This is a genomic window from Kaistia sp. UC242_56, from assembly GCF_044452255.1.
GTDB lineage: Bacteria > Pseudomonadota > Alphaproteobacteria > Rhizobiales > Kaistiaceae > Kaistia > Kaistia defluvii_A.
Window position 1 is genome coordinate 336,426 of record NZ_JBIOAN010000001.1, and the last position, 112,985, is coordinate 449,410.

The window sequence follows — 112,985 nt, forward strand, 5'->3', positions numbered from 1 at the left end:
TTGTTGACCGGCACGATCTCGACTTCGACTTCGAGAGCCGCGGCGACCTGGCGGGCCAGGTCCACGATGAAGCCGTCGGTCTTGCCGCTCGCATCGATCGTGTCATAGGGCGGGATGCCGGTCAGCACGCCAATGGCGATCCGCCCCTTGGCGCTGATGTCGGCGGTGGTCTGCGCCATCGCCGTTCCGGCGAGCGCAGCGGACAGCGCCACGGCGGCCACGGCGCCGCGGATGAAATTCCCAATCATTGCATTTCCTCCCTTGAACGCGCCGGCGGATTTTCCGCTCTCGACGCCTGTCTCCGTTGCCGAACCGGCACTCCTCTACCGGCCAGGTGTGCAAAAGCGGCCCGAAAGGCCGGCGATGCATCGCCCGATGGATCCAACACTTGACATATGACTTGTGACATAAGTAGATGTCAAGCAGCGTTATGGTGGCGTATTCGAGAGGGGACAACCGATGAACAGGCCTGAAGCCGCAGCAGGAACTCGACCCGTTCGCCTGACGGTGGGCAGGAGTTCCACGCCATGAAGCCCGTCGCTCCCCGCAGCCGAGACAAGCTGCACCTCTCCGTCGCCGGCGATTTCGAAGCCAAGATCCTCTCGGGCGCGCTGGGCATTGGCGAGCCGCTTCCTTCGGAGGCCGACATCGCGCGCGACTATGCCGTCTCGACGCGATCGGTGCGCGAGGCGATGCAGATCCTGGAGACAAAGGGGCTGGTGAAGCGGCGCCATGGCGGGCGCACCACGGTGGTGCGCGATGACGTCACGCAGTTTCTCGGCACGCTGACGGTCACGGTTCGCCAGCTCTTCTCCACCGACGCCGAATATCTCGTGCAGCTGATGGCCGTGCGCCGGATGATCGAGACCGAAGTCGTGGACCTGCTGACCTCGGGCGGCGGCGCCATGAATGCCGGTGTCGGCGCAGCCCTCGAGGCGATGCGCACGGCGCGCGACACCGCCGACTTCTCCGGCTTCGTCGATGCGGACGCTGCTTTCCACCTGGCCCTGGTCCATTCGGCCGGCAACCAGATTCTGACGGTCTTCTACGACAATCTGTACGGCCTGATCACCGAGGTGATCCGGATCACCAGCCGCGTGCCGACGAAATCGCTCGAGGCCGCCTGGGCCGAGCATGCCGACATCTATGCCCGCATCGAAAGCCGCGACGGCGAAGGCGCCAAGGCGCTGATGCGCGACCAGATCGACAATAGCGCCGCCTATCTCCGCGTCGCGATCGAAAAAGCCAAAGCAGCCAAGGACAAGAGCGATGACTAAGTTCGACTATACCGACACCGACTGGACCGCCATCGAGCGCCTCAAGAAGTGGTATTCCGGCGATGTCCATGACAGCATGGAGAGCCTGGGCCTCTGGGGGCATCTCGACGGCATCTCGCTCCTGGGTGCCTTGGAGCCCGGCCAGGTCGTCTGCGGCCCGGCCGTCACGGTGCTGTTCGAGGTTTCCGACCGCAAGGGCGATCCGCAGGACGTCTATCACAACGCGATCGACAACACGCCAGAAGGCGGCATCCTGGTTTGCGACGCATCCTGCGCCCCGGGTTCCTGCTCGGGAGAATTGATGAGTTCCGGTGCCAAGACCCGCGGCGCCGCCGCCACGGTCGTTTACGGCACGGTCCGCGACCTCGCCCAGGTCCGGGCGCTCGGCTATCCGCTGTTCGGCAGCGCGCCCAGCCCCGTCGGCGTCACCGGCAAGAAGGAACCCAGGCACTCCCAGGTCCCGCTCCAGATCGGCCGTGCCACCGTGCGTCCGGGCGACGTGATCTTCGGCGACATTGACGGCGTCGTGGTCATCCCCAAGGAACGCGTGCGGGACGTCGCCGATGCAGCGGACGCGCTGGGCCGCAACGAGGCCGCTGCGCGTGACCGCATCCTGGCCGGCGAGAAGCTGCAATCCGTCTGGCCGGAATAATCGAACCCGAATTTCGGATCGGCATGGCCGTCGTCCCACCGGACGACGGCCAAGTCATTTCTAGAGCCCGCTCCGGTCACCAGCTTCCCCACCCGCCCCGTCCGGTCAGCGATTTAAGCCATCGTGAAATCTGATACATCAGAGTTTGACGTATCAGATTTTTGAATTTACAAAAGTCTCGCCGGCTTCGGGAGATGATGGAATGGATGGTCACGTCGCGGACGATAGGGAACAGCGCAGCGAGCGGGTGCTTGAACCGATCCGCATGCGCAGCCTGCGCGAGCACATCCATGACGAGCTCCGCCAGGCCATTATTTCCGGCCGCCTGAAGACCGGCGCGAAGCTGAACGAGCGCCAGCTCGCGGCAGATCTGGGAACCAGCACCAGCCCGCTGAAGGAAGCGCTGCGCCAGCTCGAGGCCGAAGGTCTGGTGCGGACCGAGCCGCGCCGCGGCAGTTACGTCACCTTCTCGCCCCGGCAGGCCGAGGAGATGACGCTCGCCCGCGCTGCGCTGGAAAGCATCATCGCGCGCCAGGCCGCCAAACATGCCCCGGACGCAGCCTTTGCCCGGTTGCGCGCGGTCGTCGACAAGATGCGCGCCGTGCTGGAAACGGGCAGCGTCGAGCAGCTTATCGCGCTGAACGAGCAGTTCCACGACACGATCCACGAGGCGTCCGGCTGCGATTACCTGCGCCGGCTTCAGAACGCGCAGCGTACCTACGACCACGCCGCCCGCATCACCGTGCTGTCGAGTGAGGATGTTCGCCGGGCATCGTTCCATGAACATGAAGCGATCATGGAGGCGATCGTCGCCCGCAACGAGGATGAGGCCGAGCGGCTGATGCGCCAGCACATCATGGACGCGGGGAAGACGCATATCGAGCTGGTCTTCTGATCGGCTGACAGGGAGGAATACAATGAAGTTCGAGGCGTACCGCCGCGTCCTGCACGGCATATCCGGCGTGCATGTCACCGCTTATGATGACCGTGGCGAGATCGAGCCGAAGCTGACGGGCCGCATCGTGTCCGACATCGCGGCGGCCGGCGTCCATAACATCGTGACGGGCGGCAACACCGGCGAGTTCTTCAGCCTGACCACGGACGAGGTCATCCGCCTGCAGGACATCGCGGTCGCAGCCGTCGACGGCCGTTCGGCGGTCACCGCCGCGGCCGGTCGCTCGGTCCGCGAGGCGATCACCGTGGCGAAGGCTGCCAAGGCTGCCGGCGCCGACGGCGTCATGATCCACCATCCGCTCGATCCCTTCGCCGCCCCGCATTCGCAGGTCGATTACTTCATCGCCATTGCCGAAGCGGTCGATCTGCCCCTCGTCGCCTATGTCCGCTCCGACCTGATCCCGCTGGACCAGATGGTGCGCCTTGGCAGCCATCCGGCCGTCGCGGGCGTCAAGTTCGCGTCGACCAACACCATGCGCTTCGCCGAATGCGTGCGCGCCACCCAGGGCTCCGATGCCACCTGGATCTGCGGTCTCGCGGAAAGCTGGGCGCTACCCTTCTACGCGTTGGGCGGCAAAGGCTTCACCTCGGGCCTCGTCAACATCGCGCCGGCGCTTTCGCTCGCCGTCTGGCGCGCGCTGGAGGCGGGCGACTACGCGGCGGCGCGCGACTATGTCGATCGCATCGCCCCGTTCGAGACCATGCGCACGAAATACAACAACGGTGCCAACGTCACCGTCGTGAAGGAGGCTCTGCGCCTTCGCGGTGCCGAGGTCGGGGCGGTGCGCCTGCCTGGCTTGCCGGAACTCGAGACAACCGATCGCCAGGCGCTCGGCCGGATTCTGGAAAGCTGGAAGGAGTCCGCGCTCGCCTGATCGCCAGCGCCGCGCGTCATCTGGGAGGAGGCGCGCGGCGTTCATGACAACCACTGGGAGGAGTACGTCATGTTCAACAAGGTTTCACGTCGCCGCTTCATGGCCGGAGCGGGCCTCGCGGCCGGCGCCGGGCTCATCATGCCTCGGGGCGCGTTTGCGCAAGGCGCGCCGGTCGCCCTCAACGTCATCGACGCTGCCGGCAATCTGGCCCTGACACAGCCGATCTTTGACAATTTCGCGTCGAAGAACAGCAATCTCGTGTCGCGCTTCACCTTCAACAAGGCGCCGTCGCCGGAACTGCCGGGCAAGATCCGCGCCCAGCAGCGCGCCAATCGCGTCGATATCGACATGGTGATCATCGGCCCGGATGCCCTGTCGGCCGGCCTTGCCGACGACATCTGGACCGACATCATCGCCCTGCCGGAGAACGGCCTGCCCAAGCTGCAGGACATCTATCTCGACCCGGCCTGGCGCATGCAGCAGCAGGGCCAAGGCAAGGGCGTCGTCGTCTCCTACTACCCCTCGGGCCCGTTGCTCGAGTACATGCCCGACCGCGTGCCGAACGTGCCGAAGACGGCGCAGGAACTGCTCGACTGGGCGCGCCAGAACCCGAACAAGTTCATCTATGCGCGCCCTGCCAATTCCGGCCCCGGCCGTACCTTCCTGATGGGCCTGCCCTACCTGCTGGGCGATTCCAATCCCAAGGACCCGGCCAAGGGCTGGGACAAGACCTGGGCCTACCTCAAGGAACTGCACAAGCAGATCGAATATTACCCGGCCGGCACCGGGGCGCTGATGAAGGAATTCGGCGAGGGCACGCGTGACATGACCGTCACAACCACCGGCTGGGACATCAACCCGCGCGCCCTCGGCGTCGTGCCGAAGGAAGCCGCCGTCGGCAAGCTGGATGGCTTCCACTGGGTATGCGACGCGCATTATTTCGCGATCCCCAAGGGCGTTCCGGCCGAGAAGGTCGCGGTCCTGCTGGAGTTCATCAAGTTCGCGCTTCAGCCGGAGCAGCAGGCCTACTCCTATGACGCCGGCTATTTCTATCCGGGTCCGGCGGTCAAGGATGTTCCGCTGAGCATGGCTCCGCAGGCCAGCCAGGACATCATCGCCGAGTTCGGCCGTCCGGAATATGCGGACTGGATCGCCAACAACCCGATCGAGCTGCCGCTCGAGCCCGATGCCCTGGTGGTGGCCTTCCGTCGCTGGGACGAGGATGTCGCCGCCGGTTGATCGGCCGCTCCGCATTGTCGCTGCCGCGCGCCCATCGGGTCCGCGGCAGTGACGCCCTGGATCCCTGTTTCGGACGGAATAACGGCATGTCGCTCGCCTCAATGTCCTTCAATGAACTGCGTCTCGACCGCGTAAGCCGGGCTTTCGGGAGCTTCCATGCGCTGAACCAGATCGAACTCGTGATCGGCAAGGGCGAGTTCGTCGCGCTGCTCGGCCCGTCCGGTTGCGGCAAGTCGACCGCGCTCAACTGCATCGCCGGCCTGCTCGGAACCACCGGCGGCGGCATCTATATCGACGACCGGCGCATCGACCAGCTCAAGCCGGAAGACCGCGGCTTCGGCATGGTGTTCCAGAACTATGCGCTGTTTCCGCACATGACCGTGCTGCAGAATGTCGGCTTCGGCCTGAAGATGCGCGGCCTGCCGCGCGCCGAAATCGAAACCCGCTCCCAGGCAGCCCTTGCGCTGGTGCGCCTTCAGGGCCAGGCCGACAAGCTTCCCGGCCAGCTCTCGGGCGGCCAGCAGCAGCGCGTGGCCATCGCCCGCGCCATCGTGATCGAGCCGCCTCTGGTGCTGATGGACGAGCCGCTGTCCAATCTCGACGCCAAGCTCCGCCTGGAAATGCGCGCCGAGATCCGCCGTATCCACAACCAGTTGGGCGCGACCACGATCTACGTCACGCACGACCAGGACGAGGCGCTGTCGCTGGCCGATCGCATCGTGGTGCTGCGCGACGGGTCAATCCGTCAGGTCGGCACGCCGCATGAACTCTACGAGAGCCCGCTCTATCTCGACGTGGCCGAGTTCATGGGCTTCCGCAACAAGGTCGTCGGCAAGGTCGTCGGCGTCGCGAATGGCGTCGCCACCATCTCGACCGAGGGACGCGAACTCACCGGCCGCGCCATGGACGCCCTGAAGCCCGGCGACGATGCCGTGCTCGCCGCCCGCGGCGACGACGTGATCGAGGGCACCTCGGGCGGAAACGCCATTCAGGCGACGGTCGAGACCATCGAATATCGCGGCCGCGAATATGTCGGCACCGCCCGCACCGCCACCGACATGGAGCTCGTCTTCCACGGGCCGCGCAAGGTCGATATCGGCAGCCGCATCAGCCTGGAGATCGACGCCCTGCGCGCCCTGGTCTTTGCGACAGCGAGGGCAGCATGAGCGTCGAAGCGATCCAGACATCGCCGCGCGTCAACGCGGAGCCGGACCGGCCGGGCCTGCGCCGTCGGCTAGCCAACCGGGGGATAGACGGCGTCACGCTGATGATCCTGCCGGCCCTTCTCTTCGTGCTCGGCATCTTCGTCTACCCGTTCCTGTACGGACTGGTGCTGTCGTTCAATCCCCTGGAAGGCGACGCCCTCGCCAATTATCGCGAGTTCTTCTCGGATCCCTATCTCTACAACACGATCGGCGCCACGCTCCGGCTCGCCGTTCCGGTGACGCTCCTCAGCGGCATCTTGGCGGTGCCGATCGCGATGCGCGTGCGCCTGCTCCAGCGCCAGCGGCTGCTCACCACCATTCTCGTGCTGCCGATCACGCTCGGCACGGTGCTCGTCGCCGAGGGCCTGCTGAACTATCTGGGCGCGCAGGGCTGGTTCAACCGCACGCTGATGACCATCGGCCTGATCGACAGCCCGCTGCGTCTGACGAACAATTACTGGGGCGTCTTCGTCTCGCTGGTGATCACGGTCTTCCCGTTCACCTTCCTGCTGACGCTCTCCTACATCTCCGGCGTCGACCCGGCGCTGGAGCGCGCCGCCGCCACCCATGGCGCCAATAGCTGGCAGCGCTTCCGCTATGTGCTGTTGCCGCTCCTGATTCCGGGCTTGGTAGTCTCGGCCTGCCTCACCTTCGTGCAGGCCTTCTCGGTCTTCCCGTCGGCCGTGCTGCTCGGCGCGCCGTCCGGGCCGACGCGGGTCATTTCCATCGCCGCCGCGCAGGCCGCGTTCGAGGAATACAACCCCTCCAAGGCTTCGGCGATCGCCATGATCATGGCCGCCGTCCAGCTCCTCGTCGTGGCCGGCCTGCTTGGCGTGCGCTCAATGTTCTACCGCGGCTCGACCGCCGGCGGGAAAGGCTGACCCATGGTTCGCGATACCTCTCTTCTTTCCAAGCTGTGGATCACGGTCGTCTGGGTCGTCACGGGTCTGTTCGTCCTCAACGTCATCGCCGTCATCGCGGCCGTGGTGGTCTCGTCCTTCGGCACGCGCTGGCTGCGCAGCTGGTTGCCGGATGCCTTCACGATCCGCTGGTATGCGGCGGCCTGGGCCGAGTTCCAGCTCGACCACGTGCTGCTGGTCACCTTCCAGATCGTCTTCACGGTCGTGATCCTGTCGGGTCTTCTCGGCGTGACGGCCGCCTACGCGATGGCGCGGCGGAATTTTCCCGGCAAGAAGCTCGTGCTGCTGATCTTTCTGCTGCCGCTGCTGGTGCCGCCGATCACCTTCGGCATTCCGCTCGCGACGGTGCTCTACATGGCCGGCGTCGGCGGCACGTTCTGGGGCGTGGTGCTGGCCAATCTCGTGCCGACCGTGCCCTTCGTCATCCTGGTCATGATCCCGTTCATCGAGCAGATCGATCCCAAGGTAGAGGCGGCGGCGCGCGTGTTCGGCGCCGGCACGTTCCAGCTTTTCCGTCACGTGCTGCTGCCCATGCTGCTTCCCGGCATGCTGGCTTCGATGCTGCTGGTGCTGGTCCGCACCGTGGCGATGTTCGAGCTGACCTTCCTAACCGCGGGGCCGACCAGCCAGACCCTCGTGGTCGCGCTCTACTACTCGGTCTTCGCCGCAGGCGTCCGCTCGGTGCAGTCGATCGACGCCATGGCGGTGATCTACATGGTCACCTCATTGGTCTGGCTGCTGATCGCGCTCCGCTTCGTGAACCCGACGCAGATCGTCGCGCGCGGCCGGTCGGAAGCCTCGACTCACTGACGTCCAGGGGGCGGCGCAGGCCGCCCCTCCCGCAATGCCCCGGAAAATTCCATGAAGATCCAAGCGATTGAAACCATCCAGCTGCCGCACCTCAACAACATCCTCTGGGTGCAGGTGCATACTGATGAAGGCATTGTCGGGCTGGGCGAGACGTTTCGCGGTGCCAATGCGGTGGCGGCCTACATCCACAGCGATATCGCGCCGCTGCTGATCGGCCAGAACCCGCTGGAGATCGACCGCATCTCCAGCCTGCTGCTGTCGCCCTATGTCGGCTTCCGTTCGTCGGGTGTCGAGATCCGCGCGGCATCGGCGATCGACGTCGCGCTGTGGGACATTTTCGGCAAGGTAGTGAACCAGCCGATCCACCAGCTACTCGGCGGCCTGTCGCGACCGGTGATCCGCACCTACAACACCTGCGCCGGCTACACCTACAACAAGAGCGGCGCGCGGCGTTACATCGGCGATGGCGACGACGCGAAGGAAGGACCCTACGAGGACCAGCTGGCCTTCCACAGGGATGCCGGCGCGCTGGCGGAGAGCCTGCTGTCCGAAGGCATCACCGCGATGAAGATCTGGCCTTTCGACCCGTTCGCGGTCGCCAATGGCGGTAATTTTATCCACGCCACCGATCTCGACAAGGCGCTCCTCCCCTTCCGCCAGATCCGCGAGGCGGTCGGCGACAAGATGGAAGTCATGGTCGAGTTGCATTCGATGTGGGACCTGACATCGGCCCTGGCGATCGCGCGAGGCTTGCGCCAGTTCAACCCGTTCTGGGCCGAAGATCCGATCAAGATGGTCAACCCGCAATCCCTGGCGATCTATGCCCGCCAGTCCGGCATTCCGGTCTGCGCCAGCGAGACGCTGGCGACGCGATCGCAGTTCCTCGACGTGCTCAAGGCTGACGCCACGGACTATGTGATGCTCGACGTGTCATGGTGCGGCGGGCTGTCGGAAGCGAAGAAGATCGGCACCATGGCCGAGACGTTCCAGCGGCCGGTCGCACCGCATGACTGCACCGGCCCCGTGGTTTTCGCCGCCTCGATCCACCTGTCGCTGAACCTGCCCAATGCGATCTACCAGGAATCCGTGCGCGCCTATTACACCTCGTGGTATCGCGATCTCGTCACGGTGATGCCGCGCATCGAGAACGGCGAAATCTATCCCTTCGAGGGCGCCGGCCTCGGGCTGGAATTGTCCGATTTCGTGCTCGATCATCCCGAGGTGATCCGCCGGACCACGAGGACATCGTGACGGGCCCGGTCGGCAATCGCGCCCGGATGAAAGGAGCCATGACATGACACGCACGATCCTGCTCACCGGCGCTTCCGGCACGCTGGGCCGCATGCTGGCCCCGCGCCTGGCGCGCAAGGGCTACGCCCTACGCCTTTCGGATATCGCGGCCTTTCCCGATCCGCTTCCCGAAGGCTCAACGTTCGTGCCGGCGGATCTGCGGGATGAAGCCGCGGTTCGGGAGCTGGTGCAGGGCACGCACCAGATTGTCCATCTGGGCGGTATCAGCGTCGAAAAGCCGTTCCGCCCCGTCCTCGACGCCAACATACTCGGCCTGATCCATCTGTTCGAAGCCGCGCGGCAGGATCGCCAGCGCATCGTCTTTGCCAGCTCCAACCACGCCATCGGCTTTTACGAGCGGGGCGAGAAGCTGTCCGTCCGCGACCCGATGCGGCCGGACGGCTATTACGGTCTCTCCAAGGCCTATGGCGAACTGCTCGCCCGCATGATGTTCGACAAGCATGGGCTGGAAAGCGTCCACATGCGCATCGGCACCTGCATTCCGCAGCCGACCGAGGCCCGTCACCTGTCGACCTGGCTGTCGCACGACGATCTGGAGCGCCTGGTGATCGCCGCGCTGGAGGCAGAGAGCCCGGGCCACGCCATCGTGTGGGGCGTCTCGGCCAACCGGCAATCGTGGTGGAGCGAGGATGACGCCGCGCGCATCGGCTATGTGCCGCAAGACGACGCCGAGCGCTTCGCGCCCCTTCCCGAGGAGGGCGATGCCGTGACGCGGCGGTTTCAGGGCGGCAGCTTCACCGCGCAGGACTACACGAAGGGCGACGCCGAGCCATGACCGTCGCGCTGGCAGCCGGCAGCTACGACATGACCGTGGATCCCGCACAGGGCGGGGCGATCCTCTCGGCCAACTGGCGCCCCCCCGACGGCCGCAAGGTCGCCGTGCTGGAGCCGGTGACGGGATCGCTGGCGCCCTTCAAGGCCGGATGTTTCGCCATGGTCCCGTTTGCCAACCGCATCGCGGATGGCCGCTTCCGCTTCGAAGGAAATGACTATGCGGTGCCGGTCAATCATCCGGCCGAGGCGATGGCGATCCACGGCTTCGGGCGTGAAAACCCCTGGCGCATCACGGCGCAGGACAGCGCCACGCTGACGCTCGAACAGGATTTCGAGCGCGCCGACAACCCGTATCGCTATCACGCGCGGCAGGAGATCGCCCTTTCCGAAGCGGGGCTTCGTCTGTCGCTCTCCGTGCGCAATGACGGCGCGCGCGCCATACCATTCGGCATCGGCTTTCACCCCTGGTTTCCGAAATCGCCGCGCACCACGCTGGCCTTTGCCTCGCGCGGTGTGCTGGGACGGGATGCACGCGGCCTGCCGATCCTGCCGCCCCGGACGGTGCCGGCTTTTGAGCCCGCCTCCCCCGCCCCCCTCGCGACGCTGCCCTGGTTCGACGGATTCTTGGACGGCTGGGAGCCCCGCCAGGTGCGGCTGGAGCGGCCCGAGGACGACCTCGCCCTGGAGCTGGAAGCCGAGGGCGCCTTCCGCCATCTCCATGTCTTCGTCCCGGATGATCGCGTGGTCCTTTGCGCGGAACCGGTGAGCCACGCCCCCGACGCGATCAACCGCCCCGAACTCGGCGCCGCCAACGCCATGCACAGGCTTGCGCCCGGCGAGGCGATGGCCGGCACGATGACGATCCAGGCGATGCCCCTCCGCACGATGCCCTTTTCCACCACGAGGCACAGACGATGACCCGCAAGACCTATGACCAGCTCCGCTCCTCGCGCTGGTTCGCGCCGGACGACCAACGGTCATCGGGGCACCGTTCGCGCACGCTGCAGATGGGCTACGACCCAGCCGACTGGGAAGGAAAGCCGGTCATCGCCATCATCAACACCTGGTCGGACGCGCAGCCCTGCCACGCCCATTTCAAAGATCGCGTGGAATGGGTGAAGCGCGGCATCCTTCAGGCGGGGGGCTTTCCGGTCGAACTGCCGGCCATGTCGCTCTCGGAGAGCTGGGTCAAGCCGACCACCATGCTCTATCGCAACATGCTGGCGATGGAGACGGAGGAGCTGCTGCGCTCGCATCCGATCGACGGCGCGGTGCTGATGGGCGGCTGCGACAAGACCACGCCGGCCCTGGTCATGGGCGCGATCTCGGTCGGCCTGCCCTTCGTCTTCCTGCCGGCCGGGCCCATGCTGCGCGGCAATTATGCCGGCAAATATCTCGGTTCCGGCACAGACATGTTCAAATATTGGGACGAGCGGCGCGCCGGCACCATCACCAAGGAAGAATGGATGGGCATGGAGGCAGGCATCGCGCGCTCCTACGGCCACTGCATGACCATGGGCACCGCCAGCACGATGACCGCGATCGCCGAGGCGATGGGGCTGTCGCTGCCGGGTTCGTCGTCGATCCCCGCCGCCGACGCCAATCACCAGCGCATGTCCACCCAATGCGGCCGGCGCGCCGTCGAGATGGTGTGGGAAGACCTGACGCCGGAAAAGATCATCACCCCCGCCGCCGTGGAAAACGCCGTCACGGTGGCCATGGCGACCGGCTGCTCGACCAACGCCATCATCCATCTGATCGCCATGGCGCGGCGGGCCGGCATTCCGCTCGAGCTGGACGACCTCGACCTGATCGGCCGCACAACGCCCGTCCTCGCCAATATCCGTCCCTCCGGCACGCAATATCTGATGGAGGATTTCTTCTATGCCGGCGGCCTGCGCGCGCTGATGAAGCAATTGGGCGACAAGCTCGATGCCTCGGCCATCACGGTGACCGGCCGTCCGCTGGTCGAGGGGCTGGAGGAAGTGAAGATCTACAATGAGGACGTGATCCGGCCGCTCTCCAACCCTGTCTATCACGAGGGCTCGCTGGCCGTGCTCAAGGGCAATCTCTGCCCGGACGGGGCCGTCATCAAGCCGGCCGCCTGCGACCCGAAATTCCACAGGCATGTCGGTCCGGCGCTGGTCGCCGACAGCTATCCGGAACTGAAGAAGATCATCGACGATCCGGATTATCCGATGACGCCCGACACCGTGCTGGTGCTGCGCAATGCGGGGCCGCAAGGTGGTCCGGGCATGCCGGAATGGGGCATGATTCCGATGCCCAAGGCGCTGCTGAAGCTGGGCCTGCGCGACATGGTCCGCCTTTCGGACGCGCGCATGTCGGGCACCTCGTTCGGCGCCTGCGTCCTGCATGTCGCGCCGGAATCCTATGTCGGCGGCCCGCTTGCGCTGTTGAAGACCGGGGATATGGTCGAGCTCGACATTCCGGCGCGCCGGCTCGACATGCTGGTCAGCGAGGAGGAGCTCGCGACGCGACGCGCGGCCTGGGTCGCGCCGCCGCCCCGCTACGGACGCGGCTATGGCCTGATGTTCTCCAAGCATATCGAGCAGGCCGACAAGGGTTGCGACTTCGACTTCCTACGCACCGAATACGGCCGCCCCGTCGAGGAGCCGGTCATCTACTAGCGCCCTGAAGAAATCGTGAGCGACATGAGCACCTACATCCTTTCCGACGAGACGCGGGCGAAGCTGTCGAAGATCTCGACCGCATCCGTCGCCAGCGCCCTGTACAAGCGCGGCCTGCGCAACCAGTTCATCCAGGGCGTCAGCCCGGTCCGCTGGAAGGGCCGCAACATGGTCGGCCAGGCCTTCACGCTGCGCTATATCCCGGCGCGCGAAGACCGCAACCCGATGGAAGTCTTCCGCAATCCAGATCACCCGCAGCGCGTGGCGATGGAAACCTGTCCGCCCGGCCACGTGCTGGTGATGGACAGCCGCAAGGATCCGCGCGCCGCCTCGGCGGGCTCGATCCTGATCACGCGGCTGGCCAAGCGCGGCTGCGCCGGCGTCGTGACCGATGGCGGATTTCGCGACGCCGAGGGCATCGCCCAGCTCGACATGCCCGCCTACCACCAGCGCCCCAGCGCGCCGACCAATCTGACGCTGCACGAGGCGCTCGACATCAACGTGCCGATCGCCTGCGGCGACGCGGCGGTCTTCCCTGGCGACGTGCTGGTCGGCGACGGCGACGGCGTCATGGTCATTCCTGCCCACCTCGCCGATGAGATCGCCGACGAATGCACCGGCATGGAGCAGTTCGAGGTGTTCGTGCTCGAACAGGTCGACGCCGGCGCGCCGATCATCGGCCTTTACCCCCCACCAGCGAAAAGGCCCAGGCCGACTACGCCCGGTGGCGCCAGGAGAAGGGCCTGTAGGGCCGCGCGGGCGGTTCGAAGAAAGGCGGCCCTGCATCAAGCGCGGGGCGACAGGCCCGAGAAGAAGTCTTCCCCCGCGAAAAGCTGGGCCATCGCCTCGTCGGACCGGTCGAGATGGCGGACCAGAAGCTGGACCGACAACTCAGGATCGCGGACAGCGAGCGCCTCGACGATCCCTTGATGCTCGTCGAGGGTCGCATCGGCTCGCCCCATCGCCGGCAGGGCCATGAAGCGCGTGCGGTCGATCTGCGCCTTGGCGCCGTCGATCATCCGCCAGAGCCGGGGAAAGCCGCTCAGATTGCAGATCGCGGCATGAAATCGGTCGTCGAGATCGATCAGTTCCGCGAAATGCTCCCCTTCGGCAGCCCGGCGCTGCTGGCGCAGCAGCAACTCGAATTCGTCCAGATTGGCCTGGGTGACATGCTGCGCGGCATGGCGGATGCCCTCGATCTCGAGCGCGCGGCGAATGAGCCGCCCCTCCTCCCAGCGCAGCCGGTCCACCGGCGAGACATAGGTGCCGGCCTGCGGGCGGATCACCACCAGCCCGTCGGAGGCAAGCTGGCGAAACGCCTCGCGCAACGGCGACCGGGAAATATCGAAGCGCCCCGTGACCAGCGCCTCGGGAATGGGGTCCCCGGGCAACAGACGCCAATGCGCGATCGCACGCCGCAATAGCCCATAGACCTGCTCGCCGATCGGGCGCGAGCGGTCGATCGCGGCGTCCGCGGGAAACGGATCGTCTCGCCGCAGCCGCTCGGCCGCTCCGGCAGTTTTTCGCTTCGACATTGCGATGGCCATTGACACCCCCAAACTAGGATCCTAGCATCTCACAATAATAACACCCGCTGAACAACAGCGATTGATCAATATGATCAAAATAATAAGAACAGACTTCCCGGTTGGAAACCAAACGCCAAGGTAACGCCACTACCAAAGCAACAAGCATAGAGTGCTGTCAGCCTCTTTGATCGCGGGACATTCATGTCCTGCGCCGGGACGGCCTTGTCAGCTAACGCCCTAAATCTGTCTAGACGTTCCATTGCTTGTCACCTCCGAAGATCTGATGGTCTCGGCGGACCGATCTCGCGCGCACTGACATGGAGGAAAAATGTCAGAGGACTTTTCCGGTCTTGGGATGAATCTCGGGAACCTTTCGCGGCTGTCCAAGGCCAAAACCCGCTCGATCAGCCCGGAGAATTTCACCGGCGAGAAGGGCAAGGGCGGCATGGCGTTGGAGGGCACGGGCGCCAGCTGCGCCCGCGGCCTCGGCAAGAATGGCGACGGACTCGGCTGGAAAGTCTCGCCTTCGGTCGAGATCCAGCCCGGCGAAACCTTTGTCATGGGCGACATTGAGGGCCCCGGCGCGATCCAGCAGATCTGGTGCGTCGTCTCGAATGTCCGCTGGCGCAACCTGATCCTGCGTATTCATTGGGACGACCAGGAGACGCCGTCGGTCGAATCCCCGCTGGGCGACTTCTTTGCCTGCGGCTGGAACCGCTTCGCGCAGGTTTCCTCCCTCGCCGTCTGCGTCAATCCGGGCCGCGCCTTCAATTGTTACTGGGAGATGCCGTTCCGCAAGCGGGCCAGGATTACGCTGGAAAACCGCGATCCCGTCGAGCCGGTGATCCTCTACTACCAGATCAACTACACGCTGACCGACGTCCCCGCGGACGCCGCCTATTTCCACGCCCAGTTCCGCCGCACCAACCCGCTGCCGTTTGGCGAGGACTACACGATCCTCGATGGCGTCAAGGGTCAGGGCCACTATGTCGGTACCTACATGGCCTGGGGCGTCAACAATGCCGGCTGGTGGGGCGAAGGCGAGATCAAGTTCTTCATGGACGGGGACCAGGAATTCCCGACCATCTGCGGCACGGGAACCGAGGATTACTTCTGCGGCGCCTATAATTTCGACGGCGGCGTCATCGACCCCAACATGACCAGTGCCTATCGCGAGTATTCGACCGCCTATGCCGGCCTGCCGCAGGTTCTTCGGCCTGATGGGACCTACCAGTCGCAGACCCGCTTCGGCATGTATCGCTGGCACATCATGGATCCGATCCGCTTCGATACGGACCTCAGGGTAACGATCCAGGCGATCGGCTGGCGCACCGAGAAGAAGAACCGGCGCTATCTGCCGCTGCAGGATGACATCGCCTCCGTCGCCTTCTGGTACCAGACGATTCCCGCGGCGCCCTTCCCGCCCCTGCCGGACGCAGACTACCTCGAAATCATCTGAGGCGCGGGCAGGTATTTCTGGATGGCGACGAAGTTCCTTTGCCGCCATCCCCGGCCCGAAACGGCCGCATCCAGCAAGTCTTTCCGGGGCGCCACACTCCGGAAAGACCAGGCCGTTCGGGCGAAGGCGCCCGAGCGACCTCCTGAGCCCGATGCAACAGGACGGGACTACCGCCCATGAGACTTCTCGGCCAGATCGCAACCCGATTGATCTCCTACATACTGGTGATCGCCTTCGGCTTGACCGTGGTCTTCTTCGTTCCCCGCTTTGCGCCCAATGATCCCGTCGAGGCGATGCTGGCCAAGGTCAGTTCGCAGGGCGCCTATATGGACGCTGCCCAGTCCGATGCGCTCCGCGCTTCGCTGACCGACGCTTTCGGGCTCCAGGGATCGCTGCTCACGCAGTACTGGAACTTCGTCAAGCGCATCGTGCTCACCGGCGATTTCGGTCCGTCGCTGGCAATGTACCCGACGCCGGTCAGCCAGTTGATAGCGCAGGCGCTGCCCTGGACCTTCGGGCTGCTGTTGACCTCGACGCTGATCGCCTGGGTGCTCGGCAATTTCGTCGGGCTCTGGGCGGGATGGCGCCCCAACCGCGCCTCGTCGCGGATCATGGAAGGGCTCGCGATCGTCGTATATCCGATCCCCTATTACATCCTGGCCCTCGTGCTCTCGATCCTGTTCTCCTATGTCTGGCCGATCTTTCCGCTGACGGCCTCGGTGCATGGCGCGCCCTGGAGCTTCGCCTTCATCAAGAGCGTGATCTGGAACTCCATCCTGCCGGCGCTGTCGATCGTGCTGGTGGTGTTCGGCTGGTGGGTGATCAGTTCCAAGGCGCAGACGACACAGCTGGCCGAGGAAGAATTCGTCCGCTACGCCCGCCTGAAGGGTCTTGGCGACGGGCGGATCCTGACGCGCTACGTCCTGCCCAACGCGATCCTGCCGCAGATCACCTTCCTCGCCCTGCAGATCGGCCTGATGTTCAACGGTTCGATCGTCACGGAAATCCTGTTCGAATATCCGGGCCTCGGCCACTTGATCTACATGGCCGTTATCCAGGGCGACTATAATCTTCTGATGGGCACGATCAGCCTGTCGATCATCGCGGTCGCGACCGCCACCATGATCATCGACCTGATCTACCCGCTCCTCGATCCGCGCATCCGGGCGAGGTGATCATGCGCTCCTTCAAGCTCCCCAAGATCGGTTCCTTTCGGCTCGGCCTCGGCCTGTCGCTGCTTCTGATCTTCGTCATCCTCGGCCTGATCCTGCCCTGGTTCGCGCCGGTCAATCCGCTCACCTGGTACAAGTCGCCCCGCAACCAGGGTCCGAGCCTGCATCATCTGCTGGGCACCACCAATCTCGGCCAGGAACATCTTCTGGCTGCTGACCTGGGCGCTGCAGAATTCGCTGATCCTCGGCCTCACGGTCGCGTTCTTCTCGACGCTGATCGGCGTTTTCGCCGGCCTCGCCGCGGGCTATTCCGGCGGCTGGCTCGACCGGGTGCTGTCCTTCTTCATGGATGCGCTGCTCTGCATCCCCAGCCTGCCGATCCTGATCCTGCTCGCCGCCCTGTTCGGCGGCCAGCTGTCGCTGCCGATCGTCGGCGTCGCCCTGGTCCTGTTCAACTGGCCCTATCCCGGCCGGCAGGTGCGCGCCGTGGCGCTGACCATGCGCGAGCGGGAGTTCATCAACGTCGCCTGGTTCTCCGGCGAGTCCCGGCTGAAGATCCTCGGCCGGCACATCTTCCCCTATATCGCCGGCTGGTCGGCGGCCAATTTCATCAACACGGTGCTGGTCGGCATCGCCACCGAGACCAGCCTCGCCGTCATCGGCCTGTCGAGCGCGCAGCAGGCGACGATCGGCACGATGATCTACTGGGCGCTCAAATATCAGGCGCTGCTGGCGCAGCGCTATCTCTGGGTCGGCGCCCCGGTGCTCGCCATCGTACTGATGTTCATCTCGCTGTTCCTGATTTCCTCGGGTCTGGCGATCCGTTCCGCGGCCCGGAGGATCGGCTGATGATCGAGCTCAAGAACGTCCGCGCCGGCTACGGCACGCCCGAGGCCTTCGTCGCCGCCGTCGATGACGTGACCCTGACGGTGCAGGACAACGAGATCCTCGGCATCGCCGGCGAATCCGGCTGCGGCAAGTCCACGCTGATGCGCACGCTCTATGGCGACTTTTCCGGTGGGCTGAAGATGGCCGGCGGCACGGTCACGGGCCGCTTCACCGATCCCGAAAGCGGCCGCACCACCACCAGCGAGGCCGCCAACTTCCAGGACCTCTGGTGGGACGTGATGTCCTACGTGCCGCAGGGCTCGATGAGCGTGCTGAACCCGATCATGAAGGTCGAGAACCAGATCGTCGACGCGCTGCCGAAACGCGAGAGACAAGGCACCAAGGCGGAACTGCGCCAGCGCATTGTCGAATTCCTCGCCGGCTTCGGCCTGCCGGAAACGGTGCTCGACAGCTATCCGCACCAGCTTTCCGGCGGCATGCGCCAGCGCGTGCTGGTAGCGATCGCCGCCTTCGTCCGGCCGCGCCTGATCCTCGCCGACGAGCCGACCACCGCGCTCGACGTCGTCGTGCAGAAGCGCATCCTGCTGATGCTGGTCGAGATCCAGCGCCGGCTGAAGAACACGCTGGTGCTCGTCTCGCACGATCTCGGCGTCCACTACCAGATCACCGACCGCATCGCGATCGCCTATGCCGGCAAGATCGTCGAGGTCGGGCCGACATCGGAGGTGTTCGAGAATCCGCGCCATCCCTATACCGAGGCCCTGATCGGCGCGCTGCCACGCGTCGGCCAGAGGGGCGAGCGCGTCGGCCTCGAAGGCCGGCCGCCCAGCCTCGCCTCGCCGCCGGATGGATGCCGCTTCGCGGCGCGCTGCCCCGAGGCGCAGGCGATCTGCCGCCAAAGCTCGCCGCCTCTGGTCGACAAGGCGCCGAACCACGCCTCCGCCTGTCATTTCCGCTAGAGGGAACGCGCATGACCCCCACGCCCGTCCCGCACGACAAGCCGGTCCTCGAAATCGACGCTTTGCGCAAGGTCTACCGCGCCGGCGGCCTGTTCCGCGGCAAGCAGATCGCCGCCGTCGACAACGTGTCGCTGAAGCTCGACCCGAAGCCGCAGGTGTTTTCCATCGTCGGCGAATCCGGTTCCGGCAAGACGACGCTGGCCCGCATGATCCTGCGTCTGGTCGAGCCGACCAGCGGCGAGATCCGCCTTGGCGGCCGGCCGCTCACCGGCAGGCACAAGGATCGGATCGACGATTTCGAGTTCCGCCGCCTGGTGCAGCCGATCTTCCAGAACCCGTTCGAAGCCTTCAGCGCCTATCTGCCGCTCGACAGCTACCTGATCAACACGGCCAGGAACCTGAAGGTGGCGGAGAAGACCACGGATGGCGCCGATGTCGTCGAGGATGCCTTGCGCTCGGTGGGGCTCTCCTTCGACCGGGTGCGCGGCAAATATATCCGCCAGTTCTCCGGCGGCGAACTGCAGCGCATCTCGATCGCGCGGGCGCTCATCCCCAACCCGCGCCTGATCGTCGCCGACGAGCCGGTTTCCATGGTCGATGCGTCGCTTCGGATGAACATCGTCAACCTGTTCAAGACGATCAAGGAGGAGAAAGGCGTCTCCTTCGTCTACATCACGCACGATCTTTCGACGGCTTATTATCTGTCGGATCACGTCGTGATCATGAACACGGGCCGGATTGTCGACGCCGGCGTGCCGCAGGACATCCTGGCCAATCCGCGCGAGGCCTATACCCGCGAGCTGATGGGCGCGATCCCGCGTCTTGGCGAGCGCTGGGCCGAGATCGAGCAGATCAAGGCCGATGCACGCGAACGCGACGCCGAACCGCGCCGCGCGCGGGCCTGAGGAGAACCAACCTACCGACGCCGGATCCGACAGCTGCCAAGGGGCCGACCGCTAAGAAACAGAGAGCCTCACTGTCGAACCCGCCGTCCGACTGCCGGACTGCACCATACCATCGAGGAGGAACGCATGACCGAGACTTCCAGGACTCCACGCCGCCGGGGCATCGCCGTCCTCGGCGCCGCCCTGTTCATGGCCAGCACCATGCTGACCGTGGCGCCCGCCTTTGCCCAGGACATGACCGACGTCGGCACGCCGCGCGACCAGACGCTGATCGTCGACATGCTGAACGCCCGCGTCGCCAACCCGGGAACGATGAACCCCTACCAGCAGGGCGTCACGATCAACCAGGGCATGCATCAGATGGCCTCGGCCCTGATGTGGGATATCGACACCGCCTCGGGCAAGCAGATCCCCGACCTCGCCGCCGCCATGCCGGAGGCGCTGAACAAGGATTACACCAAATTCCGCGTCAAGCTGCGCGAGGGCCTGACCTGGAGCGACGGCAAGCCGTTCTCGGCCGATGACGTCGTCTTCACCGCCGACATGATCGCCAAGACCCCGGCGATCGCCTACAGCGCGGCCTTCAACGCCGCGATCAAGAAGTTCACGAAGGTCGACGACAACACGATCGAGATCGAGACGACCAAGCCGACGCCTCGCCTGTCGCTGGTTCTCGGCTCGCTGATCTACGGCAACCCGTTCCACGTCGTTCCCAAGCACATCTGGGAAAAGGAAGACCCGGCCACCTTCACCAATTTCCCGCCGGTCACGATCAGCGCCTACAAGTACAAGAGCTCCGACCCGAACGGCTCGTGGTTCCTGTGGGAGAAGCGCGAGGACTGGAAGAACTCGGATGTCGGCCAGATCGTCGGCGAGCCGAAGGCGCAATATGTGCTGTTCCGCTCCTATGGCACCGAGGAAAAGCGCGTCCTCGCCATGGCGCAGAACCAGATGGACATCCTGACGGACATTTCGCCGGAAAGCCTCGATATCCTGCAGAAGCAGAATCCCAAGGTGAAGGCGTGGTTCAAGGGCTTCCCCTATGCCAACCTCGACGATCCGTGCGAGCGCGGCATCCACTTCAACACGTCGAAGCCGCCCTATGACAAGGCGGAGACCCGCTGGGCGCTGGCGCTTGCCATGAACCTGCAGCAGGCCTCGATCGCCACCTTCTCCGGCATGCTGCGCGCCTCGCCGCTGGCCCTGCCGCCGACCAAGGTGCTGATGGACACCTATCACAAGCCGATGGTGCCCTGGCTGAAGGAGTTCGCGCTGGCCGACGGATACAAGCCCTTCGACGCCGACTATGCCGTCCGGCTTGGCGAGCAGCTGCGCTCGGAAGGCGTCGAGGCCATCCCGACCGATCCCGACCAGCTCCGCGACCTGCTCGGCGTCGGCTGGTGGAAGTTCGATCCCGAACAGGCCACCAAGATGCTCGAAGCACAGGGCTTCAAGAAAGAAGGCGACAAGTGGCTGATGCCGGACGGCAAGCCGTGGACGATCAACATCCTGGCTCCGGCCGATTTCGAGGTGCAGTCACAGCGCCTGGCCTTCGCCGCCGCCAATGAGTGGGTCGCCTTCGGCATCGACGCCAAGGTGCAGCAGATGCAGGACGGCCCGTTCTTCACGGCCGAGAACACCGGCAATTATGAAGTCGGCTCCTATTGGGGCGCCTCGTGCGGCATCGTGCCGGATCCGTTCGTCCGCCTCGAAGGTTGGCACAAGGACTATGTCCGCCCGAACGGCACGGCGGCCTCCTCCAACCAGGGCCGCTATGTCGACGATGCGCTCAGCGCCAAGATCGACACGCTGCGCTCGATCCCGGCCGACGATCCGCAGATCGTGCCGCTCGGCACCGAGATGCTGAAGGATCTGGTCAAGGGCCTACCCTCGATCGAGATGTTCGGCACCTCGAAGTTCGTTCCGGTGAACGAGACCTACTGGAAGAACTACCCGAGCGCCGAGAACTACTATGAGGGTCCCTGGTGGTGGTGGTCGAACTTCAAGTTCATCGCCGCGAAGATCGAGCCGAACAAGGGCTGATCCCAGCGACTTCATCAAACCGGATCCGGGGGCGCGAGCCCCCGGATCTTTTTCAGCCTGACTGGAAATCACGCCGCCCCGATGGCGGGACGCGCTATGCCACTTCCTTCAGCCTGAAGTCCGCATTGGCCTGCATCAGTTCCCTGGCGATGCGCGTGATGTCAGCAACAATCGCCGGATCCGAGGCGGTCTCGAAGAACGGGCCGATCGGACCGGTATCGGCGATGCCCGCCAGGCGGATCGCATCATGCACGACGGGGATCGCCGAATAGGCGCCGCGCGCGGCGTCGAAATCCACGAAGACCTGGCTGAGGCTGTCGATCGCGGCGCGGTCTCCCCGTTTCACGGCTTCCAGCAAAGCCTGCGAGATGTGCGGAGCCAGCAGGCCCGTGCCGGAGGTGTAGCCCTGGATGCCGTATTTCGAGCTTTCGACGATGGTCAGTTCGCCCGCGCCGTCGATCAGGCGGTCGGCCGAGCCGACCAGGTCGAGCAGCGCGGTCAGATGCGGCGACTGGCCGGTTTCGTCCGGGACGATGCCATACTCGACCCCGCAAAGCGCACCATCCTTCAAAAGCGCCGCAACGTCCTGCGGCGTCAGATAATCGAGCGCCTTGAAGAACACCATCAGCGGCTTGCCATAGGCATCGGCCAGCTTGCGGATGCCGGTCGCCACGCCTTGGGGCTGCACCAGCCAGAACGGCAGCAGGATCGCGGTCGGGAAATCGCGTTCCCGCAGCATCGCGACCTGGTCGATCGCCTTGCCATAGTCGCCGCCGATCGCCGGCACCATCCATGCGTCCTCGGACGGCGCCACGGCCTCGATCAGGTCGAGCACCGCACCATATTCGCTGAGCCTCGCATGGAACAGGTTGGCGATGCCGCCATACATGAACGAGCGGACACCGGCGGAGGCGAGCCAATCGACGATCTTGCGGCTTTCACCGAGGTTGATGCCGCCATCCGGATTCCGGGCGATGGGCGGCAGCGCGATGGTGGAGGCAACGAGGTCTTCGGGCGTGACGGGGGTGGTCTTCATGGCAGGCTCCGGGGAACGATCGGGGGAGAAAGGTCAGGCGCTAAGGACGGCTGGCCGGGGGTGGAAGCGGGAGGGCGTCGGCCACGAGCAAGGCGAGCGCCATCGCGCCGCGATCGGCGGCGACGGTCTTTGCCGGGGGCGAAGGGGGCCGGGCTAGTTGGCGTAGGCTTTCAGGACGATGCGTTCGACCAGCCCGATCAGCGCATAGAGAAGAATGGAAAAGGCGGTCGTCAGCGCGACGCGCGCCCAGAGCCCCTCGTAATCCGAGACGGCGGCCGTGGTGACGATCGCATAGCCGAGCCCCTTGCCCGTCGCGAGCCAGGCCGCCAGCAAGGCGCCGGTGATGGCGAGCGGCGCGGCGGTGCGCAGCGAGGTGAACAGCGCCGGCAAGGCGCTCGGGATCTGAACGGTCATCAGCGTCCTGAAGCGCGAGGCGCCGAAGACCTTCATCAGGTCCCGCGAACGGGCCGGCGTCTGCGCCAGCGCCAGCGTCATGTTCACCAGAGTCGGGAAGAAGGTGACGATCGCACCGATCATCACGACGGCCAGCATGTTGCGGCCGAACACCAGGGTCACCAGCGGCGCCATGGCGACGAGCGGTATCGACCGCAGCGCAATCGCGACGCCCATGAAGGCGCGCTCGACCCCGCCCCAGAGATTGAAGGCGACAGCGACCAGGACGGCGGCCACGGTGCCGACGACAAGCCCGGCGGCGCTGTCGCGGATCGTAACGACCGCCTCGCGCATCAATTGCGCGCGGTTCTGCGCGCCCATCAGCGGGTCGACGAGATAGTTCCAGACCTCCAGCGGGCCCTTGCCGAAGAAGGGCGGCACGGAAAAGCCGCGCAATATCGCCCACCAGACGAAGAGCACGAGCCCCAGCGAACCGACCGCCGAAGCGATCGCCATCGCCCAGCCGCCCTGGCCGCCGGCCTTCGCATGCAGCCCGCCAATGTCGGTGGAGACTTCCCGCGCCCAGGGCGTCATCAGGCGGGCGACCAGGCTGGTCGCCGCATAGGCGATTGCCGCGAGCACGCTGGCGACAACCGCGATGGCCCAGGTCCGGGGAATCTCCATTGCCTGCTGCGAATTGACCAGCATCAGCCCGAGCCCGGTTTCGGTGCCGCCCATATATTCGCCGACGATCGCGCCGAGGATGGCGGCCGGGGCCGCGATGCGCAGCGCCGCGAAGAGGTGCGGCAGGGCCGAGATCAGCCGGACCTTGAACAGCTTGTGCCAGGTGCCGCCGCCAAAGCCGTGCACCAGGTCCAGCATGGTGCGGTCGACATGGCGAAGGCCCGTCACCGTGCCGATCAGCGTGGTGAAGAACACCGACAGCGCCGCCAGCACCACCTTGGGCGTATCGCCGGAAAACAGGATCATCATCAGCGGCCCGATCGCGACGATCGGCAGGCAATAGGAGACGATGCCAAGTTGCAGGATCGGCCGTTCCAGAAACGGAATGGCGACGGCGACGAGGGCCAGCAGGATCGCGAGACTGTTGCCCCACAGCCAGCCGCGAAACGCCGCCGAAACCGTGTAGGAGGCCGCATCCGCATAGAAGGCGAAGCCATCGGAATGCATCTGCCGCGCGATCTGCAGCGGAGACGGAATCGTGCCATTGCCCGACGAGATGAAGAGCACCGCCAGTTGCCAGAGCAGCACGAGTGCCGCGAGGCCTGCGGTCGCATACAGAATTCCGGACCAGTTCAGCGCGCGCAGCCGGTCGAGGGGCCGAACCAGGGTTGTCGCGGTCATAGGGCCGGTTCCAAATCGTCGGCCTTGGCACCGAACAGCAATTCGCTGAAAACGTCGCAGAGCCGGTGGAATTCCGGCGTGCGCATCATTTCCGGCGTGCGCGGGCGCGGCAGGTCGATCGCCAGCGTCTCGACGATGCGTCCGGGGCGCGCGGTCATGACCGCCACCGTATCGGACAGGAAAACGGCCTCCGAAATCGAATGCGTCACCAGCACGGTGGTCGTGCGGCGCTCCATCCAGATTCGCTGCAAGCCGAGATTGAGCCGCTGGCGCATCATGTCGTCGAGGGCGCCAAACGGCTCGTCCAGCAGCAGGGCCTTCGGCTGGTTGACGAGCGCGCGGGCGATGGCGACGCGCTGGCGCATGCCGCCGGAAAGCTGCGCCGGCCGCGCCTTCTCGAAGCCCTGGAGGCCGACCAGCGCGATCAGGTCGCGGACCGCTGCGTCCTGCCCCGTCATGCCGCTGATTTCCAGCGGCAGGCGGATATTGTCCTCGACCGAACGCCAGGCGAGCAGCGAGGCATCCTGGAACGCGATGCCGATCTCGTGATTGGCGCGCGATACGCCGGGCGACTTGCCGTGGATCAGGGCGCTGCCATTGGTGGGCACTTCGAGATCCGCCAGAATCCGCAGGATCGTCGACTTGCCGCAGCCGGACGGCCCGAGCAGCGACACGAAGGACCCGGCCGGTGTACGCAGATCCGCGTCATGCAGGGCCGTGACCAAGCGCCCCTGCAGCGAAAAGCTCTTGGAGAGCCCATAGAGCACGATGCCGCTGGCATCCCCGTTTGGACGCGTCGACGGGTTCGCCCTCGGCTTCATCTCGAACGTCACGTTGGACTGCTCCATCGGATGGATCCCGTTTCGGCCTGCGGGTGGCGCGGCGCAGGATGCAGGCCGCGCCATGCCAGAATCAGGCCGGCGTCTTGGCGCGGAGCGCGTTCAAATAGTCGAGATATTTGCTGTCGACGCCCTCGAGCATGTTTTCGAGATCGCCGCCGCCGGCGCTCGTCCAGTGCTCGGGGCCACGGCCGAGCTCGACACCGCGGCGGGTGTGATAATCGACCATGAAATCCTGGATCTCGAACTGGCGCTCGCCGCGCGACGTCACTTCGATCGCCCACTGCGCCAGTTGCGGCGCGGTGCGGTCCTTCTTGTTGGTGACGATGATCCGAACCGCCTGAACGGCATAGATCCAGCGCTCGGTGCGATCGGAATAGCGCTGCCGCTGGGCGTTGAGCGCCTCGATGATGGCCGGCGCCGTCACCAGGCCAAAGCCGACTTCTTCCGTGGCGATGATCTCGATCCGCCGCCAGAGCAGTTCTTCCGTCTCGAGGCCGCTCTGATGCAGTTCGAACGCGGCCAGGATCGCTTCCTCGAGCCAGCCGCGACGGACCGATTTCTGGAAGACGGACCGGACTTCATCGACCGGATAGCCGTTGATCGTCTTGGTGCGGGACCAGACATCCGCGCTCTGGTAGTTCTGGGTCATGCTGGATTTCCTGTCGAACGAAAGCCGTCGGTCCCGGGCACGGAAGCCTGGGACGTCGGGAATGCGGACCGCCGGTCCGCGGCTGCGATGGCCTGGGTCGCCGGGCCGCCCGGCGAAACCGTCTCAGAGCGTGGTCTTGCCCTGGAAGGCCTCTTCGAGGATCTCGTTGGTGAAGAGGTCCTTCTTGGCGACGATGCCGGCCGTTGCCAGCGTGGCGATGGTCTCGTCGACCGACTTGTCGGTCATCCAGAACAGGCCGTGCTTCTGCGTGTCGGCGGTGACCATCAGCTCGTTGGTCGCGGCGGCGGATTTCTCCTGCGCCGCCTTGTCGAGGCCGTTGCCCTTGCCATAGACATCGACGGTCAGCTGCGCCGACAGCGCCGGGTTCTTGACCGCTTCCTGCCAGCCGCCGATCGCGCCGCGCATGAAGGCCACGACCTGGGCGCGCTTCTCCTTGTCCTTCAGCGTCGCTTCGGTGACGAGGTAGTTGCAGTTGAACATCGGGTAACCGTAGTCGGCCATCAGCAGGTAGCTGACGTCCTGGCCCTTCTGGCGCAGCTGCACGACGTCGTCGTTGGAGAAGCCGAAGAAGGCATCGAGTTCCCCGGAGACCAGCGGCGTGAAATCATGCTGGGCGGGAACGGTGTTGACGCTGGCGGGATCGATGCCGTTGATCTTCAGGAAGGCGTTCCAGACGACCTGATTGTTGGCCTGGATACCGACCGTCTTGCCCACCAGATCCTTGGGCGCCTTGAGCCCGGTCTTGGTCAGCGAGATGATCGAGGACGGTGACTTCTGGTAATTGGTGCCGATGATCTTGAGCGGCGCGCCCTTGGCGACCGCATTGGCCGTGTTGTCGGTGCTGTTCTGCCCGACCAGCGCCTTGCCGGAGATGACGATCGGCTCCGCCGAGACGCTCGGACCGCCCGCCAGGAGATCGACCGCGATCCCCTCCTGCTCGAAATACTTGTTTGCGTCCGCGATGTACTCGCCGGCGAACTGGAAATTTTTCACCCAGCCAAGCTGGTAGGCCATCTTTCCAAGCTTCGGCGTGTCGGCCAGGGCGCGGGAGGTAACCAGGGCCGGAGCCGCGAGGGCGGCGGCGCTAACCTTGATGAAGGTCCGTCTATCCATATCGATGGGCTCCGAAAGATGCTTCTGGGTGTGACGAGGCTTATTCCAGGCTCGAGAGCGGGAGATCCATCGCCGGGGAACGGCGATTTCCGATCCGACCATGAACATCGCGTTACATGAAGACTGTCACGACGTTATAATTTGTACAATCAGGCCCGGTGCTGAAATGGTGGCCATGCCGCCGGTCGAAAACACCAGCGAAAACAACGCGCCCTGCTGTGTTGCCTAGCAAGATGAGGATGGACTGATCATTCCCGCGTCAGTCCGCCCGCACAGCGGCACGCGCTGACGCCACACGAAGGCGACCGGACCGTACAGCATAGGCAGCCGCGCACGCACGGCCAGAGGCCGGCCACGGCATGCGGCATTCGTTCGATGGCAGAGGAAGAGGCTTGCGGCTCGCGGGATCCGCCGGCGGACCTACGGACCGGGGCGTTCGAGCCAGGGCAGTTCGAGCGCCGTATACTGCTCGGCAAGCTCGACGGCCCGCTTGGTGCGGTGGGCAACGGCGGCGACCAGCGCCTCGATCAGCGTGATCGCGCTGGCGTTCGACATCGAGCCGAACTGGCGCTCGGCGCGGCAGAACAGGTTGATGTCGGCGAGCGGCGCCAGCGGCGAATGATGGCTGTCCGTGATGGCAAGCACCTTGGTGCCGCGGGCGCGGGCGAGGCTTGCGAGCTGGATCACGTCCTTGATGTAGTTTGGAAAGGCGATGGCGATCGCGAGATCGTTTCGGTCGAGCTCGGTGAACTGTCGCGCGACGCCGATGGCGCCGCCATAATTGGCGATCGAGGTCACGTTGCGGCGCAGGCGCTGCAGCTCGTTGCTCAGGATCGCCGCGCAGCTGGCACCATTGTCGAGGCCGAAGACGATGATGTTCCGGGCCGCCAGGACCGCATCAACCGCCTGGTTGGCGCGCTCGTCGCTGAGCGCGTCCATCGTGTTCTGCACGTTGGCGATATCCTCGTTCATCGAGGCCTTGAACACGTCGAGGCTGGTCGAGCTGCGCGATACCTGGACCTGCAGCCGCTTGACCGGGTCGAAGGCCGGTTCGAAGCTCCGGATCAGCTCGGTACGGAATTCGGCATAGCCGGAATAGCCGATCGCCCGCGCGAAGCGATTGGCCGAGGCGACGGAAACGTCGAGGTCCTTCACCGCCTCATGGATGCTGATCCGCGCGACCTTCACCGGTTCCGCGAGCACGAAATCGGCGAATTTCTGCAGGGCCCCCGTCATATGCGGGTATTTGGAATGGATCCGCTCCGCGATCGAAATCAAGTTGGCTCCATCGCCACCCCAGCGCCGTCCCCCCGGGAGGCGACCCTTGTGGATTCAGTGCGGGAGAAGAAGCGCCCCCGAACCGTTCTTCCGTAACCGCTACCCATCCAAAATCCAAGCGGCACGGCTCCAACCGGATTCGACAGGCGCTGTCGTCGTGCCTCCGGCGCAGCGAGGTCACGGCGATATCCCGGAAGCCATAGCGTCCCCGGAGCGCTGCAAAAGCGTTCCGGGGACAGGACCTAAGGTCGTGCGTCTCAGACCAGAGACTATTCCGGCCAGCGGTCGTCCGGGCGCCAGAAGCCGAGCTTCGGCGTGTTCCAGGCGTCGGTCGGCAGGAACAGAGTGTCCTCGGTGCGCAGGTTCTCGCGGATCACCTCCAGGTTGATGTCGATGCCCAGGCCCGGCTTCTCCGGCACCTTCACATAGCCGTCGGACATATAGTCGGGGTCGATGCCGGTCACGAGGCCATGCCAGAACGGCAGATCGAGACCGTGATGCTCGCAGGCGACGAAGCTCGAGATAGCCGCCGCGCAATGGATGTTGGCCATGAAGCCGATCGGCGAACCGGCGCAATGCAAGGCCGTCGGCAAGCCTTCCTGCTCGCCGTCATCGGCAATCCGCTTCGTCTCCAGCATGCCGCCCGAAGAAAGCAGGTCCGGATGCAGGATGTCATAGGCGCGGGTGCGGATCGCCTCGCGGAACCCTTCGCGCAGATAGAGGTTCTCGCCCGCCGCGATCGGCGTCAGCAGCGCGTCGGCAACCTTCTTGTGGCCCGGCGTGTCGAAGAACGGGACCGGATCTTCCATCCAGGCGAGATCGAACGGCTCGAGCGCGCGACCGAGCCGGATCACCTCGTCGGCGGTCAGGTAGCCCTCGCCAAAGTGGTCGACGCAGAGTTGCGTGTCCGAGCCGACCGCTGCCCGAACAGCGGACACGACCTCGACGGCCGCGTCGATGCTGCGCTGGGTCAGCTTGGCGCCGCGATTGCCACCCGGCGCCTTGAACCACTGTCCCGGCTCATAGGCATAGTCGTATTTCGCATCGTGCCCGATCAATACGCCGCCCGCCCCCTCGAACAGGCTTGGCCGCAGGTCGAACTTGATGAAGTTGAGGCCCTTGGCACGACGGCCCAGCACGGCGTTGACGAAATCCTCCGGCGTCGGATTGTCGGGCGTCGGCGTATCGCCATAGAGGCGGACGCGATCGCGATACTTGCCACCGAGGAGCTGGTAGCACGGCACGCCATAGACCTTGCCGACGAGATCCAGCAGCGCGATCTCGATACCGGAGACACCACCGCCCTCGCGACCCCAATTGCCGTAGCGCTTCATGGCATTGAAGATCATGTCGACATTGCAGGGATTCTGCCCGATCAGCATGCTCTTGAACTGCAGGGCGTTCTCGGCATGGCCTGCGTCACGCACCTCGCCAAGGCCATAGACGCCCTGGTTGGTATCGATCTTCAGGATCGGGTAATCGTAGTTGGAAGCGACGACAGCGAGCCGCATATCGGTGATGCGCAGCTCGGACGGGCTCGAGAAGCGGTTCACCGCGTCCTCGACTCGGCCGATTTCCTTGGCGGTCTGTTGCAGGGACATGTCCTTACCTTTGCTTCGTGAACGGATTGGAGAGATCAGGCGGAACGACGGTCGGCCGCGTCGTGGCGATAGGCGGGCAGCAGGAACTCGCTGAGCCCGTCCAGGATGAGGCTGGCCTCGTTGAGCGCATGACGGTCGAGCGCGCGGTAACCGGTTTGCCGCCATGCTGAACTCGGAATGACGCCCCGCATGCGCAGCACTTCCTTGCAAAGCGGGATGCCGTAGGACGCCTCAAAGTCGAGCAGCGGCAGGAGGTGGCGGAAGATATGGCGCGACAGCGCCTCGTCCTTGGCCTCGATCGCGTTCCAGAGCGCGACATGGACGTCGGCGATCTCGCAGGCCGGCATGGTGCCGCACATGCCGTGCGGGATCTCTTCCATCAGCGTCTTGCCGGCGCGGCCGCCCATGACGCCGAGCAGCTTGTCGCCGGCCAGGGCGATGACGTCGCCGGTCATCTGCGCCGGATAGGCGGTCTCTTCCTTGATGAAACGGACCGTCGGCAGTTCGTCGATGATGTCGGCCATCAGGCGCGGCGACATCACCGTGGCCCCGGGACCGATGGCATTCTGAAGGATGAAAGGTAGATCCGTGGCGCCCGCCACCTGGCGATAGAATTCGCGGATCTCGTCCAGCGTGGGGGCATGGAACGTCGGCGGCATCGCCATCACGCCGCCCGCGCCGATGTCGCGGGCATGCCGCGCCAGATCGGCGGAAATCCGGTAGTGCGCGGACGAAACGCCGACCACCGAGACCGTTTTGCCGGCCGCCTCGTCCACGACGATCTCGGCCACGCGCCGGCGCTCGGTCTCGGAGAGATAGCCGACTTCGCTGGCGTTCGCGGTGGTGACGACCCCGTGCACACCCGCGTCGATGCAGAACCTTACGGTCGAGCGCAGCGCATCCTCGTCGATGTCCAGCGCCGGGGTGAAGGGCGTGACGACGATGACATAGATGCCGCGAAAGGATTCACGATCCAGTTTCAAGATATTCACTCCAGAGCGAAGGTTCAGGTGCCGGCCAGGGCGCCCTTGGTCATGCCGTTGACCAGGAAGGGCTCAAGAAAGGCGAAGAGGATGATGGCGGGCAGGATGGACACGGTGCCGGCGGCCATCAGCAACTGCCAGTCGACCATCTGTTCGCCGACGAAGGACTGCATACCAACGGTCAGAACCTGGCGCTCCGGCGAGGAGATCAGGGTTCGGGCGAAGATGAACTCCGACCAGCTGTTCAGCATGACATAGACGGTGGCCGCCGCGATGCCCGGCTTCGCCAGCGGCAGCACGATCAGTCGGAGCGCCTGCATCTGGCTGGCGCCGTCGATCATCGCCGCCTGCTCCAATTCGCGCGGGATCCGGTCGAAGAAGCCCTTCATCAGCCAGCTGGCGAGCGGCACGCTGATCGTCATGTTGGCGAGGACCAGACCGAGATAGGTGTCGAAGATCCCCATCAGATTGTAGATGATGAATAGCGGGATCAGGATCAGGCTGGCCGGGATCAGCTTGCTGATCAGCAGCATGGCGCCGAGCGATTGCTGCACGACGCCGGAATAGCGCGACAGCGAATAGCCGGCCAGCGTGGAGACCACGACACTGAAGAGCGTCGTCAGCACGCCGACGATCAGGCTGTTCATCATCCAGGTCGGAAACGCGCTGCGCGCGAAAATCCCGACAAAGGCGTCAAAGCGAATGCGGGAGAAGTCCGGCAGCAGCGACGGCGAGCGCGACAGGATCGCATCCGTCGGCATGATGGCGGTCATCACCATCCAGTAGAACGGGAACAGCGTGACGAGCGCAAAGCCCAGCAGCGCGATCCAGGAGAGCACGGTTCCGATCTTCATCGCGGGCCTCAATATTTCGACCGGCGCGCCACGGCGCCGAGCAGGATCGAGATGAGAAGGGCGAAGGCGATCATCATCGTGCCGACGGCGGTCGCGGCCCCCATGCGGAAATACTGGAAAGCTTCCTTGTAGACGTAGAGCGCCAGCGTCTCGGTCGCGTGAGCCGGCCCGCCGCCCGTCGTCGCGAAGATGATGTCGACATCGCGAAACACACCGAGGCAACTGACCATCACCACCAGCGCCGTGGCGCCCTGAATGCCCGGCCAGGTGACATGGACGAATTTCTGCACCGCCTTGGCGCCATCCACCTCGGCCGCGTCATAGATCTCCGTCGGGATCGACTGCAGCGCCGCCAGAATCGTCAGCGTGATGAGCGGATAGGTCTTCCAGATCGTCGGCACGATGACCGCGAGAAGCGCCGTGCGGGAATCGACGAACCAGGCATGGTCGCCGGATAGCAGGCCAATGTCGCGAAGCATGGCGTTGAAGACGCCGAACGAGCCATCCATGATCCAGAGGAACATGATCGACACGACGACACCGGGCACCGCCCACGGGATCAGGATCAGGGTCCGGAAGATGCGCGTGCCGGGCAGGCGTCGATTGAGAAGCAACGCGGTCGCCAAGCCGATCAGCAGGGCGGCGCCAACACTTCCCGCCACATAGATCGCCGAAGTCGTCGTGCTGCGCCAGAACTGCGGATCGGACAGCACGCGGCTGTAATTGCCGAAGCCGAGCGGCAAGGCGCTGATCCGGGCAAAGTTCATCACCTTGCCCTCGCGCAGCGAGATCTCGAAGACCTGGTAGAGCGGATAGACGATCAGCACCAGGACTGTCACGACGGCCGGCATCAGCAACGCCAGCGACAGCAAGGTCTGTCGCCGCTCGAAGCTCAGATCCAGCCAGCCGGCGCGCCGCGTTCTGGCTGCCGATATGCTCGTCATTGCCATTGTATCGACCCTGTCGGTGGAAGGAGGCGGACGGAATGCCGTCCGCCATCGGGCTCGTTAGTCGAGCGGGATCGCCGCCTCGAGCTGATCCTGTGCGGCCTTCAGGACCGCGTCCGTCGGTTCCTGGGTCGAAAGCAGCTTCAGGGCCGCCGTCATCAGAATGGCCGAGTATTCCGCGAAATTGCCGCGGATCCGCTGGTCCGTGGGGAACAGGGGCTTGCTGGCCATGGCCGCGGCGCTGATGATCTCAAGTTGCGGGGCGGCTGCGATGTCATCGCTGGTGAGCACGGGCGACTTGCGGCCGGCCGGCTGTCCGGTCTGCTTCAGATAGGCGCGCTGCCATTCCGGCTGGGTGACGAACTGAACGAACTTCCAGGCAGCATCCGCGGTGCCTTCGTCCAGCCCTTCGGCGATATGGATGGTGATGCCGCCCGGCGCTTCCTGCGGGTCGAAGGGCGTGCGTACCATCTTCAGCTTGGGACGCATCGCCGGCGTCGCCTTTTCAAGCCAGGACCACACCCACGGCCCATCAATCAGGAACGCCGTGCGACCATCGACGAAGAGCTGGCGCGCTACCGCCGAATTGTTGCCGAGCGGCGCATTCTGGCCGACGGTCTGGCGATAGGCGTCGAGCGCCGCGACGACTTCGGGCGCCGTCAGATTGTATTTGCCGTCCTTGACGAGGCTGGTTCCCGCCCACATCGCGTAGCGGTGCAGGTCTTCGACCGCCGTCGGGTGTTCGGTCGTCACCGCCGACAGGCCGAACGTGCCGGCTTGCTTGTCCGTCAGCTTGGCGACCGCGGCCTTGAATTCATCCCAGTTTTTCGGCGCCGCGACACCGGCCTTCTGCAACAGATCCTCGTTGTAGAAGAGCATCAGCGCGCTGTTCGAGATCAGGACGCCGCGCGTCTCGCCATCCCATTTCAGGTCGGCCTGGGCGCTGGCCCAATCGGTCGCGATATCCGTGCCCTGGATCCGTGCGTCGAGCGGCGCGAGCCAGCCCTGCGAGGCATAGGCTCCATAATTCTGCTCAGAAATCTGGATCACCGCCGGCGGGCGGTTCGATGCGAAGCGGATGGTCAGTTGGGTCAGATAATCCGCGAACGGAATGTAGTTCTGCTTGATCTTGATATCGGGATTCTGGGCCTCGAAGGCCTTGATGGCGGCCTTCCACCAATCAGCATTACCGGGCTCTTCCAATTGCCAGGAAGCAAAGTCGAGCTCGGTCTGCGCCTGGGCGACCAGCGTCGACGCGGCCAGCGCCGCCCCGAGGGCGGCGCCGCGGATAAGGGCTTTCAACATGCGTCTCTTCCCCAATGTCTGGTTCCACCGGAGCTCCTCCCCGACGGGCACGCGATCGGCCTCCTGCCGCCGCACGCCCAGGCAGACTTTCAAATCGTATATCTTCTGTCAAGATTATATATGATTTGACGAGATCGACGAAACCCGTCATTGCGTAAAGCCGTCTGACAGCAGGATCTGGGGCCGTGACGAAGCCGGTGGGCGAGACCAACTATGTTCGCGTGGCCAACTTGCTGCGCAACGAGATCATCGCGGGCGAGATACCGCTCGGCGGCTGGCTGCGGCTGAACGCGCTTGCCGAGAAATACGGCGTCAGCGTCCAGCCCGTGCGCGAAGCGCTGCAGCAGCTCGAAGGCGAGGGCCTGGTCGAGATATTCCCGAACCGCGGCGTCCGCGCCCGGGCGCTGGACCGGGAGCGACTGATCCACTCGCATGAGATCGGCGAGGCGCTCGAGGCATTTCTCGCCTGCCAATTCGCCGAGGAGGCGTCCCTGTCATCGCTTCGCAAGCTCGAAGCACTGCAGGCAGCGCATGACGCGGCTCTGGACGCGCTCGACTGGCCGCGCATCGACTCCGCGAACTATGCGTTCCACCGCTTCATCAACATGCATGGCGGCAATGTCGAAGCGGCCGAGGTCATCATCCCTCGCTACTACGGCCTGAGCGAGAGCCTTCTTTACAAACGCGGGCGAACCCAGGCCTACGCGGATCGTGTCCGGGCCGAGCATCACGCGTTACTCGACGCCTTCCGCGACCGCGATCCGTCCCGCGCGCGGGAGATCAGCGGCAAGCATGTCCGCGCGACCCTGAATGATGTGCTGGATGCCTTCGAGGCAACGCAGAACAGGGCTGCGAAGTCACGGACGGATCCATAGGTCGTCGTGAGAAAACTGGGTCGTCTGACACGGCGCGGGGGAAATACCCTGTGCAGCGAGCCCACCTCATGCAGAAATAGCGTCGTACGAAGCGACCAGCCGCTTGAAGCCTCGCATTCCAGCCCCGCCTTGCCTCTGCGCTGTTCAATCGCTACAGCCATTCGGGGGATGGAGTGTGGCAATGAAGCCCTCGACGCTGCTGGAAGTCGCTCAACGCGCCGGTGTATCGACGGCGACCGTGGCCCGGGTGCTGAAAGCTAAGGGCTATGTCTCGGAGGTCACCCGCAGCCGGGTCGAGGCCGCCATCAAGGCGACCGGATACCGGCCCAACGCAGTGGCGCGCGGGCTTCGCCAGCAGCGCAGCTTCACGGTCGGGCACATGCTGACCGCGATCACCGCCAACCCCTTCTTCGTCAATGTCGCGCATTGGGCGGAAGAAGAGGCGCTGGCCGAGGGCTACAAGACCTTCCTGTTCAACCACAATGGCAGCGCCGAACGCGAACGCCTCGGTGTCGAGCGTTTCATAGAGCGTCGGGTCGACGCGGTGCTGTTCACCAACGCGATCGATCGCCACAATGTCCAGTTGCTGACGGAGGCCGCGATCCCTGTCATCCAGCTGGAGCGCGCGGCAACGATCGAAGCGCCTTCCATCCGGGTCGACAATCTCTCCGGCGCGCTGGAAGCGATCGCCCATCTGGTCCAGTTCGGCCACCGACGCATCGCCTTCATCGGCGGCGACCCTGAGCTGATCAACCGCGGCGACCGGCATTTCACCAGCGTCGAGGACGAGCGCCTTGCCGGCTATCGCGAGGGCCTGCGGCAGGCCGGGATCCCCATCGACGAAAGCCTGATCCGGCTGGGACGCTACTACCATATCGAGGATGGCGGTTCCGGCATCGAAGGCTATCGCCACATCAAGGCGCTGCTGGCGCTCTCGAAACGCCCGACCGCGATCTTCGCCACCTGCGATATCCTTGCGGCCGGCGCCCTGCAGGGAATCTATGAAGAAGGCCTCCGCGTGCCCGACGACCTCTCGATCATCGGCTTCGATGACACGCTGGCGGCAAACCTGGCGCCGCAACTGACCACCGTGGCCCAGCCGATGGAAGATCTCGGCCGGCTCGGCTTTCGCGCTGCACTCGACGCGATCGAGGGCCGGAGCGTCGTCATGTCAACGGTTTTGCCCACCCGGCTGGTGGTGCGCCGGTCGGCCGGTATCGCACCGCACCCAAAGTCCTGATCGAACGGCGATTGACAACGGTCTCGCCAATGCTATCGATTAGGCAATGTGTCATCGATAACACATTCGGCAGAGCGTCAAACGCGTGTCGGAAATCCCGCGCAAGACGGGATCGCTAAAAGAGAGTCTTTTGAGGAAACGCCGGCCGCCGCACCACCCGCGGCAGAGCCATGACTCGGGAGGGTTACCATGCGCATCACCGCACTATTGGCCGCGACCACCATCGCAGCCGGCTTCTTCACGGCCCCCGCCTTGGCGGAAACGACCGTCAACTTCTGGCAGTTCTCGACGCGCGACGCCGATATCGCCGCCTGGAACGGCGCCATCGCCTCGTTCGAGAAGGCCAACCCCGACATCAAGATCAACATGGAGATCGTGCCCTGGTCCGAGCAGCAGCAGCGCCTCGTCAGCGCGCTCTCGGCCGGCGGCCTGCCGGATGTCTCCATGCTCGGCAACAACGTGGTCGCGCAGTTCCAGTCGGCCGGCGCCCTCGCCCCGCTCGACGAATATTTTGCCGCCTATGACAAGGAGCATGGCACCAATGTCGCCGCCGACGTCTGGCCTGGCGACAAGGGCTACTACAACCTTGCCGGCAAGTGGTGGGCATCTCCGGTCAATGTCGAGACGCGCGCGCTCTACTACCGCAAGGACCTATTCAAGGATGCCGGCCTCGACCCGGAGAAACCGCCGCAGACCTGGGCGGATTTCGCGGCCGACGCGACCAAGCTGACCAAGGGCGGCACCTATGGCGCGGCGCTCTCCATGAGCCTCGACTATTTCACCGTGCAGAACTTCATGAGCGCTTATCTGGGCTATGGCGCGCGCATGATCGGCGAAGACGGCAAGTGCGGCTTCGACACGCCGGAGTTCAAGTCGGCGCTCGATACCTATGTCAGCGTCTACAAGAACAAGGCGACCCATCCCGACGCGCCAAGCATGAGCGGCGACACGTTCCGCAAGGGCTTCCGCGATGGCAAGTTCGCCATGATCCTCTCGGATGCCGGCCTCTACAAGGACTTGCAGAACGACAAGGCCGCCTTCCTCGACCAAGTCGCGATCGCCAAGGTGCCGGCAGGCCCGAAGAACCGCTCCGGCTTCCTCGGTGGCTGGCCGCTGGTCCTCTGGGATGCGTCCGAAAACAAGGAAGCCGCTGCCAAGTGGATCCTCTACGCGACTCATGGCGACGCCCTGAAGATGCTCGCGACCGAAGGCGGGTTCATTCCCGGCAGCGTCTCGCTTGCGAAGGGCGAGCCGTGGACGGCGTTCCCCTATCCGCTGTTCGTCGAGCAGCTGCAGGACGCCCGCGCCTACCAGTATCCGAGCGAGGCGATCCCGCAGATGGGACAGCTTGAGGTCGACACGATCCAGAAGGCGGTGCAGGCCGTCGCCCTCGGGCAACAGACGACCGACCAGGCGACGGCTCAGCTCTGCACCACCATCAACGAAGTCTTGGCTCGCTAGGGCTTCGAACAGAGCATGGCCATGGCAGCACGCCAGGAATCCGTGACCGTGGCCAGGGCGGCGTCTCGCTCTCCTGGCCGCTCCCTCCTGCCGGATCGCTGGCTGCCCTATGGCATGATCGGTCCGGCCGTCTTCGTGGCCTTTGCCATTGCCATCGTTCCGCTCTGCTACGCTTTCTGGCTGTCGCTCCAGGACTGGTACATGCTGCGGCAGCCCCTTCCCAAATGGGGCGGTCTGGTCAACTATCGTGCGCTGCTGCAGGACACCCAGCTCTGGGCATCCTTCGGACGGACCTGGATCTGGACGCTCGGCACCGTCTTCGTCGAACTTCTGCTCGCCATGCCGATCGCGCTTCTCCTGAACCGCGAAACCGGCATCGCCCGCACGGCCTCGGCGCTGATCCTGCTCCCCTGGGTGACGCCCTTCATCGTGCTTGGCTTCGGCTGGCGCTTCCTGCTCGACAGCGATGTCGGCCCGATCCACTCCTTCCTGCACCTGATCGGCATCGCCGGCGACAGCTCCGTCCTCAACGATCCCGTCCTCGCCTTCGCGACGATCATCTTCATCTCCGGCTGGAAGGGCACGCCCTTCCTGGTGATCGCGCTTCTAGCCGCGCTGAAGTCCATCCCGGACGAACTCTACGAGGCGGCTGAAGTGGACGGGGCCGGCGCCTGGTCGCGCTTCTGGCACGTCACCGTGCCCTCCATCCAGAACACCGTTGTCACCGTCGGCCTCGTACTCGGCATCCTCGCCTTCTACTCGTTCGACCTGCCTTGGATCATGACCAAGGGTGGCCCCCAGGATGCGACCACGCTCGTCGGCATCGCCATGTACAAGGCGGTCTTCCTCGATCTGCGGCCCGCCTACGCCGCCGCGATCAGCATCGTGATGCTCGTTCTGCTGTTCATCGCCTCGATGTTCGCGCTTCGCGCCCGGAGGATCGACTGATGCGCCGCACCTCTCCGCTCCGCGAAGCCGGCCTCGATGCGGTCACGCTCGTCGTCCTGTTCCTGCTGCTGGTTCCCATCCTGTGGGTGTTCGTCGCCTCCGTCCGGCCGGAGACCGACATCACCGGCGGCGGGCTTTGGCCGCAGCGGCTCACCTTCGTCCATTACGAGGCGATCCTCGCCAAAAAGCCATTCCTGATCGCGCTCAAGAACAGCCTGATCGTCGGCATCGTCGTCGCGATCATCACCACGGCGCTGGCGCTGCCGGCGGCCTATGCGCTCAGCCGTTTCCGCTTCCACGGCCGCACTTTCTTCGGCTTGCTGATCCTCGGCACGCAGATGCTGCCGAGCCTCGCCGTGCTGGTGCCGCTGGTCGTCATCGTGCGCCAGCTCGGGCTCACCAACACGCTGACGGCGCTGATCTTTACCCATCTGGCGCTCGGCATGCCGATCGCGGTCTGGATGCTCAAGGGCTACATCGACGCCATCCCGAAGGAGCTCGAGGAAGCGGCGATGATCGACGGCTGCTCGCGTGTCGGCGCGCTGACGCGCATCGTCATCCCGCTGATCAGGCCCGCCATCATCGCGGTCGGCACCTTCGCCTTCGTCCTCTCCTGGGGCGAATATCTGATGGCGCTGGCGCTGATCTCGAAGGCCGACGTCAAGACGCTGCCGCTCGCCCTGCAGGGGCTGTTCGATCCCTATTCCTTCTCCTGGGGCCAGGTCATGGCCGGCGGCACCATCATCGCCCTGCCGGCCATCCTGCTCTTCCTGATCTTCCGCAAGCAATTGGTCGGCGGCCTTCTGGCCGGCGGCGTGAAAGGGTAATGCCATGGACGCCATGACGCGTTCGCTCTATTTCAACGGCCCCCGCAGCCTGACGATCGAGGACGAGCCGCTGCGGGCGGCCGGTCCCGAGGACGTCGTCATCGAGGCACTCGTGTCCGGCATCAGCGCCGGGACGGAACTGAACGTCTTTCGCGGACTGGCGCCGCAGTGGCGCCAGCACATGGACCCGGCGACGCGGCTGTTCCTCGGCGGCGGTGCCGACTGGAACTGGCCGGCGCGCTACGGCTACGCCATGGTCGGCAGGATCGTCGAACTGGGTTCGGCGGCCACGGGCGTCAAGCTCGGCGACCTCGTCTATGCCTATGCCCCGCATGGTCGTCACGCCGTGCTGAGCGCCAAGGCGGTGATCCCGCTCGGTGATCTCGACGACGCGGAACTCGGCGTCTTCTTTTCCAACCTCAACACGGCCTATAACGGCGTGCTCGACGCCAATCTGCCTCTGGGCGCCGACGTCGTCGTCTCCGGCCTCGGCGTCATCGGCCAGATCGTTACCCGCCTTCTGAAGCGGGGTGGCGCCCGCACGATCATCGGCGTCGACGGCATCGATTTGCGGCGCGATCTCGCTCTGAAGGGCGGCGCCGATCATGTGTTGCGGCCGGGCGAGGACAAGGTGGCGGAACGGGTGCGCGAGCTGACCGAAGGCCGCGGCGCCGACGCGGTGATCGAAGTCTCGGGCGCCGCCCCTGCCCTCAACGAGGCCATCCGCACCGTCGGCTTCAACGGCCTCGTCGTCGCCATGTCCTGGTATGGCGGCACGTTCGAGAGCCTCAGCCTTTCCGGCGAATTCCACCATAACCGGCCGCGGATCGTCTCGTCGCAGGTCGGGTCGGTCAATCCGTTTCTCGGACCCCTCTGGTCGGTGCCGCGTCGGGCGCAGATCGCGCGCGAATTCCTCGATGTATACTCGAAGGATCTGAAAGGCTTCGTCACGCATCGGGTCCCCCTGCAGGACGCCGCGCGCGGCTACCAGTTGCTGGACCAGGGCTCGCCCGAGGTCATGCAAGTTCTCATCGATTATCGTTCCTGATCCCGAAGGACCAGACTTCGTCATGCAATACTCCGCCTGTCTTGAATGGCTTTTCCCCGCCGAAGCGCCCGATTTCGCCGACCGGATCCGCCTCGCCAAAAAGGCCGGCCTGTCCGCCGTGGAGTTCTGGATGTTCGGCAACAAGGACATCGACGCCATCGAAGCGGCGCTGAAGGAGACCGGTCTTCCGGTCGCCGGCTTCTGCGCGGAGCCGATGGTGCCGCTGACCGATCCGGCCCAGCATGAGGCATTCCTCGCCGGCCTGCCCGGCTCGATCGCCGTCGCCAAGCGCCTGGGCGCCAAGGTACTGATCGTCCAGGCGGGTGCGGACCTTCCCGGCCGCAGCCGCGCCGAGCAGCGCCGGGCGCTTGTCGATGCGCTCACCAAGGCTGCCGATATCCTGGATGGAACCGGCATCGTGCTCGCCGTCGAGCCACTCAACACGCTCGTCGACCATGTCGGTTATTTCCTGCCTTCGACCAAGGAAGGCCTCGACATCATCGACGAGGTCGGACGACCCGAGATCAAGATCCTCTACGACATCTACCATTCCGCCGTCATGGATGAGGACATCGGCGAGGTTCTCGGGGGTCGCGTCGACCGCGTGGCGCATGTCCATCTCGCCGACGCCCCGGGCCGCCATGAACCCGGCACCGGCAAGCTCGACTGGCAGGCGCGTGTCACCTGGCTGGAGGCGAATGGCTACAAAGGCATGGTCGGTCTCGAATACAAGCCGACGCGCGACACGGTCGGAAGCCTCGCTGCCGTGCTCGCCTGAGCCAATTGTTTGTCCGAGGCGGCTGGGCTCATCGTTAGTTTAGGGGCCTTCCGCCATCGACCGGGATCACCGACCCGGTCGTGAAGGTCAGGAGGCTTGCGACCGCCAGCACGGCGTTCGCCACCTCTTCCGGGGCGGAGAGACGGGCGAGCGGCGTTTGCGCCGCCTGCCGGTCGCGCCATTCCGGGGTCGAGCCCCTTGACGAACTCCGTGTCGACGAGCCCGGGCGAGACCGAAACGACCCGGATTTGGGGCGCCAGCGCGCGCGCCAGCGACTTCGTCAGGTTGTCGACCGCCGCCTTGGAGGCGCAATAGGCGATGTTGCTGCCCATCGCCGTGACCGCCGCGATGGACGAGATGTTCACCACCAGCCCATCGCCGGATTGCGCCAGCAATGTGCGGAAGGCGCGAACCATGGCAATCGGGCCGCGCACATTGACCGCCAGCACCCGGTCGATCAGTTCGTCGTCCAGCCCGTCAAGATCGCCATGCGCGACGAAACGGGTCGTGCCGGCGCAGTTCACTAGGATGTCGAGCCGCCCGACGAGCCTCTCGACATCCCCGGCCAACCCTTCGATCGCCTCGGTGTCCGTCACCGGCGCTGGCATGGCCCGATGGCCCTCGCCCGGCAGCGAGGCCACCAGCGCCTCGGCCGCCGGGGCGGATGTGTTGTAGCCGACAAGGACGGTAGCGCCGGAAGCGGCCAGCGCCTGGACGATCGCCGCGCCGATGCCGCCCGCGCCGCCCGTGACGAGAGCGACCTTGCCCTGAAGCGCCTGCGCGCCGATCGATGGCTGACCGCTCATGTCAGTCCTTCTGCGCCTGCTTGTGTGCCATCAGGCGCATCAGCCTGCCATCCCGCCAGGCGCGGCGATCTGCGAGACTTTCGCCCGGCAGCGCCTCGCGCCGTTCGGCGGCAACCTTGCCGACCAGATCCTCCGACCACGGCCTGGGCTGGGTGCGGTCCTGAGCGACCGAGTGGTAGAGCGGCCCGAGGCGTTGGGCGTAGTCGGCGACGCCGCCCGGTGCGTTCAGATCGATCGTCTCGAATGGCCCCATGAATGACCAGCGCAGGCCGAGGCCATGCGCGACGGTGGCGTCGATGTCGGCGGCGCTGGCATAGCCTTCCTCGAACAGCGCCCAGGCCTCGTTCAGGAGGGCGCCCTGCAGCCGGTTCAGGATGAAGCCGGCGATCTCGCGATTGACGACCACCGGCACCTGGCCGAAGCGCGCCATTTCGGTGCGCAGGAACGGCACGATATCCGGGTCGGTCCAGGGCGCCGGCACCAGTTCAACTACCGGCACCAGATGCGGTGGATTGACCGGATGGCTGACCAGGAAGCGGCTGCGATGCACGCAGCCTTCGGTGAAGGCCGAGGCCGGGATGCCGGAGGACGAACTGCCGACGATCGCATCCGGGCGCATCGCGGCGTCAATCGCCAGCGAAATCGCCGTCTTGACGTCGACGCGCTCGAACACGGATTCCTGGATGTAGTCGGCCTCCGATACCGCGTCGGCCAGCGTGTCGGCCACCGTGATGCGGCCGGCTATGCCGTCGACATCGTCGACCAGCCCGACCTCGCGCATGTCGGCGAGGCTAGCGCGGATGCGGTCCAGCACCGAGGCGCGGATCGACGCCTCGGCATCGTAGACGCGCACCGTCGCGCCGGACCGGGCGAAGACGATCGCCCAGCCCGAGCCGACCAGTCCAGCGCCGACAATGGCAACCCTGCGGATCGACTGCATCAGCTTACCTTCGAGGCTTCGCCATCGGCGAGGCAGATTTCGGTGATGCGCAGGCCGTCTTCGGTGATCCGCGACGGGAAACGATCACGCAGGCGCTCCTCGTGGATCGGGATGACGCGGCGGGCTTCGTAGCCGACCTGCTTCATCATCTCTTCGGTCGCCAGGACCAGATTGGTCTGGCTGCCGGTGGCGAGACCGACGGGCACGTAGATCGGATCGCTGACGTCGACGGCGCCGCCCGGTCCCTCGATGTTGTCGAAGACATAGACGAGGTCGCCGGCGAGCACCCAGGTGTCGGACGAGTCGTCCTGGCCGTCATTGCGCACCGTGATCCACTGCGAGCCGAAGGTGTGACTGTCGAAGGCGGCGTGCAGGTCGACACCCGGCAGCACGTTGGCGCGGGCGCCATCGACGGTGACGAGGCGGCGCTGGCGAGCGAGATCGAGGCCGCGCACGATGTCGCCGGGATCGACGGCGGTCATCATCCAGCGCATCCGGTCGGGCAGCGCCATCGCCCAGGCCCATTTCGCGATCTCGCGCTCCTGGATGTAGAACGTGGCGTTCGGGAAGTCCTCGACATTGCCGAAATGATCGAAATGGGCGTGCGTCACGAAGACGGTATCCACGTCCTCCGGAGTCACGCCGACGCCGCCGAGCACCGTGCGCGGCGAGCGCCAGTTCTCGACGCCGAAGCGGTCTCCCAGCACCTTGCCATAGTCCTTGTCGTTATAGCCGACGTCGATCATGGCGGTATGGCCATTGCCCTTGATCACGGCATAGCAATAGGGAAGCTTCACATAGCCCTGATTGTGGGCGCCATAGAGAACGCCGCTTTTGTGATAGTTGGTGACATAGCTGTATTCGAGCACCCAGATCGAATAATCGCCCATGTAATCTTCCTCCCTAGCGCAGTGTTGGTTGAACCATGCATGAACAGCAGGCCTGGCTGAAATCGACCATGCTAAGCCCCGCCTCCATGTCGGAGGCGCTCCTCAGGGCTTGGTAGGCCGCGTTGATCTCGTTCGAAGCGATGGCGAGCGCCGTCTCGCCGCCGCCGAGCTCGCCGAAGCGGCGGAAATGCCGGAGACCGGCGCCGATATGCGCAAAGGTCGCGTCCAGCTTTGCCTTGTGGGCGGCCAGACCACCGGGCGCATGGAGCGCCGCCAGCGTTTCGCCGGCCTTCTGCCAGCGCTCGTCGGCGATCGGCAGATCCGGCAGGTCCAGCACTTCACGCCGGCCGCTGGCCTGGACCAGGATCAGCAGCCCGGCCAGTTGGCCGATAAGCCGGCGAAATGCCTCATACGCCTTGCCCGCCTCGATGCGGTAGGCGACGACCTGATCGGCCAGCGCCTCGTCGGACGGCGCCGCGACGGCGCTGGCCGTGAAACGCGCGGGCTCGGCCAGGGCGGAGCAATCCTCCCGGTGCAGCGTCACGGCGCGTTCGAACAGCGCCCGCCCAGCCTTGTCAGTCTGCATGGCGATCCCTCGTGGACTGGCGCTCGACCAGCACCGTCGGCGCGATGCGCTGGACGAACGGCTCGGTCGCGGCATGGGCGGAAACCTTGCGGGCAATATCGACCGTGCTCTTCAGCATGGCCTCGACGGGCTGGCGCACCGTCGTCAGCCCGTGCGACGGCCAGGCGGCCATGGCGACATCGTCGAAACCCACGACCGAAAGGTCCTGCGGGATGGCGAGGCCCAGTTCGCGGCGCACGCCGTCCATGAAGCCGATGGCGAGAATGTCGTTGGCGCAGAAGACGCCGTCCGGCCGGACGGGCAGCGCTCCATAAGCGGCCGCCGCGCCATAGCCCGCTTCATAGGAGAAGAGCCCGGCTTCGACGCAGACCGGTTCTTCCAGGCCGCGCTCGATGGCGCGCTGAACGAATCCGGCGCGACGTTCGACATTGGTCGAGGCGTCCGGCCTTGCCGCGATATAGGCAAGACGTTCATGGCCGCGATCAATCAGAAAGTCGGCGACCATGGCGCCGCCGACGCGGTTGTCGCAACTGACGCCGAAGCAATGATCGTCCTCGGACAGTCGGTTGAAGAACACGACAGGCGTACCCTGCGCCTCGCATTCGTCGCGAACCTCCGGCGACAGGCGCGAGGCAAGGATGATGGCGAGATCCGGCTGATAGGTGAGCAGCAGGCGGACCGCGTCATCGATCTCCTTCGGGGCCTGCGCCGCCACCAGCATGACGTTCATGCCATAGGCGCGCAGGTCCTCGGTCATCCGGGTGACGACCTCCGGATAGAAGGGATTGGTGATGTCCGACACCACCAATCCGACGATGCGCGTCTTCTTGGTGATCAGGCTGCGGGCGAAGGGGTTCGGCCGGTAGCCGATCTCCTGCGCCCGCTTCAGCACGGCGTCGCGCGTCTGCTGCGCGATGACCGCGTGCGGATGAAAGGCCCGCGAGACGGTCGACACGGACATGTTGAGGTCGCGTGCCAGATCCTTGACGGTGATGCGCGGTTTGCGCTCCCGTCCACTCGCCTTGTCGGCCATGATCAATCCTCCGCGGTCCATGGTGATCAGGCGGCGTTACGCCCCCCGAATCGACGGACGCGGATGTTCGCCTGTTCGGCGTGACCGTGGAATCCTTCCAGCATGCAGAGGCGCGAACAAACTTCACCGACCAGCGCGCTGGCCTCGTCCGTCAGGACCTTCTGATAGGTACAGGTCTTGAGGAACTTGCCCACCCAAAGCCCGCCGGTATAACGAGCGGCCTTCTTGGTCGGCAGGGTGTGATTGGTTCCGATCACCTTGTCGCCAAAGGCGACATTGGTGCGCGAGCCCAGGAACAGCGCGCCGAAATTGGTCATGTTGGCCAGGAAGTAGTCGGGATCGCGGGTCATGACCTGGACATGCTCCGAGGCGATCCGATCGGCTTCCGCCACCATCTCCTCGTAGCTGTCGCAGACGATGACCTCGCCATAATCGGCCCAGGACTGGCCGGCGAGCGCCGCCGTCGGCAGCGTCAGCAGCTGGCGCTCGATCTCGGCCATCGTATCGCGGGCGAGTTTCTCCGAATTGGTGAGGAGAACCGCCGGCGAATTCTTGCCGTGCTCGGCCTGGCCAAGCAGGTCGGTGGCGCAGATCTCACCATCGACGCTGTCGTCGGCGATCACCAGCGTTTCCGTGGGGCCGGCGAAGAGGTCGATGCCGATGCGGCCATAGAGTTGGCGCTTGGCTTCGGCGACGAAGGCGTTGCCGGGGCCGACGATCATGTCGACCGGGGCGATCGTCTCGGTGCCGAGCGCCATGGCGCCCACGGCCTGGACACCGCCGAGCACATAGATTTCGTCAGCCCCGGCGAGGTGCATTGCCGCGACGATCGCCGGATGCGGCCCACCCTTGAACGGCGGCGCGCAGGCGACGATGCGCTTCACGCCCGCCACCTTGGCCGTCACCACGCTCATATGCGCAGAGGCGACCATCGGATACTGGCCGCCCGGCACATAGCAGCCGACGGCATTGACCGGAATGTTCTTGTGGCCGAGCACGACGCCGGGAAGCGTCTCGACCTCCAGATCGAGAATGCAGGCGCGCTGCTTCTCTGCAAAGTTTCGGACTTGCGCCTGGGCGAAGCGAATGTCGTCGAGATCCTGCTTCGAGACCTTGGACAGCGCCGCCTCGATATCGGCGTCGCTCAACCGGAAGGTCTCCGGCGACCAGGAGTCGAAGCGCTCCGAAAGCTCGCGGACAGCCGCGTCGCCGCGCTTGCCGATATCGGCCAGGATGCCTTCCACCGTCGCGCGGACCTTCGCGTCATTGTCCGCGACCGTGCTCTGATCCTGACCGCGCTTCAGATACTTGGCCATTCTCGTTCCTCGTCTCGTCAAAGGGATGGTGGACGGCCGAAGCCGTCCACCGGTTTGCTTCAGGGGCTCACGGTCGGCTGGATCTTGGTCAGCTTGTAGAGATCCGCCGGCGGCTCGCAGTTCTGGCAGTTGATGCCGGGCTCGTTCGGCGCCTTGACGATCTCGGCCGGCAGCGGCTGGATCGTGGCACCCGGGGTCGGCTTGCCTTCGAGCGCCGAGAGCAGGGACAATTCGGGCAGCAGTTCCGGATTGAACACTTCCGTCACGAAGGAAGACGGCACCTTGCCATCCGGGAAGGCGTTGCAGCCGTTCTCGAACGTCTCGCCTTCGCAGAGCTTGACCGAAGCGGCCGGCACCCACGGCAGCGGGTACTCGATGTTGGTCGCCTCGAGCGTGCGCTTGCCGGTGAGGATTTCCATCAGCAGCTTGAAGGCGTAGCCCGACTGCGCCGGCGGCGAACCGGCCGAGACGCCCTTCAGGCCCTTGGCCTGCATGTCTGGATTGGCGAGCGCCAGGCGCAGGCCGTTCGAATTCTCGCCGGTCATCGGCACAAGCTTGGTGCCGGCATCCTGCAGCGCCTGGATCGCGCCATACTCGCCGGCCTGGGCCCAGATGCCATCGACATCCGGATGGGCCGCGAGCGCCTTGGCCGTCTCCTGCTGGGTGGTGCGGTCGTCCCAGTAGGAATAATATTCGGCTGCGATCTCGATGCCCGGATACTGCTTGAAGATGTGCATCGCGCCGTCGGTGTGACGCTTGTCGACCGAGTTGCCCGGCACGCCGCGGCTCAGGAAGATCTTGCCCTTGCCGCCGAGCTCGTTGACCAGAGCCTGGGCGGAATTCTCGCCGAACCCTGCCGTGATGTAGCTAACATTGTAGGCGCAGGGCTCCGTGACCGTTGCGTCATAGGTGAAGAACTTCACGCCCTGCTCGCAACCGCGCTTGATGACGCGATTGAGCGCCGTCGAGGAGATCGGGAAGGTGACGATGCCATCGGCGCCGGCCTCGATCATGCTCTCATAGGCGGAGATCTGGGCCTGCGGATCGGTGCCCGAGATGACCTCGATCAGTTCGACCTGCTTGTCATAGGGCGGCGTGGCGGCCAGCGCCTTGACAATGTTCGCCGCCTCGGACTGCCACGCATTGCCGCTATAGCTGAGGCTCAGATAGATCTTGAATTTCTTGTCTTCGGCATGCGCCGAGCCGACGAGACCGGCCAGCGCCACCGCTGCCGTCGTGCAGAGCATGGTGGCCCTGCTGATACGCTTCCAATTCATCATGTTTCCTCTCCTCTTCCTTCCCTGGAACGCCCGACGATGCGGTGAGAACGTTCTCACAAACAGGCAAGCCTCTCGCATCGGCCGGAGCGGACTCCTCCCGTCAGTTTCGCTTCGGCCGTCGCAGCCTTGCGAAGAACTCCTCGCGCATGAAGAACAGGGCGGCGACGATGATCCCGCCCTCGATCACGGTTCGCCAGCCTTGCTCCAGGCCGATCGCCGCGATCACCGTGCCCAGCGTCGTCAGCAGGACAGCGCCGCCGACCGTGCCGATGAAACTGCCGCGCCCGCCGAGGATCGAAGAGCCGCCGATCACCACCGCCGCAATGCTAGGCAAAAGATAGTTGTCGCCCATCCGGAGCGTCGCGCCATTGGCGTAGCCGACCAGCATCATGCCGACGAAACCGGCGCAGATGGCGCTGACGACATAGGCCTGGGTCGTCACGGGACCGATGGCGACGCCGGCCACCCGCGCCGCCTGATCGTTGGCGCCAATGGCGTAGAGCTTGCGGCCGAAAACGGTCCGGCTCTGCAGCAGCCAGCCGGCCAACACGAAAAGGACGACGAAATAGACCACGACCGGAATCCCGACCCAGGTCGTCTTCATCAGCGCGGTCATCGCGGCCGGCGAGGCGCCCCGCGGCGTGCCGCTGGTATAGCCGAGCGCGGCGGAAGCCAAGATGATCGACGTCGCCATCGTCATGATGAAGGGCGGGATCTTGAGCACGGTGACGCCGAAGCCGTTGAAGGCGCCGACAAGGCCGCAGATCGCCAGGATCGCCGGCAGTACGTACCACTCCCCGCCTCCGCCCGCCCAGCCGGTGGCGAGCACGCCGCCGAGCGTGATCACGGCGGGAATGGAGAGATCGAGGCCACCGACCAGGATCACGAGCCCCTGTCCGAACGAGAGCACAATCAGGAACGAGGCAAGCATCAGCACGGTCAGCACCTGGCTCCACGAGCCGAGCGCGGGGCTGACGAAGCGCGAGCCGAGGATGAGCAGGATGCTCAGGCCGAACACGATGATGGCGTTGGTCGTCTCTCTGGACATGCCGCCGCCGCGACGCAAATCCGCCGAAGCCTGGAAGGCGGCGCCCTTGGGTTCCGATACGCTCATTTCTTCGCTCCGGCGTTGAACAGGCGCGGCATGAAGCGGCCGAATAGGATGGCGAGGATCAGGACGAAGCCCTGGAAGATGCCGGTGTAAAAGGACGAGACGCCGCCGGAGAACAGCACCTTCTGCAACAGCATCAGGCAGCCGGCGCCGACGATCGAGCCGATCAGCCCGCCCCGGCCGCCGGAAAGCGAGGTGCCGCCCAGCGCCACGGCCGCGAAGACCAGCATCAGGAAGGGCGCGCCGGCATTCGGATTGCCGGTTGCCGTCTGCGCGCTCAGCATGAAGCCGGCAACGCCATACAGCATGCCCGCGCCAACGAAGGCGGCGAAGCGAACGCGCGTCACCGACACGCCGGAAAGCATGGCCGCCTGCTCGTCCGCGCCGACGGCGTAGATGCCGATGCCGGTATTGGTGCGCAGGAAGACGAGCCAGAGCAGCGCGACCGCAGCGATGATCAGGCCGGCGATCGGCACGACACCGAACAGCGTTCCCGTCAGTTCATAGGAAACCCAGTCGGCAACCATGCCACCGGGCGCGTCGAGGATCACCAGGGCCAGCCCCTGGCAGACGATCATCGTTCCGAGCGTCGCCGCGATGGTCTGCAGGCGCAGTACCGCGACCAGCCAGCCATTGACCGTCCCCACGACCGCGCCGATGGCGCAGCAGCCGAGCAGGCTGATCAAAGCTCCGCCGGGTCCTTCCATCGGCCAGACGGCCATGAACACATTGGTCAGGGACACGACGCCGGCGACCGAGAGGTCGAAGCCGCGGCTCAGAACCACCAGCGTCTCGCCGGCGGCGGCGATCGCCAGCGGCGCGGCATTGTTGATCAGATTGGTGAAGGTATAGGACGAGAGCGCCCGCGGCTCCCACATGGCGTAAAGGGCGTAGAGGACGATGTAGAGCAGCGTGACGATGGCGGCCCCGCTGGTGAGCGCCCTGACCCAGTTGGACTTGCGTCCGCCGCCATTCCGCTCGAGCGGCTGCACCGCGCTGGCACTCATGAACCCGTCTCCAAACCCGCCTTGCGCGGCGCACCCTTCGGCACGGCGGCATGACCTACCAGCGCCCCGACCAGGCGCTGCTCCTCAAGCTCCTCGCCGTGGAACTCCGCGAAAATCCGGCCGCCATAGAGGACCATGCAGCGATCGGCGAGATCGGTGACCTCGGGTAGTTCGGACGAATAGAACAGCACCGAACCGCCGGCATCGGCGAAGCGGCGGATGGCGGCGTAGATCGACTGCTTCGTGCCGACATCGACGCCGCGGGTGGGATCGAACAGCAGCAGCGTCTGCGCGCCGGTCAGCAGGGTCCTCGCGAGCAGCGCCTTCTGCTGGTTGCCGCCTGAAAGATCGGCGATCGGAAACGACAGGTACCGGGCCGCGAGATCGACGCTCTCGGCGACCGAAGCGGCCGCCTTGGCTTCAAGCCCGCTCCAGACGAGGCCGCCGCGCGATATACGGCCGGCCACCGGCAGGGTGATGTTCCCGGCCGCCGTGAGGCTGGACAGGATGCCCTCGGTCTTGCGCTCTTCCGGGACATAGGCGATGCCGCGCCCGGCCTTCAACGCGCCCTGCGGATTGCGCAGCACCGTCGGCTTGCCGTCAATGTGGATGCTTCCGGCCGCAGGCCTGGCAAGACCGGCGAGGATGCGAAACAGGTCGCGCTGCCCCTGCCCTTCCAGCGCCGCGACCGCCAGCACCTCGCCCTGTCGAAGCGTGAAGCTGACATCCTTCAATTGCCCACCCGCAAGCCCGGCGACGGCAAGGGACGCCGGCGCGATGGAACCGCGCGAGGGACGCGGCGTCTTGTCGTTGCGAACGGCGCGGCCGACCATCATCTCGAAAATGTCGGCGTCGGAAGCACCGGCGAGATCCACCGTCGCGATGCTTCGGCCATTGCGCAGGACGGTCGCGGGGCTGCAAAGGGCGCGCACCTCGGCAAGGCGGTGCGAAATGTAGAGGACGGCCACGCCGCGGGCGGTGATTTGCCGGACCAGTCCAAACAGCCATTCGACCTCGGAAAGGGCGGCCGTCGGCTCATCCAGCACCAGAACCTTGGTCGCGTGCTCCATGGCGCGAACGATCTCGAGCCGCTGACGATCGGCGAGCGAAAGCGCGGAGATCGTCTCGTCGGCGTCGATGCGCGCGAGATCGTAGCGCCGCAGGATTTCGGATGCCGCCAGGCGGGCCGCCGAGGCGGAAGCGAGGCCGGTCCTGCCCCGCGGCATGCGCGGCATCATCAGGTTTTCGGCCACCGTCAGGTTCGGCAGCAGGCTTAGCTCCTGAAACGCCGTGGCGACGCCGTGGCTCCTGGAATCGAGAATGGTGCGCGGTTGAAAAGCGCTGCCGGCCAGCGACATCGCGCCGCCATCGGGACGCACGACGCCGCTCAGGATCTTCACGAGCGTGGATTTGCCGGCGCCGTTTTCGCCAAGCAGCGCATGCACTTCGCCCGGCTGCAAAACGAGGTCGACGCCTTCGAGCGCGACGGTGGCGCCATAGGATTTGGAAACAGCGCGGACCGCGAGCGCAGCTTGCCCGTCTCTGACCATGCGCCCCTCCCAAGGTCCATATCGTCAGTGAGAACGTTCTCTGAGAACGTTCTCATACTGATTCAGTCAGAACCTGCTGTCAACAGCCTCGACGGCGGATTCAACTCGCGGGACTTGCTGCCCGCCGATGACGGCAGCTTCCAGGCGGCTCAGAAAGAGCTGCGGTGGTCAAAAAACGCCGCCGCCATCAGTAGGGCGGCGAGTTGACCCAGACGATGCGGGCGACGACCGTACCGATATTGCTGTAGCTGTGCGGCAGCGACGACTGGAAGAAGAACGAACTGCCGGCACCGATCACCACCGCATGGCCGTCGACGACCAGCTCGATCGTGCCCTCGACGACATAGCCGACCTCTTCGCCGACATGGCGCAGGATGCCGTTCGAGCCGCCGCCCGGCGGCACGACATGCACATTGGCGTTGAGCGTCCGGCCCTCTGCATAAGGGATCATCCGCTCGAAGCTGGCGAGCGGCGGGCCGGAGCCGTGCCGCTCGAGCGCGAGGATGGGACGTTCGCCGTTTCGATAGACGGTCAGCGGCGCCTTGGGCGTATCGCTGAACAGCGCCTGCACCGGCGTTCCGAGCGCCTCCGCCAAACGGTGCAGCAGATGCAGCGACGGATCGGCACGATCGTTTTCGACCTTGGAAAGCATGCTTTCCGAACAGCCGAGCTCCAGCGCGAGGTCTTTCAAGCGCAATCCCTTGAGCCGGCGAAGATGGCGCAACTGCGCGCCGAGCGAAGGCGTCTCCGCTTCGTCGTCGGCACCCATGACCTTATTCAATTCACGCATTGACGAGCTTACATTCTTGGCCGCGATTGAATGCCCTTGTAGCGCAACCGGCGGAGCGAAAACAGCGCCTGGCTGCCCAGAAATACGGCTGGGCATGACCGGTATTTGCGCTTGACCCAAGAGAAGACTTTACTGACATTCAAGTGTATTCAACTTTTGGTCAACCGTGCCGAGGGGGCGCGGGAGCCAATCGGCGATGGACATATCGCAGCGCGGAAAGCGTTCGATTGCAGGGAGATCGATCCAATATGACACACCATCGGCGCTCGACGGTAAGCCGTCGTTTCCTTCTGAAGGCGGGTGTCGCGGCGGCTGCCGTGATGGCGGTCGGCCTGCCGCTCGGCATGGCCCCGGCGTTCGCGGACGAGCCGGTACGCGGCGGCGTGCTGAAGCTCGCCTTCTCGGCCGACCCGGCCGGCTTCGATCCGGCGCGCGGCCCGAGCGGCATGTCGCATGTGGTGATCGAGCAGGTCTATTCGACGCTGATGTCGCTCGATCCCGACGCGAAGCCCTATCCCGACCTCGCGACCCGTTACGAGGTCTCCGAGGACGGCAAGACCTACACCTTCAAGCTGCGCGAGGGGGTCAAATTCCACAATGGCGACCCGCTCACCGCCGAAGACGTCAAGTTCACCTTCGACCGCCTGCGCGCGCCCGACAGCGGCTATTCCTACGCCTCGCAGGTCGAGACGATCGCCTCGATCGACGTCATCGATCCGCTGACCGTCCGCTTCAACCTGACCAAGCCGACCGGCCCGTTCCTGATCTACATGGCCTTCCCGGGCTCCTCGATTGTGCCGAAGAAGCTCTCCGAAAGCGGCCATGACCTGAACTCGCAGCCGGTCGGCAGCGGTCCGTTCAAGTTCGTCTCCTACACGCCCCGCTCGATGGTCAATTTCGAGCGCAACGCCGACTTCTACGAAGCGGGCAAGCCGTATTTCGACGCGATCGAGATGCATCTTATCGCCGACGTCACGGCGCTGACCAACGCGCTTATCTCGGGCACGGTGAACTTCTCGAACGAGATCCCGGCCAAGGACTGGTCGACGATTTCGGCCACTCCCGGCCTCACCGGCCAGGCGCTGGAAGGTTCGCGCTACTACTGGCTGCTGCCGAACAACACCACGGCGCCGCTCGACAATCCCAAGGTCCGCCAGGCCATCGCGCATGCGATCGACCGCCAGGCGATCACCGCCGGCACTTTCTTCGGCCAGGCGAAGCCGATCCTCGGCGGCGTGATCCCGGAGTGGAACTGGGCCTATGCCGACCTTAAGGAATTCACGCCGGCCGCCAATCCCGAAAAGGCCAAGGCGCTGCTGGCCGAGGCCGGCTTCCCGGACGGCTTCGAGACGTCCCTCACCATGGCCTCGTCCTTCCCGGCCATGGTCGCGATGGCGCCGATCATCCAGGCGAACCTCGCCGCCGTCGGTATCAAGGCCACGATCTCGACCATGGAAATCCCGCGCTACTGGGACGAGGTCTGGGGTCCGAGCAAGTTCGACATGACGGCGATGTACTGGGTCAGCCCACTCGCCGATCCCGATGACTTCGTCACCAGCAACTATTCCTGCAACACCGGCATCAACGTCCAGAAAAGCTGCTCGGACGCGATGACGAAGATCCTGGACGAGGCGAAGTCCGGCACGACCGTGGAAGCCCGCAAGGCGTCCTATAAGCGCCAGCAGGAGCTTTCGCTCGAAGAAATGCCGATCGTGCCGCTGGTCAATGCCTTGATCCTGACCGCGCATACCGACCAGTTGAAGAACTACAAGCCGATGCGTACCGGCTTCCTCAAGACCATCAAGGACGCCTGGCTGGCGCCCTGATACGCTGAAGCCCGCCGGTCAGATCCCATCCGACCGGCGGCCCTCTTCTCTCTTCTCAGGTCGTCCCCCTTCCATGATCAGGCTTGTTCTGACCAGGCTCGCCGGCTTCGTGCTGACCCTGTTCGCGGCATCCGTCGTGCTGTTCGTCACGATCAACGTGCTTCCCGGATCCGCCGCGAAGTCCGCGCTCGGCATTCATGCCACCGCGCAGGCGATCCAGCGCTTCGAGGCGCAGCATGGCCTCGACCGGCCGCTGGTGGTCCAATATGCGGAGTGGCTCGGCCGCATCCTGCAGGGCGATTTCGGTACGTCTTTCCAGAACGGGGTCGCGGTCGGGCCGGAGTTGCTGAAGCGCCTGCCGGTGACGCTGGAGCTCGCAACCTTCGCCTTCATCATCGCCAATCTGATCGCCATCCCGCTCGGCGCCTGGGCGGCGCGGCGCCACCAGAAGGGCGCCGATCGCTCGATCACCTTCCTGGCGACGATCCTCGGCGCGATACCGAATTTCTGGCTGGCGACGCTGCTGGTGCTCGTCTTCACGCTGACCTTGCGCTGGCTGCCGCCCGGCGGCTTCACGCCCTTCACCGTCAATCCGGTAATGAACCTGAAGCAGATGATCATGCCGGCCCTGTCGCTCGGCGTCGTCTCGTCGGCGCTGCTGATCCGAATCATGCGCGCCTCGATGCTCGAGGTGCTGTCGACCGACTATGTCCGCACCGCCGAAGCCAAGGGCGCCAGCAGCCGGACCATCGTGTTCCGCCATTCGATGCGCAACGCCTTCATCCCTTATCTGAACGTCGCCGCCGTCGAGTTCGGCTTCCTGTTCGGCAGCGTCGTGGTCATCGAGGACATCTTCCTGCTGCCAGGCGTGGGTTCCTTCGTGCTGGTCGGCATCATCAACCGCGACTATCCGGTGCTGCTCGCCAGCGCGCTCGCCATCACGCTGTTCGTCCTGACGCTGAACCTGCTGGTCGACCTGATCGCCAGCCTGCTCGATCCGCGTCAGGTCAAGGCGAGGAACACCTGATGGCTGCCGCAGCAGGCTTCGATTTCCGCCGCTGGCGGCTGGTACTTCTCGGCGGGCTTCTGGTCGGGATCGTTCTCTTCGCCGCGATCTTCGCGCCCTGGGTCGCGCCCTATTCGCCGTTCGATCTCGACGTCACCAAGATGCTGCAGGGGCCGAGCGCCGCCCATTGGCTCGGCACCGACGAGCTTGGCCGCGACGTGCTCTCGCGCGCCATCTATGCCGCCCGCATCTCGATGCAGGTGGCGCTGCTTGCCGTCACCGTCGGGCTCGTCGGCGGCACGCTGATCGGCATGACGGCCGCCTATTTCGGCGGTCTCGTCGAGCAGGCGCTGATGCGGGCCATGGACCTGCTGTTCTCCTTCCCAGCCATCCTGCTCGCCGTCGTGCTGATGGCGAGCCTGGGCACCAGCGTGCTGAACGCGATGATCGCCATCGGCATCGTCTTCATCCCGGGCTTCTCGCGGCTCGCCCGCGCCTCGACGCAGGCGGTGCTGCGCCAGCAATATATCGAGGCGGCGCGCTCGATCGGCATGAGCGATTTCCGCATCATTTTCCGCGAGATCCTGCCCAACATCATGGCGCCGCTGATGGTCGAGGCGGCGGTCGCTTTCGCTTATGCGGTTCTGCTCGAATCCGCACTTTCCTTCCTCGGCCTCGGCGCACAGCCGCCGGATCCTTCCTGGGGCAACATGCTGAGCACCGGTCGCGGCTTCATGGCCCAGGCACCGTGGCTCTCGATCGTGCCCGGCATGGCGATGTTCATCTGCGTGCTCGGCTTCAACCTGCTCGGCGACGGCCTGCGCGACGTCACCGATCCGCATATGAGGGAGTGACCGACATGGACATCCGCTCCCGCGCCCTGGAAAACGGGCGCCCGACACTCCGGATCCGCGACCTCACCGTCGATTTCCCGAAGCGAAACGGCTCGTTCCGGGCCGTCGACGGCGTGTCTCTCGATGTCTGGCCCGGCGAGATCGTCGGCGTCATCGGCGAATCCGGCTCCGGCAAGACCATGACGGCGCTGTCGACGCTGCGCATGCTGCCGAAACGCGCCGTCGTCTCCGGTTCGATCGAGCTCGGCCAACGCCGAATCCTCGACTTGTCGCCGGCCGACATGCGCAAGCTTCGCGGGGACCGCCTGTCCTTCATCCCGCAAGACGCCATGCGGGCGCTGAACCCGACTATGCGCGTCGGCCGCCAGGTCGGCGAGCCGCTGGTGCTGCACCGGAACCTGTCCTTCAAGACCGCCGTTTCCCGTGCGGTCGATCTGCTCAGGGCCGTGCATGTGCGGGAACCGGAACGGCGGGTCGAGGACTATCCGCACGGCTTTTCCGGCGGGATGCAGCAGCGCGCCATGATCGCCATGGGGCTGGCGCTCGAGCCGGAATTGATCATCTCCGACGAGCCGACCACGGCGCTCGACGTCACGGTGCAGGCGCAGGTGCTGAAGCTTCTGAAGGAGATCCGCGACCGCGAGGCAACGTCGATCCTCTTCATCACCCATGATCTCGGCGTCGTCGCCGAGCTCTGCGACTGGGTCTATGTGATGTATCGCGGCCAGATCGTTGAGCAGGGCTCGGTCGAGCGCCTCTTCACCGAGCCACGCGACGACTACACGAAGATGCTGCTGGCCTCGACGCCGACCCTGTTTCCGAGGGAGGCGGCGATATGAGCGACACCGTCATCCAGGTCGCCGGCGTGACGAAATCCTTCGTGCGCGGCGTCAACGCGGTCGACGACGTGACGTTGTCGGTGGCACGAGGCGAGACGCTCGGCATCGTCGGCGAATCAGGCTCCGGCAAGTCGACGCTGCTCCGGATGATCCTGCGGCTGATACGCCCGAGCGCCGGCTCCATCGCGCTGGACGGGCGCGACGTCTGGGCGGCATCCGGTCGCGATCTCAAACAGGCGCGCCGCCAGATGCAGGCGGTGTTCCAGGATCCCGCCTCCTCGTTCAACCCGCGCCAGAGCATCGGCGCGATCCTCGCCGCGCCGCTCGAGGTCCATGGCATCGGCGACCGCGCCTCGCGTGCCAAACTTATCGGCGAGACGCTGGAGCGGGTTGGCCTGCCGGCAACGACCGTCTCGCGCTATCCGCATCAGCTTTCCGGCGGCCAGCGCCAGCGTGTCGCCATCGCGCGCGCCGTCATCATGCGGCCCGCCGTGGTGCTCGCCGACGAGCCGACCTCGGCCCTCGACGTCTCGGTGCAGGCACAGGTGCTGAAGCTCTTCCGCGAGATCAAGGACGAGCTGGGCCTGACCTCCGTCTTCGTCAGCCATAATCTGGCGGTGATCCGCGAGGTCAGCGATCGCGTCGCCGTGATGCGGCATGGCAAGCTGATCGAGATCGGCACCGCCGAGCGCGTCTTCGCCTCTCCCGAGAGCGACTATACGAGGGCACTGATCGACGCCGTCCCCGACCCCTTCCGCCGCTTCCGCGCGCCCGTTGAACTGGAATCCGGATCATGATCGAGCTGAATACCTTCTCCATCTCCGCCCGCTGCCCGCGCACCGGAATGCTCGGCGTCGCCGTCTCGACGGCGGTGCCGGCGGTCGGCGGCATCTGTATCTTCGCCGATGCCGGCGTCGGCGCCATCGCCACCCAGTCGTGGGTGAACCCCTATCTCGGCATCGACGGGCTGAAGCTGCTGCGCGAAGGCCTGTCGGCGCCGGAAGCGCTCGCCAAGCTGATCGCCGAGGATCCCGGCCAGGCCGATCGCCAGGTCGGCATCGTCGACAATCAAGGCCGCACGGCCGCCCACACCGGCAGTTCCTGCGTCGACTGGGCCGGTCATATCGAGGGCGACGGCTTTACCGTCCAGGGCAACATGCTGGTTGGAGCCGCCACCATCGACGCCATGGCGGAAGCAGCCACCCGCAGCGCCGATTTCGACCTGCACGAACGGCTGATGCTGGTGCTGGAGGCCGGTCAGGCCGCCGGCGGCGACAAGCGCGGCAAGCAGTCGGCGGCGCTCAAGGTTTTCAAGAAGGAAGCCTTCGCCTGGCTCGACATCCGCGTCGACGAGCACCGCAACCCGGTCGCCGAGCTTCGACGCGTGTTCGAGGTCGCCAAGCACCAGCTGCTGCCCTTCATCGACGGCATGCCGTCGCGCGAGGACCCGATCGGCGGCATTCCCGCCCCCGTCACCGCCATGCTGATGACGCCGCCGCCCTACCGGCCCGGCGGCAGCGGCGGCGCGTGACGGCGAGAGACGCAGCCCGAAACAGTGATTAGCATGACCAAGACCCAGACCACCCGCGAGATCCTCGCCGATCTCGTCGGCTTCGACACGACCAGCGCCCGCTCCAACCTCGCCTTGATCGAGCATATCCGCGCCTATCTAGCCGGACATGGCGTGACCGCCGAGGTCTTCCCGTCGACGGATGGCACCAAGGCCAGCCTGTGGGCGACCATCGGCCCGGCCGGCCCGGGCGGCATCATCCTTTCCGGCCATACCGACTGCGTTCCGGTTGAGGGGCAGGCCTGGTCGAGCGATCCCTTCACGCTGACCGAGCGCGACGGCCGCCTCTACGGCCGCGGCGCCTGCGACATGAAGGGCTTCGACGCCGCCGCGCTGGCGATCGTGCCGGAACTGGTCGCCGCAAAACTGCAGCGCCCCGTCCACATCGCGCTTTCCTATGACGAGGAAGTCGGCTGTACCGGCGTGCGCGAAATGATCGCCATCCTGCAGGAGCGCGGCGAGGCGCCCGCCGCCTGCCTGGTCGGCGAGCCGACCAGCATGAAGGTCGTCGTCGGCCACAAGGGCGGGCGCGGCTATCGCTGTCACGTCACCGGCCAGGAGGCGCATTCGAGCCTGGCGCCGCGCGCCGTCAACGCGATCGAATATGCGGCCGAACTGATCGTCTTCCTGCGCGATCTCGCCGGCGAACTCGCCATCGGGCCGCGCGACGAGGAATATGACGTCGTCCACACCACGATCTCGACGGGCCTGATATTCGGCGGCACGGCCGTCAACATCGTGCCGAACGCCTGCTCGTTCACCTTCGAACATCGCAACCTGATCGAGGTCGATCCCGAGACGATCATCGCCCGCATCCGGGATTTCGCGGAGACGAAGCTGCTGCCGGAAATGCGCGGCCGCGCCCCGCAGGCGGACATCACCTTCGAGCAGATCTACGATTATCCCGCCCTGGCGATCGACCCATCCCACCCGCTCGTCACGCAACTGAAGAACGTCGTCGGCCACAACGGCCACAGCAAGGTCGCCTATGGCACCGAGGCGGGACTGTTCCAGCGCGACCTCGGCGTGCCGACCGTCGTCTGCGGCCCAGGTTCGATCGACATGGCGCACAAGCCGGACGAATATGTCTCGATCGAGCAGTTGGACTGCTGCGACGCGGCGCTCCGCAAGCTGCTGCTGTGACGGCAGGGGCGGCGCGCCCCTCGCTCCTTTAACCTGATGAACTTAGGTCAATCGACAATACCCTTCAGAGCCGTGTCAGCATTGAAACGGAGAGACTCGATTTTGTCGCTGTCGAGCGGGTAGCAGATCGAGACGATCTTCATGCCATCCTGGATGGCGTCGGGCTGGTTGGTCCGCATACTCTTGCAGTGCGACATGGACTGGACGAACGGCATCACCACGACCTGGGTGCGGGTCCCTCAAGGACGAACACGCTGAGAGCAGGGCATACATTCAAGCGCTCTCCGGGTTGCGCACCGACTGCCGGTTGCGCTCCCGAACGTGCTAGGACGGGATGGCAGGGGTGCCTGGTCCTGACGATCCACTTTCAGAACGAGAGCCATGAACTCCGACAAGCCGACCCTGACCCAGGTTCAGATCATCCAGTCGCTTGCCGAAGCCCTGTCGTAGTTCGAGAAGGAGATCAGCTGGGGTCTCAGTCCTGGTGAGCTCAACCATCTGACCGGACGGATCGGCGAACTCTACGCAGCCATGATCAAGCGCGGGCAAATGGCGCTCGATACCAATCAGCACGGATATGATGTCGTCTCAGCCGCCAATGAACGGATATCGGTCAAGACCATCACGACCTCGACCCACGTCAGCTTCAATCAGAACACGCTCCACTACGTCGACCGGATCATGGTGCTGCGGGTGAATGTCGATGACGAGAAGGGTGTCTCGGTTGAGGAGTTGCTCGACACCTCCGTCCAGGACGCCAAGCCGCTCTTGCGCACACAGGGCGGCAAGCTCGTCTATCCGATCTTACGCGGCAAGCAGGAGCAAAGACCGGTCGAGGATCTAGAGGTCACCGCCCGCGCATCCGTCGCCGATCTCGAGATCGTTCAATACGAAAGCGGCGCGATCCGGATCTATCGCAACGGCCAGACCGTGCCGGAGGCAGTCAAAGCGCAGCTGAGACCGATCGCGACGGAGATCGGCGTGGATCTGTTCAACGTCCGACTATAGGGGGCATGAGCCCGGTCCCATCCGACGGCGCAAGCCCCGAGCGGAAGAGCAGATTTCCCGACCGCGCCGCCGGCGCGAAACTGCCGACCGGAGTGGGCACCGGGGGCAGCGCAATGCCGAGGCGCGCAAGATTATCCGACACGGGCATCAGAATATCCCCATCACACGATCGCCAGCCGGGACGACCTAGGGTCGCCCCGGGGCCGATGCCGGTCACGCCTAGCGCAGATCGGAAAATGCTGTGGCGACGAAGAGTTCGGACTGCAGACCCGTCAGCTTGCCGGAACCTCCCGGCGGCGGCCAGATGCCCTCCTTGCTCGCCTGCGCCCGCGCCCTCATGCGGTCCTCGATTGTCTTGTAGGGCCAGATGTGGACCATCTTCTGCGGCCGGCCTTCGACGGAACCCATTACCATCAGGAGTTTCGACATCTCGTTACGGCGATCGACGATCTTGCTCCAGGCCTCAGCCGTTTCCGGCAGGCCGCCCGGCGCGATCGTGTAGGTGCGGAATTCGTAGAACGGGCCGAACTCCCCCGGCTCGATGGGCCTGGCGAAGGGCAGCGGCTCGAACGCGGTGCTGCTGACACCGCCCAGATAGGCGCCGATACCATAGGGATTTTCCGTCTTCATCAGCCGCGCCCGCTCTTCCGCCAACGCCTCGGCGCTTTCATAGGCGGTCAGGAAATTGAAGCGGTTGAGCACGCCGAACTCGCAGGCGAAGCAGCCGAGCGGCGTACCGGTGCTGGAGAAGCTCTTGTAGGTCTGCGGCAGCAGCGGCAGCACGGCGCCCAACGTGTTGGGCAGAAGCGACAGGGTCGTCAGGTCGTACAGCATCATCGTTCCCGGGACTAAGAGGCTTTGCGGCTTTTCAAACTCGCCAACCGTTGGTACACCATCAGAATGCCAAGTGCACGCCAAATTTGGCGACGGCGCTATTCCCTTAAACTGCCGGAGGAAACAGGATGTACGAACTCGTCATTTCGGGTCGTGTGGTGACGCCCGACGGCATAATCGAAGAGGGCTGGATTGCGGTTCGCGGCGAGACGATCGCCGCCATCGGTGCAGGTGAGGCGCCGCCGGCGACGCGCCGGCTGGACTATGGCTCGGCCTATCTGCTGCCCGGCATCATCGACGGCCAGACCCATGCCGGCAGCCAGACAGGCTTTCCCGGACTCCTGCCGACCACGAAGGCGGCCGTGATCGGCGGCGTGACCACCATCGTCGACATGCCCTATGATCACCCCGAGCCGGTCACTACCGGGGCTGTACTGGCCGACAAGATCGCCGCCATCGGGACCCATGCGCTGTGCGACGTAGCGCTCTATGGCACCGTGCCGCCGACGCCAGATCGCGCCCAGATCGCAGATCTCATCGCCGGCGGTATCTGCGCCTTCAAGATCTCATCCTTCGAGGCGCATCCCGAGCGCTTTCCGAGGATCGGAAACGCCGCGACGCACCAGCTTCTGGAGGCTGTCGCCGGATCGGGGCTACCGGTCGGACTCCACAATGAGGACCAGGAGATCGTGCGCGCCCTCGCCACGCAATTCATCGCCGAGGGCAAGACGGGACCAGAACACCACAGCCCGAGCCGTCCCGAATTCGCGGAACTGACGGCGACGGCGAACTTCCTCGAACTCGGCGCCACGACTGGATCCCATCTCCACATCGTTCACATATCAACTGCGAAAGGCTTCGATCTCGTCACGGGCTATCGCCAGCGGGGCGTCATGGCGACCGCCGAGATGTGTGTGCACTATCTGCTCTTCGACGCCGACGCAGACATGACGCGCCTCGGCGGGCTGCTGAAGGTCAACCCGCCGATCCGGTCCGGCCAGTGCGAAGCCCTCTGGCAGGTTCTGGAGGCGGGCGATGCCACCTTTGTCTCGTCGGATCACAGCGCCTGGCCGATCGAGCGCAAGCAGAACGCCTCGATCTTCGACGTAGCGGCCGGCATGCCAGGCCTGGAAACCCTCCTCCCGGCCTTCTTCACCGCCGCGGCCGCCCGCAAGGGCACCGACGCCGCAGCCCGAATGACAGCCTCGCTGCTGAGCGACAAGGTGGCCGAGTTCTTCGGCCTGGCGGGCAAGGGACGGCTGCAACCTGGATATGACGCCGACATCGCCGTGCTTCAGCCGACGACCAGTGTCCACGAACTCCAGGCGTAATGCGGACGGCCCCGGCTGGAGCGCCTATGACGGCATGCGTTTCGCGGCAGAGCCGGTCGCGACCTTCGTACGGGGACGCCAGGTCTGGGACGGCGATACGGTCGCGGATGCGGCCGGTCATGGGCGTTTCATCGCCAGGACGACGGCCGGATCGGCACAAGCCCACGCAGCACCCGCTCTCCCGAACTGAAGACGAGGCATGCGCGCGATCGACTCGCGCATGCCTGGAGGCGCTAGCGCCTCGTGCCGGACAGCCGACCGATCAGTGCCAGCTTCACGGCCTCGATATGGTTGGCCATGGCAATGCGGGCGCGCTCCGCGTCGCCGCTCTCGATGGCATCGAGCAGCAACAGATTTTCCTCGATGCTGGCGCTCGGCTCGACCGACTTGCGATAGGCATTGAAGACATGGGTGCGGCGGCGCAGATCGCGGATCATCGACGCCATCAACTCGTTGCCGGCGGTATCGGCGATCTCGCCATGCAGCATGTCGTCGACTTCCCAGATCTCGCTGAGAGTCGGCTTCGGCTTCTCGCCGAGGTTGAGCAGGGCGACGCGGATGGCGGAGAGCCGCTCGGCCGGAATGCGGCCGGCCGCGAGCCGCGCCGCTTCAGCCTCGAGCAGTTGGCGGACATTGAGAATGTCGACAAAAGCTTCGGTCGAGAAAAGACTGACGATCACGCCGCGATTGGGCTGCTTGTAGACGAGCCCTTCGGCCTCCAGCCGCCCGAGCGCTTCGCGGATCGGCGTGCGCGAGGCCTTGAGCTGCTCGGCCATCGGCCGCTCCGCGATGACGTCACCGGGACGCAGTTCGCCTCGGATAAGCAGATCCATCAATTGACCATAGACCTGTTCGGTCAGGTTGGGACGGTCCGCAGCGATGCCGGGTTCCAGGCCCGATTCTTCGATTTCACCCAAGGGCGACTCCCAGTGTTGCTTTGCGCTGTCATATCCCGCCCTGTTGCCCTTTGGAAGACACGAGGAATGGCTTCGGTATGCCAGCGCGGAAGCAGATCCGCGCCCGGCGGGTTCGCCCAGGCTGTGCGGCGGCAAACGGGGATGATGCCGCGCGAATTGCCCAAAGATCCTTAGCTCAATATTCCGGCCTTCCGGCGCAGCGAGAGACTTGCAATTTAGAACAAGACCGGCAATACCTATGGTATACCAATGGCGTGCAGATAGTCCGCCAAAGCCATAGGAGAGCCCGATGCCCATAGAACCTTGGCGAGCAACCTGTATCCAGATGAGCAGTGAGCGCGCCACGCAGGCGCCGGATGACAAGGCTGCCGTCGCACTGATCCAGCGCAATCTGGACCGCCTCATCGGCCTGATCGAAGCGGCCTGCGCTTCCCGGGACAAGCCTGATCTCGTGGTGTTTCCCGAGTTCGCCCTGCAGGGCCCGCCGCTGGGTATGGGCGTCGTCGACTGGATCGCGCGCGCCTGCATCACCATTCCCGGCCCCATCACCGCGCCGCTGCAGGAACTCGCACGACGGCACAAGATCTACATTTCCGGCAATGCCTTCGAGGCCCCATCCGAATGGCCCGGGCGTTACTTCAATAGCTCGTTCCTGATCGATCGGAACGGCGAGATCATCCTCAACTACCGCCGCATCAACACGGCTGCCTTCCCCTCCCCGCATGATTTCATGAGCGACTACATGGCGGCGACGCCGGAGGAAGAGGTGTTCCCGGTCGTCGAGACGGAACTGGGCCGGCTGGCGCTGATCCCATGCGGAGAGATTAACGTACCGGAAGTCGCCCGCGTCTTCATGATGCAGGGCGCCGAGGTAATCCTGCATCCGACGAACTCGAAATACAGCGTCGGCCAGGAGGCGGCCAAGGTCGCACGCGCGGTCGAGAACATGTGCTACCTGGTCAGTGCCAATGTGGCAGGTCCGATCGGCTTTTCGCCTGATAATTCGATCCAGGGCGGCCGCTCGCACATCATCGACCACCACGGAGAAACCCTGGCCTTCCAGGAGGACGCGGAAGAAGGCGTCGCCGTCTCCGCGATGATCGACGTCGAGACGTTGCGTGCCGATCGACGCGCCGATACCGGCATCCACAATCCGCTGCTCTGGGCGCGGTTCGAGATGTATCGCCCCTTCTACGAGCGCGCCCGGTTCTATCCGGCAGATCACTTCCGGGAATCCCCCATGACGGACACCGACCAGACGCGCGGCGCCATCGAGATCGCCCGCGCCAATCTGGAAAAGCTGCGCGTCCTGCAGCCCCTGAACAGCTGAGACTGAGGAGAGCACCATGATCACCGCCGAAGAAAACGAACAGCTATGCCGCGTCGGCAAGGGAACGCTGATGGGCAATTTCTTCCGTCAGTTCTGGCTACCCGTGTGCCTTTCCTCCGAGCTCAAGGCGGACGGCGATCCCGTGCGCCTGATGATCCTCGGCGAGAAGCTCGTCGCTTTCCGCGACACGGAGGGACGGGTCGGCGTGTTCGATCACCGCTGCCCGCACCGCTGCGCCTCGCTGTTCTTCGGCCGCAACGAGATGGGGGGCATACGCTGCGCCTATCATGGCTGGAAATTCGACGTTACCGGCAAGTGCCTCGACCAGCCCAATCTCGAGGACAAGTCGAAATATCCCGCCGGCACGCCGGCCATCGCCTACCGGGTTCAGGAATCGGGCGGCCTCGTCTTCGCCTATATGGGCGAGCGTCAGGAAAATCCGCCGCCCCTGCCGGAGATCGAGGCGATCATGGGCGAAGGCCATGACGCCAACATCGCGCTCACCCATCGCGACTGCAATTACATGCAGGCGCTCGAGGGCGACGTCGACACCTCGCATCTCGGCTTCCTGCATGTCGGCGGCATTGACGGCGACAAGCTCGACCTGAGCGATCCCGAGGTCTTCACCGTCACGGAGAAGGCGCCCAAGATCAACGTGTCGGTGATGCCGTTCGGCACCATGTATTCGGCACAGCGCAATGCTTATGAAGGCACCGAACACCACCGCTATGCCAGCTATATCTTCCCGATCTGGGTCACCTACCCGTCAGGCATGATGGACGACAATGTCACCGTCAATGCCTGGGTGCCGATCGACGACGAGAGCACGATGATCTTCAATATCGACCTCGGCCGCGTCCACGGACGCCGGAAGAACATGAGATACAAGGATGGCACGCTGGTCGGCGGCCTCGCCCGGCCGCTCGAATACCTGCCTACGACGACCGACTGGAAGGGCCGGTGGCGGCCGGCCAAGGACGCCTCGAACGATTTCGGCATCGATCGCGAGTGGCAGCGCAATGGTGACAGCTATACTGGCATCGTCGGAATCCCGCTTCAGGACCAGGCGATCCAGGAAAGCATGGGGCCGATCGTCGACCGCACGATGGAGCATCTGGCAGCCAGCGACCGCATGGTCATCCTGACGCGTCGCGTCATGCTCGACGCCGCCAAGGAATATGCCGAGAGCGGCAAGTTGCCGGACGTCGTCGACCAGCCCGAACTCTGCCAGGCTGCGCGCGGCGGCGATATCGTCGTGCCGTACGGCACCGACTGGCTCGACGGCTACGAGGAGAAGATGGCTGCCATCAAGGGCTATCGCCCCAAACTCACCGCCGCAGAATGAGCGAAGGCGTTCAACATAGGTCCGACGCGACCTTCGCGCCGGACCCTGCATCGGGGGCGTTGGACCGGGCCGCCCCCACCGGCACGGACGGAGCGGCCGCCCTGCCGCTCCAGCTCCGCGTCAAGGCGATCCACTATGAGGCGCGCGGGATCCGCTCGTTCGAGTTGCGCGCCCCGGACGGCGCTCCACTGCCGGACTTCTCCGCAGGCGCCCATGTCGATCTCGCCCTGCCCGGCGAACTTTCCCGCAGCTATTCGCTGACCAACGCGCCGGGTGACCGCGACCGCTACGTCATCGCCGTCAACCGCGACGCGGCCAGCCGCGGCGGCTCAGCCTATCTATGCGAGACGCTGAGAGTTGGCGAGATCCTCTCCGTCATGCCGCCGCGAAACAGCTTCCCGCTGGTGGAGACGGATGGCGAGAGCGTCTTCTTCGCCGGTGGCATCGGCATCACGCCAATCCTGTCGATGATCCGGGCCATGGAGGCCGGCGCCGGCCGCTGGCGACTCTTCTACGCCGTGCGCGACCGCACCAGTGCCGCGTTCCTCGACGAGTTCGCAAAGCTGGAGGCCGTCCGGCCCGGCCGCGTTCATCTGCATGTCGACGCCGAGGCGGGGGCGGTCATGCCTATGGCGGCCCTCGCCGCCTCGGTCGCAGCCGACGCGCATCTCTATTGCTGCGGCCCGACGCCGATGATCGCAGCCTTCAAGGCCGCGACAACCGCACGACCCGAAGACCACGTCCATGTCGAGCATTTCGCAGGAACGGCGGAGAAGCCGACGGGCGAGTTCCGGATCGTGCTGTCGCGCAGCAAGAGAGAATTCGTCGTACCCGCTGGCAGTACCATCATGGAGGTGCTGATGGAGGCTGGCATAAAGGTGGCGCATTCCTGCCGCGAAGGCGTGTGCGGGACCTGCGAGACGCGCGTCGTAGAAGGCGTGCCCGACCACAAGGACAATGTCCTCTCGGCGCGCGAGCGCGCCTCCAACAAGCTGATCATGATCTGCTGCTCCGGCGCCAAGAGCGATCGCCTGGTCCTCGATCTCTGAACCCGATACGGCACAACAAAAAAGGCTCCGGTGCGCAGCACCGGGGCCTTCGCTTTGCGGGCCTCTCAGGACGCAGCGCGTACCGGCGATGAGAAATCGGCCAGACAACGCAGCAAACGATTGTTCAGGACTTCCAGCTCGCGGTGATCCTCGGCGGAAAGACGAGGTCCGGGAGAGCGCACATGGGCGGAGGCAATGGCACCGCGACGCCGCAGCATTTCCTTGCGCAACGCGATGCCGATCACTGGCTGTGCCTCATGGCGCAATAGAGGAAGATAGGCGTCGAAGAGATCTTCGCCCAGTTCCGTCTCGCCGCGCGCGAAATGGGCCACCACATCGACCAGCATTTCCGGATAGGCGAAGCCGGTCATCGCGCCGTTGGCCCCGCGGCGCAGCTCCTGGGGCAAATAGAGGCCGCCATTGCCGACGAGAATGCTGATCCGGCGCCCTTCGGCGGCGACCAGCCGGCTGAGCTTGCCATGGCCGGGACAGTCCTCGTGCTTCAGCATGACGACATGCTCATAGCAATCGACGAGGCGACGGATCGTGCCGACCGAGATATTGACGCCGGTGACGAACGGATAGTCCTGCAGCACCACCGGAGCATCGCCGAGCCGGTCCAGCACGTCGCTGAAATAGCCATAGACCTGTTCCTCGGTCCGCACCGTGTTGACCGGCGCCAGCATCAGGCCTGCTGCGCCTTGATCCATCGCCCGCGCCGCGAACTGCACGAGTGGGTCCGTGCCGGCGGCCGACACGCCGACGACGACCGGCACACGACCGTCGACGCGCTTCAGGTAGCGCGTCATGACGTGACGTGATTCATCCGCGTTCAGCTTGTGCGACTCCCCCATCATGCCGAGGATGGTGATGCCGCTCACGCCGCGCTCGAGATAGAAATCGACCACGCGATCAATGCTGGCCTCGTCAATCCGGCCGTCATCCGTGAAAGGCGTCACGGCGATCACGAAGACGCCGCTGGCGCTCTCGTCGAGCTTCTTGTTCATTGTCTTCTCCCTATGTCCCGGTCGATCGCAGGCATCCCCTCAAAGTTCCCCGCCCGGGACAGTCCGGTGCCGCCACGGGATCACGACACGTTCCAGTCTTTCGATGACCATGAAGAAGACAATGCCGATGACGGTGATCAGGATGATAGCGGCGAACTGCCGGGTGGTGTTGAAGTTCGAGGCGGAAACGAGGATCAGGTAACCGAGCCCTTTGTCAGCACCGATGAATTCGGCGACGATCGCACCGATGACGCAGAGGACCGTCGCGAGCTTGAAGCCCGCGAACATGTTGGGCAGTGCATGGGGAAGTCGGAACTTCCAGAAGGTCTGCCATCCGGAAGCGCCCATGGATCGAGCCAGATGGATCATTTCGCGCGACGCCGACTTCAGCCCCATGACGGAGTTGATGACGATCGGAAAGAAAGCCAGCAGCACGACGATGACGATCTTCGGTGCGAGGCCGTAGCCGAACCAGGTGAGGAGCAGCGGCGCGATCGCCACCTTGGGAACCGTCTGCGACGCGACGATCAGCGGATAGACCGAGCGCTCCATGAGGCTCGAATAGGTGATCAGGATTGCCAGCGGCACACCGATCACCACCGCAAAGGCAAACCCGATGACCACCTCGCTGGCGGTCATCGCAGCGTTCGGCAGCAGCCGGTGCCAATAGGCGCCAAACTCAGCCATGATCGCCGTCGGCGCCGGCAGGATGTAGGATGGAACCTTCAGTACGCTGACGGCAACTTCCCAAAAGACGAGCAGGATCAGCATTGCCCAGAAGGCCGGCGGAATCATGCCGATCAGACGATTGACCAGGCTGACACGAGTGACAGCGGGAGTATCCGCGATGATGGCCATGATTAGTACTCCTCTCGGAAGACACCGAGGCCCTGGAAAATTTTCGTCAACTCGCGCGTGTACTGGTTGAACTTCGGGTCCTCGCGCATTGCCAGGCGACGCGGCCGCGGCAGGTCGATCTCCATGATCTGCTCGATGCGTCCAGGACGTGGCGACATGACGACGACCCGATCGCTCAGAAAGATTGCTTCCGCGATGGAGTGCGTGATGAAGAGCACGGTCACGCCGCTATCGGCACAAAGCCGGAGCAGATCGATCTGCAATTGGTCGCGCGTCATGGCATCAAGCGCGCCGAACGGTTCGTCCATCAGGAGAAGCGGGGGGCGGTGCAGGAGGGCGCGACAGATCGAAACGCGCTGGCGCATGCCGCCCGAGAGCTCCTTGGGATAGGAGTCCTCGAACCCCTGCAGCGAGACCATCTTGAGCAGTTGCTTCGCCCGCTCGCGGGCCTCGCCGAGATCGGACTTCCGGATCTCGGCCTGGATCATGATGTTCTGCAGCGCGCTGCGCCATTCGAGCAGCACGTCCTGCTGGAAGACGACGCCAGCGTCGGAATTGGGGGCATCGATGTGCTTCTTGCCCACCGTGATGCGACCGCTGCTGACCGACATCAGGCCGGCGATCAACATCATCAGCGTGCTCTTCCCGCAACCGCTCGGGCCAAGCACCGAGACAAACTCTCCCGGCTTCACGTTGAGGTTGATATCCGTGAGCGCATGGACCGCGCCCTTCCGGCCATGAAAGGTCTTGGATACACCCGACACCGAGATGTAGGCATCGGCGGCTCTGATCGTGGTGTGTGGTGCTGGCATGACATTCATGGTGGTGTCGACGGCCTTTCGACCGATCCCCCTCTGCTGCCTCGAAAGGCATGTTGACTATCGGCGGCGGTCGCTCGCTAGACCGCGCGGATGGCGCCTCCGTCGACGCGGATCACGCTCCCGGTCATGTATGAGGCCGGAACACTCGCCAGGAACGCCGCCACGGCGCCGAATTCCTCGACCGTGCCATACCGGCCGGCGGGAATTGTCGCAGCGGAATCGCGGGCGACGTCCTCGAGGCTGCGGCCGGAACGCTGTGCCTGGGCGTTGTCGATCGATTGGGTCCGCGCCGTCGCGATGCGCCCGGGCGCCATCACATTGACCGTAACGCCGTCGGCGGCGACCTCGCCGGCCAACGTTTTCATGAACGCCACGAGCGACGAGCGAAGCGCGTTCGAGATCGGCAGATGCGGGATCGGCTGCACCACGCCGCTCGAAGCGATTGTGATGATCCGGCCCCAGCCCTTCGCGCGCATGGCCGGGAGCAGGGCGAGCGTCAGCTCCATGACGGGGCGGACCATCTTGTCGTACTGGGCACCCATCTCGGCGACCGCCACGCCGCTCGGCATTCCGGTCGGAGGCCCACCGGTGTTGTTGACGAGAATGTCGACATGTCGCCCGTCGTATCGCGCCGCGTCGAGGATGCGCTCGGTCGCCGTCGCATCGGCGAGATCGGCCGCGACAAAGTCGCACCGCTCCCGCTGCGCGTCCGGCAGTTCGGCGCGCGCCGTCTCCAGCCCGTCGAGCGAGCGAGCGGAGAGCGTCACGCTAGCGCCTTCGGCGAGCAAGGCCCGGGCTACGCCGAGCCCCAGGCCCTGGCTGGCGCCGAGCACGAGCGCGTGCCTGTTCTTCAGTCCGAGATCCATATCATCCACTCGTGTGGGGGCTGCGGCGAGCCGTTCCAAGCGCTCGGACACCGGTGCAACAATCGCGCCGGCGCCCGATTCCGTCACTCCTTCGGCAGATAGCTGCCGTCGTAGATCAAGTCCGGCGTCAGGCCGGGCTTCATGCCGCTGTATTTTTCGAGAAGGGAGATCGTCTGCTCGATGTCTTCCTTGGCGACCCAGCCGAAGATCTTGCCCTTGCTGGCCTTCGTCTGCCGGTAATCCGGCATGACCTTGATCTCGGCAAGGATCACGTCGCGATCCGAGTCCGGGCGCGCCTTCTTGATGATGTCGGCCGCGCCTTCCTGATCGGCATCGACGTCGGCCTTGCCCTTGATCAGCGCGGCCAGGAAGCCGCGCACGACGTCAGGGTTCTTCGCAAGGTAATCCTTACGCACGATGACGCTGCTGCCGAGGATATTGACGCCGTAATCGGCGAACAGGATCGGCTTCTCGATCGCCGCAAGCTTGGCGATTTTGTCACCGTCGGGACTGGCCCAGACGTTCACGAAATCAATGTCGCCCTTGAGCAAGGCCACCTGCTCGCCGCTGTTGATGATGATCGTCTCGAAACTGTCCATGTCGATGCCGTTGGCCTCGGCGAAGGCATTGATCATGCCGTCGGACAAGTTGCCCGCGTCGGTGCCGAAGCGTTTACCTACGATGTCCTTAGGCTTGAGGATGCCCGAGCCCTTCAACGAGACGATCGACGACGGATCCTTCTGCAGCAGGCCCGCGACGGCGATGAGTTCGTTGGAGCCGGAGGCCTGCGAAGCCTGAGCGGTGGCGCCGAGGCCCGCGATACCGATGTCGAAGTCACCACTGGCGACGGCCTTGATCGTCCCGGTACTGCCGTTGCCGTCGGTAATGGTGACGTCGAGACCCTCGGCGGCGAAGTAACCTTTATCAGCCGCGACGAAAGTCGGCGCGTCGACACCGCCCGTGATGTAGGCCAGGCGCAGGTTCACCTTCTTGAGATCCTGCGCGAGAACTGGCGAGAAACTGAGTACGCCGGCGATCGCCAGCGCCGCAATCGGTGCGGTAACCCGCATGAATTTCGTCATCTTTCGTTCCCCTGCTCCGCCTTTTTCGGCTTGGCATTCAAATGGTATGCCACGGGAATATCTGGAGTCAATCCAATCTGTCCCGCGTTTGTCCAGTAATTATGCTTGTCCATATTTTGAGCATAACGCTAGGAAAACGGCAGCATCGGCGGCGGCCGGAATCGATGCTAGGCCGTTCTCGGAACTAGGGATTTTCTGCTCGCACAGCGCCGCCGCGACCTTGGTGCCGCAGATTGCGTCAACGTCCGTTCAGCCGATACCAGGGCTCTGAACTCGGCAGTTCCCAGTCCCGGTAGAATTCTTGAATATGAGGCAGGAGAAGGGTTGAAAGGTGACCCCGGGTTTGTTCGTCCGGACGATCGGGCCGATCCAGATCCGCCGCGAGCCGATCGAGCGTCGCGTCCCTGTCGACGAAGGTAAAGCTACCGTCGCGATAGACGACGCGCCCCTCGATCATGGTCGCCCTGACATGCTCGGTCTTGGCGCGATGGATCAGGGCCGTGACAGGCGCAACGGCTTCGGCCGTGAACGGCCGCGTCATGGCGCGATAGTCAAGCACCGCCATATCGGCCCGCTTGCCGACGGCGATCGAGCCGATTTCGGCGCCGAAGCCGCAGGCATTGGCGCCATTCTCCGTCGCCATGCGGAAAATCTGCGCGGGCGTCAGCGGGGTTTCATAGAGGCCAGGCACACAATGGAGATGTTTGACGAGCCGCATCTCCTGCAGCATGTCGCGATCGTCATTCAGGCCCGCCTCGTCGATGCCGAGGGCAACCGGAATGCCGCGCTTGAGGAACTCGCTCACGGGGGCGATGCCACTACGCAGCCTCAGGTTCGAGCTGGCATTGTGGCAGATGCAGACGCCGTGACGATGAATGAGATCGAGATCATTTTCGTCGACCCAGGTCCCGTGACCGAGAGTCAGGTGCGGTCCCAGCAAGCCGATATCGGCCAGATGGGCGACGGAAGACTTGCCGAAACGGCGCTGCGAGAAGGCGTGCTGGTAGACCGTCTCCGACAAATGAAGGTGGATGCCCACGCCATATTTGCGCGCCCAGTCGGCGGTCAGCGCCAGCAGCCGATCCGATGCGCGCTCAAGGTTGATCGGCGCGAGCCAGAGCCGAACCAGCGGGTCCTGCGCGCCGCCGAAGCGCTCCATCATCGGACCAAGATAGTCCGCCTCGAAGTCTTCGAGCCGAAAGTGCGAGCGCTGCAGGAAAGCAGCCGTCTCGTCGCGTATCTCACCCGGCAGCGAGGCGACGAAGATCTCATCGTCCTGGTAGACCAACCGATGCTGGTCTCGATTGCAGCAGGCATAGCTGACCCGCATGCCGATATCGCGATAGGCGTTGATGACCGCGTCGGCGCTCGCCACCCAGCCGGAGACCGGCGCGGGCTGCATGCGGCCAAGATGCTGCACGGCGGTGACGCCGGAGGCGATCAGCTCGAAGGCCGAATAGAGCGTATCGAGATAAGGATCGGGGCTGCGGTGACGCCACTGGTGCGTCAGCCAGAGTTCGAGCGGCAGATCGGGGCTGCCGAGTTGCACCGGCGTCATGCCGACATGATGATGGCCGTTGACCAGACCCGGGATAACGAGACTGTTGCCGTCACCAATGACCTCGACGCCGGGGTGGCGCGCGGCGAGATCGGCGAAGGCGCCGATCTCCGTGATCCGTCCTGCAACCTGCAGGACACCGCCGTCATTCAGCGTTTCGACGTTGTCGTCGTCGATCGCGCGCAGCAGCACGTGGCGCCCCCGCACGATCGATGTCCCGGGCTCGTGCCGGCTGGCTCCCTGGCCGATGATCATGCCCGCCTCCCCCGTTGTCTGCTAGCGCAGGATGCCCGCCTTGGTCGCATTGGCGATCGCGGCTTCGTGCACCGGCACGAGATCGGCGAGCGTAGTGATCGGCTTTTGCAAGAGCGCGTTGGCGGGATAGATCTCCGCCGCCGCGAAGTGCGACTGATACATGTGCCAACGCGAGCGCAGCAGCGAATTCCCCATGCCGGTATCGCGCCGCCCCGCCTGCAAGGCCTCGATATCGATCATCGCGCTCGCCGCAACGCTCTCGTCAGAAGCGGCCTCGAACGCCAGGTAATTGCCGTTGTAGTCGACGATCTGCGACTGGCCGCCTTTCTCGTCCCCCGTTAGGGAAAAGCCGATACCGCCGGCGACGTTGGTGCTGATCAGGTAGCACATGTTTTCCGCTGCCCGGCAGATCTTGGCGGCCTCCGAGCGCGCGCTGATTGGCTCGTTGGAGGGGTGCAGCAGCACTTCCGCACCCCGCATCATGAAGACGCGCGATAGCTCCGGCACGATGATCTCGCCGCAGGGGAAAATGGCCAGTCGCCCCAGTTCGGTATCGGCGACCGGGAAAATGCCGTCCTCGCCATAGGCGGCGGTGTATTCGTCGAGAATGTCGTGCGGCGAAGTCCAACTGGCCGTGTTGATGCGCCGGTAGCGCAGAATCACCGCGCCGTCGGGATCGAGCAGGAAGGAGGAATTGAAATAGCGGTCCGGCCAGCGCGGATCGACCTCGAAATGATTGCCGGCGACGTAGATTCCGAAGCGGCGCGCCACGTCGGCCAGTCGCTCCGTGATCGGACCGGGGATCGTGGCGCAGGCGCGCTCGATCCAGTCCCGGACCGGCGTCGCGCGAGGCGGGCCCTGGAACGCGAATTCCGGCAGCACCACCAGCCGCGGCGGTGTCGGCCCTGTACAGGCCGCCTCGATATGGGCGATCGCGTTCGCGAGGTTGCCTTCGATGATCGTCCAGGCCTCCTCACGGGTCGTGGCATCACTCGCCACGACGCTTCCGATCTGAATGCAGGTGGCGCGCCAAGGCTGGATAGCCATTTCGATCTCCCTATGCAGAGCTGACTCTTTGGGTACCCCAATGGAATACCAATGGAACACAAATATCGTCAAGACCGGTAAATGATGCTTCTTTCGGCATGAGATGACGAAATGCCAATCATTGACACTCGGTATGTCATTGGTCTACCACTCGAAAAACGAGGATATTCATGGATCTGCACATCGCCGCAGTCGAGACGTCCGGGCGTAACGCCCGAGGCACTGCCGAGGTCAGCCTGAGTGACTTCGCCTATGCCCAGATCCTGGAGCTGATGCTGGCGGGGAAGCTTCAGGCCGGGGCGGTCCTCCAGGAACGAAAGCTTGCAGAGATGCTGATGATCTCCCGCACACCCGTGCGGGAAGCGCTCGGCCGGCTGGAGACCGAGTCGCTAGCCACGCGCGGCCAAGGGCGCGCGCTCGTCGTCTGCGACGTCGGCGTCGAGAAATATGTCAGCCTGCTGGACCTGCGGCGAATCCTCGAAATCGAGGCTGCGGCTCGCGCAACCGGCCGCGTCACTGTCGAGAAGGCGGAAGCGGTGGCGGCGGCAATCGATGTCCTCGTCCAGTCCCCCCAGACCACGCCGGCACAACATTGGAAAGTCGATGAAATGGTGCATGGCACGATCGCGGAGGCAGCCGGCAATCCCATGCTCGAGGCGGCGATCCGCGACCTCCGGCGCCGAACCCACATCTTCAACACGTCGCGAATACCGCATCGTATGCTGCCGGGTGCGACGGAGCACCTCGAGCTGCTCCACGCCGTGACCGGCGACGATCCGGAGAGATCGCGCCGCCTGATGGGCCAGCATCTCGACAATGTCCGCGATGCGATCATCGACTTCATCCTGGGGACAAGACGAACATGAGCGCCATACTGATTGCCGGCGCCAATCGCGGGATCGGCCGGGAATTCGTCCACCAGTTTACCGACGCCGGCTGGACCGTGCTGGCGACGGCGCGAGATGCAAACGGACAGCAGATACTTGCAGAGGCCGGAATCGAAGCCCTTCAGCTCGACATCACGGATGACGCATCGATCGCGGCGCTGGCCGAAGCGCTCCGAGACGTCGCGCTCGACGCAGTGATCGCCAATGCCGGCATATCCGGGGACGTCACGCTCCCGACCGAGGCGGTGACATGGCCCGAAATGCATCGGGTCATCGACACCAACGCGCTCGGCGCGATCCTGCTCATGGCCGCCCTAAAGCCCAATCTGTTGGCCGGCGAGCGTCGCCTCGCTATCGGTATGTCGAGCCTCATGAGCTCAATCGCCTCAAACAACTGGGGCACGCAATATTGCTATCGCGCCTCGAAGACGGCGCTCAACGCGATGTGGCGGTCCCTCGCCGACGAATGGCGGGAGGATGGCATCACCTGCGCGCTGTTGCGGCCGGGCTTCGTCAAGACGGACATGACCGATCACCAGGGCATGGAGGTCGCGGTCAGCGTCGCCGGGATGCGCGCCGTGGTCGAACGCCTGACGATCGCCGATACCGGCCGCTGCATCGGCTTCGACGGAATGGACGTTCCATGGTGACGGCAGGAGAAGTACGCGGAATGGCCCCAAGGCTCCATGTCGTGATCGCCGGAAGCGAGACCGCGACCGGCGCGGCGCTCGCCGATCTCTATCGGAACTCGGGCGCGCAGGTTTCCCGGCTCCCTCTCGATGGTGACTCGGAGCCGGCGACGGCAGATCTGGCCGACAGGCCGATCGACATCCTGATCTTCGCCGACGATTTCCGGGCCCCTCGCCGGCGAGCGGCGGAGTTGCAGCGGACCGAATTCGAGGCAGGGCTGCAGCGGCTCGCCTTCAAACCGTTCCACATCGCCAATATCCTGAGGCCGGCGCTCGTCGCGGCGCATGGCAAGCTGGTGCTGCTGACCCGCTCCGACGCGGGAATGACGATTCCGGATCGCGCGGGCACCTATCTCGAACGGCCTTTCCGCGCGGCAGCCCATGCGCTTTGGCGCTGCCTCTCTGTCGAATGGCATCCGGAGATCACCTGCCTTACCATCGCGCTCGATACCCCGCCTGGGATCGATGCCGGTCTGCTCGCGACCATCGCCACCGCGCCGAGCCCGCCTGAAGGCAGCCCGTTGCTCGACCGCGTCGGCAAAGTGCTGCCCTGGTAGTGACTCAAGGCGACGCAGGCGTCGCCCCTGCCTCGCGCTTCAGCCGCTCGATCGTCATCAGCACGCGTTCCGGCGTCGCCGGCGCGTCCATGCGCGGTGCGATCCTGTAGTCGGCGACGCTCGCCGCCGCCATCCCCAGCGCCTCAAACACGGAGAGCGCCAGCATGAAGGGAGGCTCGCCGACCGCCTTCGAGCGCCCGATCGTGGTCGCCCGGTTCACGGACCAGTCCGCCAGCTTCACGTTGAAGATTTTCGGTATGTCGGAGGCGACGGGGATCTTGTAGGTCGAGGGCGCATGCGTGCGCAGCCTGCCCTTGCCGTCCCACCAGAGTTCCTCGGTGGTCAGCCAACCCATGCCCTGCACGAAACCGCCTTCGATCTGTCCGATATCGATCGCCGGATTGAGCGAGCGACCGACGTCGTGAAGGATGTCCACGCGGTCGACGCTGTACTCGCCGGTCAGCGTGTCGACCGTCACCTCGGAACAGGAGGCGCCATAGGTATAGTAGAGATAGGGATTCCCCCTGCCCGCATCGCGGTTCCAGTGGATGCCGGGGGTGCTGTAGAAGCCCGACGCCGACAGGGGAATGCGCGCGAGATAAGCCTGCTCCGCCAGTTCCGGCCAGCCGATCCGAAGGTCGCCGACAAGCACCGCGTTCGCCTCGAAGCGGACAGCCTGGCGTTCGACGCCATATTTCCCGACGACGAACTCGATGAGCCTGTCCCGGATCTGCTCTGCCGCATGGGCGGCCGCCATGCCGTTGAGGTCCGAACCGCTGGACGCGGCGGTCGACGAGGCGTTCGGGACTTTGTCGGTCGCGGTCGCCATCACCTTTACCTGCGCGATGTCGATCTGCAGCGTCTGGGCGACGACCTGCGCGATCTTCGTGTGCAGCCCCTGCCCCATCTCCGTGCCACCATGGTTCAGCTGGACAGAACCGTCGCGATAGACATGGATCAGCGCGCCGGCCTGGTTGAGGGCCAGCATGGTGAAGCTGATGCCGAATTTGACCGGCGTCAGCGCGATACCGCGCTTGCGGATGGCCGAACCGCGATTATGGGCCAGGATCTCCGCCCGCCGACGCGAATAGTCCGCGCTCGCCTCGAGCTCGCCGACCAGCCGCGCGAGAATATTGTCGCCGATCGTCTGGTGATAGGGCGTCACGTTGCGATCCGTCTCGCCATAGAAATTCGCCTTGCGGATCTCGAGCGGGTCCTTGCCGAGTGCGTAGGCGATCTCCGCGATCCAGCGCTCGCAGGCGAGCATGCCCTGCGGACCGCCATAGCCGCGAAATGCCGTGTTCGAGACCGTGTTCGTGCGCAGTGGCAGCGAGCGCAGGCGAACGGCTGGAAAGAAATAGGCATTGTCGGCATGGGTGAGCGTGCGGTCCGTAACGCCGCGCGACAGATCGGCGGAATGGCCGCAGCGCGCCGCGAAGACTGCGTCGACCCCCTCGATCCGGCCCTCATCATCGAAGCCGACCTGATAGTCGACGACGAAGTCGTGCCGCTTTCCGGTCATGGTCATGTCGTCGTCGCGGTCGGGCCTGAGCTTGACGGCACGCCCGAACGCCCGCGACGCGATGGCCGCAACGCAGGCGAACAGATTGCTCTGCGATTCCTTGCCGCCGAAGCCGCCGCCCATGCGCCGGATGATGACATTGACGGCGTGCGCCGGCACGCCGAGGACGCGCGCGACCATGCGCTGGACCTCGTCCGGATGCTGGGCGCTCGAATAGACCGTCATGTCCCGGTCCTCGCCGGGGATCGCCAGCGCGATGTGACTCTCCAGATAGAAATGTTCCTGGCCGCCGATGGCCATCGACCCGGCCAACCGGCGCGGCGCCTGCGCCAAGGCAGTCTCGGCATCGCCCCGTTCGAGGGTGAGTCCCGGCGTCACCAGCGCGCCGCCCGCTGCACGGGCCGCCGCGACGTCGAGGATCGGCGGGCGCTCGCGATACGAGACCTTTGCCAGCCGCGCCGCACGGCGCGCGATGTCGCGTGTTGTTGCGACAACGGCGAAGAGAGGCTGGCCGTGAAAAGCGACGAGATCGACCGCAAAGACGGGCTCGTCATTCTTGTGCGATGGGCTGATGTCGCGCGCGCCGGGAATATCCGCCGCCGTCAGGACTCCCACGACGCCCGGCACGGCGCGCACCGAATCCAGGTCCATCGAGAGGATCTCGCCATGCGCAATCGTCGCAAGTCCCAGGCTCACATGCAGCGTGCCCGCCGGCTCAATCAGATCATCGATATAATCAGCAGTTCCCGAGACATGCTTGTGCGCGGAATCGTGGCGCTGCGGCGTATGCATCCCGCCCGCGGCGCGGATGGTTTCGCGGATCGTCACGAGAGCACCGCCTGACCACGGCTTTGCGCCGAACTGCCGTCGTGCTCGTAAAAGAACCGGACGAGCAGGTTACGCGCCACCAGCATCCGGTAGTTGGCAGAAGCGCGCCAGTCCGAGAGCGGCTCGAAATCGTCGGGATACGCGGCAAGTGCCGCCTCCACCGTCGCGATCGTCCAGGGTCTGCCGACCAGCGCTGCCTCGACCGCCCGGGCGCGGCGCGGGGTCGCCGCCATGCCGCCATAGGCAATCACCGCATCGGTGACGGCGCCACCCTCGACGCGGAGACGGAATGCGCCGAGCACGGAGGAAATGTCCTCATCGCGGCGTTTGCTGACCTTGTAGGCGGCGAGCCGGTCGGCGGCATGCGGCAAAGGCACGGTGATGCTCTCGATGAACTCGCCCGGCGCGCGGTCCTGTCGGCCATAGGACAGGAAATAGTCCTCGAGCCGAACCGTCCGCCTGCTGCTGCCCCGGCGCAGCATGAGTTCCGCTCCGAGCGCGATCAGCGGCGGTGGTGTGTCCCCGATCGGCGAGCCATTGGCGATATTGCCGCCAATGGTTCCCATGTTGCGGACCTGCGCGCCCCCGATGCGGTCCCACAATGGGAGCAGTTGCGGCAGATGGAACGCGATCGTTTTGCGTGCCCGGCCATAGCTCAAGCCGGCGCCAAGGCGGATCGAGCTGTCGCCTACGCTGACGTCCTGCATTAGATGGCCGATGAAGACGACGGGCGAGATCGGGCGCAGGAACTTCGTGACCCAGAGCCCGACATCTGTCGATCCGGCCACCAGGGTTGCCTCAGGCTGTTCGACCAGGATCGAGGCGAGATCGTCGGTGTCGACCGGAACGAGGAACCGGCCCCCGCCAGAACGAACATCCACCCGGCGCCCGTCCTGCAAGGCCACCAGCTTCGACGCCATGTCGACGCTCGCGACCCGGAGCGCGTCGGAATCCGCCGCGCCATAGGCGGAGATCGCCTCCGCGGCGCGCAGGATCGGCGCATAGCCGGTGCAGCGGCAGAGATTGCCCTGCAGCGCCGTCTCGATATCGGCACGCTGCGGCACGGGATTGTCCAGCCACATCGCGTAGAGCGACATGACGATGCCGGGCGTACAGAAGCCGCACTGGCTGCCATGCTGGTCGACCATGGCCTGCTGAACCGGATGCAGGACGCCACCTTCGCCCGACAGATGCTCGATCGTCAAAACATGGCAGCCATCCAGCGACCCCATGAGGCGGATGCAGGCATTCACGCTCTCATAGGTGAGGCCCGTCGCGTCGAGCCGACCGACCAGCACCGTGCAGGCCCCGCAATCCCCCTCCGCACAGCCTTCCTTCGTGCCGCGCAGCACGCGCTCAAGTCGCAGGAAATCAAGCAAAGTGCGGTCCGGCGCGACGTCCGCCAGCTCCAGACGCTGATCGTTCAGATAGAACACAATGCTTGAACGCACGTCCGGCATCTGCACACTTTCGTATTGGAATACGTTAGGTACATTATTGGTATTCCAATCCGGATCGAATGGCAACCCGCCCGGTCGCCTTACGATTGCGGCAGTTTACGAAGCGGCTCAGGACGGCTTCCGCCACCTATCGCCATTCCATTCCTACGCATCGGCTCGACGGCGGCACGGGATCGGTGGCGGCTTTCAGGACGCGCCCCTGCGCTGCTGTCCGTCGTGAATGACGGCGCAAAGCGGTCGCTTCAAAAAACCTATGGCAGTTCACCACTTTGCCATCGGTGGCCCCGAATTACCTTGCCCGCGCGACCGCAGGTCCGCTTTGCGCCCATAGTGACTAGCCGCCAGAGACTTCGATGCGCTAGGTGGTGATCTAATAGTTGTCGGTGGATGACGGGCTAGCGATCATTTTACCGATGTCGCCAGGGACGCCGACCCGGCCCGGGGCGATCATGTCCGCGAACTGCTTATTGACCTCCGCCGTGTCACGGACGAGATCGCAGGCAATCGGTAGCGCGGCGCCGAGCGCCACTGTGTGGGCGGTGATGCCGCGGCTATTTCCCTAACGGATCACCTTGCAAAAGCGAACCGTAGACTGCCGCAGAGGCTCTTAGGGTTGGTCGTGAGCCACAGCCCCTATGAGGGTCGCAAACACTTCAGCCGCCTCCGAAGCGGAGCAGTTCCCACGCGTGACGGCACTCGTCAACGCGTCTCCTGCAGCAACCAAGGCCATGCTCGCCAATGCCAGCGCTTCCGCCTGCAGGCTGGAGTGAGGCCGTAAAACGGCTACGAACATCTCAACCACGTTGTCGACCAGCTCTTGGTAAACGGTCAACTTTTCCTCGCTCCCAGCGAGGGCAGCGCCCACCGAATGAAATTCGTCGCCCTGGTCGGTTCCGCAAGCCAGATAGGCTTTCGCTAAAGCCAAAATGGTCTGCTTGGCTGGCCGACTTCCCTGAGCCATTGCTATACGAAACGCAGTGAGGCGCTCCGTGTCGATCCATCGATAGAGCTCAATAAGCAATCCCGTTCTGGTCTCGAAGTGCTCATAAGTCACGGGCTTCGAAACGCCAGCGCGCACTGCCAAGTGGGCCAGCGTCAGCCGATCTGCACCTTCTTCGCGCACGATCAAACGCGCCGTTTCAAGCAGTTGCTGCCGCCGTTCAGATTTTGAGAGACGGCCCACGCTGCGGCTATCGACCGTGGCATTTGACTTTTCCACTTGCGAATCTACTTTTAGTAACCTACGATATGTAGGTATTAATAGCGCAGGCGGTATCGTTATGTCAATAATTTCTGGAAGTGGGCAAGCGCCTGTTTTGATAATCGGCGGGGCGGGTGAAGTTGGCCGGTGGGCCACCCGCTTCCTGCGGAAGCTCAATCGCGATGTCCCTATCCTCATCGGTGGTCGAGACGAGCAAAGTGCGGGTCGGGCTGCTGCGGCTGTCGAGGGCGCGTCGCCAGTCGCAGTTGATCTGGCTGACCCCAAGCTGGGGCTCGGCGAACTCCACGTCTCGGCCGTCGCAACGCTTTTCAGCGATGAGACGGGGGCAGTTCTCCGCTGGGCTCAGCAAAGGAAAGCCGGGCACGTCAGCATCGCAACTAGTATCGGTGAGCTGGGCTTGGAAACGGCCGCTTTCATGCACCAGCCTGCCGCCGCACCAGTCGTCCTGGGTACCGAGTGGCTGGTTGGCACAGCCAGCGTGCCTTCACTGCTGTTCGCTCAGGAATTCAGACGTGTCGATGACATTCGCATCGAGGCAGTGCTGGACGAACAGGATGTGTTCGGACCCGCGGCGCGTATGGATCTTGAGCGCCAGATTTACGCGGGCGCCACCGCTGTCCTCCGGAGAGATGGGGCGTGGCGGTGGTGCAGTGGCGAAAGTACGACGTCTAGGGTGCGCGCAGTAGACGGCACAGAAATGGACGCCAATATCTTTTCGCCTAACGACGTCTTGCTGCTCGCTCATGCGACCGGCGCACCCAACGTCCGATTCGACCTCGCCATGGGAACCAGCTCGTCCCGACGTGCCGGCGGCGCAATGTCCACGGAGATCATCATCAATCTTGCGGGACAGGATCACGCGGGACGACCCCTTACGAAGCGTCACGCGATCATTCACCCCGGCGGACAGATGCCGTTGACCGGCTTGGGTGTCGCGCTCGTCCTGGAACGCCTGGCGGGCCTCGCCGGCGATGCGCCGCAACCAGGCCTCTATTTTCCAGCCCAACTCATCAATCACTCTCATTACCTGGACCGGCTACGAGCCGCAGGCGGCGAGGTTTTCGAGTTGGAGCCAATTCCACACAGGTCGCGCGGCTCGGATCAACCCCAGAATGGACCAGAAGATAAACAACCCTAGCGATGTATTGGCAAGCGCGGGGGGACCATCCCGTGCGCCACTGGGCAATCGAGGCCAACGGTGCCTCGCTCCCCGTCGTTGAACAGGGCGAGGGCCCCGCTGTTCTCTTCCTGCACGGCTCTCCCGATACGGCGGAACGTGGCGTAGCCGATGCAAGCTGTCTGGGGTTTGGCGGCAGCTATTCCCCAGACGATCCCTCCAAGTATAGCGGCGCCTACAACGCGGGCGATCTGCGATCTCCCGTCTTGAATTCGAAGAGTCGCGATCTGATTGGCAGTGGATCAGCGTTGAGTTTTTATGCCTCGCTTCATTTCTGCCAACAACGAGACTTTCTACAAGGTCAGCGTATCTTTCATCCATAGGCTTCCAGGACGGCTCACTTCCTTCATATAGTCGACGAAGGCGCGCACGACGGGCGACAGTTCGCGGCGGCTTGGGAACACCAGGTTGACCTCGACAGCCGGCGGGGACCAGTCCGGCAATATATCGACAAGCTGCCCCGCTAGGATCTGCGGCGCGCAGATATAGCCGCTCAAGAGTCCCAATCCGGCACCGTTGGCAACCAAGCGGTGAATGGTGAGCGCTTCATTGACCGAGAGGCGCGGCTTGACTTCGACGCGCACGGTCTCCTTTCCCCGGGAAAAGGTCCAGGGCCTCGCCCTGCCATCCGGGCCCGGCATATCGATCGTCTCATGTCCCGCAAGATGGTCGATCGATGACGGTCTCCCTCGGCGCTCAAGATAGGAGGGGGCGGCGCAAAGATAGCGGCGTATCTCGCCGAGCTTCACCGCGACCATCCCCGAATCCGGCAGCGGCCCCATGCGGACCGCGACATCGACCGCCTGCGCTACGAGGTCGGCGGGGCGGCTGTCGAGATCCAGCGAGATTTCGATATCGGGATAGAGCAGAAGGAACCCAGGCAATTGCTCGGCGAGCACATTGACGCCGAACCCAACGCCCGCGCTGATCTTCAGCAGACCGCGCGGCTGCCCCGCGAGGCTGCGGACATAGTCCAATGCATCACTGAGATTTGCGATGATATCGGTGCTGCGTTCGAGCAGCGCCTGCCCTGTTGGTGTCAGCACGACGTCGCGCGTGGTCCGCTGGAACAATCGGGTTCCGAGTTGCGCCTCCAGCCGGGCGATCGCGCGGCTGACGTTGGATTTCGGCATGCCAAGTGCGCGCGCTGCCGCCGTAAAGCTCTTCAGCGACGCGACCTTCTCGAACATCTGCAAGGAGTTGATGTCCAACATGCTGCATTGTCGCACTTATCGGCACAGTCTGTCCAATATCGACGGCAAACTAAACCTAGGTGCAACGATCTCGGCATGCGACAGCATAGTCTCGCCACCAAAACGCGAGGATTGACCTGATGATTGAAACAATCTTGGTCGTGGGCGCGAGCGGCAAGTTCGCCGGGCTCGTCGTTCCCGAATTGGCGCAAAGGGGCGCCAAGATCCGCGCGATGATCCATCACGCTCGCGACGAGCCTGCCGTTCGCAAGGCAGGTGCGCAGGACGTCGTGCTCGGCGATCTGACCGACCGTGCGAGCGTCGCCGCCGCGCTTCGGGGCGTTGATCGCGTCTTCTACATCGCACCGGTTGCGCTTCCCGAAGAGGCTACCGTAGGCAACGCCTTTGTCGATGCTGTGATCGCGGCCGGCGTTCGTCGTTTCGTGTTCTCATCGGTCATTCATCCGGTGTTGAGCGGCCTTCCCAACCACGCGCTGAAGGCGCCGGTCGAGAATGCGGTCCTCAATTCGGCGCTCGAATACACCTTCCTGCATCCGACCGTGCTGTTTCAGAACTTTGCCGGGGCTTGGGACGGGATCGTCAGGACCGGGGTCGTCGCCGAGCCTTGGTCGAATGACACCCGCTTCAGCCGGGTCGACTATCGCGATGTTGCCGAAGCGGCCGCGATCGCGTTGACGCAGGATCGGCTTCTGTATGGAACGTTCGAGCTGTGCGCCACGGGATGGCTGAATCGGCATGACGTTGCAGCGCTTATCGGCGAGGTGCTGGGCCGTGAGATTGTGCCCCAACGGATGGATCCGCGCACGCTTCCTGCCAATACGCAGGCGCTGCGCCCGATGTTCGACCACTATGATCGCATTGGTCTGCGCGGTAGCGCGCTGACGCTCGCCGCCATTCTGGGCCGCGAGCCGCGCACACTGGGCAGCTATTTCGAAGAACTTGCCGCCGGTGCCGGATCGAGAGCCGGCCTGTGAAAGCCGGCACGGCCGTGGTGATCACCGGCAACTTTACCCTCCAGAGGAGATTTCGCCATGACCATTCTCGTCACGGGCAGTACGGGGACGATCGGGGGGCAGGTACTGGCGCATCTTCAAGGTCTGAGCGTCGATATCCGCGCGTTGACGCGCTCGCCAGAAACGGCGCAGCTCCCCGCTGGCTTGATGGCGGTCCGCGGCGACCTCGCCGACCCGGATTCGGTGCGCGCGGCCCTCGAAGGCGTCAGCACGCTGTTCGTGCTCGCCCCGAATGTCGCAGATGAACTGACACAAGCCATGCTGACGCTGACGGTCGCCCGCGAGGCCGGCGTCAAGGGCATCGTCTATCTCTCGGTGTTCGGCGGCGACGCCTATGCCGACGTGCCACATTTCGCCGGCAAATATACGGCCGAGCGCATGATCGAGGCGCTCGATCTGCCGGCGACGATCCTGCGCCCGGCCTATTTCATCCAGAACGATCTGCGCCAGAAGGACGGACTTCTGAAGGCCGGCGTCTATGGCTCACCGATTGGCGCGAAGGGCGTCTCGATGGTCGATATCCGCGACATCGGCAAGGCCGCAGCCATCGAACTGGTACGCCGCGAGCAGGCTGCGGCACCGCTTGGCCGCGAGACCTACGCCCTGGTTGGCCCCGACGGCCTGACGGGCGAAGGGATCGCGGCCATCTGGAGCGAAGCGCTCGGACGCCCGGTTCGCTATGGCGGTGACGATCTCGCCATCATGGAGCAACGTCTGAAGACCATGCTCCCCGCCTGGCACGCGCTCGACCTGCGCCTGATGTTCAGCCGCTATCAGACGGAAGGCGCGGTGGCGGCCGCGGACGACCTCGCGCGCCTGACCAAGCTGCTCGGTCATGCCCCGCGCTCCTATGCCGCTTTTGCCAGGGAAGCCGCCGCCCAATGGGCGACTGCCTGAACCCCCTCCCCCAGGAAGGAGACCTGCCATCATGACAATCCAACCTCTATCGCCCGACGACGCTCCGGCTGTCGCCGCGATGCGCGAGGCTGCCTCGGCCCATAAGGGCGAGCCGCTCGGTCCCGAGGCGCGGCCGATGTTCGACGCCATGATTGCCGCCACGGCCGCCGCGGCGGATGTGCAGGTTGAGGCCGCGACCGTTGGCGGGATTGCGGGCTTCTGGCTACGGCCGGCGAATGCGCGAGCGGACGCGCACATGCTCTACATCCACGGCGGCGGTTACGTGCTCGGCTCGGCAGAGGTGTTCCTCCATTTCGCGGGCCAGATCGCGGCGCGCGTCGGCGCGAATGCCTTCGTCCCCGAATATCGCTTGGCGCCCGAGCATCCGTTCCCGGCCGCGATCGACGATGTCGTCGCGGCCTATCGCGGTCTGGTCGCGGAAGGGGCCGAACGGATCTTGGTCGTGGGCGACTCGGCGGGCGGCGGCCTGACGCTGTCGCTGCTGTCGATCCTCGCCTCTGAAAACGCCAAGGGCACGGTGCTTCCGGCCGGTGCGGCAGTGATGTCGCCCTGGACCGATCTGGCGCTCACCGGCGAGAGCTTCGAGACGCGAGCGGAGGCGGACCCGATCTTCACGCGCGGCGTGCTCCAAGGTTTCGCCGACATGTATCTCCAAGGCGAGGATCCCACGAACCCCAGGGCGTCGCCGCTCCGTGCAGGTCTCGACGGCCTGCCACCTGTTAAAATCGATGTCGGCGACAATGAAGTGCTGCTCGCCGATTCCGTCCGTTACGCCGACCGGGCGCGGGCGGCGGGCGTCGAGATTGCGCTGTCGGTCTGGGAAGGCATGCCGCATGTGTTCCAATCCTCCCTCGGCCAGTTTGTGGCCGCCGAGCAGTCCGTGAACGCCATCAGCGACTTCCTCCGCCGGAGGCTCGTTGCCCCGGCTGACAACGTCGTTCTGTCCAACCCGCTCAAAGGAGCCTGATCATGACGCGCGTATTGTTTGTCGGGCAAACGCCCGAAACCGTTGACTTTTCCGATCCCTCCCTGCCGCCCGGCTTCAATGCTGAGAAAATCCGCGAGGGATTCGAGGTTGCGGAGACGTCCATGCGCGAGCGCGGTTGGGACAAAGACCTATGCATGATCGCGCCCGACGACAGCGGCATCGCCATGCTGGCCGCGCAACTGGCGAAGGCGGATTATGACTGCGTGGTGATCGGTGGTGGCCTGCGCATCCCGCCCAAAGGGTTGCCGTTCTTTGAGCGGGTCGTGAACGCTATCCACAAGGGCGCTCCGAAGGCGGCGATCGCCTTCAACACCCGTCCCCAGGATACGGCGGAGGCCGCAGCGCGCTGGGTCGGCGCCGATTGATCATATTCTCGCATTGAAGTGGCGAGGTCACGGCGTCCGTGACGTTCCGTGGCCTGGCGCAATGGCACGCGCATCCGAAATTCGTCTGCCTTGCGCCAATAGGAGACCTCACAAAGCGCGTGTCCGGGCGTCCGATATAGGGCCGGGGGCGGACTGGCCGATTTTGGCTGGCGGTGTGCAGATAGCAGCCGTTCCGCCTCCGACCCCATCTCGGCCGTTCGCCTCGTTTCCGTCATCGCTCCAAAGCGGACCTCCGATCTGAAACTGAATTGTAGTATCCAGTTTACGATTGGACCGGCGACGAGCGTGGAAGCGGACCACGCACCAGTCGTTGGGGATGTTTCTGGGCTCGGTAAGGTCTTCTTATTGAGAGAGCACGTGATGTCAGGTTACTTCGGTTCGGAGGAGCAACAGCGCTTGCAAAGGCAGGCCGAGGCGAACGCTGACTTGTTCGACAAGACACCCGGCGCGTGTCAAACGGGCCGCACCATGGGTTGTGATGACCCCAACAAATTGGGATGGGATCGGGTTGCCGAGTTTCTAGATCGTGACGGCATCTGTGGATTCCGCCTTCTCTCCACCAACCAGGCTGACCAGATCGGCGCTCGGCTGCTAGGACAGGATTATCGCTTCGATACGTGGGATGTCTTCCTTGCCTCGCGCGCCGCTGCGCTCACCGCTGCGGAAGCAATCCTAGCTCGTGGGCTACCAGACGGGTTGGTCGAACTTGACCGACCAACCGATCCCGAAAGCAAATATATCAAACAGATTCAGGGGTTGATGAACGCGGCGGGGGTCGTTCCGTTCTCTGGCTCACTACTCACCGGGGCCCTTGGCCCGGCGACGACCTCAGTCATCGGCGACTGGGACGGGGAGATAGTGGCGGCCGCACATTGTTACCTGCCTCACAATGCCCACAGCCCCTATCACCGATATGCTTGGGGAGGACTCGTCGCCGTATTGGAATCGCAGAGGGGAAGAGGCCTCGGTAATTACATTAATGCACGGATGGTTGTGAGTGCCTTTCGCGACCTCGACGCCACCCACATATACGAGCTCGTATCGGCTACTAACGTCTCCTCGCGAAAGATGGTCGCGGCGTCCGGGCTCCGGCTAGAGCCGACACTGATATGTGGTGTGGTGGCAGCGAACAGAGGCGCTCGCTTCACCCGATAGCTGATGCGACAGGCATCTGGATGGGGCTTGAGACAGAATTGCCAATTCTGTTTCACGAACAGCTTCGCTAATTGTACGGCGCCTTTCAAACTCTAGCTCCCCAAACCCGCCGTTCCGCTTTCCACCCCTGAGTCGCCGTTTGACCTGCTGCCCGACAGCGGGTGTTGTCGGCAGCGGGCGGATGGCAGGTACCGACCCCATTTCCGCCGCTGGGGTTTGGGGTCAGCAGTCCTGAAAGCTGCTATTATCGGTTGCTTGGTGTTGATTGTGAATCAGAGCCTGAGTCACACTGTTTTTTGCTCATGTAGACGGTGATGCCCCCTAAATGAAATGGCTCTTTCCCGGTCAACTGAGAAGCCTGTCCGCCGGCATAGATCAATGTTTGATGAAAAAGCCTCATTCGTAAGCAGTCGGATTTCCTTACACTCGACCCCTGCGGCTATCCCCTCCGCAAGTGCTAAAAGCTGCTTTCCGAAGCCGTTGCCTTGCGGGTCAGGTGCGACCGCAATATTTTCGATCCAAAGGTGATCGGGGTGCTGCACAGTTTCCATCAGCCCCACCAATCTCTGTCCGGAATAGAGCAGATTGATGTGCTCTTTCACGGCGCGATCATAGTCCGCAACCATAGGGCGGTTCACGTCCAATGATGGGCACCCACTTCGCGTAAGCCGCCCGGACAATCTGACGGATTGCCTCTGCGTCTGTCTGCACGGCTCTACGGAAGGTCGTTTAAACTGACGTTCATCATACAATCCAAGTCCAACGGTTAGCTGGAGCGCAATATCAAGACTAAGCAGCAGCTTTGCTACCGTGCAATCGCAGGAGCTTGTAACTTGTAGAGTTAACTTCCGAGCCTGCAATGGGTCAGCTCCGGCCTCGGATATTAATTGGCGACATTTCCGCTTCTCGTTTGAAATCTCAACCGCGGATTGTCCGCTCCCGGCCCCGAAACGGCCGCTGGAAATATTTCTTCGGCAGGATGAGTTTGATGGCGCTGTGGGCCACACTGGGGTGAGATCTTGACAGGCCGCTTCTGGCAACGCGATGACAAAAGCGGATGTCTACCCTCCCATCGCGAACCGACTTCGGCGACGAAGCAGATCAGCGCATCCGCGAGCGGCTGCGGCTGACCCGGTTGCTGCTGCGCGATTTGACGACCGGAAGCGGCTCGCTCGCCCATGATTTTCTCGACATCCTCGACCAGTCCGAGACCGACCCGCTGCTCAAACTCGTTGCCGTACTCGCCGTGCTTAGCCATTGCGAGGCCGGCACTAACCCGTCGCTTTAAGAGGGGCATTGCGCCGCCGCATCAGCAATGGCTATCGCGGGCAGGCAAGTGGCTTTACGGCCTACAGGCGATAAAGCAGCCGCCCGACGCGACAATCGCCCGCTGGCAGCTCGATCGCCTCGGATGATGTCGCGTCGACGATCAACATTCCGCCCACGTATGGCTGCGCTTGGCGCTGGGCGTCGGCGCGCAGCGGCGAGCAACCAGGGGCAATCCGTCGCTACGCGGCCATCCGCGCCGCGACCCGGTCGCGCGGCTCGACCGAGCCTTGGCTCAGTTGGAAGGCAAGTGCCGCAATGGCTGAGCCTAGTCCAGCGCGCTCAGGCGATGCTGAGCGCATCGAAGCCCTAGCGCAGAGCGTTGCTGAGAAATCGCGGCGGCTTATTGGAGAGGCGAGCGACCCGCTGGCGGCCGCCGACCTGATCGCCCGCGCGGGTCCCGAGGCCAGCATGGTGGCGATGCACGCCAATACGATCTCGCGAAGCGTGTCATCGGAGACCTCGCTTTCGTCCGATATGGCCTCGGCCTTGTCAATGCCCGGTCGGACCTTGCAACGCTATCTGGCCTCAACCGACCAACAATTGACCCAGTTATTGGCTACGGGTTCGGTGACATCGCAATTCGGATCGGACCCACAGGAAGCGATTTTCGAGCTCGAGAGCAATTCCAATAAGGCTTACGCTGTTCGCCCCGAGGACATCCTGCCAGCTCCAGGCCTCGCTCGGCGTATCGAGGACGAAGATGGTCCGCAAAAGACCGGTTCGGCGGCCTGGCAAGCCGGCAAAGCTATACTGCCCGGGCCGAGTTTGCCGGGACCAGCTCGCGCAACTGGATGCGGATCAACATGTTCGTCGAAGGGCCGGCACTCGATGGCGATGAGGTCCTTTTCTGTCTCCATGACAGCTTTCCCAAGAACGTCCGGCGAGAACGCTTCCGTGGCGGAAGCGCAAGGATTGCCGTGACGGCTTGGGGCGGATTTACCGTTGGCATCTGGCTTCCAAGGTAGCGGATCGAGCTCGAACTTGACCTCGCGAAGCTGCCCAATGCGCCCAATGCGATCCGCACTCGCAAAGATGGGGCGCAAAGCCGACCGTCCGCTGTTGGGAAGTGAACCAGTGTCTGCTCCTGGCTCGAAGCGGTCGCTAAACCTCGATACCAGACTGGCCGCTTCCCAACCCATCTCCGCCATCGAATCAAGGCCTATGGAACGGTAGCTCTTGGGACATGGTATCCGCCGCTGCTCGACCGAAATGCCGGCGCTAAGCCGACCCTTCGCTATCCGACAGATCGGGGCCGATCAGGATCCGGTGCTGGCCGCTCTCGATCCAGAAGCCGGCCTGTCCGAGCCAGAATGGCCCCGGGCTTTCCCGCCTCGGGAAACCCGGCCGCTGCCGCTCAATGCGCATCTTGCGCCAGCGCATCAAGGAGATTGGCGACCGCCCGCACGGTCGAGCGTTCGACCGAGGCGTCGGTGAAGCCGCCGATATGGCTGGTCAGCACCACCTTCGGATGATCGAGCAGCGACGAGTGAGCCGGCGGCTCCGTCTCGAACACGTCGGTGGCGTAGCAGGCGACATGGCCGGAATCGAGCGCCTCGAGCAGGGTCTCGGCATCGACCAGGCCGGCGCGCGCCGTGTTGACCAGCACCGTCGCCGGCTTCATCGCGGCGATCCGCTCGGCGGTGAGCAGCGGCCGGCCGTCCTCCGGCAGCGGCGCGTGCAGGCTGACCGCGTCGACGCCGGTTATTGCCCCGTCGAGATCGACGCGGGCGAAATTCGGATGGACGATGCGGTCGGCATTGGCGAAGGGATCGTATCCGCGCACCCTGGCGCCGAGGTCGAGGCAAAGCTGTGCCATCGTCGCGCCGATCGCGCCGAGGCCGACAATGCCGATGGTCACCTCGCACATCTCGCGGCCGATCTGGCGCGGCCATTCCCCCTTGCGCATGCCTTCATGCGTCCAGACGATCTGGCGCAGCCCCGCCAACGTCAGCGCGAGTGCCAGTTCGGCGACGCCGCGCGCATTGGTTCCTTCCGCCCGGCGCAGCTCGATGCCGCGATCCTCGATCGCGCGCAGCGGCAGGTTGTCGACGCCGGTGCCGTTGCGGCTGATGACGCGCAGCCGGTCGGCCGCTTCCAGCACGCGCTCGCTCACCGGCTCGACGCCGGCCAGCCAGCCGACGCAGCCGGGGAGTGCCGCCATCAGCGTCGCCTCGTCGGGGGTGGCACCCGGCGCCGGCATAGCGAGGCTGTAGCCGGCCGCCTCGAGCATGGCGAGCGCCGGGTGACCGCCCTTCGACAGCGAGCGCGGCGTGATCAGGATCCGGTTCATCGTCAACGACCCGTAGCCCGCGCGGCGATGGCGGCGATGGCGTCAAACTCGGGACCGGAGACCGGGATCTCGATATCGAACACTTCGGCGATCACCTGGGTCCAGCCATGGATGAAATAGGTCCATCCATCCTCGACCTGTAGCTGCCGCTCTTTCTCCTGCGCGCGCGCCTGGTCGAGGAAGACGAGATCGCCGCGATAGTTGAGCTCCCAGACCACAGCCCGCTCGGGAAACACGCCCGCGTCGGTGAGCGGCGAGCCAGGCGCGTCCTTGCCGAGGCCGGTGGCGTTTATGACGAGGCTGCCCGGCTTCAGGCCGGCGAGGATCGCGTCATTGTCGCGTGCGTGGGGTGCCAACCGATATTCGACAGGGATGTCCGCGCCGATGGCGCGATGGATCGCCTCGATATGGTCGAGGCGGGACTGCGAGCGGTTGGAGACGACGATGCGCGAGGGACGGTCGGCGCCGCGCGACGGCTGCATCAAGTGCCAGGTCAGCGCAATGGTCGAGCCGCCCGCGCCCATGGAAAACAGCTCGGCGCCGGTATCGGCGAAATGGTTCGGCGAGAGGAAACCGTCGATCGAGAGGCCCGACGAGATCGGGTCCTTGGCATGACAGATCAGCCGGCCGTCGCGCTTCGACAGGCAGCTCGTCTCCTCCATCAGCAGTGCATGCGGGTCGATCTCGTCGAACATATCACGGCAGGCGGCGAAGAGATCGAGCTTGTGCGTCGTCACCAGTGCGCCGAGCGAGAGCGGATCGTCCCTCAGGAAGGCGACCGCCTCGCGATAGCGCTCCGGCTCGTCATGCGGCACGAAGTCGATGCCCTGGATCGCGACGTCGCCGAGGCCGAGATGGCGCGCCCATTCCGGAAACACCTTCATGATCGAGGATTTCGCGGTGGTGACGCCGATGAAATAGAAGGTCGGTCGCGTCGCGGGCTGGTAGCTCATGAATTCCCCCGAATTTCGGCGATGCGCGCCACGGCGGCGCGCGCATTGGCGGTGATCTTCGACCAGTTGCCGGCGGCAATGTCGGCGCGCGTGGCGATCCACGTCCCTCCGACGGCGGCGACTTCCGGAATGGCGAGCCAGTCCGCCAGATTGTCCATGCTGACGCCGCCGGTCGGATTGAAGCGGATGCCGGTGTGGAGATACGGGGCTGCGATGTTCTTCAGCATGGACGGGCCCCCTGCTGGCATGGCCGGGAAGAACTTCACCATCCGGCAGCCGGCGCGAAGGGCTGCCTGGAGGTCGGTCGGCGTCATGATGCCGGGTGCGAAAGGCAGGCCGCGTTTGGCGGCATGGGCGAGCACACCGGCGTCGAGGCCGGGCGACAGGGCGAAGCGGGCGCCGGCATCGACCGCCTGGTCGAGCTGCGCCTCGTCGAGCACCGTGCCGGCGCCGACCAGAAGCTCCGGCCGTGCCCTTGCGATCGCCTCGATCGTGGCGCGGGCGGCAGCAGTGCGAAAGGTGATCTCGGCGACCGGCAGGCCGCCCTCGATCAGCGCGTCGGCAAGCGGCAGCGCAGCGGCCGGATCGTCGAGCGCGATCACCGGCACCACCGCATGGGCGGAAAGGGCATCGAAGATGGACATGGCACTCAGTCCTGCGTGGCGAGAATGGCTTCGATCTCGGCTTTTGTGCGCGGCCGATAGTCGGCGTTCGGCACGGCTTTCCATGAGGCACCATCGGCGACGATGCGCTTCGCCATGCCCCCGGAGCGGGCGATGAGCCCGTAATCCTGGCCGGAATCGCTCGGGTAGCAGAAGCTCATAACGAGGGGCGAAGCGCCCGTATTGACCGAGCGGTGGATCCAGAGCGGCGGCACATAGACCATCACGCTCGGTCCGATCTCGAGAATCTTCGTCTCGCCCTCCGGCGATTCGAGCAACATGAGCCCCTCGCCCGTCTCGCCGTAATACGTCTCGGGACGGTTGCCGATCGCGTGGATATGGCCGCGCGTCACGAAGAACTCGTCCCCGATCTTGCCCGGCTCCATGAAGGTGGTGCCGAAGATCAGATCGCCGCGCGCGGCGGCGGGGCGCACTTCATGGACGTAGTAGACGATGCGGTCGCCCTCGCGGGCAACGGAGTCCGCGAAAGCGGCGTTGTCGGCGTAGATGCCGTCGAGATCGGCGAGGCGCTTCTCGTAGCGGCCGGTGGCGGCGGACAGCACGCCGCTGGCGGGATCGATGCGGTGGGATGTGGGGGCAATGGCCATAGGGGTCTCCAGATCGGTAGCAACACTACTCAATCGGTATCGCAATGCAATTGTTTTGGGCGAACCCGGATTAATTTCGGACTGTTTCGCTATTAATTGATCTTGTAACGTCAAATTTATGTAGTATCAGTACGTAGCCGACGCGGATGGTGTCGGCGCTTGCCGGGCGCAGGCGTCCTCGCCCAAACACGCCGACCTCGCTCGTCGAGCTACCGAATTTCGGGAAACACAGCGGCAGATGGCAGAGAGCCAAGCCGCGCCTCACAGCTCTGGGAGGAGCTTCATGACCCACACCATCGCCAAGTCGGCCCCGGGCCTGCGCGCCTCGTTGCTGGCGCTCGCCTCCGCCGCCGCCCTGTTGACGGCCGCCGGCAGCGCCCTCGCCGAGGACGTTGCACCGATCGCCGGCCGCCCCGAGCCCGTCGCCAACGAGGCCGGCACCAAGGCCAAGATCGCGATCATCGGCTTTGCCAACAATCCCTACTGGGTCGCGGTCCAGAAGGGCGCCGAGACCGCCAACGACGTGCTGAAGTCGCGCGGCGGCGAAGTGCGCTGGATCGTCGGCGGCGCCAATATCGACGTACCGACCGTCAACCAGGCCATCAACGCCGCCGCCACCCAGGGCTATAACGGCATCGGCTTCTTCATCGCCGGCGAAGGCAATTGCGCGCTGGTCAAGAAGCTCGTTGACGAGAAGAAGATCTCGATGGGCGCCTACAACACCTTGTTCCCCTGCGTTGAAGAGGCCGGCGGCGTCATCAACTATGCTCAGGACCAGGTCACGGCCGGCAAGAACGCCGCCGCTGAACTGATCAAGGCGGTCGGCGACAAGGAAGGCAAGGTCGGCGTCATCGTCAGCCAGTTCACGGCGCCCGGCTCCGAACAGCGCCGCAAGGGCTTCGTCGAGGGGTTGCAGGGCTCGAAGCTGACCGTCGTCAATGACGGCATCGAGGCCAAGGATTCGGCCGGCGCCACCTTCGCCGCCGCCAAGGACTTCCTGACGTCGACGCCGAACCTCGTCGCGCTCTATGCGACGGCCGGCGGACCGTTCGGCGCGGCCCAGGCCGTCAAGGCGGCCGGCAAGCAGGACGACATCAAGGTGATCGGCTACGACTTCACCAAGGAGAACGTATCCGCGATCCGGGATGGCAGCATGTTTGGCGTCACCGGCCAGGACGAGTTCGGTCAGGGCTACAATGTCGCGATCGCGCTGTTCAACAACATCGTCGCGCAGCAGAAGGCCGAACCGGTTCTGCAGCCGGCCGTCAGCCTGTTCATGACCAAGGACACGGTCGACCAGCTCGACCCGGACAAGCTCCCGCTCGGCACCGTTCCGAAGCTCTGAGCAACTAGACTACAAGTTCGTCATGCAGGACCGGGTTGAACGAATGTCCATCGAAGATGAAATCGCCCTCGAGGTCGTCTCCGTCGACAAACGCTTCGGCTCGGTCCATGCGCTTTCCGATGTCAGCATGCGGTTTCGCCGCGGCAGGGTCACGGCCCTGCTCGGCGAAAACGGCGCCGGCAAGTCGACGCTGATCCGCGTCTGCTCGGGCGTCCACCAGCCGGACTCGGGCGAGGTTCTCGTCTCGGGCAAGGCGGAGCGGATGTCCGGATCGCTGGCTGCCAAGCGGATGGGCATCGCTGTCGTCCAGCAGGAGCCGCAGCTCGTCAGCCAGATGACGGTTGCCGAAAACATCTTCCTGGCGCGCCTTGGCTCGCGGGCGGGCACCAGTCTGCATCATCGCTCCGGACTGGTCGCGGAAGCGGAGACGCTGCTCGCCGGCCTCGGCCTCGATAAGGAGCTTCCCGATCTCGGCGGCCGTTGCGCCGGCCTCTCGGCGGCCGAACGGCAGCTTGTGGAGATCGCCCGGGCGCTTGCCGCCGACCCGCATGTCCTGTTCCTCGACGAGCCCAATTCCAGCCTGACCCGCAAGGAGACGGACCGCCTGTTCGACATCGTCCGCCGCCTGCGCGATCGCGGCACGGCGGTCGTCCTCGTCAGCCATCGTCTTGGCGAGGTCTACGAAATCTCCGACGAGGTCATCGTCATGCGCGACGGCCGCAAGGTGGGCGAAGGATCCGTCGACGCGCTGCCGAAGCAGCAGGCGATCCAGCTGATGGCCGGCGAGCGGCTGAAGGCGGCGCTCGATCTCGCCGAGAGCGCCACGCCAAAGGCGTCGCCCGCCGGCGCCGTGCCCGTGCTTTCGGTGCGCAACGCCTCCGGCCTCGCCTTTTCCAATGTCTCCTTCGATATCCAGGCGGGCGAGATCGTCGGCATGGCCGGGCTCGTCGGCTCCGGCCGCACGGAGATCATCCGGGCCATCATCGGCGCCGACCCGATCTTTGGCGGCGACGTCCGCCTCAACGGAAAGTCCGTGCGCTTCGGCTCTCCCCGCTCGGCGCTGCGCGGCGGTATCGCCTTCATCACCGAGGAACGGCGCACCTCCGTCTTCTATGGCCACAGCATCAGCTTCAACCTGACGTCGAACGTGCTGGAGCGGTTCGGCCGCTTCGGCTTTTTCAGCGAACGCAAGCGGCGCGCCTTCGCGCAGGAAAGCGCGAACGAGATCGGCGTGAAGGCCGACAATGTCGATGTCGGCATCCGCACGCTTTCCGGCGGCAACCAGCAGAAAGTGCTGCTCGCCCGCGCGCTCGCTTCCAATCCGTCGCTCCTCATTCTCGACGAGCCGACCCGCGGCGTCGATGTGCGCACCAAGGCGGACATGTATCGCCAGATCCGAACGCTCGCGCATGAAAAGGGGCTGGCGGTGTGGTTCGTTTCCTCCGAGCTCGACGAGATCCTCCAGCTGGCCGACCGCATCGTGGTAGTGCGCGGCGGCGAGGTCGTCGACAGCCTCGCCCGGGGGCCGGAGGCGGCGCGCGTCGTCGCATCGGCGCTGGGCGAAAAGATCGAGGACGCCGCGACCACCGTTCTCGCATCGGGCATGGCCTGACATGAGCGCGGCCCCCAAGGAGCCCGCACGCAGAGGCGGCCCCGAAACCATGATGAACAAGGGTAATAGGATGAGTATCGCCAGCCTGAAGCGTCTGCCTCTGCTCAGGGGCCAGGAGGCCGGGCTGATCGGCGTGATCCTTGGCCTTTCGATCGCCTTCTCCTTCGTCAATCCGAGCTTCCTGACGACGGACAATCTGCGCAATGTTCTGGTCGCGGTGGCCGTGGTCGGCATCATGTCGATCGGCCAGTGCTTCGTCATCATCGCCCGCGAGATCGATCTTTCCGTCGGCTCGGTGATGGGCCTCAGCGGGCTCTGCGGCGCCTGGCTGATGGCGGCCGGCCTCAATCCTTGGCTCGCCATCGTGCTGGCGATCGGCGTCGGCGCCACCGCCGGCCTGGTCACCGGCCTGATCGTGGTGGTGTTCCGCGTCAATTCCTTCATCGCGACGCTCGGCATGCTTTCGGTCGCGCGCGGCCTGACCCAGGTGATTTCGGGCGGCCTGCCGATCATGGTCGACCCGTCCGTGATGTTCATCGGCCAGGGCACGTTCTTCGACATCCCTGTCCAGGTGCTGATCTTCGTCGGCCTCGGAATCATCTGCCAGTTCATCCTGACCCGCAGCGTGGTCGGCCAGCGCATCGTCGCCGTCGGCGATAATGACGAGGCGGCGCGGCTCTCCGGCATCCCGATCAACACGACGCGCATCGCCGTTTTCGTCGCCAGCGGCGCGCTCGCCGCCATTGCCGGCATCGTCTACACCACGCAGGTCAGCGTCGCCGAGGCACAGGCCGGCACCGGGCTCGAGCTCGACGTGATCGCGGCCGTCGTCATTGGCGGCGCCAGCCTCTCGGGCGGTCGCGGCTCGATCCTCGGCGCGATGCTGGGCGCCTATCTGCTCGGTGCGCTGCGCAACGCTTTCATCCTGCTGGAACTCTCGCCCTTCCTGCAGCAGATGAGCGTGGGCATGGTCATCGTTCTCGCCGCCATCTTCGACCAATTCCGGCAGGGCTCTTTCCGGCATGCGAACGTCATGCCATCGTTCCTGCACATTTTCCGCTCCCGCACGCGGTAGCGCCGGCCGGATCGGCTCAAGGATCAAATGACGATGCAAACTCACGTCTCCGCCTTTGTCGGCGGGACCGGCAACATCCTCGAAGTTGCCCGTGCTCTGCGCGATGAACTGAGGAAATCCGACCGCAAGGTCTGCGATGCGATCATCAGCGATCCGCGTCGCATCCTGTCGTCGACGGTGGCGGAGACGGCGCAGCTTGCCGGCGTCAGCCAGCCGACCGTGATCCGTTTCTGCAACGCGATCGGCTGCGACGGCTTCCAGGACTTCAAGCTTCGCCTGGCGCAAAGTCTGGCGCTCGGCGTGCCCGCGACCCATTCGGTGATCACCGATGCCGACAGCCCGAACGAAGTCGCGCGCAAGATCTTCGACTATACGATGACCAGCCTCGACTGGGCGCGCAACCGCCTCGACTCGGCGGCGCTGGTCCGCGCCGTGGAAGCGCTGGTGCTGGCGCCGAGGATCGAGTTTTTCGGCTTCGGTGCATCGGGCATCGTGGCTCTGGACGCCCAGCAGAAATTCCCGATGTTCGGCGTTCCCTGCGGCGCCGAGATCGACTCGCACCAGCAGGTGATGGTCGCCTCGTTGCTGAAGCCCGGCGACGTCGCCGTCGCGATCTCCAATACCGGCACGACTCGCTCGACCGTCGAGGTGGCGAAGCTTGCCCGCGAGAACGGCGCCACGGTGATCGGCATTACGGGCAATGAGGGCCCTCTCTCAGACGCCTGCGACATCGTCCTGCTGACCGAAACGCTCGAAAACACCAACATCTACACCCCGACCATCTCCCGCATCGCCGCCCTTGTCGTCGTCGATATCCTGTCGACGGCCGTGGCGCTGCGGCGTGGCGAGGCGCATGTCGAAAGCTTCAAGCGGATGAAGAAGACCCTGAGCCAGATGCGATCGACAGCCCGGATCTGACGGCAGAGACCTTCCGGGCCGGCCGGCGCGCCATGGCTTCCCATGCCCGGCCTGCCGAGCGAAACCACAACCCATTAGAAAGCGGCGATCCCATCATGTCCTCTACCCCGACGAGCCTCAGCGCCACCGACCTCGCGCAGAGGATCGATATCAGCGCGGTGCAGGCATTTCACACCGAGGCGGATGTGCGCGCGCTCGCGGCGCTCGCCATGGAGAACGGCTTCATCGCGGCGCATGCGCTGCCGAACTTCGTGCCGCTGCTCCGCTCGCTCGTCCCGCAGGGAGGCGCCACGCTGGTCGGCGGGCCGATCGGCTTCCCCTCGGGCGGCCACATGGCCGCGATCAAGGCTGCCGAGGCCGCTGCGCTCCGCGAGGCCGGCGCCGACGAACTCGACATGATGCTGAATGTCGGCCGGCTCAAGTCGGGCGACCTCAACTATGTCCGCGACGAGATCGCCGCGGTGCTCGAGGCCGTAGCTCCCGTTCCGCTGAAGGTCATCCTCGAGCTGCACCATCTGACAGATGCCGAGATCGAAACCGCCGCCGACATCGTCGCCGCGAGCGGGGCTGCCTTCGTCAAGACCGGCACGGGCTGGACGCCGGCCGCGGCGACGCTGCCGCGCATTCGCCGCATCGCCGCCGTGGTGGCGGGACGCGCCGGCATCAAGGCCTCGGGCGGCATCCGCGATCTTCCGACCGTCGCCGAGATGGTGGCGATCGGCGTCACCCGCTTCGGCATCAACACGGCCTCGGCCATCGAACTGGTGCGCGGCATCGACGCCCTGCCGGGCCAGCGGCTGGTGATCGTCCCCGTCGACGAGAAGGCCTGATCCATGGCCCGCACGGTTCTCGCGCTCGATCTCGGCACGGGCGGCGTCAAGTCGGCGCTCTATGACGCCAGCGGTGTCTGTCTTGCCGAGCGGGTGCAGACCTACCGCACCTATTTCCCGGCTCCCGGCCTGCACGAGCAGGATCTCGGCGAATGGTGGGATGCGGTCTTGAGCAGCATCCGCGCGCTTCTCGGCGCCGAGGGTGTCGATCGCTCGTCAGTGGGCGCGATCAGTATTTCCGGCCACAGCCTCGGCTGCATTCCGCTCGGCGACGACGACCAGCCGCTGATGCAGCGCGTGCCGATCTGGTCGGATGCGCGCGCCGATATCGAGGCGGAAGCGTTCTTCCGACGCTTCGACTATGAGCGCTGGTACGGCCTGACCGGCAACGGCTTTCCCGCCCCGCTCTATCCGATCTTCAAGATCCTCTGGCTGAAGGCGAACCATCCCGCGATCTTCGCGCGAACCCGTTCGATTGCCGGCAGCAAGGATTTCATCAACCTGCGCCTCTGCGGTCGCCATGCGACCGATCCGTCCTACGCGTCGGGCAGCGGCGCCTATGACCTGCACGCCCGTGCCTTTTCGGACGAGATCCTCGATGCCGCCGGCGTCGACCGAAGCCTATTCCCGGAAATCGTGCCCTCGACCGCCATTCTCGGCACGGTCCTGCCCGGGATCGCCGCCGAACTCGGCCTGCCGGCCGATGTGGTGGTCGTCGCCGGCGGCGTCGACAACAGCTGCATGGCGCTCGGCGCCCGCACCTTTTCCGAAGGCGATTTCTACGGGTCGATGGGCTCCTCGAGCTGGCTGACGATCTCGTCGGCGAAGCCGGTGCTCGACAGCCGCGTCCGCCCCTTCGCCTTCGCGCATGTCGTGCCGGACCAGATCATCTCGGCCACCTCGATCTTCTCGTCCGGCACCAGCCTTGCCTTCGTCAAGGACATGCTGATGCCGGGGGAAGCCGTCGGCTATGACGAAGTGTTCACGCTGGCCGCCAGCGCGCCCTTCGGCGCCAACGGCCTTCTCTTCGTGCCGACGCTCGGGGGAGGGACCAGTCTTGAGGGTGGGCAGGATGTGCGCGGCGCGTTCGTCGGCCTCGATCTCGGCCATGACCGGGCCGACATGCTGCGCGCGACGATCGAGGGCATCGCGCTGGGGCTGCGGGTCGCGCTCGACGAATTGCGGCGCCTCGCCGGCGTCAGTCGCACGATGACCATCGTCGGCGGCGGCGCGCGCAGCGCGCTGATGCGGCAGGTGTTGGCCGACATGCTGGACTGCACGATCGTGAAGACCTCGATCGACCAGCAATCCGCCTCGCTCGGCGCCGCAGCGCTGGCGATGGTGGCGACCGGAAACTGGTCCGACATGAGCCCGCTTATCCGACTGCACGGCGTCGAGGACCGCCATGAGCCTGACGCCAGAATGGCGGATCTGGCCGGACGAATGCTGCAGGCCTATCGCGCTGCCGCCGAGGCCCAGCGGTCACTGGCCCCCCTGCTCTCCGGTCTCCGCGCCTGACTGGCGCGGCAGCACTCTCACACCTTGCTCAGGCATGCTTCGGGCCGAGTCGATATTGGGATGCGTGCAAGGTGAACGTCTAAATGGGGGCCGGCAGCGGACCGGCCCGGTCATGGCTGCCGCTATGCAGAAAGCAGCCGTTCCGCAGTCGCCCCCCATCTGGCCGCAGCGACGCCATGCCTGGCGCCATCTGCGGCATTCGCCCCCAACGCGGCCATGCAGCGTCATATGCGACCCTGAAGCTGCCGTTTGTCGCGTTTCCAATATTGTCAAAGGTGCAGCCATGGTCGGCCCTGCCGTACCGCCTGCTTTAGCTGGGGTTCCCGACCCGCAAGATTGCGCCCGCCATGGGTTCCCGATCGAGCGCGGCTTTGTCGAGCCCCAACCGCGCGGTCGTGACGTACAGGGTCGCTCCGTCACGATCAAAGGCGCAGCTTGTCGGTCGCGATACGGGAAGTTCGATCCGCCGGGTGAAACGTCCGTCCGGTTCAATGCGCTGGATCGCGCCGGCATTGAACAACGTGCTCCAGATCGCGCCGTCCGGCCCGACCAGCAGGCCATCGGGAAAACCATCGTCCGGGCCGAAGGTTGCGAACTGTCGGCGCGGCCCGATTTTTCCGGTCGCCGGGTCATGAGCATAGGCATATATGGCCGGGGCACGGGAATCGGTGACGTAGAGCGTCCGGCGGTCCGGACTCCAGTCGAGCCCATTCACGAGCGTGAAGCCATCGTCCATCACGTGCCAGGAGCCATCGGGGTCGTAGCGATAAAGGATGCCGGTGCCGTGGCCAAGCGCGCCATCCATCAATCCGATCCAAAGTCGCCCCTCGGTATCCAGACGGCCATCGTTTAGCCGGAAGCCCTCTTGTCCATGCGGTGCCGTTGCGATGCGTCGGACGTTGCCGTCATCGCCCACGGTGGCGAGATCGCAACCGAGCGCGACGATGAGTGTGCCATCCGTGTGCTCGGCGACCATGCCGATCGGGTCGGACATGCCAATCGCTTCGTTGCGCTCGGTAGCTGGATCGAAGCGATTCAACGTGCGTCCCTCGGTATCCACCCAGAGCAATTGGCCATGGCGCTCGCTCCACAGCGGACATTCCCCGAGAATCGGCAAGCCGGCGAAGGCGACCGAAACATGGCCGGACGCTGGTGCGCGCGCCTCTGGCGCGCTGACGGCGATCCGGTCCCAGGCAGCGGCCATCTCTTCCGGCGTATCGGCCGCGATTGCCGCGAGGTCTCGTGGATACGAGACGCCCGACGCCTCCCGGGCCCTTGTGGCGACGAATTGACCGTTGGCGGCTCGCACTATCCAGCCGGTAGCCTTGCTCTGGGAGGATAAGAGATAAAGCGCACCGGAAGCTACAGCAGCCGGCCTTAGTTCGTCCGGGTCCTCTTCGACGCCCCACATCCGCGTTTTGGCCACAGGCGAGATGGCGTTCACCATGATACCGTTCGCCCCGCCCTCCAAGGAAAGGATGTTAACGATTCCAATCGTGGCCATCTTCGCCGCGGCATAGGCGGCCAAGCCTTCCTGCGCATATTCTGGATAGATGGCGCGGTCTGACGTGGTGAGCAGGATGCGGCCATAGCCTTCGCGGCACATGGCTGGCCACGCTGCCTGCGCCAGCCATAGTGGCGTGTCGATGCCGAGCCCGACCATGCGGTCGAGAAACTCCGGCTCCAGGGCCTCGATCGCCTGATAGCCAACCCAGCCAGCATTGTGGATCAGCACGTCGAGCCGACCATGTTCCGTGACAATCCCGTCCACCAGTTCCGTGCATTCCGCGCGCGAAGTGATCGGGCCGGGCACTGCAATGGCTCTGCCGCCGCTCGCGACGATCCTTGCCGCCGCCGCTTCGGCCACCGCGGGATCACTGCCCTCGCCATCCGGGCTCGTGCCGCGGTCCTGCACGAATACCGTCGCGCCGCGTGCTGCGAGTGCATCGGCATAGGCGAAGCCCAGTCCGCGTCCTGCGCCCGTGACCAAAGCGACCCGATGAGTAAAGTCGATCATGAGATACCTCCTGGCGGCGAAGGTGCGATCGACCGGGGTTCTCGTCCAATACCGATGATGCGACGCCGTGATAGGCAAAGCCTATCGTTGCAATGCCGCCTCCAACCCACCGGTCGCCGGATCGGGCTCGCCCATACGCCGGCAGAGCAAGAGTTCGAAGCATGCCGCGTCACCATCGATCGGGCGATAGGCGATCTCATCGGGGCGGATCGAGGCCATGCTGGCGGGCACGATGGCGATACCGGCCTCGACCGCGACGAGCGACAACACCGCGTGCATGCCATGCGCCTCCTGCGTCACGCCGGGCGTGAAGCCGACCGCTGCGCATAGCCGTGTCACCAGGTCGTGAAAGCCAGCTCCCTGGTCCCGGGGCCAAGAGACGAATGGCTCTCCGGCGAGTTTCTCAATTGCGGCGCCCGGCGCGTTGGCCATTGGGTGAGACGTCGGTAGCGCGATGGCGAGCCGATCCGTATCGAAACGCGTCGTTTGAAGACCACCGGCGTCGCCGAGGGGAGGAATGACAATGGCTAGGTCGAGGTCATCTGCCCGCAGCGCGGCAATTTGCGCGACCGTGGTCATTTCGCGCAGTTCGATCCGCACGTCGGGATGATCGCGCCGAAAGCTGCGTATCATTTCCGGGAGGCGGCCATACATGGCGCTGCCGACATACCCTAGGCGGACACGCCCTCGTTTGCCGGCAGCCGCGTCGCGCGTGGCCGCAACCGCGTCGTTTGCGGCGGCGAGCAGTCGGCGCGCTTCGCCGAGCAGCACGGCACCCGCAGGGGTGAGCCTCACCGTCTTCCGGCCGCGCTCGACCAGAGTCGCGCCAATCTCTTCTTCCAGTCGCTGGATCGCGGCAGTCAGAGGGGGTTGCGACATAGCCAGTCGCTCCGCCGCCCGTCTGAAGTGCAACTCCTCGGCCACCGCCACGAACTGGCGCAACAACCGAAGATCAATACGGGGCAGACTATCGTCGTTCATACTGCCTTGGCCATTTGGAATTTGATCCCTATCACAACCTTTAGCTGCCGGGAGCCGATTGGGGCGTAGCATACGTAGCCGGACGAACGAGACAGGTTTCGCTCTATGTTAGCTGGAAGCGGCCTGATTGGTATCCACCCCAAGACAGACAGGCAGGGAACATATCTGCGCGGCTAAGCGGTCATCCGCGATGAGACGGATGACCGCTTGAATTCAGATTTCGGTTCGCTCCGCCAGGAGCAGCGCGCCCTCTACATCGACACCGAGGTATTGGACAGTGTTCTCAATCTTGGAGTGACCGAGCAATATCTGGATCGCACGGATATTGCCTGTCGCCTGTAGATCATCGATGCCTTCGTGCGGCGAAGCGAGTGAGTTCCATATTCCTCAGGGCGCAGACCGATCGCGGCCACCCACTCGTCAACGAGGCGTTGCATACTGCCTCGTGCTCATGTGCTTTGCGTGATCGACCCGGCTCGGGAATACATATTCCTCGACCGAGCCGCCTCGCCGTTCTAGCCAGGCCAGAAGGCTGGCTCTCACGTCGCTCGTGATCTCGAATTGACGGAACGACCCGTCTTATCCTGAATGACGATCGTCCGGGTTCTGATTTCCGGCCCGGCGACGACATCACGGATCCTGATCTTGACCAGGTCGCAGCCGCGAAGCTTGCTGTCTATCGCAAGATCAAACAGAGCGCGGTCACGAATGCGGCGCTCACGATCGAGAAAGAATCGAACGGCCCAAATCTGCTTCTGCGTGAGCGGACGTTTCGTTCCCACTTTCTTGCCAGCATTCCAAGCTGCGCGCTCGCGGCTGGCATCATCCTATTGAGAATGGCCCATGTGAGTTCTCCTCGGCCTTGATCGGCCGGGCATGAAATGCGCGACTCACACCGTTCGGGGGCCGGGAGCGCACTGCCCGGTTCTGGCTGCCTCAAGCGAGAAGCGGACATAATACCGATGAATGTCGCGGGCCGGAACTGGTCCTTGGTGGCGGTTCGGAAGGTCCGCTGCAGGCCCATATCCAGCAGGGCTTATGAGCACTGAGTCTGCGCTATAGCTCTCCCAAATGGGACAGAAGCCCGCAAACGGTACGCGACCAACCATGCCATCGCTTCTTTGTCCCATGCTATCGCACCTGATCGCGGCCCGTTTCCTTTAGGACGTCGATGAAAGCCCTTAGGGCAGATGGAACATGACGGTTGCCGGGATAGTACAGCGCGAGGCCCGGTATCGGCGGACACCAATCCGCCAGGACCATGACAAGCTCCCCGGACCGCAGCTTTTTGCGAGCGAAAGCCTCCGGGACATAGGCAATGCCAAGTCCATGAGAAGCGGCCTGGACCATCAGGTCGCTGTCGTCCAGCGTCAGTGCGCCGGGCACGTCTATCGCCAGTTCTTCGCCACGTCGGCTGAATTCCCAGCGGTAGCGTTTTCCGCTCGGTAACCGCTGGCGAATGCAGATGTGACGGTGGAGATCGTCCGGCGTGACCGGTGGTGCGCAATCGACCAGATAGGCCGGAGAGGCAACCGCGACGAAGCGGGCATCGCCACCAATCCGTACGGCAATCATATCCTGCGGGATGGACTCGGCGAGCCTCACACCGGCATCGAAGCCTTCATTCACGATATCGACGAGACGCCCGTCGGAAACGAGATCGAGTTCCACCTTCGGATATCGGGCGAGATACCGTGGAACGACATGGCCGAGCAGCAGCCGTGCGGCACTCTTGTTGGCGTTGATGCGCAACTTGCCGCCCGGCTCTCCCCGCTCCTCGGCAAGGCTGTCGAGAGCCGTGTCGAGGTCTCGCAGCAACGGATCGAGGCCAGCAAGCAGCCGGGCGCCGGCATCGGTGAGCGATACGCTGCGTGTCGTGCGATTGAGCAACCGGATGCCAAGCATCCGTTCAAGACCGATCAAGTTATGACTGAGGGCCGAGCGTGAGGTTCCGAGTGCATCGGCGGCCTTGCGGAAGCTGCGGTACTTGGCCACTGCGGCGAAGGCTTCAAGATCCTTGAAGGTCGGCTTTACCATTGGTGAAGAATCCGCACGAAGTCATCCCAGTTTGGAAGACTAATATCACCAATTGCGCCGCTCTATCTATTGGTTCTCGCCATGAGACGGAGCATTTCTATGAGCAAAAATTGGTTTATCACCGGAGCCTCCTCCGGCCTCGGCCGGGAAATGACGGCCCAATTGCTGACCCGCGGCGACACCGTCGTCGGAACAGTTCGGCGCGAGGGCGCGCTTGCCGATCTCCAGCAGCAGTTTGGCGACAGGCTCGTACCGAGGATGCTCGACCTGACGGACACGGACGGCATCCGAGCCACCGTTGCTGATGCATTTTTTTGTCTGGGCACGATCGACGTCGTGGTCAGCAATGCCGGCTATGGTTTGTTCGGCGCAGCCGAGGAAGTCACGGATGCGCAGATTGACCGACAGATCGCGACCAATCTCACGGGCTCGATCCAGCTCATTCGAGCCGCGTTGCCGCATCTGCGGCGGCAGGGCGGTGGCCGCATCATTCAGGTGTCGTCGGAGGGCGGACAGATCGCCTATCCGAATTTCAGCCTCTACCACGCCACCAAATGGGGGATCGAAGGCTTCATCGAAGCGGTAGCTCAGGAAGTCGCGCCGTTCGGGATCAAATTCGTGATCGCCGAGCCGGGACCGACGGCGACCAATTTCGGAGCCGGGCTTGTTCATGCGCAACCGATGGTCGAATACGACAACACGCCGGCCGGCGAAGTGCGGCGAGCGATCGCGGAGGGAAGCTTCGACCTTAAGGGCGATGCCAAGCGGACCGTCGCTGCCATGATTGCCGCGGGCGACGAGGCGGAACCAGCATTGCGGCTTGTCCTGGGCAGCACTGCTTATAATTCGATCTCGCCGGCCCTTTCGCAGCGGCTCGCCGCCGTCGAGGCACAGCGCGACCTCGCATTCTCTGCCGACCGGGATTTGTGAGCGAACAGGGTGTGCTATCGCCCTTTTGCCATCCGTGGCAAAAGGGCCTTCCGTCAGGTCTGTTGTTCGAGAGGGGTCACGGATGGAATGATGTGCCCCCAGCGCGGCGTTTGCGCGTCAATCGCGTGGAATATCGCCCCTCAGTACAATCGGCGGGTAGTGGCGGACCGGACGGGGTCCGAGCGTCTAGATTGAAGTAGTTCTGCCGCTCGACGTGGTCCCAAGCAATGTCCGCTTTCAGGAAGTCCTCATTATTGCCCGAATAGCAGACATGGGGCGCAAAGCCGACACTGTTGCGATGAGGAGCGTACGCCTTGCCCCCCGACCCAAGTGGTCCAGCCAGGACGCCTCATCCTTGGGCCCGTGGTGTTGGCGGGCCACTCAATGGCATTTCGTGTTGCTGCCCGACCTAGGTTTACGCAAGATGAGACAGCCATAAGTGGAGCCAACCGAGAGCTAGAAATTGCCGGTGGACCTCATCCTGATCTCGACCCGCTCAGATGCGGCCCAAGCCGCTCTCCTGATGGCCGAAACCAACGTTCGACCGTCTTTGTGGCCAGCGATGTCGAAGAGGCGTCCCGACATGATCTCGCTGGACGAAGGTCGAACCAATTAGGTTTCGGCGGCCGCGACATCGCTATGGTTAGCCACCGCGCAGGCGTGTCAACCAACGATGAGCGGCTGAACTCCTGCCGCCTTGTCTCTGCCACGCATCGACCGGAGCGTCGGGGAAACCGCATCGTTCGGGCCCATTCCGCCCGGCGCGCTGGCCGCCGATCTCTCGATCGCCGCGCCGCCGCATCCAGGATTGGAGCTTAGAGCTCCAGTATCTGCCTCGATCAAAGCCGCATCGCTGAAAGAGCCAGTTGGAACCTCGCTCCTCCCGTCAGATGTGTCGAGATGATGCAAAAGCGCTGGGGCAACCCGAAGGTGGTAGGCAGTGGGGTACGAGCAAATGCCCATCGCCGAATCTATGCAAAAACAATTAGTTAATCCAAATCAATGGCGGAGAGAGAGATTCGAACTCCCGATACCCTTGCGGGTATGCCGCATTTCGAGTGCGGTGCAATCGACCACTCTGCCACCTCTCCGCGGTGGCGCTGTCAGCGCGATTGGCCTGATACATGGGTCGGCAGGCGATGACGCCGCTGGCGTGCCTCGAACGTGCCGTCAAGCCGGCCAGTAGATGCGCTTCAAGGGGACCAACTGCTTCGTCTCGACGTCGAGCTTGTCATAGACCTCGATCAGCGCCTCCACCAGATCGTCGATCGACATCAAGTGAACCGGAATGTTGGCGCGCTCGGCTTCATAATGTGCGTCCTTGCTGAAACCGCCCGTCGAGACGTAGAGGCCCTTGTCCTGGGGATGCCGACCGCCCAGGAAACTGCGGATCGCCTGAGCGCCCATCGAGCCTTGCCTATGTTTTACTTCAACGATGATGCGAGGGGCTTCAAATCCAAATCCATCGGGCGACGCCACAATGTCCTTGCCACGATCTGGTCCGGATGGCGACACCTGTGTCTTGTAACCCATTGCCCGCAACAATCCGGCGACAAGTTCCTGCATGTCGGACCAATCGAGGGCAGAAAGGCGATCTTTGGTGAACTCGATCGCCTTGCTCTGAATGCTCTTGAAAACATCCTCTTCAGCCTGAACCTCGTTCCGGACATCCGATTCTGGTGCGGGCTCATGGGAACGCATCGCGCGGCGCAAATCGGCCACGACCTCATCGGACAAGAGGAACAGCGTCGAGATCGCCCCCAGGCTGTTGCGGCTGGAGACAGACAGCAGGTCGCGCGACACCTCCCCTTCCCAGGCAACGCGGCGGACATTTGGATCTGCCTCGTCGACGGTAGGATCCCACTCATAGTCGCCGACCAGCTTACCGACGAGATAGACGCGCCGGCCGGGATCATAGGTGACGACCGTCTCGCCTTTTTTCATCTCCGTGTTGAAGCGGTAAATCTGGCCAGTGGCCATCGCTGCGCTTTGCTGAGACAGCTCCGGCCACTGCTGCTTCACCCTGGCTAGGATAGCGTCCCTACTGTGCAAGGCGCCTAGATTACCAATTTCGCGCCAGCCTATCGCAACCACGCCGCGCTCTTTGAATACGTCGTAAAGCCTGCCTTTGCGCTCCGCGCGCACCATCCATGCGTTCACTGGCTCATTCCCCCCCCTAGCCCCTTCATTGAGACCGAGCCTAGGTTGCGGTGAGATGGCAAATCAAGGGCCGATCGCCTCTTGTCTCAGCGCTCGCTGCGGCTACTGTCGCCGGCTGAATGCGCAATGGGATGAGACATGCTAACCGGTGAAATTCGCTCGAAGGTCGATCAGGTCTGGAACGCCTTCTGGGCAGGCGGGATCGCCAATCCGCTCGAGGTGATCGAGCAGATCACCTATCTGCTGTTCATGCGTGGGCTGGACGATATCCAGACGCGGGAAGAGAACAAGGCAAATACGCTCGGCCGGCCGATCGAGCGCGAGATCTTTCCGGAAGGCATCTATCGCACCGTCCGAGACGACGAGACAGGAGAGATCAAAGAAGAGATCCCCTACTCCATGCTGCGGTGGTCGCGTTTCAAGGACGTCGACCCGGCGCGGATGTTCTTCCTGGTCTCCGACAACGTCTTCCCCTTCCTGCGCGACATGGCCGAAAAAGGCACAGCGCATTCGGAACACATGAAGGGTGCGCGCTTCACCATCCCGACGCCGGGCCTGCTCACCAAGGTGGTCGACCTCCTGGCGGATATCCCGCTGGAGGATCGCGACACCAAGGGCGACCTCTACGAATATATGCTCGGCAAGATCGCCAGCGCCGGCCAGAACGGCCAGTTCCGCACGCCGCGCCACATCATTCAGCTGATGGTCGAACTGACGAAGCCGACGCCGAACGACGTCATCTGCGACCCGGCCAGTGGCACATGCGGCTTCCTGGTCGCGGCCGGCGAATATCTGCGCGAGCACCACAAGAGCCTGTTCCGCGATACCGAGCTGAACCGCCATTTCCATAGCGGCATGTTCCACGGCTACGATTTCGACCAGACCATGCTGCGCATCGGCTCAATGAACATGCAGCTGCATGGCGTCGAGAATCCGGACATCCGCTATCGGGATTCGCTGGCCTCCGGCCATGCCGATGATGCCGACAAATATTCGCTGATCCTTGCCAATCCGCCCTTTGCCGGCTCGCTGGACTACGAGACGACGGCCGCCGACCTTCTCTCGATCGTCAAGACGAAGAAGACCGAGCTTCTGTTCATGGCTCTGTTCCTAAAGCTGTTGAAGCCCGGAGGGCGCGCGGCGGTCATCGTGCCGGACGGCGTGCTGTTCGGCTCGTCCAAGGCGCACAGGGCGATTCGCAAGATGCTGGTCGACAACCACAAGCTGGATGCGATCGTCAAGCTGCCATCCGGCGTGTTCAAGCCCTATGCCGGCGTGTCGACGGCCATCGTCTTCTTCACCAAGACGAATTCCGGCGGCACGGATCATGTCTGGTTCTACGACCTGCAAGCCGACGGCATGAGCCTGGACGACAAGCGCCAGATGCTCGTCTCCGAAGACAAGTTCGGGCCGGTGCCAAAGTCGGCGCTCACGGCAGAGGAGCACGCGAAAAACAACTTGCCGGATGTTGTCGTTCGCTGGACAGACCGAGATGGCGCCGAGCGCACGAACCCGCGCACCGGCCAGAGCTTTACGGTCACGCGGGAAGAGATCGCGGCGGCCGAATACGACCTGTCGCTCAACCGCTACAAGGAGGTCGTGCACGAAGCCGCCGACCATCGCCCACCGAAGGTAATCATCGCGGAGCTACTGGTTCTAGAGGACGAGATTGCCAACGGCTTGAAAGAGCTGGAGGGGATGCTGTGAACACCCTCGCTGCGACTTTTGGTGATATCTGTGAGTTTAAATACGGAAAATCGCTTGCTGCGGACAATCGCATTCCCGGTGATGTCGTTGTTTACGGGTCCAATGGTCCGGTAGGAAGTCACAACGCCGCATTGTCGGATGGACCAACGATTGTGATTGGCCGGAAAGGCTCGGTCGGCGAAGTCCACTATTGTCAGGGGGCAAACTGGGCGATTGATACCACTTACTATATCGATGCGACTTCAACCGACTGCGATTTGAAGTGGCTCAGTTATGCGCTCAGCTCGTCGCGGATCCGCGAGCTCAACAAGGCAGCAGCCGTCCCTGGTCTGAACCGAAATGACGCTTATCGAGAGAACGTGCTCGTCCCGCCGCTCGACGAGCAGAAGCGGATTGCGGCGATCCTGGATAAGGCCGATCAGCTGCGCCAGAAGCGCCGCCAGGCCATCGGGCTGCTCGACAGCCTCACCCAGTGGATCTTTCTGGAGATGTTTGGGGATCCAGTTACCAATCCGAAGGGGTGGGCTGTGAAAGAGCTGGCCAGCCTCGAGCGGTTTCTAACGAGCGGATCTCGCGGATGGGCACAGTATTATGCGGATCGAGGACGCCCCTTCATTCGAATCCAGAATCTCAAAAATGGGAAACTATCGAGAGACGACTTGGTATTTGTTGACGCGCCTGACAACGCCGAGGCGCGTAGAACTGCCGTTCAGAGCGGAGACGTGCTCATAAGCATTACGGCAGACCTTGGTCGGGTTGCTGTAGTTCCCTACGATTTGGACGGAGGCGCCAATATAAATCAGCACATTGCGCTATTTCGGCCGAAGGGAATAAATTCTACTTTCTTAGCCTCTTACCTTGCCAGCGAGGGTGGAAAGCGACAGTTCAACGCGTCAAACAGGCAAGGCGTGAAGGCGGGACTGAACTTCAATGACATCAGAAGTTTGAAAGTTCCCGTTCCTCCCCTGGATATGCAAACCAAGTTTGAAGAAGCGCT

At 64.5% G+C, this 112,985-nt stretch carries 104 protein-coding genes, 1 tRNA gene and 3 pseudogenes (2 of these 108 cut by a window edge); 57 read left to right on the forward strand and 51 right to left on the reverse strand.

Annotation, left to right across the window (positions count from 1 at the left end):
- Positions 1-248, reverse strand: partial view of a transporter substrate-binding domain-containing protein gene (locus ACHMWQ_RS01585; protein WP_354553957.1) — the 5' end (the start) only. It extends 556 nt beyond the left edge of the window; only the first 248 of its 804 coding nucleotides appear in the window; it begins with the start codon at positions 246-248; the stop codon falls past the left edge of the window.
- A gap of 279 nt (positions 249-527) precedes the next feature.
- Here ACHMWQ_RS01585 and ACHMWQ_RS01590 point away from each other — a divergent pair, with 279 nt between their 5' ends.
- The 13 genes and pseudogenes from ACHMWQ_RS01590 (at position 528) to ACHMWQ_RS01650 (ending at position 13,414) form a co-directional block, all read left to right on the forward strand.
- On the forward strand, positions 528-1,277 hold the full coding sequence (locus ACHMWQ_RS01590; protein WP_396306142.1) for a FadR/GntR family transcriptional regulator: 750 nt from the start codon (positions 528-530) through the stop codon (positions 1,275-1,277).
- Positions 1,270-1,929: an RraA family protein gene (locus tag ACHMWQ_RS01595; protein ID WP_396306143.1), complete on the forward strand. Its 660-nt coding sequence runs from the start codon at positions 1,270-1,272 to the stop codon at positions 1,927-1,929. The genes ACHMWQ_RS01590 and ACHMWQ_RS01595 overlap by 8 nt, the downstream gene beginning before the upstream one ends.
- A gap of 145 nt (positions 1,930-2,074) precedes the next feature.
- The gene (locus ACHMWQ_RS01600) at positions 2,075-2,824 is read left to right on the forward strand and encodes a GntR family transcriptional regulator (protein WP_354553961.1); all 750 of its coding nucleotides are present in this window, start codon (positions 2,075-2,077) and stop codon (positions 2,822-2,824) included.
- 22 nt (positions 2,825-2,846) lie between these two features.
- Positions 2,847-3,758 carry a dihydrodipicolinate synthase family protein gene (locus ACHMWQ_RS01605; protein WP_396306144.1) on the forward strand — a complete coding sequence of 304 codons (912 nt, stop codon included), beginning with the start codon at positions 2,847-2,849 and terminating at the stop codon, positions 3,756-3,758.
- 69 nt (positions 3,759-3,827) lie between these two features.
- Positions 3,828-4,997: an extracellular solute-binding protein gene (locus ACHMWQ_RS01610; RefSeq protein ID WP_354553963.1), complete on the forward strand. Its 1,170-nt coding sequence runs from the start codon at positions 3,828-3,830 to the stop codon at positions 4,995-4,997.
- Between the two features lie 86 nt (positions 4,998-5,083).
- The gene (locus ACHMWQ_RS01615; RefSeq protein ID WP_354553965.1) at positions 5,084-6,163 is read left to right on the forward strand and encodes an ABC transporter ATP-binding protein; all 1,080 of its coding nucleotides are present in this window, start codon (positions 5,084-5,086) and stop codon (positions 6,161-6,163) included.
- Positions 6,164-6,264: 101 nt separating this feature from the next.
- Positions 6,265-7,083 carry an ABC transporter permease subunit gene (locus ACHMWQ_RS01620; protein ID WP_354554224.1) on the forward strand — a complete coding sequence of 273 codons (819 nt, stop codon included), beginning with the start codon at positions 6,265-6,267 and terminating at the stop codon, positions 7,081-7,083.
- A gap of 3 nt (positions 7,084-7,086) precedes the next feature.
- Positions 7,087-7,932 (forward strand): ABC transporter permease, encoded by an 846-nt coding sequence (locus ACHMWQ_RS01625; protein WP_266331735.1) that lies wholly within the window; start codon positions 7,087-7,089, stop codon positions 7,930-7,932.
- A gap of 51 nt (positions 7,933-7,983) precedes the next feature.
- Positions 7,984-9,183: a mandelate racemase/muconate lactonizing enzyme family protein gene (locus ACHMWQ_RS01630; protein WP_396306145.1), complete on the forward strand. Its 1,200-nt coding sequence runs from the start codon at positions 7,984-7,986 to the stop codon at positions 9,181-9,183.
- Between the two features lie 43 nt (positions 9,184-9,226).
- A complete protein-coding gene (locus tag ACHMWQ_RS01635) occupies positions 9,227-10,018 on the forward strand; it encodes an NAD-dependent epimerase/dehydratase family protein (protein WP_396306146.1) in 792 nt (263 codons plus the stop codon).
- Positions 10,015-10,935 (forward strand): aldose 1-epimerase, encoded by a 921-nt coding sequence (locus ACHMWQ_RS01640; protein WP_396306147.1) that lies wholly within the window; start codon positions 10,015-10,017, stop codon positions 10,933-10,935. The genes ACHMWQ_RS01635 and ACHMWQ_RS01640 overlap by 4 nt, the downstream gene beginning before the upstream one ends.
- Positions 10,932-12,665: an L-arabinonate dehydratase gene (gene araD, locus ACHMWQ_RS01645; protein ID WP_396306148.1), complete on the forward strand. Its 1,734-nt coding sequence runs from the start codon at positions 10,932-10,934 to the stop codon at positions 12,663-12,665. The genes ACHMWQ_RS01640 and araD overlap by 4 nt, the downstream gene beginning before the upstream one ends.
- A 24-nt stretch (positions 12,666-12,689) precedes the next feature.
- A pseudogene (locus tag ACHMWQ_RS01650) lies at positions 12,690-13,414 on the forward strand (ribonuclease activity regulator RraA).
- A gap of 36 nt (positions 13,415-13,450) precedes the next feature.
- On the opposite strand, the gene ACHMWQ_RS01655 reads toward ACHMWQ_RS01650, so the two are convergent.
- Positions 13,451-14,212, reverse strand: coding sequence for a GntR family transcriptional regulator (locus tag ACHMWQ_RS01655; protein ID WP_354553974.1), 762 nt, complete (start codon positions 14,210-14,212; stop codon positions 13,451-13,453).
- A 337-nt stretch (positions 14,213-14,549) separates the two neighbouring features.
- Here ACHMWQ_RS01655 and ACHMWQ_RS01660 point away from each other — a divergent pair, with 337 nt between their 5' ends.
- From ACHMWQ_RS01660 to ACHMWQ_RS01685, 6 genes are all read left to right on the forward strand, one after another.
- Positions 14,550-15,653, forward strand: a complete 1,104-nt coding sequence (locus ACHMWQ_RS01660; RefSeq protein ID WP_396306149.1) for a glycoside hydrolase family 172 protein — start codon at positions 14,550-14,552, stop codon at positions 15,651-15,653.
- A gap of 176 nt (positions 15,654-15,829) precedes the next feature.
- Positions 15,830-16,828 carry an ABC transporter permease gene (locus tag ACHMWQ_RS01665; protein WP_354553977.1) on the forward strand — a complete coding sequence of 333 codons (999 nt, stop codon included), beginning with the start codon at positions 15,830-15,832 and terminating at the stop codon, positions 16,826-16,828.
- 327 nt (positions 16,829-17,155) lie between these two features.
- Positions 17,156-17,674, forward strand: a complete 519-nt coding sequence (locus tag ACHMWQ_RS01670) for an ABC transporter permease subunit (protein WP_396306150.1) — start codon at positions 17,156-17,158, stop codon at positions 17,672-17,674.
- Positions 17,674-18,633 carry an ABC transporter ATP-binding protein gene (locus ACHMWQ_RS01675; RefSeq protein WP_396306151.1) on the forward strand — a complete coding sequence of 320 codons (960 nt, stop codon included), beginning with the start codon at positions 17,674-17,676 and terminating at the stop codon, positions 18,631-18,633. The genes ACHMWQ_RS01670 and ACHMWQ_RS01675 overlap by 1 nt, the downstream gene beginning before the upstream one ends.
- Positions 18,634-18,644: 11 nt before the next feature.
- Positions 18,645-19,538 (forward strand): ABC transporter ATP-binding protein, encoded by an 894-nt coding sequence (locus tag ACHMWQ_RS01680; protein WP_396306152.1) that lies wholly within the window; start codon positions 18,645-18,647, stop codon positions 19,536-19,538.
- 126 nt (positions 19,539-19,664) lie between these two features.
- Positions 19,665-21,581: an ABC transporter substrate-binding protein gene (locus ACHMWQ_RS01685; protein WP_396306153.1), complete on the forward strand. Its 1,917-nt coding sequence runs from the start codon at positions 19,665-19,667 to the stop codon at positions 21,579-21,581.
- Between the two features lie 94 nt (positions 21,582-21,675).
- Here the strand turns inward: ACHMWQ_RS01685 and ACHMWQ_RS01690 are convergent, their stop codons facing one another.
- From ACHMWQ_RS01690 to ACHMWQ_RS01740, 11 genes are all read right to left on the reverse strand, one after another.
- Positions 21,676-22,617: a dihydrodipicolinate synthase family protein gene (locus tag ACHMWQ_RS01690; RefSeq protein ID WP_396306154.1), complete on the reverse strand. Its 942-nt coding sequence runs from the start codon at positions 22,615-22,617 to the stop codon at positions 21,676-21,678.
- A gap of 153 nt (positions 22,618-22,770) precedes the next feature.
- Positions 22,771-24,375, reverse strand: a complete 1,605-nt coding sequence (locus ACHMWQ_RS01695) for an ABC transporter permease (protein WP_396306155.1) — start codon at positions 24,373-24,375, stop codon at positions 22,771-22,773.
- A complete protein-coding gene (locus ACHMWQ_RS01700) occupies positions 24,372-25,223 on the reverse strand; it encodes an ABC transporter ATP-binding protein (protein ID WP_396306156.1) in 852 nt (283 codons plus the stop codon). The genes ACHMWQ_RS01695 and ACHMWQ_RS01700 overlap by 4 nt, the downstream gene beginning before the upstream one ends.
- A 64-nt stretch (positions 25,224-25,287) precedes the next feature.
- Complete coding sequence (locus ACHMWQ_RS01705; RefSeq protein ID WP_396306157.1) at positions 25,288-25,866, reverse strand: hypothetical protein; 579 nt, start codon at positions 25,864-25,866, stop codon at positions 25,288-25,290.
- Between the two features lie 123 nt (positions 25,867-25,989).
- On the reverse strand, positions 25,990-27,000 hold the full coding sequence (locus tag ACHMWQ_RS01710) for an ABC transporter substrate-binding protein (protein ID WP_396306158.1): 1,011 nt from the start codon (positions 26,998-27,000) through the stop codon (positions 25,990-25,992).
- Positions 27,001-27,420: 420 nt separating this feature from the next.
- Positions 27,421-28,278, reverse strand: coding sequence for a MurR/RpiR family transcriptional regulator (locus ACHMWQ_RS01715; RefSeq protein WP_354553991.1), 858 nt, complete (start codon positions 28,276-28,278; stop codon positions 27,421-27,423).
- Between the two features lie 269 nt (positions 28,279-28,547).
- The gene (locus ACHMWQ_RS01720) at positions 28,548-29,879 is read right to left on the reverse strand and encodes a mandelate racemase/muconate lactonizing enzyme family protein (protein ID WP_396306159.1); all 1,332 of its coding nucleotides are present in this window, start codon (positions 29,877-29,879) and stop codon (positions 28,548-28,550) included.
- Between the two features lie 35 nt (positions 29,880-29,914).
- The gene (locus ACHMWQ_RS01725) at positions 29,915-30,862 is read right to left on the reverse strand and encodes a dihydrodipicolinate synthase family protein (RefSeq protein ID WP_396306160.1); all 948 of its coding nucleotides are present in this window, start codon (positions 30,860-30,862) and stop codon (positions 29,915-29,917) included.
- Between the two features lie 23 nt (positions 30,863-30,885).
- Positions 30,886-31,716: a carbohydrate ABC transporter permease gene (locus ACHMWQ_RS01730; protein ID WP_396306161.1), complete on the reverse strand. Its 831-nt coding sequence runs from the start codon at positions 31,714-31,716 to the stop codon at positions 30,886-30,888.
- Between the two features lie 8 nt (positions 31,717-31,724).
- Positions 31,725-32,660, reverse strand: coding sequence for a carbohydrate ABC transporter permease (locus tag ACHMWQ_RS01735; RefSeq protein WP_396306162.1), 936 nt, complete (start codon positions 32,658-32,660; stop codon positions 31,725-31,727).
- 63 nt (positions 32,661-32,723) lie between these two features.
- Positions 32,724-33,968 carry an ABC transporter substrate-binding protein gene (locus ACHMWQ_RS01740; protein WP_396306163.1) on the reverse strand — a complete coding sequence of 415 codons (1,245 nt, stop codon included), beginning with the start codon at positions 33,966-33,968 and terminating at the stop codon, positions 32,724-32,726.
- Positions 33,969-34,165: 197 nt separating this feature from the next.
- Here ACHMWQ_RS01740 and ACHMWQ_RS01745 point away from each other — a divergent pair, with 197 nt between their 5' ends.
- The 7 genes from ACHMWQ_RS01745 (at position 34,166) to ACHMWQ_RS01775 (ending at position 41,145) form a co-directional block, all read left to right on the forward strand.
- Positions 34,166-34,843: a GntR family transcriptional regulator gene (locus ACHMWQ_RS01745; protein WP_396306164.1), complete on the forward strand. Its 678-nt coding sequence runs from the start codon at positions 34,166-34,168 to the stop codon at positions 34,841-34,843.
- Between the two features lie 181 nt (positions 34,844-35,024).
- Entirely contained in the window at positions 35,025-36,083 is a 1,059-nt protein-coding gene (locus ACHMWQ_RS01750; RefSeq protein ID WP_396306165.1) for a LacI family DNA-binding transcriptional regulator, read from the forward strand.
- A 189-nt stretch (positions 36,084-36,272) separates the two neighbouring features.
- The gene (locus ACHMWQ_RS01755; RefSeq protein ID WP_396306166.1) at positions 36,273-37,544 is read left to right on the forward strand and encodes an ABC transporter substrate-binding protein; all 1,272 of its coding nucleotides are present in this window, start codon (positions 36,273-36,275) and stop codon (positions 37,542-37,544) included.
- Between the two features lie 21 nt (positions 37,545-37,565).
- Positions 37,566-38,492 (forward strand): carbohydrate ABC transporter permease, encoded by a 927-nt coding sequence (locus ACHMWQ_RS01760; protein WP_396306167.1) that lies wholly within the window; start codon positions 37,566-37,568, stop codon positions 38,490-38,492.
- Positions 38,492-39,319: a carbohydrate ABC transporter permease gene (locus ACHMWQ_RS01765; RefSeq protein ID WP_354553997.1), complete on the forward strand. Its 828-nt coding sequence runs from the start codon at positions 38,492-38,494 to the stop codon at positions 39,317-39,319. The genes ACHMWQ_RS01760 and ACHMWQ_RS01765 overlap by 1 nt, the downstream gene beginning before the upstream one ends.
- Positions 39,320-39,323: 4 nt before the next feature.
- Positions 39,324-40,367 carry a zinc-binding alcohol dehydrogenase gene (locus ACHMWQ_RS01770; protein WP_396306168.1) on the forward strand — a complete coding sequence of 348 codons (1,044 nt, stop codon included), beginning with the start codon at positions 39,324-39,326 and terminating at the stop codon, positions 40,365-40,367.
- 22 nt (positions 40,368-40,389) lie between these two features.
- Positions 40,390-41,145 (forward strand): hydroxypyruvate isomerase family protein, encoded by a 756-nt coding sequence (locus ACHMWQ_RS01775; RefSeq protein ID WP_396306169.1) that lies wholly within the window; start codon positions 40,390-40,392, stop codon positions 41,143-41,145.
- 34 nt (positions 41,146-41,179) lie between these two features.
- Here ACHMWQ_RS01775 and ACHMWQ_RS01780 read toward each other — a convergent pair.
- From ACHMWQ_RS01780 to ACHMWQ_RS01830, 11 genes and pseudogenes are all read right to left on the reverse strand, one after another.
- Positions 41,180-41,951, reverse strand: a pseudogene (locus tag ACHMWQ_RS01780) (SDR family NAD(P)-dependent oxidoreductase).
- Position 41,952: 1 nt separating this feature from the next.
- On the reverse strand, positions 41,953-42,891 hold the full coding sequence (locus ACHMWQ_RS01785) for a 3-hydroxyacyl-CoA dehydrogenase (protein ID WP_396306170.1): 939 nt from the start codon (positions 42,889-42,891) through the stop codon (positions 41,953-41,955).
- On the reverse strand, positions 42,891-43,781 hold the full coding sequence (locus ACHMWQ_RS01790; RefSeq protein WP_396306171.1) for an N-acyl homoserine lactonase family protein: 891 nt from the start codon (positions 43,779-43,781) through the stop codon (positions 42,891-42,893). The genes ACHMWQ_RS01785 and ACHMWQ_RS01790 overlap by 1 nt, the downstream gene beginning before the upstream one ends.
- 13 nt (positions 43,782-43,794) lie before the next feature.
- Entirely contained in the window at positions 43,795-44,367 is a 573-nt protein-coding gene (locus ACHMWQ_RS01795; RefSeq protein WP_396306172.1) for a hypothetical protein, read from the reverse strand.
- Positions 44,357-45,400 (reverse strand): LacI family DNA-binding transcriptional regulator, encoded by a 1,044-nt coding sequence (locus tag ACHMWQ_RS01800; protein WP_396306173.1) that lies wholly within the window; start codon positions 45,398-45,400, stop codon positions 44,357-44,359. The genes ACHMWQ_RS01795 and ACHMWQ_RS01800 overlap by 11 nt, the downstream gene beginning before the upstream one ends.
- 26 nt (positions 45,401-45,426) lie before the next feature.
- Complete coding sequence (gene hisD / locus ACHMWQ_RS01805; RefSeq protein ID WP_396306174.1) at positions 45,427-46,716, reverse strand: histidinol dehydrogenase; 1,290 nt, start codon at positions 46,714-46,716, stop codon at positions 45,427-45,429.
- A gap of 59 nt (positions 46,717-46,775) precedes the next feature.
- Complete coding sequence (locus ACHMWQ_RS01810; RefSeq protein ID WP_354554011.1) at positions 46,776-47,996, reverse strand: sugar ABC transporter substrate-binding protein; 1,221 nt, start codon at positions 47,994-47,996, stop codon at positions 46,776-46,778.
- A 100-nt stretch (positions 47,997-48,096) separates the two neighbouring features.
- Positions 48,097-49,110: an ABC transporter permease gene (locus tag ACHMWQ_RS01815; RefSeq protein ID WP_396306175.1), complete on the reverse strand. Its 1,014-nt coding sequence runs from the start codon at positions 49,108-49,110 to the stop codon at positions 48,097-48,099.
- Positions 49,107-50,114: an ABC transporter permease gene (locus ACHMWQ_RS01820; RefSeq protein WP_396306176.1), complete on the reverse strand. Its 1,008-nt coding sequence runs from the start codon at positions 50,112-50,114 to the stop codon at positions 49,107-49,109. The genes ACHMWQ_RS01815 and ACHMWQ_RS01820 overlap by 4 nt, the downstream gene beginning before the upstream one ends.
- A complete protein-coding gene (locus ACHMWQ_RS01825) occupies positions 50,111-51,664 on the reverse strand; it encodes a sugar ABC transporter ATP-binding protein (RefSeq protein WP_396306177.1) in 1,554 nt (517 codons plus the stop codon). The genes ACHMWQ_RS01820 and ACHMWQ_RS01825 overlap by 4 nt, the downstream gene beginning before the upstream one ends.
- A 187-nt stretch (positions 51,665-51,851) precedes the next feature.
- Positions 51,852-52,454: a helix-turn-helix domain-containing protein gene (locus ACHMWQ_RS01830; protein WP_396306178.1), complete on the reverse strand. Its 603-nt coding sequence runs from the start codon at positions 52,452-52,454 to the stop codon at positions 51,852-51,854.
- Between the two features lie 248 nt (positions 52,455-52,702).
- Between ACHMWQ_RS01830 and ACHMWQ_RS01835 the strand changes: the two genes are divergently transcribed.
- The 7 genes from ACHMWQ_RS01835 (at position 52,703) to argE (ending at position 59,692) form a co-directional block, all read left to right on the forward strand.
- Positions 52,703-54,280, forward strand: a complete 1,578-nt coding sequence (locus ACHMWQ_RS01835; protein WP_396306179.1) for an ABC transporter substrate-binding protein — start codon at positions 52,703-52,705, stop codon at positions 54,278-54,280.
- A 73-nt stretch (positions 54,281-54,353) separates the two neighbouring features.
- Complete coding sequence (locus ACHMWQ_RS01840) at positions 54,354-55,307, forward strand: ABC transporter permease (protein ID WP_396306180.1); 954 nt, start codon at positions 54,354-54,356, stop codon at positions 55,305-55,307.
- Positions 55,307-56,140 (forward strand): ABC transporter permease, encoded by an 834-nt coding sequence (locus ACHMWQ_RS01845; protein ID WP_396306181.1) that lies wholly within the window; start codon positions 55,307-55,309, stop codon positions 56,138-56,140. The genes ACHMWQ_RS01840 and ACHMWQ_RS01845 overlap by 1 nt, the downstream gene beginning before the upstream one ends.
- 5 nt (positions 56,141-56,145) lie before the next feature.
- Positions 56,146-56,979, forward strand: a complete 834-nt coding sequence (locus ACHMWQ_RS01850) for an ABC transporter ATP-binding protein (RefSeq protein WP_396306182.1) — start codon at positions 56,146-56,148, stop codon at positions 56,977-56,979.
- A complete protein-coding gene (locus tag ACHMWQ_RS01855; protein WP_396306183.1) occupies positions 56,976-57,776 on the forward strand; it encodes an ATP-binding cassette domain-containing protein in 801 nt (266 codons plus the stop codon). Before ACHMWQ_RS01850 ends, ACHMWQ_RS01855 begins: the two co-directional genes overlap by 4 nt.
- Entirely contained in the window at positions 57,773-58,510 is a 738-nt protein-coding gene (locus ACHMWQ_RS01860) for a DUF1028 domain-containing protein (RefSeq protein ID WP_396306184.1), read from the forward strand. The genes ACHMWQ_RS01855 and ACHMWQ_RS01860 overlap by 4 nt, the downstream gene beginning before the upstream one ends.
- A gap of 33 nt (positions 58,511-58,543) precedes the next feature.
- The gene (gene argE / locus ACHMWQ_RS01865) at positions 58,544-59,692 is read left to right on the forward strand and encodes an acetylornithine deacetylase (RefSeq protein WP_396306185.1); all 1,149 of its coding nucleotides are present in this window, start codon (positions 58,544-58,546) and stop codon (positions 59,690-59,692) included.
- A 47-nt stretch (positions 59,693-59,739) separates the two neighbouring features.
- Here argE and ACHMWQ_RS01870 read toward each other — a convergent pair whose 3' ends face one another.
- Positions 59,740-59,907, reverse strand: a complete 168-nt coding sequence (locus ACHMWQ_RS01870) for a hypothetical protein (RefSeq protein ID WP_396306186.1) — start codon at positions 59,905-59,907, stop codon at positions 59,740-59,742.
- Positions 59,908-60,190: 283 nt separating this feature from the next.
- Between ACHMWQ_RS01870 and ACHMWQ_RS01875 the strand changes: the two genes are divergently transcribed.
- Positions 60,191-60,700 (forward strand): hypothetical protein, encoded by a 510-nt coding sequence (locus ACHMWQ_RS01875; protein WP_396306318.1) that lies wholly within the window; start codon positions 60,191-60,193, stop codon positions 60,698-60,700.
- A gap of 219 nt (positions 60,701-60,919) precedes the next feature.
- Here ACHMWQ_RS01875 and ACHMWQ_RS01880 read toward each other — a convergent pair whose 3' ends face one another.
- A complete protein-coding gene (locus ACHMWQ_RS01880; protein WP_396306187.1) occupies positions 60,920-61,534 on the reverse strand; it encodes an NIPSNAP family protein in 615 nt (204 codons plus the stop codon).
- Positions 61,535-61,662: 128 nt separating this feature from the next.
- On the opposite strand from ACHMWQ_RS01880, the gene ACHMWQ_RS01885 reads away from it, so the two are divergent.
- Positions 61,663-62,865, forward strand: coding sequence for a dihydroorotase family protein (locus ACHMWQ_RS01885; protein ID WP_396306188.1), 1,203 nt, complete (start codon positions 61,663-61,665; stop codon positions 62,863-62,865).
- A gap of 233 nt (positions 62,866-63,098) precedes the next feature.
- Here ACHMWQ_RS01885 and ACHMWQ_RS01890 read toward each other — a convergent pair whose 3' ends face one another.
- Positions 63,099-63,782, reverse strand: coding sequence for a GntR family transcriptional regulator (locus ACHMWQ_RS01890; protein ID WP_396306189.1), 684 nt, complete (start codon positions 63,780-63,782; stop codon positions 63,099-63,101).
- A gap of 289 nt (positions 63,783-64,071) precedes the next feature.
- Between ACHMWQ_RS01890 and ACHMWQ_RS01895 the strand changes: the two genes are divergently transcribed.
- The 3 genes from ACHMWQ_RS01895 to ACHMWQ_RS01905 are packed head-to-tail and all read left to right on the forward strand — an operon-like array spanning position 64,072 to position 67,506.
- Positions 64,072-65,112 (forward strand): nitrilase-related carbon-nitrogen hydrolase, encoded by a 1,041-nt coding sequence (locus ACHMWQ_RS01895; RefSeq protein ID WP_396306190.1) that lies wholly within the window; start codon positions 64,072-64,074, stop codon positions 65,110-65,112.
- Between the two features lie 16 nt (positions 65,113-65,128).
- Complete coding sequence (locus ACHMWQ_RS01900; protein WP_396306191.1) at positions 65,129-66,457, forward strand: Rieske 2Fe-2S domain-containing protein; 1,329 nt, start codon at positions 65,129-65,131, stop codon at positions 66,455-66,457.
- Between the two features lie 59 nt (positions 66,458-66,516).
- A complete protein-coding gene (locus ACHMWQ_RS01905) occupies positions 66,517-67,506 on the forward strand; it encodes a PDR/VanB family oxidoreductase (protein WP_396306192.1) in 990 nt (329 codons plus the stop codon).
- Positions 67,507-67,571: 65 nt separating this feature from the next.
- Here the strand turns inward: ACHMWQ_RS01905 and ACHMWQ_RS01910 are convergent, their stop codons facing one another.
- The 7 genes from ACHMWQ_RS01910 to ACHMWQ_RS01940 form a co-directional block, all read right to left on the reverse strand.
- Complete coding sequence (locus ACHMWQ_RS01910) at positions 67,572-68,513, reverse strand: dihydrodipicolinate synthase family protein (protein ID WP_396306193.1); 942 nt, start codon at positions 68,511-68,513, stop codon at positions 67,572-67,574.
- Between the two features lie 39 nt (positions 68,514-68,552).
- A complete protein-coding gene (locus tag ACHMWQ_RS01915; RefSeq protein WP_396306194.1) occupies positions 68,553-69,371 on the reverse strand; it encodes an ABC transporter permease in 819 nt (272 codons plus the stop codon).
- A gap of 2 nt (positions 69,372-69,373) precedes the next feature.
- Complete coding sequence (locus tag ACHMWQ_RS01920) at positions 69,374-70,192, reverse strand: ABC transporter ATP-binding protein (protein ID WP_396306195.1); 819 nt, start codon at positions 70,190-70,192, stop codon at positions 69,374-69,376.
- Between the two features lie 77 nt (positions 70,193-70,269).
- The gene (locus ACHMWQ_RS01925) at positions 70,270-71,058 is read right to left on the reverse strand and encodes an SDR family oxidoreductase (protein ID WP_396306196.1); all 789 of its coding nucleotides are present in this window, start codon (positions 71,056-71,058) and stop codon (positions 70,270-70,272) included.
- 83 nt (positions 71,059-71,141) lie between these two features.
- The gene (locus tag ACHMWQ_RS01930; RefSeq protein WP_396306197.1) at positions 71,142-72,140 is read right to left on the reverse strand and encodes an ABC transporter substrate-binding protein; all 999 of its coding nucleotides are present in this window, start codon (positions 72,138-72,140) and stop codon (positions 71,142-71,144) included.
- Positions 72,141-72,378: 238 nt separating this feature from the next.
- The gene (locus tag ACHMWQ_RS01935; RefSeq protein WP_396306198.1) at positions 72,379-73,953 is read right to left on the reverse strand and encodes an amidohydrolase family protein; all 1,575 of its coding nucleotides are present in this window, start codon (positions 73,951-73,953) and stop codon (positions 72,379-72,381) included.
- Between the two features lie 21 nt (positions 73,954-73,974).
- On the reverse strand, positions 73,975-75,000 hold the full coding sequence (locus tag ACHMWQ_RS01940; protein WP_396306199.1) for a nitrilase-related carbon-nitrogen hydrolase: 1,026 nt from the start codon (positions 74,998-75,000) through the stop codon (positions 73,975-73,977).
- A gap of 170 nt (positions 75,001-75,170) precedes the next feature.
- Here ACHMWQ_RS01940 and ACHMWQ_RS01945 point away from each other — a divergent pair, with 170 nt between their 5' ends.
- From ACHMWQ_RS01945 to ACHMWQ_RS01955, 3 genes are read left to right on the forward strand one after another with little or no spacing between them, the layout of a single operon-like run.
- Positions 75,171-75,866 carry a GntR family transcriptional regulator gene (locus ACHMWQ_RS01945; RefSeq protein ID WP_396306200.1) on the forward strand — a complete coding sequence of 232 codons (696 nt, stop codon included), beginning with the start codon at positions 75,171-75,173 and terminating at the stop codon, positions 75,864-75,866.
- On the forward strand, positions 75,863-76,537 hold the full coding sequence (locus tag ACHMWQ_RS01950) for an SDR family oxidoreductase (RefSeq protein ID WP_396306201.1): 675 nt from the start codon (positions 75,863-75,865) through the stop codon (positions 76,535-76,537). The genes ACHMWQ_RS01945 and ACHMWQ_RS01950 overlap by 4 nt, the downstream gene beginning before the upstream one ends.
- A gap of 20 nt (positions 76,538-76,557) precedes the next feature.
- Positions 76,558-77,133, forward strand: coding sequence for a hypothetical protein (locus ACHMWQ_RS01955; protein ID WP_396306202.1), 576 nt, complete (start codon positions 76,558-76,560; stop codon positions 77,131-77,133).
- A gap of 4 nt (positions 77,134-77,137) precedes the next feature.
- Here the strand turns inward: ACHMWQ_RS01955 and xdhB are convergent, their stop codons facing one another.
- The 6 genes from xdhB to ACHMWQ_RS01985 form a co-directional block, all read right to left on the reverse strand.
- Positions 77,138-79,447: a xanthine dehydrogenase molybdopterin binding subunit gene (xdhB, locus tag ACHMWQ_RS01960; protein ID WP_396306319.1), complete on the reverse strand. Its 2,310-nt coding sequence runs from the start codon at positions 79,445-79,447 to the stop codon at positions 77,138-77,140.
- Between the two features lie 32 nt (positions 79,448-79,479).
- On the reverse strand, positions 79,480-80,943 hold the full coding sequence (xdhA, locus tag ACHMWQ_RS01965; protein WP_396306203.1) for a xanthine dehydrogenase small subunit: 1,464 nt from the start codon (positions 80,941-80,943) through the stop codon (positions 79,480-79,482).
- A 607-nt stretch (positions 80,944-81,550) separates the two neighbouring features.
- Positions 81,551-82,162, reverse strand: coding sequence for a TetR/AcrR family transcriptional regulator (locus tag ACHMWQ_RS01970; protein WP_396306204.1), 612 nt, complete (start codon positions 82,160-82,162; stop codon positions 81,551-81,553).
- Between the two features lie 64 nt (positions 82,163-82,226).
- Positions 82,227-82,586, reverse strand: a complete 360-nt coding sequence (locus ACHMWQ_RS01975; RefSeq protein ID WP_396306205.1) for a hypothetical protein — start codon at positions 82,584-82,586, stop codon at positions 82,227-82,229.
- Positions 82,587-82,649: 63 nt separating this feature from the next.
- Positions 82,650-83,183 carry a hypothetical protein gene (locus ACHMWQ_RS01980; protein WP_396306206.1) on the reverse strand — a complete coding sequence of 178 codons (534 nt, stop codon included), beginning with the start codon at positions 83,181-83,183 and terminating at the stop codon, positions 82,650-82,652.
- Positions 83,184-83,635: 452 nt separating this feature from the next.
- Positions 83,636-84,556, reverse strand: a complete 921-nt coding sequence (locus ACHMWQ_RS01985; RefSeq protein ID WP_396306207.1) for a LysR family transcriptional regulator — start codon at positions 84,554-84,556, stop codon at positions 83,636-83,638.
- Positions 84,557-84,675: 119 nt separating this feature from the next.
- Between ACHMWQ_RS01985 and ACHMWQ_RS01990 the strand changes: the two genes are divergently transcribed.
- From ACHMWQ_RS01990 to ACHMWQ_RS02010, 5 genes are all read left to right on the forward strand, one after another.
- Entirely contained in the window at positions 84,676-85,530 is an 855-nt protein-coding gene (locus ACHMWQ_RS01990) for an NmrA family NAD(P)-binding protein (protein ID WP_396306208.1), read from the forward strand.
- A 57-nt stretch (positions 85,531-85,587) separates the two neighbouring features.
- Positions 85,588-86,466 carry an NmrA/HSCARG family protein gene (locus ACHMWQ_RS01995; RefSeq protein WP_396306209.1) on the forward strand — a complete coding sequence of 293 codons (879 nt, stop codon included), beginning with the start codon at positions 85,588-85,590 and terminating at the stop codon, positions 86,464-86,466.
- Positions 86,467-86,545: 79 nt separating this feature from the next.
- Entirely contained in the window at positions 86,546-87,454 is a 909-nt protein-coding gene (locus ACHMWQ_RS02000; protein ID WP_396306210.1) for an alpha/beta hydrolase, read from the forward strand.
- A 2-nt stretch (positions 87,455-87,456) separates the two neighbouring features.
- Entirely contained in the window at positions 87,457-87,840 is a 384-nt protein-coding gene (locus ACHMWQ_RS02005; RefSeq protein WP_354553589.1) for a hypothetical protein, read from the forward strand.
- 381 nt (positions 87,841-88,221) lie between these two features.
- Positions 88,222-89,016: a GNAT family N-acetyltransferase gene (locus ACHMWQ_RS02010; protein WP_396306211.1), complete on the forward strand. Its 795-nt coding sequence runs from the start codon at positions 88,222-88,224 to the stop codon at positions 89,014-89,016.
- Positions 89,017-89,300: 284 nt separating this feature from the next.
- Here ACHMWQ_RS02010 and ACHMWQ_RS02015 read toward each other — a convergent pair whose 3' ends face one another.
- Positions 89,301-89,642: a GNAT family N-acetyltransferase gene (locus ACHMWQ_RS02015; protein ID WP_396306212.1), complete on the reverse strand. Its 342-nt coding sequence runs from the start codon at positions 89,640-89,642 to the stop codon at positions 89,301-89,303.
- A gap of 431 nt (positions 89,643-90,073) precedes the next feature.
- Between ACHMWQ_RS02015 and ACHMWQ_RS02020 the strand changes: the two genes are divergently transcribed.
- The gene (locus ACHMWQ_RS02020) at positions 90,074-90,304 is read left to right on the forward strand and encodes a hypothetical protein (protein WP_396306213.1); all 231 of its coding nucleotides are present in this window, start codon (positions 90,074-90,076) and stop codon (positions 90,302-90,304) included.
- Positions 90,305-91,148: 844 nt separating this feature from the next.
- Entirely contained in the window at positions 91,149-91,310 is a 162-nt protein-coding gene (locus tag ACHMWQ_RS02025) for a pYEATS domain-containing protein (protein ID WP_396306214.1), read from the forward strand.
- Between the two features lie 389 nt (positions 91,311-91,699).
- Here the strand turns inward: ACHMWQ_RS02025 and ACHMWQ_RS02030 are convergent, their stop codons facing one another.
- Genes ACHMWQ_RS02030 through ACHMWQ_RS02045 form a run of 4 tightly spaced genes read right to left on the reverse strand, consistent with a single transcriptional unit; the run spans position 91,700 to position 94,858 of the window.
- Positions 91,700-92,635, reverse strand: a complete 936-nt coding sequence (locus ACHMWQ_RS02030) for an NAD(P)-dependent oxidoreductase (protein WP_396306215.1) — start codon at positions 92,633-92,635, stop codon at positions 91,700-91,702.
- A gap of 2 nt (positions 92,636-92,637) precedes the next feature.
- Entirely contained in the window at positions 92,638-93,588 is a 951-nt protein-coding gene (locus ACHMWQ_RS02035; protein WP_396306216.1) for a shikimate dehydrogenase family protein, read from the reverse strand.
- The gene (locus tag ACHMWQ_RS02040) at positions 93,585-94,232 is read right to left on the reverse strand and encodes a bifunctional 4-hydroxy-2-oxoglutarate aldolase/2-dehydro-3-deoxy-phosphogluconate aldolase (RefSeq protein WP_396306217.1); all 648 of its coding nucleotides are present in this window, start codon (positions 94,230-94,232) and stop codon (positions 93,585-93,587) included. The genes ACHMWQ_RS02035 and ACHMWQ_RS02040 overlap by 4 nt, the downstream gene beginning before the upstream one ends.
- Positions 94,233-94,237: 5 nt before the next feature.
- A complete protein-coding gene (locus tag ACHMWQ_RS02045; protein WP_396306218.1) occupies positions 94,238-94,858 on the reverse strand; it encodes a glucose-6-phosphate isomerase family protein in 621 nt (206 codons plus the stop codon).
- 283 nt (positions 94,859-95,141) lie between these two features.
- Here ACHMWQ_RS02045 and ACHMWQ_RS02050 point away from each other — a divergent pair, with 283 nt between their 5' ends.
- The 6 genes from ACHMWQ_RS02050 (at position 95,142) to ACHMWQ_RS02075 (ending at position 102,156) form a co-directional block, all read left to right on the forward strand.
- Positions 95,142-96,203, forward strand: coding sequence for a sugar ABC transporter substrate-binding protein (locus tag ACHMWQ_RS02050; RefSeq protein WP_396306219.1), 1,062 nt, complete (start codon positions 95,142-95,144; stop codon positions 96,201-96,203).
- Positions 96,204-96,246: 43 nt separating this feature from the next.
- Entirely contained in the window at positions 96,247-97,815 is a 1,569-nt protein-coding gene (locus ACHMWQ_RS02055) for a sugar ABC transporter ATP-binding protein (RefSeq protein WP_396306220.1), read from the forward strand.
- Positions 97,816-97,885: 70 nt separating this feature from the next.
- Positions 97,886-98,890, forward strand: coding sequence for an ABC transporter permease (locus ACHMWQ_RS02060; protein ID WP_266333696.1), 1,005 nt, complete (start codon positions 97,886-97,888; stop codon positions 98,888-98,890).
- Positions 98,891-98,917: 27 nt separating this feature from the next.
- The gene (locus tag ACHMWQ_RS02065; RefSeq protein ID WP_396306221.1) at positions 98,918-99,808 is read left to right on the forward strand and encodes an SIS domain-containing protein; all 891 of its coding nucleotides are present in this window, start codon (positions 98,918-98,920) and stop codon (positions 99,806-99,808) included.
- A 95-nt stretch (positions 99,809-99,903) separates the two neighbouring features.
- Positions 99,904-100,638, forward strand: a complete 735-nt coding sequence (deoC, locus tag ACHMWQ_RS02070) for a deoxyribose-phosphate aldolase (protein ID WP_396306222.1) — start codon at positions 99,904-99,906, stop codon at positions 100,636-100,638.
- Positions 100,639-100,641: 3 nt separating this feature from the next.
- Entirely contained in the window at positions 100,642-102,156 is a 1,515-nt protein-coding gene (locus ACHMWQ_RS02075) for an FGGY-family carbohydrate kinase (RefSeq protein ID WP_396306223.1), read from the forward strand.
- Positions 102,157-102,466: 310 nt separating this feature from the next.
- Here ACHMWQ_RS02075 and ACHMWQ_RS02080 read toward each other — a convergent pair whose 3' ends face one another.
- The 4 genes and pseudogenes from ACHMWQ_RS02080 to ACHMWQ_RS02095 all read right to left on the reverse strand — a co-directional run bounded on the left by ACHMWQ_RS02080 (position 102,467) and on the right by ACHMWQ_RS02095 (position 107,191).
- Positions 102,467-104,173, reverse strand: coding sequence for an SDR family NAD(P)-dependent oxidoreductase (locus tag ACHMWQ_RS02080; RefSeq protein ID WP_396306224.1), 1,707 nt, complete (start codon positions 104,171-104,173; stop codon positions 102,467-102,469).
- Positions 104,174-104,254: 81 nt separating this feature from the next.
- Positions 104,255-105,154 (reverse strand): LysR substrate-binding domain-containing protein, encoded by a 900-nt coding sequence (locus tag ACHMWQ_RS02085; protein ID WP_396306225.1) that lies wholly within the window; start codon positions 105,152-105,154, stop codon positions 104,255-104,257.
- Between the two features lie 213 nt (positions 105,155-105,367).
- Positions 105,368-105,936, reverse strand: a pseudogene (locus ACHMWQ_RS02090) (tyrosine-type recombinase/integrase).
- A gap of 349 nt (positions 105,937-106,285) precedes the next feature.
- On the reverse strand, positions 106,286-107,191 hold the full coding sequence (locus ACHMWQ_RS02095) for a LysR family transcriptional regulator (protein ID WP_396306226.1): 906 nt from the start codon (positions 107,189-107,191) through the stop codon (positions 106,286-106,288).
- Positions 107,192-107,290: 99 nt separating this feature from the next.
- On the opposite strand from ACHMWQ_RS02095, the gene ACHMWQ_RS02100 reads away from it, so the two are divergent.
- On the forward strand, positions 107,291-108,121 hold the full coding sequence (locus ACHMWQ_RS02100; RefSeq protein ID WP_396306227.1) for an SDR family oxidoreductase: 831 nt from the start codon (positions 107,291-107,293) through the stop codon (positions 108,119-108,121).
- Between the two features lie 1,003 nt (positions 108,122-109,124).
- Here the strand turns inward: ACHMWQ_RS02100 and ACHMWQ_RS02105 are convergent.
- Positions 109,125-109,212: transfer RNA gene (locus tag ACHMWQ_RS02105), tRNA-Ser, on the reverse strand.
- A gap of 79 nt (positions 109,213-109,291) precedes the next feature.
- The gene (locus ACHMWQ_RS02110; RefSeq protein WP_396306228.1) at positions 109,292-110,281 is read right to left on the reverse strand and encodes a restriction endonuclease; all 990 of its coding nucleotides are present in this window, start codon (positions 110,279-110,281) and stop codon (positions 109,292-109,294) included.
- Positions 110,282-110,419: 138 nt separating this feature from the next.
- On the opposite strand from ACHMWQ_RS02110, the gene ACHMWQ_RS02115 reads away from it, so the two are divergent.
- Together ACHMWQ_RS02115 and ACHMWQ_RS02120 are read left to right on the forward strand one after the other, a co-directional pair.
- On the forward strand, positions 110,420-111,988 hold the full coding sequence (locus ACHMWQ_RS02115) for an N-6 DNA methylase (protein ID WP_396306229.1): 1,569 nt from the start codon (positions 110,420-110,422) through the stop codon (positions 111,986-111,988).
- A protein-coding gene (locus ACHMWQ_RS02120) for a restriction endonuclease subunit S (RefSeq protein WP_396306230.1) crosses the window boundary here: on the forward strand, positions 111,985-112,985 show its 5' portion. The gene runs 103 nt beyond the window's last position; the window shows 1,001 of its 1,104 coding nt (coding positions 1-1,001); it begins with the start codon at positions 111,985-111,987; the stop codon falls past the right edge of the window. The genes ACHMWQ_RS02115 and ACHMWQ_RS02120 overlap by 4 nt, the downstream gene beginning before the upstream one ends.

What these genes read in the sequence shown, in the direction of transcription:
- ACHMWQ_RS01590 (WP_396306142.1), top strand. Translation starts at nt 528, where the DNA reads ATGAAGCCCGTCGCTCCCCGCAGCCGAGACAAGCTGCACCTCTCCGTC.
- ACHMWQ_RS01595 (WP_396306143.1), top strand. Translation starts at nt 1,270, where the DNA reads ATGACTAAGTTCGACTATACCGACACCGACTGGACCGCCATCGAGCGC.
- ACHMWQ_RS01605 (WP_396306144.1), top strand. Translation starts at nt 2,847, where the DNA reads ATGAAGTTCGAGGCGTACCGCCGCGTCCTGCACGGCATATCCGGCGTG.
- ACHMWQ_RS01610 (WP_354553963.1), top strand. Translation starts at nt 3,828, where the DNA reads ATGTTCAACAAGGTTTCACGTCGCCGCTTCATGGCCGGAGCGGGCCTC.
- ACHMWQ_RS01615 (WP_354553965.1), top strand. Translation starts at nt 5,084, where the DNA reads ATGTCGCTCGCCTCAATGTCCTTCAATGAACTGCGTCTCGACCGCGTA.
- ACHMWQ_RS01620 (WP_354554224.1), top strand. Translation starts at nt 6,265, where the DNA reads ATGATCCTGCCGGCCCTTCTCTTCGTGCTCGGCATCTTCGTCTACCCG.
- ACHMWQ_RS01625 (WP_266331735.1), top strand. Translation starts at nt 7,087, where the DNA reads ATGGTTCGCGATACCTCTCTTCTTTCCAAGCTGTGGATCACGGTCGTC.
- ACHMWQ_RS01630 (WP_396306145.1), top strand. Translation starts at nt 7,984, where the DNA reads ATGAAGATCCAAGCGATTGAAACCATCCAGCTGCCGCACCTCAACAAC.
- ACHMWQ_RS01635 (WP_396306146.1), top strand. Translation starts at nt 9,227, where the DNA reads ATGACACGCACGATCCTGCTCACCGGCGCTTCCGGCACGCTGGGCCGC.
- ACHMWQ_RS01640 (WP_396306147.1), top strand. Translation starts at nt 10,015, where the DNA reads ATGACCGTCGCGCTGGCAGCCGGCAGCTACGACATGACCGTGGATCCC.
- araD (WP_396306148.1), top strand. Translation starts at nt 10,932, where the DNA reads ATGACCCGCAAGACCTATGACCAGCTCCGCTCCTCGCGCTGGTTCGCG.
- ACHMWQ_RS01655 (WP_354553974.1), bottom strand. Translation starts at nt 14,212, where the DNA reads ATGGCCATCGCAATGTCGAAGCGAAAAACTGCCGGAGCGGCCGAGCGG.
- ACHMWQ_RS01660 (WP_396306149.1), top strand. Translation starts at nt 14,550, where the DNA reads ATGAATCTCGGGAACCTTTCGCGGCTGTCCAAGGCCAAAACCCGCTCG.
- ACHMWQ_RS01665 (WP_354553977.1), top strand. Translation starts at nt 15,830, where the DNA reads ATGAGACTTCTCGGCCAGATCGCAACCCGATTGATCTCCTACATACTG.
- ACHMWQ_RS01675 (WP_396306151.1), top strand. Translation starts at nt 17,674, where the DNA reads ATGATCGAGCTCAAGAACGTCCGCGCCGGCTACGGCACGCCCGAGGCC.
- ACHMWQ_RS01680 (WP_396306152.1), top strand. Translation starts at nt 18,645, where the DNA reads ATGACCCCCACGCCCGTCCCGCACGACAAGCCGGTCCTCGAAATCGAC.
- ACHMWQ_RS01685 (WP_396306153.1), top strand. Translation starts at nt 19,665, where the DNA reads ATGACCGAGACTTCCAGGACTCCACGCCGCCGGGGCATCGCCGTCCTC.
- ACHMWQ_RS01690 (WP_396306154.1), bottom strand. Translation starts at nt 22,617, where the DNA reads ATGAAGACCACCCCCGTCACGCCCGAAGACCTCGTTGCCTCCACCATC.
- ACHMWQ_RS01695 (WP_396306155.1), bottom strand. Translation starts at nt 24,375, where the DNA reads ATGACCGCGACAACCCTGGTTCGGCCCCTCGACCGGCTGCGCGCGCTG.
- ACHMWQ_RS01700 (WP_396306156.1), bottom strand. Translation starts at nt 25,223, where the DNA reads ATGGAGCAGTCCAACGTGACGTTCGAGATGAAGCCGAGGGCGAACCCG.
- ACHMWQ_RS01705 (WP_396306157.1), bottom strand. Translation starts at nt 25,866, where the DNA reads ATGACCCAGAACTACCAGAGCGCGGATGTCTGGTCCCGCACCAAGACG.
- ACHMWQ_RS01710 (WP_396306158.1), bottom strand. Translation starts at nt 27,000, where the DNA reads ATGGATAGACGGACCTTCATCAAGGTTAGCGCCGCCGCCCTCGCGGCT.
- ACHMWQ_RS01720 (WP_396306159.1), bottom strand. Translation starts at nt 29,879, where the DNA reads ATGTCCCTGCAACAGACCGCCAAGGAAATCGGCCGAGTCGAGGACGCG.
- ACHMWQ_RS01730 (WP_396306161.1), bottom strand. Translation starts at nt 31,716, where the DNA reads ATGAAGATCGGAACCGTGCTCTCCTGGATCGCGCTGCTGGGCTTTGCG.
- ACHMWQ_RS01735 (WP_396306162.1), bottom strand. Translation starts at nt 32,660, where the DNA reads ATGACGAGCATATCGGCAGCCAGAACGCGGCGCGCCGGCTGGCTGGAT.
- ACHMWQ_RS01740 (WP_396306163.1), bottom strand. Translation starts at nt 33,968, where the DNA reads ATGTTGAAAGCCCTTATCCGCGGCGCCGCCCTCGGGGCGGCGCTGGCC.
- ACHMWQ_RS01750 (WP_396306165.1), top strand. Translation starts at nt 35,025, where the DNA reads ATGAAGCCCTCGACGCTGCTGGAAGTCGCTCAACGCGCCGGTGTATCG.
- ACHMWQ_RS01755 (WP_396306166.1), top strand. Translation starts at nt 36,273, where the DNA reads ATGCGCATCACCGCACTATTGGCCGCGACCACCATCGCAGCCGGCTTC.
- ACHMWQ_RS01760 (WP_396306167.1), top strand. Translation starts at nt 37,566, where the DNA reads ATGGCAGCACGCCAGGAATCCGTGACCGTGGCCAGGGCGGCGTCTCGC.
- ACHMWQ_RS01765 (WP_354553997.1), top strand. Translation starts at nt 38,492, where the DNA reads ATGCGCCGCACCTCTCCGCTCCGCGAAGCCGGCCTCGATGCGGTCACG.
- ACHMWQ_RS01770 (WP_396306168.1), top strand. Translation starts at nt 39,324, where the DNA reads ATGGACGCCATGACGCGTTCGCTCTATTTCAACGGCCCCCGCAGCCTG.
- ACHMWQ_RS01775 (WP_396306169.1), top strand. Translation starts at nt 40,390, where the DNA reads ATGCAATACTCCGCCTGTCTTGAATGGCTTTTCCCCGCCGAAGCGCCC.
- ACHMWQ_RS01785 (WP_396306170.1), bottom strand. Translation starts at nt 42,891, where the DNA reads ATGCAGTCGATCCGCAGGGTTGCCATTGTCGGCGCTGGACTGGTCGGC.
- ACHMWQ_RS01790 (WP_396306171.1), bottom strand. Translation starts at nt 43,781, where the DNA reads ATGGGCGATTATTCGATCTGGGTGCTCGAATACAGCTATGTCACCAAC.
- ACHMWQ_RS01795 (WP_396306172.1), bottom strand. Translation starts at nt 44,367, where the DNA reads ATGCAGACTGACAAGGCTGGGCGGGCGCTGTTCGAACGCGCCGTGACG.
- ACHMWQ_RS01800 (WP_396306173.1), bottom strand. Translation starts at nt 45,400, where the DNA reads ATGGCCGACAAGGCGAGTGGACGGGAGCGCAAACCGCGCATCACCGTC.
- hisD (WP_396306174.1), bottom strand. Translation starts at nt 46,716, where the DNA reads ATGGCCAAGTATCTGAAGCGCGGTCAGGATCAGAGCACGGTCGCGGAC.
- ACHMWQ_RS01810 (WP_354554011.1), bottom strand. Translation starts at nt 47,996, where the DNA reads ATGATGAATTGGAAGCGTATCAGCAGGGCCACCATGCTCTGCACGACG.
- ACHMWQ_RS01815 (WP_396306175.1), bottom strand. Translation starts at nt 49,110, where the DNA reads ATGAGCGTATCGGAACCCAAGGGCGCCGCCTTCCAGGCTTCGGCGGAT.
- ACHMWQ_RS01820 (WP_396306176.1), bottom strand. Translation starts at nt 50,114, where the DNA reads ATGAGTGCCAGCGCGGTGCAGCCGCTCGAGCGGAATGGCGGCGGACGC.
- ACHMWQ_RS01825 (WP_396306177.1), bottom strand. Translation starts at nt 51,664, where the DNA reads ATGGTCAGAGACGGGCAAGCTGCGCTCGCGGTCCGCGCTGTTTCCAAA.
- ACHMWQ_RS01830 (WP_396306178.1), bottom strand. Translation starts at nt 52,454, where the DNA reads ATGCGTGAATTGAATAAGGTCATGGGTGCCGACGACGAAGCGGAGACG.
- ACHMWQ_RS01835 (WP_396306179.1), top strand. Translation starts at nt 52,703, where the DNA reads ATGACACACCATCGGCGCTCGACGGTAAGCCGTCGTTTCCTTCTGAAG.
- ACHMWQ_RS01840 (WP_396306180.1), top strand. Translation starts at nt 54,354, where the DNA reads ATGATCAGGCTTGTTCTGACCAGGCTCGCCGGCTTCGTGCTGACCCTG.
- ACHMWQ_RS01845 (WP_396306181.1), top strand. Translation starts at nt 55,307, where the DNA reads ATGGCTGCCGCAGCAGGCTTCGATTTCCGCCGCTGGCGGCTGGTACTT.
- ACHMWQ_RS01850 (WP_396306182.1), top strand. Translation starts at nt 56,146, where the DNA reads ATGGACATCCGCTCCCGCGCCCTGGAAAACGGGCGCCCGACACTCCGG.
- ACHMWQ_RS01855 (WP_396306183.1), top strand. Translation starts at nt 56,976, where the DNA reads ATGAGCGACACCGTCATCCAGGTCGCCGGCGTGACGAAATCCTTCGTG.
- ACHMWQ_RS01860 (WP_396306184.1), top strand. Translation starts at nt 57,773, where the DNA reads ATGATCGAGCTGAATACCTTCTCCATCTCCGCCCGCTGCCCGCGCACC.
- argE (WP_396306185.1), top strand. Translation starts at nt 58,544, where the DNA reads ATGACCAAGACCCAGACCACCCGCGAGATCCTCGCCGATCTCGTCGGC.
- ACHMWQ_RS01870 (WP_396306186.1), bottom strand. Translation starts at nt 59,907, where the DNA reads ATGCCGTTCGTCCAGTCCATGTCGCACTGCAAGAGTATGCGGACCAAC.
- ACHMWQ_RS01880 (WP_396306187.1), bottom strand. Translation starts at nt 61,534, where the DNA reads ATGCTGTACGACCTGACGACCCTGTCGCTTCTGCCCAACACGTTGGGC.
- ACHMWQ_RS01885 (WP_396306188.1), top strand. Translation starts at nt 61,663, where the DNA reads ATGTACGAACTCGTCATTTCGGGTCGTGTGGTGACGCCCGACGGCATA.
- ACHMWQ_RS01895 (WP_396306190.1), top strand. Translation starts at nt 64,072, where the DNA reads ATGCCCATAGAACCTTGGCGAGCAACCTGTATCCAGATGAGCAGTGAG.
- ACHMWQ_RS01900 (WP_396306191.1), top strand. Translation starts at nt 65,129, where the DNA reads ATGATCACCGCCGAAGAAAACGAACAGCTATGCCGCGTCGGCAAGGGA.
- ACHMWQ_RS01910 (WP_396306193.1), bottom strand. Translation starts at nt 68,513, where the DNA reads ATGAACAAGAAGCTCGACGAGAGCGCCAGCGGCGTCTTCGTGATCGCC.
- ACHMWQ_RS01915 (WP_396306194.1), bottom strand. Translation starts at nt 69,371, where the DNA reads ATGGCCATCATCGCGGATACTCCCGCTGTCACTCGTGTCAGCCTGGTC.
- ACHMWQ_RS01920 (WP_396306195.1), bottom strand. Translation starts at nt 70,192, where the DNA reads ATGAATGTCATGCCAGCACCACACACCACGATCAGAGCCGCCGATGCC.
- ACHMWQ_RS01925 (WP_396306196.1), bottom strand. Translation starts at nt 71,058, where the DNA reads ATGGATCTCGGACTGAAGAACAGGCACGCGCTCGTGCTCGGCGCCAGC.
- ACHMWQ_RS01930 (WP_396306197.1), bottom strand. Translation starts at nt 72,140, where the DNA reads ATGACGAAATTCATGCGGGTTACCGCACCGATTGCGGCGCTGGCGATC.
- ACHMWQ_RS01935 (WP_396306198.1), bottom strand. Translation starts at nt 73,953, where the DNA reads ATGATCATCGGCCAGGGAGCCAGCCGGCACGAGCCCGGGACATCGATC.
- ACHMWQ_RS01940 (WP_396306199.1), bottom strand. Translation starts at nt 75,000, where the DNA reads ATGGCTATCCAGCCTTGGCGCGCCACCTGCATTCAGATCGGAAGCGTC.
- ACHMWQ_RS01945 (WP_396306200.1), top strand. Translation starts at nt 75,171, where the DNA reads ATGGATCTGCACATCGCCGCAGTCGAGACGTCCGGGCGTAACGCCCGA.
- ACHMWQ_RS01950 (WP_396306201.1), top strand. Translation starts at nt 75,863, where the DNA reads ATGAGCGCCATACTGATTGCCGGCGCCAATCGCGGGATCGGCCGGGAA.
- ACHMWQ_RS01955 (WP_396306202.1), top strand. Translation starts at nt 76,558, where the DNA reads ATGGCCCCAAGGCTCCATGTCGTGATCGCCGGAAGCGAGACCGCGACC.
- xdhB (WP_396306319.1), bottom strand. Translation starts at nt 79,447, where the DNA reads ATGCATACGCCGCAGCGCCACGATTCCGCGCACAAGCATGTCTCGGGA.
- xdhA (WP_396306203.1), bottom strand. Translation starts at nt 80,943, where the DNA reads ATGCCGGACGTGCGTTCAAGCATTGTGTTCTATCTGAACGATCAGCGT.
- ACHMWQ_RS01985 (WP_396306207.1), bottom strand. Translation starts at nt 84,556, where the DNA reads ATGTTGGACATCAACTCCTTGCAGATGTTCGAGAAGGTCGCGTCGCTG.
- ACHMWQ_RS01990 (WP_396306208.1), top strand. Translation starts at nt 84,676, where the DNA reads ATGATTGAAACAATCTTGGTCGTGGGCGCGAGCGGCAAGTTCGCCGGG.
- ACHMWQ_RS01995 (WP_396306209.1), top strand. Translation starts at nt 85,588, where the DNA reads ATGACCATTCTCGTCACGGGCAGTACGGGGACGATCGGGGGGCAGGTA.
- ACHMWQ_RS02000 (WP_396306210.1), top strand. Translation starts at nt 86,546, where the DNA reads ATGCGCGAGGCTGCCTCGGCCCATAAGGGCGAGCCGCTCGGTCCCGAG.
- ACHMWQ_RS02005 (WP_354553589.1), top strand. Translation starts at nt 87,457, where the DNA reads ATGACGCGCGTATTGTTTGTCGGGCAAACGCCCGAAACCGTTGACTTT.
- ACHMWQ_RS02010 (WP_396306211.1), top strand. Translation starts at nt 88,222, where the DNA reads ATGTCAGGTTACTTCGGTTCGGAGGAGCAACAGCGCTTGCAAAGGCAG.
- ACHMWQ_RS02015 (WP_396306212.1), bottom strand. Translation starts at nt 89,642, where the DNA reads ATGGTTGCGGACTATGATCGCGCCGTGAAAGAGCACATCAATCTGCTC.
- ACHMWQ_RS02020 (WP_396306213.1), top strand. Translation starts at nt 90,074, where the DNA reads ATGTCTACCCTCCCATCGCGAACCGACTTCGGCGACGAAGCAGATCAG.
- ACHMWQ_RS02025 (WP_396306214.1), top strand. Translation starts at nt 91,149, where the DNA reads ATGTTCGTCGAAGGGCCGGCACTCGATGGCGATGAGGTCCTTTTCTGT.
- ACHMWQ_RS02030 (WP_396306215.1), bottom strand. Translation starts at nt 92,635, where the DNA reads ATGAACCGGATCCTGATCACGCCGCGCTCGCTGTCGAAGGGCGGTCAC.
- ACHMWQ_RS02035 (WP_396306216.1), bottom strand. Translation starts at nt 93,588, where the DNA reads ATGAGCTACCAGCCCGCGACGCGACCGACCTTCTATTTCATCGGCGTC.
- ACHMWQ_RS02040 (WP_396306217.1), bottom strand. Translation starts at nt 94,232, where the DNA reads ATGTCCATCTTCGATGCCCTTTCCGCCCATGCGGTGGTGCCGGTGATC.
- ACHMWQ_RS02045 (WP_396306218.1), bottom strand. Translation starts at nt 94,858, where the DNA reads ATGGCCATTGCCCCCACATCCCACCGCATCGATCCCGCCAGCGGCGTG.
- ACHMWQ_RS02050 (WP_396306219.1), top strand. Translation starts at nt 95,142, where the DNA reads ATGACCCACACCATCGCCAAGTCGGCCCCGGGCCTGCGCGCCTCGTTG.
- ACHMWQ_RS02055 (WP_396306220.1), top strand. Translation starts at nt 96,247, where the DNA reads ATGTCCATCGAAGATGAAATCGCCCTCGAGGTCGTCTCCGTCGACAAA.
- ACHMWQ_RS02060 (WP_266333696.1), top strand. Translation starts at nt 97,886, where the DNA reads ATGAGTATCGCCAGCCTGAAGCGTCTGCCTCTGCTCAGGGGCCAGGAG.
- ACHMWQ_RS02065 (WP_396306221.1), top strand. Translation starts at nt 98,918, where the DNA reads ATGACGATGCAAACTCACGTCTCCGCCTTTGTCGGCGGGACCGGCAAC.
- deoC (WP_396306222.1), top strand. Translation starts at nt 99,904, where the DNA reads ATGTCCTCTACCCCGACGAGCCTCAGCGCCACCGACCTCGCGCAGAGG.
- ACHMWQ_RS02075 (WP_396306223.1), top strand. Translation starts at nt 100,642, where the DNA reads ATGGCCCGCACGGTTCTCGCGCTCGATCTCGGCACGGGCGGCGTCAAG.
- ACHMWQ_RS02080 (WP_396306224.1), bottom strand. Translation starts at nt 104,173, where the DNA reads ATGATCGACTTTACTCATCGGGTCGCTTTGGTCACGGGCGCAGGACGC.
- ACHMWQ_RS02085 (WP_396306225.1), bottom strand. Translation starts at nt 105,154, where the DNA reads ATGAACGACGATAGTCTGCCCCGTATTGATCTTCGGTTGTTGCGCCAG.
- ACHMWQ_RS02095 (WP_396306226.1), bottom strand. Translation starts at nt 107,191, where the DNA reads ATGGTAAAGCCGACCTTCAAGGATCTTGAAGCCTTCGCCGCAGTGGCC.
- ACHMWQ_RS02100 (WP_396306227.1), top strand. Translation starts at nt 107,291, where the DNA reads ATGAGCAAAAATTGGTTTATCACCGGAGCCTCCTCCGGCCTCGGCCGG.
- ACHMWQ_RS02115 (WP_396306229.1), top strand. Translation starts at nt 110,420, where the DNA reads ATGCTAACCGGTGAAATTCGCTCGAAGGTCGATCAGGTCTGGAACGCC.